Consider the following 109,982-nt stretch of genomic DNA (forward strand, 5'->3'; position numbering starts at 1 on the left):
CTCCGACAGCCGGTCCTCGTCGACCGTGCCGGTGCCGTGGGTGTCGACATAGACCGACAGCGGCTTCGACACGCCGATGGCGTAGGAAAGCTGGATCGTGCAGCGCTCGGCTAGGCCGGCGGCGACCACGTTCTTGGCGAGGTAGCGCGCGGCATAGGCGGCGGAGCGGTCGACCTTGGTCGGGTCCTTGCCGGAGAAGGCGCCGCCGCCGTGCGGCGCGGCGCCGCCGTAGGTGTCGACGATGATCTTGCGCCCGGTCAGGCCGGCGTCGCCGTCCGGGCCGCCGATGACGAAGCGCCCGGTCGGGTTGACGTAGAAGTTCGCCTCGTCGCACATCCAGCCGGCGGGCAGGACGTTCAGGACGTGCGGACGGACGATCTCGCGCACCTCCTCCTGGGTCAGGCCGTCGGCGTGCTGGGTGGAGACGACCACCGCGGTGGCGCGCACCGGCTTGCCGTTCTCGTACTGCAGCGTCACCTGGCTCTTGGCGTCGGGGCCGAGCTGCGGGGCGGCGCCGGAATGGCGGGCCTCGGCCAGCGACTTCAGGATGGCGTGGCTGTAGTAGATCGGCGCCGGCATCAGCGCCGGCGTCTCGTTGCAGGCGTAGCCGAACATGATGCCCTGGTCGCCGGCGCCCTCGTCCTTCTCACCCGCGGCGTCGACGCCGACCGCGATGTCGGCGGACTGCGAGTGGACGAAGCACTTGACGTCCATCTTCTCCCAATGGAAGCCATCCTGCTCGTAGCCGATGTCCTTCACGGCGGCGCGGGCGACCTGGACCAGCATGTCGGGGGTGATGCTCTCCGGCCCGCGCACCTCGCCCGCCAGCACGATCTGGTTGGTGGTCGCCAGCGTTTCCACCGCCACGCGGGCGTAGGGATCGTGCGACAGGTAGAGATCGACGATGGCGTCGGAGATGCGGTCGCACACCTTGTCCGGATGGCCTTCGGACACGGACTCGCTGGTGAACACGTAGTTGAGCTTGGCCACGACGAACCTCGGCAATGGACGGGGGCTATTCAACAAAAGCAGATTGGGAGACCGGCGCAGCACCCACGGAAAGCCAGTCATTTTCCGTATGTGGCAAGGTTTGCGTTCCAGGTCAAGCAATCTCCCCGGGGTTGGAGGAGGCCGCCGGAAATTCGCTTTAAAACGACATCGGGGAACGGGCCGGAGGGCCGCGTTCCCCAATCTTCCTGCCGTCCGGATTGCTTCCGGTTGTTCGGCTCAGGTCTCTAAACCGTGTTATTCGGCCGCTTCGACCATGCCGGAATTGGCAACGGCCTTGGTCAGCTCGAACAGGCGCTTGCGCACCGACGGGTCGTTGATGCGGTAGTAGGCGCGCACCAGCTCCAGCGTCTCGCGCTTGGCCATCGGGTCCGGCTCGTAGCCGCCCGAACGCTCCTCGAAACCGGCGGCGTTGCCCTCTTCGTCGTCAACCGGAGCCGCGGCGGCTTCCGCCGGCATGTCGTCGAAGAAGAAGGACACCGGAACGTCCAGGACGCGGCTGAGGTCGAACAGGCGCGACGCACCGATGCGGTTGGCGCCGCGCTCGTACTTCTGCACCTGCTGGAAGGTCAGGCCGATGGCCTCGCCCAGCTTTTCCTGGCTCATGCCCAGAAGGGTCCGGCGCAACCGGACGCGGGAACCGACGTGAACGTCGATCGGGTTCGGCTTTCCCGTCTTGGGACGGCCGGCAGTGGCCCGGCGGCCCCGCGCTGGCGTTGCTTGCATTGCTCTAATTCCCTGAAACAGTTGTGCAACCTTGATACGACATATCCATGTATGCAGTCAAGCGCGCCCGAGCGCTCCCGATGCGCGTGATTGAAAAAAGAGTCTCGGATGCGCTAACTGCGATGTCGTGCGCGCAGGCCCACCGCGAAACAGGTCAAAAGAAGCAACCCAAACGCGCCATCGCCCACACGTCCGTAGAGAGTGGGGGTGGGCAACGCTTCCGGCAAGGCCGCATCGACCACACCCCTGTGACCAAGCGGCAGCATGGCTGTGATGCGGCCGTGGGGGTCCACCACGCCGGAGATGCCGGTGTTGGCGACGCGGACCAGCGGCATTCCCTCCTCCACCGCGCGGGTCCGGGCGATGGCGAAATGCTGGTAAGGACCGGCGGTGTTGCCGTACCAGGCGTCGTTGGTCAGGTTCAGCATCCAGCGCGGCCGTCCGGCGCCCTCCTCCGCGGCGGGCAGCACGGCGTCCGGGAAGATCACCTCGTAGCAGATCAGCGGGCTGACCGGCGGCAGGCCCTTGAGATCGAGCGACACCGGCCCCGGCCCGGCGGAGAACTCGGCCCCGTTGCCGGCGATGGCCCCGACCGGCAGCCAGCGGCGCAACGGCATGTATTCGCCGAAGGGCACGAGGTGGAACTTGTCGAAGCGCCCCGTCACCGCGCCGCTGCCGTCGACCGCCGCCAGGCTGTTGTAATAGAGCGGCGCGCCGTCCGGTCCGGCCTCCATGCGCGGCACCCCGGTGATGAGCAGCCCGCCGGGCGGCGTGACCGACCCCAGCGCCTGACGCAGGCGCGCGTCCTGGTCGAGGAACAGCGGCACCGCGGTCTCCGCCCAGATCACATGGGTGACCGGCTCACTGGACGGGGCCACGGAGAGTTCCATCTGCTGCTGGACGTTGCGCACCCGCTCGCCCGCCGCCCATTTCAGCCGCTGGTCGATGGCCGGCTGGACGAGCCGCAACCGCACACCGGGCACCGTCGCATCGGACGCCCCAGCCAGCCGCAGCGCGCCCCAGGCGCCCAACGCCGCGAACAGCGCCAGCCCGGCGGCCAGTGCTCCCCAGGCGCGGCGGCGCGGCACCGCCATGTCGGCCAGACCCGCCGGCAGCGACGCCACCAGCACGGTCAGCAGGCTGAGCCCGTAGATGCCGATCAGCGAGACGCCTTGCAGAACCGGCAGAACGCCCGTCCAGCCATAGCCGACGAGGTTCCACGGGAAGCCGGTGAAGACATGGCCGCGCAGCCATTCGAACAGCGCCCAGGAGGCGGCGAACAGGACCGCCTTCCCCAGCCCCTGCCCCACCCCCCTGACCCGCAGCATCCAGACCAGCAGCGTGGCGAAGCCGGTGAACATCGCCAGCAGGATCGGCAGACCCGCCGCCGACAACGGCAGCGCCCACCAGAAGCGCTCGATGTCGGTGAACAGCGCCGCGCTGATCCAGTAGAGGCCGAGCAGATGATGGGCGAAGCCGAAGAACCAGCCCACCGCGAAGGCCTGCCGCTTGGTCCGCGCCCCGTCGAGCAGCCAGAGCAGCCCCGGAAAGGCGATCAGCAGCAGCGGGACCACGCCGGCCGGCGGCAGGGCGAGCGTCGCCAACCCGCCGAATCCCGCCGCCGCCAGCAGCCTGCGCCAACCGGTCAGCCCGGCCAAGCCCGCGGACAGGCGGCCCAGCCGGGCCGGGGTGGTCGTCATGTCGGTGGCGGTCAAGGAATGGAACTCCGGAAGCGGGTGGGCCGGTTCGGCGGACGAGACAATCGTGCCGGTCTGGAAACGAAATCACCACGAAGACACGAAGGCACGAAGAGGGTTACGAAGAAGCCCCCCGCTCCGCCCGTGTTTCCGGGGATGCGGTAGAGCCTCTTTGCGCCGTCTTTGTGTCCTTCGTGTCTTCGTGGTGAAAATACCCGGCGGGGCTTTACCCGACCTCGGCCAGGGCGGAATTCTCGGCGGGAGCGGTGCGGACGCGCAGCCGTCTGATGCGGCGGGGGTCGGCCTCGACGATCTCGAACTCCAGGCCGGAGGGGTGGGTCAGCGTCTCCCCGCGGCCCGGCACCCGTCCGGCCAGCGACACGACGAGACCGCCAAGCGTGTCGACGTCCTCGCGCTCCTCCTCGGTCAGGAAGGCGCCGACGCGGTCCTCGAAATCCTCGATGGAGACGCGGGCGTCGGCGAGAATCGTGCCGTCGGGACGCTCCACGAAATGGGGAGTTGCCTCCTCGTCGTGCTCGTCCTCGATCTCGCCGACGATCTCCTCGACCAGATCCTCGATGGTGACAAGGCCGTCGATGCCGCCGAACTCGTCCACCACCAACGCCATGTGCTGGCGCTTCTGGCGCATCTGCACCAGCAGGTCGACCACCGGCATGCTGGGCGCGACGATGCTGAGATCGCGCACGATGTCCTTCAGTTCGACCGGCGTCCGGCTGGCCATCGCCACCAGAACGTCCTTGATGTGGACCATGCCCACGACGTCGTCGAGCGTTTCACGGAACACCGGCAGGCGGGAATGGGCTTCCTCCGCCATGCGCTGGACCAGGGTGGGGAACGGCGTGTCCACATCCACCGCCACGATGTCCGCGCGGGGCACCATCACGTCGTCGACGGCGCGGTCGCGCAGCTTCAGGATGTTGGCGAGCAGGGCGCGCTCGCCCGCCCCCAGCGATCCCTCGCCGCTGTCCTGATCCTCGATCAGGTCTTCGATCGTGGCGCGCAGGGTGGCGTCGTCGCGCCCCCCCAGGACGGTCCTCATCCACCCGCGAAACAGGTGGCCCAAGGATTGCTGATCTTCGGCCCCGTCTTCACGGGGCGTTCGACTGTCGGAAATCTCGCTCATCGGTCCGGCGGTTGTTCGTCCAAATTCGCCTCTCCGGGCGGAGAGCGCGTGGCGGCGTACGGATCGGCGATGCCGAGGGTCGCGAGCACGTCGGTTTCGAGCTGCTCCATCTCCTCGGCCTCGTCATCCGTCTCGTGATCATACCCGAGCAAATGAAGAACGCCATGCACCACAAGGTGGGTCATATGGTCCGAAGGGGTTTTACCCTGCTCGGCGGCTTCGCGGGCGACGGTTTCCCAGGCCAGGATCACGTCGCCCAGCATGACCGGTGCGTCCTCGCCCAGTTCGGGCTCCTCCGCTTCGGTCAGGGCGAAGGACAGCACATTGGTCGGCTTGTCCTTGCCACGGTATTCGCGGTTCAGGCGGTGCACCAGCGCGTCGTCGGCCAGCACGACGGACAGTTCCGCCGGCCCCTCGTCCTCGTCGTAGGTGACGGAGAGCGCGGAGAGTGCCGCGCGTTCGCACAGCCACTCGGCGTTCTCCGCCCAATCGCCCGCTTCACGTGAAACGACGACATCGACGGCCATCACGGTGTTCCCTCCGCATCCGCCGCCGGCCCGCCGCCGTCCGCGGCGGCCCGCCGGGGGGCGGGCTTGCGTTGGCCTTCGGCATGGTCATAGGCGCGGATGATGCGGGCGACCAGAGGGTGGCGCACCACGTCGGCGGCGGTGAAATGGACGAAGCGGATGCCCTCCACCCCCTCCAGGATATCCAGCGCCTCGCGCAGGCCGGACTTGGCGCCGGCCGGCAGGTCGGTCTGGGAGATGTCACCGGTGACCGCCATGCGGCCCCCCTCGCCCAGGCGGGTGAGGAACATCTTCATCTGCATCGGCGTGGTGTTCTGCGCCTCGTCCAGGATGACGAAGGCGTTGGCGAGCGTGCGCCCGCGCATGAAGGCGAGCGGCGCGATCTCGATCTCGCCGGACTCCAGCCGCTTCTTCACCTGCTCCGCCGGCAGCATGTCGTGCAGCGCGTCGTAGAGCGGGCGCAGATAGGGGTCCACCTTCTCCTTGAGGTCGCCGGGCAGGAAGCCCAGACGCTCCCCGGCCTCGACGGCGGGGCGTGACAGGATGATGCGGTCCACCTGGCCGGTGGTCAGCAGAGCCACCGCCTGCGCGACGGCGAGGTAGGTCTTGCCGGTGCCGGCGGGGCCGAGCCCGAAGACCATCTCGCTTTCGGCCAAAGCCTGGAGATAGGCCGCCTGCATGGGGGAACGCGGGGTGATGGCGCCCTTGCGGCGGGTGCGCACCGCGACCTCGCCCCGGCTGAGCGTCGCCAGGTTCTGGTCGCGCACCGCACCGCCGACGCCGGTCGCCATGCGGACGGCGGCGTCCACCTCGCCGGTGCCGACGGTCATGCCGCGCTTCAGCCGCTCGTAGAGGGCGTCGATGGCCGAACGGGCGGCCTCCGAGGACTCCGCCGGACCGGCGATGGTCAGCGTGTTGCCGCGGGAGATCAGGGAGACGCCCAGCTGGTTCTCGATGCGGGCGAGGTGGCGGTCATGCTCCCCGTACAGCATCGGCAGGAGCCGGTTGTCGTCGAAATTCAGATCGATCCGTTGATCTGGGCGTTGATCGGGACGCTGATCGGGCAAGCCGTTCAAACGGTCGCCTCCACGGGTTGCGTGCCGGTGGCGGAGCTGCGGTATTCACCGGTCGCCACGCTGCCGGCAAGGCTGTTCGGATGGGCGGCGTCGATGCGCACCGCGACGATGCGGCCGAGCAGCCGCTCGTTGGCGTCGGCGTGCACCGACTGCAGATAGGGGCTCTTGCCGAGGAGCTGGCCGGCGCGCTTGCCGACGCGGTCGAACAGGACCGGCACGGTGCACCCGACGAAGCTCTGGTTGAAGGCCTGCTGCTGCGCGTTCAGCAATTGCTGGAGCGCGGCGAGACGGGCGTCCTTGACGTCCTCCGGCAGCTGGCCATGCTCCAGCGCCGCCGGGGTGCCAGGGCGCGCGCTGTACTTGAAGGAATAGGCCTGGGCGTAGCCGACGTCGGTGACGAGGCGCAGGGTCGCCGCGAAGTCGGCGTCGCTCTCGCCAGGGAAGCCGACGATGAAGTCGCCCGACAGCGCCAGATCCGGCTTGGCGGCGCGCAGCCGCTCGACGATGCGGCGGTAGTCGTCCGCCGTGTGCTTGCGGTTCATCGCCGCCAGCACGCGGTCGGACCCGGCCTGCACCGGAAGATGCAGGTAGGGCATGAGCTGCGGCACCTCGGCGTGGGCGCGGATGAGGTCGTCCTCCATGTCGCGCGGGTGCGAGGTGGTGTAGCGGATGCGCTCCAGCCCGTCGATCTCCGCCAGCTCGCGGACCAGCCGCCCGAGGCCCCAGCTGGTGCCGTCCGGCCCCTCGCCGTGCCAGGCGTTGACGTTCTGGCCGAGCAGGTTGATCTCCCGCGTGCCGCCGGCGACGAGACGCCGGGCCTCCGCCAGGATCTGGGTGCCGGGCCGCGAGAATTCGGCGCCGCGGGTGTAGGGCACCACGCAGAAGGTGCAGAACTTGTCGCAACCCTCCTGCACCGCCAGGAAGGCGGAGACGCCCTGGCTGGCGCTCTCGTCCGGCAGGAAGTCGAACTTGGACTCCACGGGGAAGTCGGTGTTCAGCACGCTGCCCGCCTTGCGGCTGGCCTTCGCCACCATCTCCGGCAGGGTGTGATAGGTCTGCGGCCCGAACACCATGTCCACGAAGGGGGCGCGGGCGACGATCTCCTCGCCCTCGGCCTGGGCGACGCAGCCGGCCACGGCGACGATCATCCGGCCGTCGCCGGCCTCGGCCTTGACGTCCTTGAGCTGGCGCATCCGGCCCAGTTCCGAAAACACCTTCTCGGAGGCCTTTTCACGGATGTGGCAGGTGTTGAGGATCACCATGTCGGCGCCGTCCGGCTCGTCCACCGGCCGGTAGCCCAGGGGTGCCAGGACATCCGCCATGCGGGCGGAGTCATAGACATTCATCTGGCAACCCCAGGTCTTGATGAAGAGCTTCTTACTCAACGATCCCTTCCACAGCGCTGAACGATCCGGACCAAACGCGATCTCGGCCAATACAAAAACGCGCGCCTGAACGGCACCGGCAAAGCGGCGCAATCCGGCGCGCGACCCGCCGCGTCGCGGCATCGCACCCTACCGATATGGTAGCACGATTGCGGGAAAACGAGTCAATCGTGCCCGCGGGCCGACCATTCATTTCGCGGCCCATTTCGCGGAGTGGAAAGTTTCCGTCACGGGACGACAGAGGGCATCGGCCGTCCGGACACCGCGCGCTCCACGCCCCGGGCGACGGCGCGCTGGCAATGGTCGGCCAGGGCCTTGCGGCTGGAGAAGCCGTCGATGGTCACCGGGGGATGAAACTCCACCTCCACCGTCATGCGGCCCAGCGTGAAGACGGTCCACAGATGGGGGGCGAGATCCATGTCGCCGTACCACGCGTAATAGGGACGGAAGGCGATCCCCATCGGGATGCCGTCCAGCCGCGTCGGCGCGATGCTGACCGGCTGCACGGTCAGCGGCCGGTCCCCGATGCGCCGGGCAGCCACCGCGAACAGCGCCGTCTTGAAGGGGAGCGTGCGGTTGCCGTCGCTGGAGGTGCCTTCGGGGAACAGGATCAGGCTGTCGCCGGCGTCCAGCCGGGCGCCCAGCTCGTCCCGCTGCTTCTCCACCCCGGAGCGGGCCCTGCGCTCCACGAAGACGGTCTGCTGGAGCTTCGCCAGCACCCCGAAGAAGGGCCAGCCGGCCACCTCGCTCTTCGCCACGAAGGAGCCCGGAATGACCGATCCCAGCACCGTGATGTCGAGGTAGGAGGAGTGGTTGGAGACGAACAGCACCGGCCCGTCCGCCGCGCGCTGGCCGCGCACCACGACGCCGATGCCCAGGATGGCGGCGCAGACCCGGTGATAGACCTGGGGGATGCGGTGGCGCAGCGGCGAGCGCAGCGCGACGGCCAGCGCCTGCACCGGGATCAGCAGGAGCGTCCACAGCAGATAGACGGCCAGGCGGAGTCCGCCCCGCACCGGCGATCCCAGGGCACGCGCACCGGTTGCATCCACCGCCGTCATGCCATCCGCCTCCCGATGCGCCCGCTTGCCGATGCGATCTTGAATCACGCGATCTGGGCGTCGCGGCTGCGCCGCTCGTAATGCTTGGAGTATTTGTTGGTGATCAGGTCCGTCTTCACCACGATCGACACGTCGGTGGTGTTGAACTGGTGATCGATCACCGCGCCGTCGCCGATGAAGCCGCCCAGCCGCAGATAGCCCTTGATCAGCGGCGGCAGAACGGTCAGCGCGCGCTTCGGGTCGATCCGCTCGCGGGGCATCAGGTCCATGCCGACATAGCGTTCCGGCAGCGCCACGGGACGCAGCTCCGCCGGGGCCAGATGGAAATGATGCAGGTAGGCAAGCGGCTCGGCCATCGCCACCGGGTCGGTGCCCGGCAGGCTGGCGCAGCCGAACATCACCGCGATGTCGTGGTGGAAGACGTAGGCCGCGATGCCGCGCCACAGCAGCTGCATGCTGCTGCCGCGCGTGCGGTAGGCGGCATCGACGCAGGACCGCCCCAGCTCCAGGATCTCCCCCGGATAGCTGAGCAGCCGCCCGATGTCGTATTCGTCGCTGGAATAGAAGCGCCCGGCCTTGGCCGCCGCCGGGCGGCGGATCAGCCGGTAGGTGCCGACCACGGACTCCGGGCCGTCGCCGCGGGCGTGGTCGATGACCAGAAGATGGTCGCAGATCGTGTCGAAATCGTCGAAGTCGCGATGGCGCGCGGCCATCTCCGGCGACGGCACCGCCGACATCTCCTCATAGAAGACGCGGTAGCGCAACGCCTGCGCCCAATCGATCTCGGCGGCGGTTTCGGCCAGCCGCACTTCGAGGGAGCCCATGCGCAGATCCGAAGAGCTGCCCTGGTCCGTGCCTGTATCAGCCATACTCGACGCTTCGCTGGCGTTGTTCGGGTCGCGGCAACCGCCGGTTCTCCTTCCGGAGCCCGGTCGGGCACGGAACAGGGATAACACGAATGGGCGGTTGCCGGTCAACCGCGACGTGACGAAACCGTCCCCGGCAAGCCCGGACTCCGGGCAAGCCGCAAGGTCCGGCCCCGGCGAACGGGGACGGCGGCAAGGCGGGACAGTAATGATCACGCGGGAAGGAAGAAAAGATCACATCCGGGCGGTGGGGTTCCGGGGCGGACCGGACCGAACGGCGGCGGTCCGCCGGACACCAACGCACAAGCCCGATGGACCTTAGGCCGCGCCGCGACGGGCGCGGGTGCCGAGACCGATCTGCTTGGCCAGCGAGCTGCGCTGGCGGGCGTAGTTCGGGGCGACCATCGGATAGTCGGCCGGCAGGCCCCAGCGGTCGCGGTATTCCTCCGGCGACATGTCGTAGGCCGTCTTCAGATGGCGCTTCAGCATCTTCAGCTTCTTGCCATCCTCCAGGCACACAATGTAGTCGGGAGTGACGGACTTCTTGATGGGCACCGCGGGCTGCGGACGCTCCTCCGTCGCAACCGGCTCGGTCCCGACATTCGCGAGTGACTTGTAGACCTGCTCAATCAGCGTCGGAAGATCGCCGAGAGCGACTGTATTGTTCGAGACATGCGCCGCCACGATCTCCGTAGTCAGAGACAACAGCGCGTTGGAAGGGGTACCATTGCTCATGTAAGCTTGCTCCGCAGCTTGGCGTTCCTCTCCATATAAAGAGGTTTGAGGCCGCGCGCAATATCCATCCTTTGCTCTTAAAGAGGAAGCAGTGTACGAAAAAAAATCTCCGGATTTGTTTTTGGACATCACCAGCGAGGTGTGCCCGTTAACCTTCGTCAAGACCAAGTTGTCGGTGGAGCGCATGGCCGCCGGGCAAACGCTTGAAGTCCGGCTGAACGCTGGCGAACCCTTGGAGAATGTGCCCCGATCCTTAGCCGAACTGGGTCACTCCATTCTCGCCGTGACGCCCGAAAATCCGGATGAGCCGGAGGGGGTGCATCGCCTGTGGATTCAGAAAGGTTAATGTTTATTTGTCGGTGTACGAATACCGCAACACCAGGGCGGCAACCCTTCCGTCCACCCTGCGGTAATAGCCGGGACGACGGCCCACCGGAAAGAAACCACAGGATTTATACAGGGATTGCGCCATACCATTGTCTTCGGCGACTTCCAGGAACAGCGCCGTGGCACCCAGCGCCCGCGCGCCGTCCAACGCCGCCGCGACCAGCCGCCGCCCGAGGCCCTGCCCCCGCGCGTCGGCACGGACGCCGACGGCGATGATCTCGCCATCCTCGGCGGCGACCCGCGCCAGCAGGAAGCCGACCGGATCGTCGCCCTCCGCGCCCTCCCGCAAGGCCAGCGCGGCGAAGAAGCCGGGCTGGCCGATCAAGCTGGCGACCGCCTCGCCGCCCCAGGGATCGTCGGGAAAGCAGCCCTGCTGCAAGGCCGCGATCACCGCGGCGTCGGCGAGGCCGGCGGTCTGAAGACGCGCCGGATCGGACGTCCGGGGGCGGAACGTCTCGGGCGGGGCCGCCGTCATGCCGTCTTCCGCGGCAGGGAAACGTCGGGCGGACGCAGGTAGAAGGGCTGGGCCGGCAGTCCGACCTCCCGCACGGCACCCAGCGCCGCGACCACGGCGGCGTCGGGCGTGCCCGGCCCGGCCGCGAAGTCCGTCTTGGCGCGGTCTTCCAGAAGCGGCCGCAACGGACCGGCCCCGTCGCCGGCCACCAGGAGCGGCCCCGTGGGCAGCAGCCCGTCCAGCCAGCCCGGCACCGCGGCGGGTTCCAGCATCGCCGGCTCGCCCAAGGGAGTCAGGTCCGGATGGAAAAGTTGCAGGAACGGCTCGGTGCGGCGGGAGTCCACGGCGACGAGCACGGCACGGCCGGCCCGCTCCGTTTCCGGCAATCCATGGACGATCGCGTCGAAGCTGGTCACGCCGACCACCGGCAAGCCGGCGGCCAGGGCGAAGCCGCGCGCCGCGGCCAGCGCGATGCGCAGCCCGGTGAAGGCGCCCGGCCCCACGGTCACGGCGATGCGGTCCAGCGCGTCGAAGGCGCATCCCGCCTCCGCCAGCGCGGCCTGCGCCAGCGGCACCAGCGCTTCCGCCTGCCCGCGGGCCATCGGCTCGCGCCGCCGCGCGGTGACGGCGCCGTCGTCCCACAGCGCGGCTGAGCAGCCGGAGGTCGCCGTGTCCAGTCCCAGAACTCTCATCGCCTCACACGCGTCGTCAGATCCGCCATCTTCAAAGCCCCACTTCAAGCCTGGGTCAAGAGCGTGATAGACAGCCCCGACCTTCCCTGACGGCATGGATCATGCTCACACCCATCGCACCACCGGACTTCGACGTCGACATCGAGCTGCTGTACGCCACGCCGGAGAACCTTACCGGGGTGCCCATTTACCGGCACCCGCGTTGCCTGCTGCACCCCGACGCGGCGGCGGCGCTGCGCGCGGCGATCCGGCTGGCGCGCGGCATCGGCTGCCGGTTGCGGCTGTACGATGCCTTCCGCCCGGTCGAGGCGCAATGGGCCTTGTGGCGGGCACTGCCCGACCCGTCCTACATCGCCGATCCGTCGGGCGGCTCCACCCATTCCCGCGGCGTCGCGGTGGATCTGACGCTGGCCGACGGGACCGGACGCCCGCTGGACATGGGCACCGGCTTCGACGACATGACCGAGCTGTCCCACCATGGCCGCACCGACCTGACCATCGAGCAGCAGCGCAACCGCGCCGCCCTTCTCGGCGTCATGACGGCGGCGGGCTGGCGGCATTACAGCTGCGAGTGGTGGCACTATCAACTGCCGGACGAGCAGCGCTACCCACTGCTGACCGACGCCGCCCTGGGCGGGCTGATGATGGGCTGAGCCCCAACGAACCGGCCCCTGGCGAACCGGCCCCTGGCGAACCGGCCCCTGGCGAACCGGCCCCTGGCGAACCGGCGGCGGACACCGGGTCCGCGACCGGACGCCATAGGGCCTAATGTCACAGGGGTTGTTGCAAGGCTGCATCACGAAAGATGCCTGAAGCACGCCGTATGTGTTGCGGACTTGTTCCCGGCGGCGTGCCTGTGCCACACCAGCCGAGGCGCAGCCCGGACCACCGTCCGGCCGCGCGACCGTTCCGGACCCACGACAGGCCGCCATGCCGTTCCGCCGCGCCGCCACCGTCTTCGCCGTGGCCGCCGCCTGGGCTTTCCAGGCCCTGGCGGGAAGCCCCGGCGTTGCGGCGCCCGGCGTTGCGGCGGACGGGACGGTGAGCACCGCCGTCGTCTTCGCCTACGACCGTTTCGGCGAGGACCAGACCCCGTCCATCAGCATCCGGATCGACCAGTTCGAAGCCCATCTGGACGAGCTTCAGGACGGCGATTACCAAGTCCTGCCCCTGCCCCGCATCCTGGAGGCGCTGCGCAACGGTGCGCCGCTGCCCGACCGGACGGTGGCGATCACCATCGACGAGGCCAGCCGCTCCGCCTTCCGCGAGGCATGGCCGCGGCTGAAGGCGGCGGGATTGCCCTTCACCCTGTTCGTGGCGACCGACGCCCTCGACCGCGGGTCGCCCGCTCATATGAGCTGGGCGGAGGTGCGGCAGCTCGCTGCCGCCGGGGTCACACTCGGCGGGCTCGGCGCCTCCACCCAGTCGCTGGTGTCCCGCCCCGCCGAGGAGGTGAAGGCGGAGCTGCGCCGCATGGCCGACCGGCTTCAGGCGGAAACCGGCCAGCGCCCCGCGCTGTTCGCCTATCCGCAGGGCGAGGTGTCGTCGGCGCTGCGGACCATCGTGACGGAGCAGGGCTTCGCCGCCGCCTTCGGCCAGCAATCGGGCGTCCTGCATCCGCAGGTCGACCGGGCGACCCTGCCCCGCTTCCTGATGAACGAGAGTTTCGGCAGCGTGGACCGCTTCCGGCTGGCCGCCAACGCGCTGCCGCTGCCAGTGACCGACCTGACGCCCGACGATCCGCTGCTGACCGTCAACCCGCCGTCGATCGGCTTCACCGTGTCGGACGAGGTCGGCGACATCGCGCGGCTGGCCTGCTTCGCCGCCGGCCAGGGCCGGACGGCGCTGGAGCGCGTGACCGAGGACCGGGTGGAGGTGCGCATCCGCGACCCCTTCCCGCCGGGCCGGACGCGCGTGAACTGCACCCTGCCCGCCCCCGAAGGACGGTGGCGCTGGCTGGGCATGCAGTTCGTCGTTCCGGAATAAGCGCAGAGTGCGACATCGGCGGGCGCGGTCCGTCCGTTCGGACCGCGCCCGCCGGTGGATGCCGTCAGCGGACGGCGCGGACCTCGACCACCTCGGGGATGTAGTGGCGCAGCATGTTCTCGATGCCGGCCTTCAGCGTGGCGGTGGAGCTGGGGCAGCCGGAGCAGGCCCCCTTCATCTCCAGATACACCACGCCCTCCTCGAAGCCGTAGAAGGTGATGTCGCCGCCGTCCTGGGCCACCGCCGGGCGCACGCGGGTGTCCAGCAGCTCCTTGATCTGGGTGACGATCTCGTCGTCGTCCGCGCTGGCTGCGTGGCCGTCGCCGGCCGCCTCTTCCAGCAGCACCGGGCGGTTGGCGGTGAAATGCTCCATGATGACGCCGAGGATCGACGGCTTCAGCAGGAACCACTCCTTGTCGCCGGCCTTGGTGATGGTCACGAAGTCGGCGCCCAGGAAGACGCCCTGGACCCCGTCGATCTCGAACAGCCGCTGGGCCAGCGGCGAAGCGGCGGCACCATCGCGGGACGGGAAGTCCGCGGTGCCGCGTCCGAGCACGTCACGCCCCGGCAGGAACTTGAGAGTCGCCGGGTTGGGCGTCTGCTCGGTCTGAATGAACATGGTGATATCCTCCATCGGCGCCGAACAACACTGGCGGCGTAGGCGAAACTTGGGCAGAATCCGCCGACAGATCAAGCATCGCATCTTTATGGTTATCGATCCGTGAGCATGGCACCGCCCGCGGCCACCGCACCGGCAACCCCTGCGGCCCCCACCATCGACGACGCCGCGCGGGAGGTCGTCGAATGGCTGCTGCTGGAAGGCCGGCACGCCCCCGGCTTCGAGCCGATGATGGACCGCTTCTGCCGGCGCCTGATGGCGTCCGGCGTCCCGCTGCTGCGCGTGGTCTGCGCCCTGCCCCTGCTGCACCCGCAGATCCGCACCATCGCCTTCTTCTGGCGCCGCAACGCCGAGCAGGTGGAGATCGCCACCCGCGCCCACGGCACGGAGACCAGCACCGAATATCTGACCAGCCCCTTCGCCACGCTGATCGAGGACGGCGCCGACGGCCTGCGCTACCGGCTGGAGCAGATGGAGCCGCCCTACCCATACCCGGTCTTCGCCGAGCTGAAGGCGCAGGGGGCGACGGACTATGTCGCCATGACGGTGCTGTTCGCCGGGGGACGGCGCAACGTGCTGAGCTTCACCACCGACCGGCCGGGCGGCTTCTCCACCGCCGATCTGGCGCTGGTCGACGCGGTGCTGCCGGCGCTGGGCGCGGTGTTGGAGACGCTGGCGCTGCGGCGGCTGGCGACGACGGTTCTGGACACCTATGTCGGCCACCGGACGGGCGCGCGCATCCTGTCCGGCGACATCCGGCGCGGCACCGGCGCCAACGTCCGCGCCGTGCTGTGGTACTGCGACCTGCGCGGCTTCACCTCGCTGGCCGACCGGCTGCCGCGGGAGGAGCTGATCGCCCTGCTGAACGGCTATTTCGAGATCATGGGCGGTGCCGTGGAAAGCCGCGGCGGCGAGATCATGAAATTCATCGGCGACGCCATGCTGGCCATCTTCCCGCTGGAGGAGAGCGACCCGACCGGGGCCGCCGCCTGCACCAAGGCGCTGGACGCCGCGCAGGAGGCCCTGACCGACATGGCCGCCCGCAACGCCGAGCGCTCCGCCTGGGGCCAGCCGACCCTGCGCTGCGGCATCGCGCTCCACATGGGCGAGGTCATGTATGGCAACATCGGCTCCGCCAACCGGCTGGACTTCACCGTGATCGGCCCGGCGGTCAATCTGGTCAGCCGGATCGAGGGGCTGTGCAGCCGCCTGGACCGCAACGTCCTGACCTCCGCCGAGGTGGCCGAGGCCTGCGCCAGCCGCCTCGTCTCGGTCGGCTGGCACCCGGTGAAGGGGCTGAACGACCCGATAGAGGTCTATGGGCTGAAGGAGAAGACAGGGACCGATGAATAGGGCGCTGCAACGAACCCCCGGTCGCCGGCCTTGAGCGGTCGCGATCCCTCCCCCGCCCGCCCATCCCTCCGCTCCTTCGCGCTGGCCGCCGCCGCCTTCTCGGCGGGCTGGTCGCTGATGATGATGGAAATCCTCGGCGGGCGGCTGATGGCGCCGCATTTCGGCTATTCGGTCTATCAGTGGGGCGCCGTCATCGGCGTGGTGATGACCTTCATGGCCGCCGGCTACTGGACCGGCGGGCAGCTCGGCGACGGGCCGAAGGCGGTGCCGGCGCTGCGCGCCGCGCTGCTGGCCGGGGTCGCCGCGGCGGCGCTGACGCCCTGGCTGGGCAAGCCGATGCTGGCAGACGCCGCGGGCCGCTTCAACGCGGTGGAGGGGTCGGTCGTCGGGGCGGCGCTGATCCTGGGACTGCCCTCCTTCGCGCTGGCCATGGTGTCGCCGATCTGCGCGGGCTTGAGCAGCCTGACCGGTGCGGCGGCGGCGGGGCGGATCTACGCGGTCGGCACGCTGGGCAGCATCGGCGGCACCTTCTTCGCCTCCTTCTACGCGATCCCGCAGGTCGGGGTGTCGGCGGGCTACGCCCTGGCGGCGGTGCTGCCGGCGCTCGCCTGCCTGTTCATTCCGGGTGGGAAACGGGTGGCCGCCGCCGCGGCCTTGGCGGTTCCCCTGGCCTGGGCCGCCGGCCATGGCGAGGGGCAGGGCTTCGCCCTCTACCGCGAGACGCCGCACAACACGATCATGGTGCAGGAGGACGCCGAGCAGATCCGCCTGCACCTGAACGTGGCCTGGGCAACCCAGTCGCGGCTGCGCAAGGACGGCGGCCCGACCGGCCTCTATTACGACCTGTTCGCCGCCGTCCCGGCCCTGGGAAACGGCACGCGCGTCCTGGTGCTGGGACTGGCCGGCGGGGCCGCAGCCAAGGAGATCCTCGACGTCTGGCCGGGCGCCGACATCCTGGGAGTTGAGCTGGACCCAGCGGTGGTCGAGGTGGCGCGCGAGAAGTTCGGCCTGCGGCCCGAGGTGCGCGTCGCCGTGGAGGACGCCCGCCGCCATGTCGAGCGGTCGCCGGAGCAGCACGACGTGGTGATCGTCGACCTCTACTCGACCGCGCTAATTCCCTTCTTCACGGCGACCAGGGAGTTTTTCGCGGCGGTGGAGCGGCGGGTGGCGCCGGGCGGCGTGCTGGTCATGAACATCGCCTCCCCGATGGACCGCGACGCTCTGGTCGGGCCGCTGGCGGCGACGCAGGGGGCGGTCTTCCCGTCGGTGTACGTCGCCGACGCCGGGCGCGGGAACTACCTGCTGATCGCCACAAAGGAGACGCGTACGCTTGAGGATCTGAGCGTACGCCTGCGCGCCGCTCCGGCGGGTGCGACGTACGCGGCGTCGCGCATCCTGGAGACGCTGGCCCCTGCCGAACTGGCCGGGCACCCGGTGCTGACCGACGACCGGTCCGACATCGACCAGCGCAGCCTTACCGCCCTCTATGGACGTTGAGACGCCCTAAGTGATGGCGTCCAGCGCGTCGATGCCGATGCCGCCCGGCACGATGGTCAGCGGAATGCGCATCTTCGCGAGGCCGCGATTGGTGAAGTAGGAGATCAGCGGCCCCGGCCCCTCCGGATCGACGCCGGCGGCCAGCACGAGGATGGAGATGCTCGGCTCCTCGTCGATCAGGGCCAGCACCTCGTCGCGGCGGTTGCCCTCGCGCACGTACAGGGCCGGCAGGGTGCCGGTCAGCCGGTTCACGTCGCGGGCCAGCTTCTGCAGCTTCTGCTCCGCCTCCGCGCGCTGCTCCTCGCGCATCAGGTTCTCCAGGGCCAGCCACTGCTGCACCTCGCCGGGCTCGATGACGTAGAGCAGCGCCACCTTGCCCCCCGACTTGCGGGCGCGCAGGCAGGCGTAGCGCAAGGCGAGCTGAAGCTCCGGGCTCTCGTCCACCACGACCAGGAAGATGCGAACCGGCAGCTTGGCCGTAACTTCCGGTTCGGAAACGGCCGGATCGGGCGCGGTCGGAATGGACGCAATCGGATCGGTGGCAATCGGATCGGACATGGGTCACACCCTCCGGAAGATGGCGCCGGCCAGCCAGCCGGCGGCGATGGCGCCAATCACCGCGGCAACACCGTAAATCATCGGCTGGTTGCGCGCAAAGTCGTAGATTTCCGCGCTGAAGCCGACCTTGGACACCACCAGCGGCGTGGTCTGGGCGCTGACCACCTCGCCGTCGCGGATCAGCAGCGCTTCCACATTGTACAGGCCCGTCGGCACGTTGGCCGGGAAATAGATGTTGGTCCGGAACAGCCGCTCGCCCAGGAAGGCCACCTGCCCCAGCGTGATGCCGTAGAGCCCGGCCCGCTGCTTGTTGCGGATCAGGGCCGAGCGGAACAGGGCGAGCTGGTCCGGGGCCAGCTGCTCGCGCGGGCCGAGCTGGAGATTCGGCAGCCCGATCTGATGGCGCTCCAGCACCGGGCGGCCGACGAACTGGTCCAGCGGGCGGTTCGTCGCGACCATGTAGTAACCGGGCACCTGCTCGAACCGCACGCTGCGCGCGTTGATCCAGATGCCGGCGATGCGCTCCTTGCGGCGCACGGTGACCGGGGTGCGCGGGCCGGTCACCACGATGGCGACGTCGCCCGCCCCGTCGGTGGTGCCGAACAGCACGACCTCCGTCCCGGTGAAGCCGGTGGTGATGGCGATCAGGTGGCTGGACAGGTCGGCGACGAGCTGCTGCGCCCAGACCGTGGCGGCCAGGAACACCCCCGCCAGAAGCCCCACCAGCCCGCCGGCGATCCGGACGGACCACAGCCGCCCGGCGCCCTTGCGGACAGCGCTCACGACATCCTCGTCGAGATGGTGAAGACGTCGTTCGGTTCCATCACCAGATCGAAGGCGAGCTTCAGCGCCACCGCGACGACCAGCGAGGCCAGCAGCAGGCGCGCCTGTTCGCCGCGCAGCCGGCCACCGGCCTTGGTGCCGAACTGCGCGCCGACCACGCCGCCGATCAGCAGCAGAAGCGCCAGCATCACGTCCACCGTCTGGTTGGTCGCCGCCTGGAGCAGCGTCGCCATGGCCGTGGTGAAGATGATCTGGAACAGCGAGGTGCCGGCCACCAGCCCGGTCGGCATGTTCAGCAGATAGATCATCGCCGGCACCAGCATGAAGCCGCCGCCGATGCCCATGATCGCCACCAGCATCCCGCCGATCGCCCCGATGCCGGCCGGCAGCAGGGCGGAGATGTAGAGCTTCGAGCGGTGGAACCGCATCTTCAGCGGCAGGCCGTGCAGCCAGATGTGGCGGTGCAGCTTGCCCCGCTTGGCCGTGGGGGCGCGGCGGCGGATCAGCGCGCGGCTGGCCTCCACCATCATCATCGTGCCGATGGTGCCGAGGAAGAAGACGTAGGACAGCGTGATCGCCGCGTCGATCTGGCCGATCCGCTGCAATATGGAGAAGATCCAGACGCCGACCACCGTGCCGACCATGCCGCCCAGCAGCATGACGACGCCCAGCTTGACGTCCACGTTGCCGCGCCGCCAGTGGGCGAGCACCCCCGACACGCTGGCGGCGACGAGCTGGTTGGCCTGGGTGCCCACCGCGATGGCGGGCGGGACGCCGATGAAGATCAGCAGCGGCGTCATCAGGAAGCCGCCGCCCACCCCGAACATGCCGGACAGGAAGCCGACGAGCCCCCCCATGCCGAGCACGAGCAGGGCGTTGACCGACATCTCGGCGATCGGCAGATAGACTTGCATGGGGGCGGAGCCGGCGGACGGGAAGGTCCGCCAGCTTATACCCTACAGGTGCTGTTCCGGCAATTAGGCCGGAACGCCCGCGTCTTTCAGCAGATCCGGCAGCAGATCGGCCAGCACGACGTCCGGACGGGCGCCGACGTGGCTGATGATTTCCGCCGCGGCCAGCGCGCCGATGCGGCCGCAGACCGCCGGAGCCATCCCGCGGGTGTAGCCGTAGAGGAAGCCGGCGGCGTAGAGGTCGCCGGCCCCCGTGGTGTCGACCACGCGGGCCACCGGGGATGCGGGAACCTCGACCACCTCGCCGCCGGAGACGATGACGGCGCCCTTCTCGCTGCGCGTCAGGGCGGCGGTCTTGCCGAGGCGCTTCACCGCCTCCAGCGCGTCCTCGAAGCGGTCGGTCCTGTAGAGGGCGGTGATCTCATGCTCGTTGGCGAACAGGATGTCGACATGGCCCTCGACGAGGTCCAGGAACTCCGCGTGGTGGCGGTGGACGCAGAAGCTGTCGGACAGCGAGAGCGAGACCTTGCGCCCGGCGCCGTGGGCGGTGGACGCCGCCTTGCGGAAGGCCTCCTTGGCGCGGGGCGGGTCCCACAAGTAGCCTTCCAGATAGGTGACCTGCGAGTTGGCGATCAGCGCCTCGTCGATGTCCTCCGGCCCCAGCTCCACGCAGGCGCCGAGGAAGGTGTTCATGGAGCGCTGGGCGTCCGGCGTCACCAGGATCAGGCAGCGCGCGGTCGGGGCGCCGCCATGGCCGGCCGCCGTCTCGAAACGGACGCCGGCGGCGCGGATGTCGTGGCGGAAGACCTGGCCGAGCTGGTCGCCGTGGACCTTGCCGATGTAGGCGCCTTTGCCGCCCAGCGAGGCGATGCCGGCCATGGTGTTGCCGGCGGAGCCGCCCGACACCTCGATGCCCGGACCCATGCGGCCGTACAGCTCCTCGGCACGGGCGGCGTCGATCAGCGTCATCGCCCCCTTCTCGATGCCGTTGGCCGTGAGGAAGGCGTCGTCGGCATGGGCGATCACGTCGACGATGGCGTTGCCGATGCCGGTGACGTCGAATTCGGCCGTGGCCATGGGCGCTCCTTGGAAATGCTGGGGAAATGCGGTGTCTGGACCGCTGAACAAAACCGGGCGCGAGTATAGCGGCCCGCCCTCACATCTCAAGCGCGGCGCAAGGTCCCCTGGAATGGAACGGTCCGCCGTCGTAGATAAGCGTCGCCCGGCCGCAACGGCCCCATCGAAAGAGAGTCCGTATGATCCGCGCCCTGCTTCTCGCCATCGGACAGCTTTCCGACCCGGCATCCCGCCGCGTCGTGTGGATCGGCGTGCTGTCCGCCATCCTGGCCTTCGCCCTGCTGGCCGGGGCCGTGTGGTGGGCGCTGTTCCACACCGCGCTGACCGGCTACGCCTGGGTGGACGGGGTGCTGGACGTGCTGGGCGGGCTGGCCGTTCTGCTGCTGGCCTGGGTGCTGTTTCCCGCCACGGTCGGCATGGTGTCCAGCTTCTTCCTGGACGAGGTGGTGCAGGCGGTGGAGCGGCGCCACTATCCCCAGTTGCCACCGCCCCGCCAGACCGGCCTTGGGGAAGAACTGCTGACCGCGCTGCGCTTTTTCGCGATCGTGCTGCTGGTCAATCTGTTCGCCCTGCCCCTGTATCTGATGGTGCCGGGGTTGAACCTGCTGATCTTCTACACCGCCAACGGCTATCTTCTCGGCCGCGAATATTTCGAGATGGTGGCGATCCGGCGGATGGGACGGAAGGAGGCGGGGTTTCTGCGGCGTTCCAGCCCGTTGAAACCATTTTTGGCTGGCACCGTAATTGCCTTTCTTTCGACAATTCCTTTCGTCAACCTGTTGGTGCCGGTGATCGCGAGCGCCTTCATGGTCCATGTCTACCATTCCATGACGGGGGCCATGCCGGGGTCCATGCCAGTGTCCATGACCGGCCTTTCCCGCCGGGAAGGGCCGTGACGGACCGCTGCGCGGCGCGGCCCTGACCGTGCACCAAAGCCCACTTGCGGCCGGCCGGATGACCGTGTTACCCCGGCGGGGTGGTCTTTTGGCTGCTGTCGGTCGGGCCCGGTCATGCGACGCCTCCGATGACCCGACTTCAACGACCTGCCAACCTTCACGACCTGACTGACCTGGGGATCAACGTTCATGCTGTTCGGACGAAAGAATCCGCCCGTCGGTGCGCCGAAGACCCAAAGCGCCGACCCGGCCACCCCGGCCGCACCGCAGGCGGGCGCCGCCGAACCCGCGGCGGCGGTGTCGCCGCTCGCCTCCCTGAGCAACCCGTCCGCGACGACTCCGCCGGTCGGCCCCGCCCCGGCCCCTCGCGCGCCGCAACCCGAGCCGTTTTCCTCCAAGGGACCCGAGATGAACACGAGCACCCCGAAGCCGCCGGCTGGCGCCCCGATCCCCGGTTCGAGCTACAAGCCGACCGACATTCCGCGCCGCACCGTCGATCTGCCGGGTGCCGCGCCGCGCCGTCCCGAGGGGTACGGCGCCCCGGCCGCCGCGCCCGCCGCGGCCCCGGCCCCGGTCGCCCCGGCTCCCGCCGCTCCGCTGGCCGGCGACCAGCGTCGCCTGATCGTCGGCCGCGACATCTCGCTGAACGGTGAGATCGGGTCCTGCGACATCCTGGTCGTCGAAGGCACGGTGGAGGCCAAGCTGCGCGACGGGCGGTCCATCGAGATCGCCGAGACCGGCCTGTTCAAGGGCGCCGTGGAGATCGACGAGGCCGACATCGGCGGCCGCTTCGAGGGCGACATCATCGTGCGCGGCCGCCTGACCGTGCGCTCCACCGGCAAGATCAACGGCTCGATCAAGTACGGCGAGCTGGCGGTGGAGGCCGGCGCCCTGCTGAACGGCGAGATCGGCAAATACACCCCGACGGCCAAGCCCGCCACGGCCCCCGCCGCGCCGGCGGAAGCGGTCCCGGCGCCGCTGGACCCCATCGTGGTGGACGGCTAAACGCCGTTAAACACAGGTTCGCGATCAAGCCCGGCGGGGATCAAGCCTCCGCCGGGCTTTTTCTTTTTACGGGGATCGCGGCGTTTCACGGGAAACATCACGCCTTGCGGCTCACACAACGGCGGCCGGCAGGACCTTGTCCTTGAAGCCGCACAGGTCGCTGACCGGGCAGACGAGGCAATCGGGCTTGCGGGCCTTGCAGACGTAGCGGCCGTGCAGGATCAGCCAGTGGTGGGCGTGCCGGCGGTAGGCCTTGGGAACCACCTTCAGCAGCTTCGCCTCCACCGCGTCGGGCGTCTTGCCGGGGGCGAGGCCGGTGCGGTTGCCGACGCGGAAGATGTGGGTGTCCACCGCGATGGTCTCCTCGCCGAAGGCGACGTTCAGCACCACGTTGGCGGTCTTGCGCCCGACACCGGGCAGGGTTTCCAGAGCCTCGCGGTCACGCGGCACTTCGCCGCCATACTGGGCGACCAGGATTTCCGACAGCCTGATGACGTTCTTCGCCTTGGTGTTGAACAGGCCGATGGTCTTGATGAAGCCGCGCAGCCGCTCCTCCCCCAGATCCACCATCTGCTGCGGGGTGGTGACGATTTGGAACAGCGGGCCGGTGGCCTTGTTGACGCCGACATCGGTGGCCTGCGCCGACAGCACGACGGCGACCAGCAGGGTGTAGGGATTGACGTATTCCAGCTCGCTCTTCGGCTCCGGGTTGGCGGCGCTGAGGCGGCGGAAGAATTCCTGAACGGCGGCGGGCTTCATGGCGCGCAGCATAGCGGGACCCCGGCTGTTCTTGCAAACGCGCCGGGTGGAAGGTGCACCCGATGCGCACCAGTTTGTGTGCATGACCATAGCCCGTCATACCCCGTCCCCGGCCCTGCCCCCGGCTCCCCGCGTCTTCTTCGACGCGATCCTGCACCCGCACCGCAGCCTGGGGCGGCACGGATTCCGTGTTCTGATGGGCGTCGTGATCCTCGTCAACCTGCTGATCGCCAGCATCTTCGCCGCCAATGGGGCGTGGCCGGTGGTGCCCTTCTGCGGGCTGGACGTGGTGATCCTCTGGCTGGCCTTTCGCGTCAACAACCGCGCCGCCCGGCTGTACGAACGGGTGCGCCTGACCGACACCGACCTGACCGTCCAGCGCGTCGCCTGGAACAAGCCGGAACGGCGCTGGAGCCTTCAGCCCAACTGGCTGCGCGTCACCCTGGACGGCCCGCCCCGGCACGGCGGCCGGGTGACCCTCACCTCGCACGGGCAGTCGGTGACCGTCGGCGCCTTCCTGACGCCGGACGAGCGCGCGGACTTCGCCAAGGCGCTGCGCGGCGCGCTGGCGCGGTGGCGCAGCACCCCCTGCCATCCCGAACCGGTGCCCTGACCGCGAGGCGCGTTTGCGCAAGAAACGGGTTGGTCGGCCCGCTCCGGCGGCGCATCCTGCGCCGGTCATGGAGCCTGGGAGAGAACCGCCATGCCGTGCCTGAATCCCGCCGAAGACCCGGTCGATGCGCGGCGCCACCGCGCCATCGCCGCCGCCATCCGTCATCTCGTGGACCACTGGCAGGACCAGCCGGGGCTGGACGAGTTGGCTGCGGTCGCCGGCATGAGCCCCTTCCATTTCCAGCGGCTGTTCACCCAATGGGCGGGGATCAGCCCGAAGCGCTTTCTGCAGTTCCTGACGCTGGACAACGCCAAGCGGCTGCTCGCCGAGAACCAGAGCGTGCTGGATGTGGCGCTGGACGTCGGGCTGTCCGGCCCGTCGCGGCTGCACGACCTGTTCGTCGCCTGCGAGGCGATGACGCCGGGCGAGTACAAGGCGCTCGGCGGCGGGCTGACCATCCGCTGGGGCCTGCACCCGACGCCCTTCGGCCCGTCGCTGGTCGCCGCCACCGAGCGCGGCGTCTGCTGGCTGAGCTTCGCCGAGGAGGAGGACGGGCGCGACGCGCTGGCCGAGATGGCCGCCGCCTGGCCCGCCGCCCGTCTGGTCGAGGACGCCGACGCCACCCGCCCGGTCGCCGCCCGCGCCTTCCGCTGGGACGGTTCCGCAGGGGGTGAACCGCTGCGCCTGCTGATGAAGGGCACCAATTTCCAGATCAAGGTGTGGGAGGCGCTGCTGCGCATCCCCTCCGGCGCCGTCGTGTCCTACGAGGACGTGGCCCGCGCCATCGGCCAGCCGACCGCCATGCGGGCGGTGGGGGCGGCGGTGGGGCGCAACCCGGTCTGCGTGCTGATCCCCTGCCACCGGGTGATCCAGAAGTCGGGGATCATCCACAACTACCGCTACGGCATCCCCCGCAAGCGCGCCCTGCTCGCCTGGGAGCAGGGGCACGCCTTGCCGGAGGACGAGGCCGCAGCCTGACCGGTCAGAGGCCCAGCACGTCCTTCATGCTGTAGAGGCCCGGCTGCTTGTCGTTGGCCCACAGCGCCGCGCGGACGGCGCCCTTGGCGTAGATCTGGCGGCCCGACGCCTTGTGGGTCAGCTCGACCCGCTCGCCCTCGGCGGCGAAGACCACCGTGTGGTCGCCGATCACGTCGCCGCCGCGCAGCGTGGCGAAGCCGATCTCGCCACGCGGGCGGACGCCGGTGTGGCCGTCGCGGACCTTCTGCCAGACATCCTCCAGCGCCACCCCGCGGCCCGCCGCCGCCGCGCGCCCAAGGCCGAGCGCGGTGCCCGAGGGGGCGTCCACCTTGTTGCGGTGGTGCATCTCCAGGATGTCGATGTCGTAGTCGTCGCCCAGCGCGCGGCTCACCTGCTCGACCAGCGCCAGCAGCAGGTTGACGCCCAGCGACATGTTCGGCGACTGGACGATCGGGGTGTGGGTGGCGGCCTGGGCGATGGGGTCCTGCTGGGCCGGGCCGATGCCGGTCGTGCCAATGACCAGCACCGTCTGCGACTGGGCGGCCAGCGCGGCGTGGCGGACGCTTGCCTCGGGGCTGGTGAAGTCGATCACCGCGTCGGCCTCGGCGAACAGCGCCGCCGCGTCGTCGATGGCGACGACGCCCAGCGGCTCCAGGCCGGCGAGGGTGCCGATGTCCTTGCCGAGCGCCGGGCCGCCCACCCGCTCCGTGCCGCCGGCCAGCGTGCAGCCCGGCGTGGCGGCGATCTCGCGCACCAGCATCTGCCCCATGCGCCCCGCGCACCCGACGACCCCGATCTTCATGCCTGCCTCCCTGGGAGAATTCCGACACGGGTCTAGCACAGCCGGGGGCGGGGCTTAAGCACCGAGAAGGGTCAGGACCCCAGGCAATCCTTCAACGAGGCGGCGATGTTGCGCATCAGCGCGGGGTAGAGGCCGGGGCCGTCCTTCAAGTCCGCCCCTTCGGGGTCGAGCACGCCCTTCTTCGCCGGGGTGCCCTCGACGATGGTGTTGACCAGCGCCGGTTCGAACTGTGGTTCCGCGAAGACGCAGGCGGCGCCGAGGCCGCCGATCTTGGCGCGGATCTCCGACAGCCGCTTGGCCGAGGGGCGGCGTTCCGGGTTGACCGTGATGGCGCCGACGCCGTTCAGGCCGTACTGCGCCTCGAAATACTGGTAGGCGTCGTGGAAGACGACGAAGGGCTTGCCGGCCACCGGGGCCAGCGCCGCCTTCAGCTCCGCGTCGAGCGCGTCGATGGAGCGGGCGGTGCGCTCGGCGTTGGCGGTGTAGGCGGCGGCGTTGGCCGGGTCCTTGGCCGACAGCGCCTCGGCGATCGCCGCGACCATGGCGCGGGCGTTGGCCGGGGAAAGCCAGATGTGGGTGTTCACCTCGTCATGCCCGTGCTCGTCCTCATGGTCATGCTTGTGATCGTGCTTGTGTTCATGACCGTGGTCGTGGGCCTCCCAGGCGCCGCCTTCGCGGGCGTCGAGCAGGGTGACGCCCGGCGCCTCCAGCAGCGTGACGGACGTCGCCTTCCTGGCGTTCGCCGTCACCGGCTTGTCGAGGAAGCCCTCCAGCTCCGGCCCGATCCAGAAGACGAGATCGGCGGCGGCCAGCGCCTTCGCGTCCGACGGCTTCATGGCGTAGGTGTGGGGGGACGCCGCGCCGCGCACGATCAGCGCCGGCTCCGCCACCCCCTCCATCACCGCGGCGACCAGGGAATGGACCGGCTTGATCGAGGCGACGACCTTCGGCGCCTCGGCCAGGGCCGGGCTGGCGGCGGCGAGGGTCGCGGCAAGGGCAAGGAGCGGCAGGGGGCGCATCGCGGCACGCATGGGTGGGTTCCTCATCGTCTGACTGGACAGCCGGGTCTTTCCGGCGCATAGCTGTCTTCGCTCCCAGCAATGTCACGTTATAACATAACATGTCAATCCATCACGGGGCCCATCACGCGGCCCCCCACGCGGCGCGATCGCCGGTCCCGTCCATGGCCCCTGCCCTGATCGACGCGAAGGGTTTGACGGTGCGGTTGGGCGGGCGGACGATCCTCGACCGCGTGGATCTGGAGGTGCGGCCCGGCGAGATCGTCACGCTGATCGGCCCCAACGGCGCCGGCAAGACGACGCTGGTGCGCGCCGTGCTGGGCCTCGTCCGCGCCTCGTCCGGGGTGGTGGAGCGCCGCCGGGGCCTGCGCATCGGCTACATGCCGCAGCGCCTGACGGTCGACGCGACCCTGCCGCTGACGGTCCGCCGCTTCCTGGCGCTGTGGCGCCCGGTGACCGAGGCGCGCATCACCGCGGCGCTGGAGGAGGCCGGCGTCTCCCACCTCGCCGCCAGCCCGGTGCAGACGGTGTCCGGCGGCGAGATGCAGCGGGTGCTGCTGGCCCGCGCCCTGCTCGGCGATCCCGAGCTTCTGGTGCTGGACGAGCCCGACCAGGCGGTGGACGTCCATGGCCAGGCCGAACTGTTCGGGCGCATCGAAACGCTGCGCCGGACCCGCGGCTGCGGCGTGCTTCTGGTCAGCCACGATCTGCACACGGTGATGGCCCGCACCGACCGCGTGCTCTGCCTGAACGGCCATGTCTGCTGCCAGGGCGCGCCGGAGGACGTGCGGCGCCACCCGGAATACCGCGCCCTGTTCGGCGGTCACGCCGACGCGCTGGCCGTCTATGTCCATCACCACGACCACGCGCACGCCAGCGACGGCGCCGTTGTGCCCGGCCATGACGGGGACTGCTGCCATGGATGATTTCGTTCTGCGCGCGCTCGCCGCCGGCTGCGGCATCGCGCTGGTCGCCGGCCCGCTGGGGTCCTTCGTGGTGTGGCGGCGCATGGCCTATTTCGGCGACACGCTGGCCCATTCCGCCCTGCTGGGGGTGGCGCTGGGCTTCCTGCTGGGCGTCAACCCGCTGATCGGCGTGGTCGGGGTCTGCGTCGCGCTGGCGCTGGCGCTGGTCGGGCTGCAGCGGCGCCGCGCGCTGGCCACGGACACCGTGCTGGGCATCCTGTCGCATTCGTCGCTGTCGCTGGGCCTCGTCGCCATCGCCTTCCTGGAGACGCTGCGCGTCGATCTGGTCGCCTATCTGTTCGGCGACATCCTCAGCGTCACCACGACCGATCTGGGCTGGATCTACGCGGGCGGTGCCGCGGCGCTGGGCGGTCTGCTGCTGCTGTGGCGGCGGCTGCTGGCGGTGACGGTGGACGAGGATCTGGCGCGGGTGGAGGGCATGCCGGTCGAGGCGCTGCGGCTGGCCTTCATGCTGCTGATCGCGCTGGTGATCGCGGCGGCGATGAAGATCGTCGGCATCCTGCTGATCACCTCGCTGCTGATCATCCCGGCGGCGGCGGCCCGCCGCTTCTCCCGCACGCCGGAGGCGATGGCCGCCCTGGCCTCGGTCTTCGGGATCGCCGCGGTTCTCGGGGGCCTGCTCTCCTCGCTGAACTGGGACCTGCCGGGCGGGCCGAGCATCGTGGTCGCCGCCGCCGCCCTCTTCCTGGCGAGCATGATGGTGCCGGTGGCGAACCGCTAACCCTCACACTTGCGTCAAGCGGGCGCGCGCCGTCGTCAACACCGAGCGCGTGATGTCGGCCAGGGTGCGGCTGGCGATGCGGCTGCGCTGCCAGAACAGCGGCACGTCCAGCGGCTGGTCCGGCACCAGCGCGACCAGCCGCCCGTCGCGCAAGGCGCCGGCGACCAGCGGCTCCGGATTCATGCCCCAGCCGAGCCCGGCCAGCGCCGCGTCGACGAAGGCGTGGGTGGAGGGCATCCAGTGGGTCGGCGAGGCGATCTCCACCCCGAAGGCCTGCCGGGTCCACTGCGTCTGCAGCCGGTCCTTGCTGTTGTAGGTCAGGCGGGGCGCGCGGGCCAAAGCCGCCGCGTCCACTCCATCGGGGAAATGCCGGCGCAGGAAGCCCGGGCTGGCCGTCGCCACGTAGCGCAAGGCACCCAGCGGGGTGCTGTCGCAACCCTGCACCGGCTGGGCGCCGGACGTCACCGCCGCCAGCACCTCGCCCCGGCGCAGCCAGTCGGCGCTGTGCTCCTGGTCGTCCAGAACGAGGTCGAACAGCACGTCCGGCGTCCCGGCCATCGCGGCGACGAACCAAGTGGCGAGGCTGTCGGCGTTGACCGCCATGCGCACCGTCACCGCCGGCCCGTCCTGCGGCACGCCGGGAAGCCCGTCGCGCAGCTCGCTTTCCAGCAGGGCCACCCGCTCCGCGTGCTGGCTCAGCCGCAGGCCGGCGGGCGTGCCGGTGCAGGGCGATCCGCGCACCACCAGGATTGTCCCCATCCGCTCCTCCAGCAGCTTCACCCGCTGGGACACGGCGGAGGGGGTGACGTGGAGCTGCGCCGCCGCCCGCTCAAAACTGCCGTTGCGGACGACCGCGGCCAGCGCGGCGAGCAGGGCATAGTCCAGCATGGCTTAGCGTTCCTTAATCAGGATAAGGGACTTTAGTTATTCTAATCCGGACGGCGATGGTAGGGGAACGGCCTCCGCCAACGAATGGGGCCGCCATGCTCTCCGCCTTCCTTCCCGGCCTTCTGCTGGGTCTCAGCCTGATCGTCGCCATCGGTGCGCAGAACGCCTTCGTGCTGCGCCAGGGCCTGCGCGGGGAGCATGTGCTGGCCGTCTGCGCGACCTGCGCGGTGTCGGACGCCCTGCTGATCCTGGCCGGGGTCGGCGGCTTCGCCCAGGCCGCCCAGTGGTTGCCGTGGTTGGAGACGGCGACCCGCTACGCCGGGGCGGCTTTCCTGCTGGTCTACGGGCTGCGCAGCTTCCGCTCGGCTTGGCGGGCGGGCGGCGCGCTGGACCCGGCGGCGGCGGTCCCGGCGGGGCTCGGCGCGACGCTGGCGACCTGCCTGGCGCTGACCTGGCTGAACCCGCACGTCTATCTCGACACGGTGGTGCTGGTCGGGTCGGTGTCCACCCAGTTCGCCGAAGGCAAGCACGCCTTCGCGCTGGGGGCGATGACCGCCTCCGTCCTGTTCTTCTTCGCGCTGGGCTACGGCGCGCGCCTGCTGCGGCCCGTCTTCGCCCGGCCCGGCGCGTGGCGGGCACTCGACACCGGCATCGGCGTCGTCATGTGCACGATCGCGGCGACCCTGGTGGCCTGAACCGTGGGACCTTGATTCGGGGCCGGCGCGGGGATGCTCCCCCGCGCCGGATTTCCATCAGGACGCCTTCAGCGCCTGCAGGAAGGTCTCGACCTGATGCTTCAGGCTGTCGGACTGGCCGGACAGGTCGGACGAGGAGCGGATGACGAGGGTGGAGGCCTGCGCCGTCTCGTTCGCCGCCACGCTCACCGCCTCGATGCTGCGGGCGATCTCGTCGGTGCCGCGGGCGGCCTGGGCGACGTTGTTGGAAATTTCCTGCGTCGCCGCCGCCTGCTCCTGCACGGCCGAGGCGATGGTGGTGGAGATCTCGTTGATCGAGCGGATCGTCTCGCCGATGCCCTGGATGGCGCCGATCGTCTGGTTGGTCGCCCCCTGGATGCCGGCGATCTGGGCGGAGATGTCCTCGGTCGCCTTGGCCGTCTGGTTGGCGAGGCTCTTCACCTCGCTCGCCACCACGGCGAAGCCCTTGCCCGCCTCGCCGGCCCGCGCCGCTTCGATGGTGGCGTTGAGCGCCAGCAGGTTGGTCTGGCCGGCGATGCCCTGGATCAGCTTCACCACGTCGCCGATGAGCTGCGCCGACTGGGCGAGGCTGTCGGCGGTGCCGCCGATCTGCTCGGTGCGCGACACCGCCTCGCGGGCGATGGCGACCGACCGTTCGACCTGCTGGCCGATCTCCGCGATGGAGGCGGAAAGCTGCTCGGCGGCGGCGGCGACCGCCTGGACGTTGGACGCCGCCTGGGCGGTGGCGGCGGCGGCCTCCGCGCTCTGGCGGGTCGACCGTTCCGACAGGGCGCCGAGCTGGCGCGACACGCCCTGCATGTCGGCCGAACTGCCGGACACCGCCTGAACCACGCTCTTGACCTTGGCGTCGAAGTCGGCGGCGAGGGAGCCGGCGCGCTGGCGCATCTCCTCCTCCTCCTGGACGTCGATCAGCGAGCCGCAGGCGCGCAGCGCCACGCCGGCCGCGTTGCGCCGGCAGCCGCCGATGGCGCGGAACCAGCGGTAGGAGCCGTCGCGCATCTTCACGCGGTAGCGCACGTTGAAGGGCGTGCGGCCGCTGGCGTCGGCCAGGAAGGCACCGAAGGCGGCGAAAGTCGGTGCGCTGTCGTCCGGGTGCAGGCGGTCCGACCAGGAGGTCATCAGGTTCGGAAAATCCTGCTCGCTGTCGAAGCCGAGCAGCCTGCGGAACTGCCCGGACCAGGTCCAGCGGCTCTGCGGATGCGCCGGGTCGCCGTTGTGGAACACCGCGTCCCACAGGCCGACGCCGGCGTGGTTGCCATAGAGATCAAGCGCTTCGGTCAACTCGGCCAGCTCAGCGCCGCGCCCGTTGCCGGCATTGGACCCACCCCGGAAAAAACTCATCAGACTCATCGCCTTGTCCCCCTCCCCTCGCACGATAATCGGTACAACCTTCAGCAGAGATCCATGACCGCAACGATCGGCCGGCCTGTTCTCTTGTACGGAAAATAGGTGAATTTAGATTTCAATTCGGTAAAAACTTTCTCCATGTTTTTGGAAACAGGAAGCGCGTTTGTCGTATTGTTTATTTCGGTTTCTGTTTGATTTTCTTATATTCTTGCATTCACAACCTCTGGATGTCACTCGGCGGGCCGCGACCGGACGCCGCCGGCCCGGCCCGTTGCCATCCCCGGCGGGACGACCTACAGTCGCCGGCGTGAGGTGATAAGCGCACAAGAAGAACAGGACATCATGGCCGACACCCGCCCCGCCCCCCGAGTGGGGCTGTTCGTCACCTGCCTCGTCGATGTCTACCGCCCGACGGTCGGCTTCGCCGCGGTGAAGCTGCTGGAGGACGCCGGCTGCACGGTCGAGGTGCCGGAGTCCCAGACCTGCTGCGGCCAGCCGGCCTTCAACGCGGGCGACCGCGCCACCGCCCGCGATCTCGCCCGCAGCACCATCGCCGCCTTCGAGGGGTTCGATCACGTGGTCGTCCCCTCCGGCTCCTGCGCCGGGCAGATCCGCAAGCATTATCCGGAGCTGCTGGCCGACGACCCGGCCTGGGCGGCCCGCGCCCGCCACCTGTCGGCGCGCACGCACGAGCTGGTGTCCTTCCTGACCGACGTGCTGGGGGTGACGGACACCGGCGCGCGCTACGACGGCACGATCACTTACCACGACAGCTGTTCGGGCCTGCGCGAGCTGGGCATCAAGGAGCAGCCGCGCCGCCTGCTGGCCACGGTCGAGGGGCTGACGCTGAACGAGCTTCCGGGGGCGGAGGTCTGTTGCGGCTTCGGCGGCACCTTCTGCGTCAAATACCCGGACATCTCCAACCGCATGGTCGAGGCCAAGACCGCCGACATCGCGGGCACCAAGGCCGACACGCTGCTGGCCGGCGACATGGGATGCCTGCTGAACATGGCGGGAAAGCTGAAGCGCGAGGGTTCCGCCGTCCGCGTCCGCCATGTCGCGGAGGTGCTGGCCGGCGTCACCGACACCCCTCCCATCGGTGAGAAGGCATAACGCCATGCAGCCGACCACCCACGCCTTTCCCGAGAACGCCCGCAAGGCGCTGAGCGACGAGCGGCTTCAGAAGGTCCTGGCCATCGCGCCCGCCGGTTTCGTCAACCGCCGCAAACAGGCCGCCGACCGCCTGCCGGAGTTCGAGGATCTCCGCGACCAGGGCCGCGACCTGAAGAACCATGTCCTGGCCAACCTCGACACCTATCTGGAGGCCTTCGAGGCCAAGGTCACCGAGCAGGGCGGCCATGTGCACTGGTGCCGCACCGACCAGGAGGCGCGCGACGCCATCCTGGGCATTTGCCGCAAGGTCGGGGCGAAGACCGTCACCAAGGGCAAGTCGATGATCTCCGAGGAGATCGGGATCAACGACTATCTGGAATCCAACGGCCTGACCCCCATCGAGACGGATCTCGGCGAATACATCATCCAGCTCCGCCGCGAACCGCCCAGCCACATCATCGCCCCGGCCTTCCACCTGTCCAAGAAGGACGTGGAGGGCACCTTCCGGCAGGCCCACACCGACCTTCCCCCGGACCGCGTTCTGGACGAGCCCAAGGTGCTGATCGCCGAGGCGCGGCAGGTGCTGCGCCGCAAGTTCCAGCAGGCCGACGTCGGCATCACCGGCGCCAACATCATGGTGGCGGAGACCGGCTCGACCGTCATCGTCACCAACGAGGGCAACGGCGACCTGACCCAGATCCTGCCGCGCGTCCATGTGGTGATCGCCACCATCGACAAGGTGGTGCCGACGCTGGAGGACGCCGCCCTGGTGCTGCGCCTGCTGGCGCGCTCCGCCACCGGGCAGGAGGCGTCGGCCTACACCACCTTCTCCACCGGGCCGCGCCGCCCCGGCGACCTCGACGGGCCGGAGGAGTTCCACGTCGTTCTGCTCGACAACGGGCGGTCGGCGCTGCTGGGGACCGAGTTCCAGGACGTGCTGCGCTGCATCCGCTGCGGCGCCTGCATGAATCATTGCCCGGTCTACGGCTCGGTTGGCGGGCACGCCTACGGCTGGGTCTATCCGGGGCCGATCGGGTCGGTGATGCAGCCCGCCCTGCTCGGGGTGAAGGAGGCCGGGCACCTGCCCAACGCCTCGACCTTCTGCGGGCGGTGCGAGGCGGTCTGCCCGATGCGCATCCCCCTGCCCAAGATGATGCGCCACTGGCGGGAAAAGGAGTTCGAACAGAATCTCCAACCCGCCGCGATGCGCCGGGGGCTGGCCCTGTGGGGCTGGTTCGCCCGGCGCCCGGCGCTGTACCACGCGGCCACCCGCGTGGCGGTGCGGGCGCTGGGGATGCTGGGCCGCGGCAAGGGACGCTTCGCCAGCCTGCCGCTGGCCCAGGGCTGGACCCGGCACCGCGACATGCCGGCGCCGGAGGGCCGGACCTTCCAGCAGATGTGGGCCGAGAAGAAGGCGGCCGAAAAGAAGGGAAAGCGCTGACCATGGCCGACACCAGCTCCGCCCGCGCCCAGATCCTGGGCGGCATCCGCAAGGCGCTGAATTCCGCCGAGGGCTCCGAGGAGGCACGCCAAAGGCTCGCCACCCACCCGCGCAACCTGATCCCGGCCCGCGCCCAGCTTCCCCACGACCGGCAGGTCGAGCTGTTCGCCGCCATGGCGACGGAGGTCTCCGCCACCGTGGAGCTGCTGGGCGGGATGGCCGAGGTGCCGGGGGCGGTGGCCGACTATCTGGCCGGGCTGAACCTGCCCGCCGAGGTCCGCGTCGCCCCGGATGCCGCCTTGGACCCCATCCCCTGGGACCAGCGCCCGACCCTGACGGTGACCAAGGGGCGCGCCCGCGACAGCGACGGCGCGTCGCTGACCGGCGCCTTCGCCGGTGTCGCGGAAACCGGCTCGCTGATGCTCCTTTCCGGAGCGGAACGACCGACCACGCTGAACTTCCTGCCCGACACCCACATCGTCGTGCTGCGGCGCGGCCAGATCGTCGGCACCATGGAGGACGCCTGGGACCGGCTGCGCGCCGCCGGGGCGAACGGTGGCGGGAACGGCGCCCTGCCCCGCACCGTCAACTTCATCACCGGGCCGTCGCGGACCGGCGACATCGAGATGCGGATCGAGCTGGGCGCCCACGGGCCGCGGCGCCTTCACATTCTGCTGGTGGAGGATTGACACGGCTGAGCGTTCAAGGGTTTATCGGAGAATCGTCCGTGCCGGAACCCGTGTTTAACCGTGTTTGATCCGCCCCGCCCTTCGACCCGCGCGCCCGGACGGGCCGCGCCGAGGTCCCCGTCATGAACCGCCGCCGCTCGGTCTCCACCGAGGAACGGCGGCTGTGGCGGATCGCCATGCGCGATGCGGAGCCGATGCCGGGCCGGATTGTCGAGGACCCCGATCCCCCCGCCGCCCCTGTGGCGGAGCCGGAACCGGTCGCCACCACCGCCTCCCCGCCCCCCGCCCTGCCGCCGCGTGGCGGTGTGCCGAAGGGCGGGCGCCCGTCGCAGCCGCCGCTGAAGGTCGGCAATCTCGACAACATCGACCGCCGCACCGCCGACCGCTTCTCGCGCGGCGAGATGGAGATCGACGGGCGCATCGACCTGCACGGAATGAGCCAGGCCCAGGCGCACGGCGCCCTGTCCGGCTTCGTCCACCGCGCCTGGCACGAGGGGCGGCGCTGCGTTCTGGTCATCACCGGCAAGGGCACCTATACCGGCGGGGTCGGCGTGCTGCGCCAGTCGGTGCCGCGCTGGCTGGCCGATGCCGCCCTGCGCCCGATGGTGCTGGCGGTGCGCCCGGCGCAGCCCCGGCACGGCGGCGATGGGGCGCTGTACGTCCTCATCAAGCGGCGGCGCGACCAGCATCAGGGCTGGCACCGCTAGGACGAGGCCGCGATGACACCCTTCGGCGAACGGGTCCGCGCGCTGCGCGAGGGCAAGAGCGTGACGCTCAAGCAGATGGCGGCCGACCTGCACATCTCCTCGGCCTATCTGTCGGCGCTGGAGCATGGCAAGCGGGGCCAACCCTCCGCCCAGCTCGTCCGCCAGATCTGCGCCTACTTCGGCATCATCTGGGACGAGGCGGAGGAGCTGGAACGGCTGGCCGACCTGTCGCACCCGCGCGTGACGGTGGACACCGCCGGGCTCAACCCGAAGGCGACCGAGCTGGCGAACCGTCTGGCCGAACGCATCCACGACCTGGACGACGGAACGCTGGACCGGCTGCTGCTGCTGCTCGACGAGGCACCGGCCCGCGGTGGCGCGGCGGTGCGGCGGCGGGCGGCTCCGCGGCGGCGGTAGGGCCAGCGTCACCGGAGGAAACGGCGGCGCAACGGCACGATTTGCCTTGTGGGTTAATCAGTCGCACCTTCGGCATAGGCAACCGGACGTTTCGCGTTCGCTTTCGCCGCACCGAATCCCTTACCATCCAGTCCGGGTTGCCCCGAAGCCAGGCTTGACCAGACGGAATTATCGTATGACCGCCGAGGTCGGGTCCGTGATGCCCCAGATTGGCGTGACGGACGCCCTGTTCCGCACCATCTTCGACAGCGCGTCGGTCGGCATGGTCGTGGCCGCGCCGGACGGGCGCATTCTGGCCGCCAACCCTGCCTTCGCCCGCAATCTCGGTTACCGGCCGGAGGACATGGCCGGACGGCATCTGGCCGACGTCACCCACCCGGAGGACTGGGCTTGGGAAAGCCTGCGCTTCGGCCGGGTGATGCGGGGCGAAGCGGCGCCGGACCCCTTCGAGAAGCGCTTCCTGCGCGCGGACGGCGGCGTGATGCGCGCCGCTATGCGCCCGTCCAGCCTGCACGGCCCCGACGGGCGGCCGCTGGCGCTGGCCATGGTGATCGAGGACGTGACGACCGCCCGCGCCGCCGACGAGGAACTCCAGCGCAGCGAGGCGCGCAACCGCGCCATCGTGGAACAGGCGGTCGAAACCATCCTGACCGTGGACGCCCGCGGCGTCATCCTGGCCGCCAACCAGGCCGCGGAACAGCTTCTCGGCTACGATCCGGATGAGCTGACCGGCCGGCACATCACCATCCTGATGCCGCCGGAGGAAGCCGCGAAGCACGGCGCCTACATGCGCCGTTACAACGAGACGGGGGTGCGGCAGGTCATCGGCGTCGGGCGGGAGGTGACCGCCCTCCGGCGGGACGGCACCGCCATGGTCGTCTGGCTGTCCCTGTCGGAGATCGACCTGCCGGGATTCCACGTCTTCGTCGCGATGCTGCGCGACCTCAGCGCCTTCAAGGCCGCCGAGCAGGCGCTGATCGAGGCCAAGGAGGCGGCGGAGCTGGCCAACCGCGCCAAGACCGCCTTCCTCTCCAACATGAGCCACGAGCTGCGCACGCCGCTGAACGGCATCCTGGGCTTCGCCGACGTGATCCACCAGCAGATGTTGGGGTCGCTGGAGAACCCCATGTACGTCAACTTCGCGGCGGAGATCAAACGGTCGGGCGAGCTGCTTCTCGCCAACATCAACGACCTGCTGGAGATGGCCACCATCGAGGCCGGTCAGGTCGACCTGGAGGAGGCGCTCTGCGACTTCCGCGACGTGGTGGTGTCCTGCGTCCGTCTGGTCGCCAAGCGGGCGGAGCGCGGCAAGCTGCACGTCGAGGCCGACATCGCCAGCGAGCTGCCGCCCCTGCTGGCCGACCCGCGGGCGCTGAAGCAGGTGCTGCTGCACCTCCTGTCCAACGCCATCAAGTTCACGCCGGAAGGCGGGCGCATCGGCGTGTCGGCCCGCGTGGACTCCGCGGGCGCCCTGGTGGCCGAGGTGTTCGACAGCGGCGTCGGCATTCCGGAAAACCGTCTGGAAACCGTCTTCCAGCCCTTCTTCCAGGGCGATTCCTCCCTGGCCCGCCGGTTCGAGGGCATCGGGCTCGGCCTGTCCATCGCCAAGTCGCTGGTGGAACGGCACGGCGGCCGGCTGGAGATCCGCTCCCTGGAGGGGACCGGCACGTCGGTGGTCATCCACCTGCCGAAGGAACGCTTCCTGACGGACTGGTGAGCTCCACCCGGCGCGTGAGCCCGATGGCGTCGAGGAAGGCCTCGTCGTGGCTGACCACCAGCAGCGCCCCGTCATAGGCGCGCAGCCCGGCTTCCACCGCTTCGATGGAGTCGATGTCCAGGTGGTTGGTCGGCTCGTCCAGGATCAGCAGGGGCGGAGGGACGGCACCGCCGAGGACGCAGGCGAGGCCGGCGCGCAACGTCTGGCCGCCGCTGAGGGTCGACACGCGCTGCAGCGCGGCGTCGGCGCGGAACATGAAGCGGGCCAGCGACGCCCGGCAGGCGTTCTCCCCCGCCTGCGGGTTCAGGCGCCGGAAATTGTCCAGGATCGTCGCCGAAGGATCGAGAAGGCTCACCCGCTGGTCGAGCATGGCGGCGCCGTCCATGACGCGGACGGTCCCGGACCAGGGGTGCCGATGACCCGCGACCAGCCCCAGCACGGTCGTCTTGCCGGAACCGTTGGGTCCGGTGATGGCGACCCGCTCCGGCCCGGTGACGGTGAAGGACAGGGCATGGACGACCGGTGTTCCGGCTTCATAACCCGCGGTGACCTCGTCGAGCGTCAGCACGGTCCGGCCGGGCGGAAGGCCGGTGGACGGCAGAACGACCGACAGCGGCTGAAGGACCTCGATGCGCGCGCGGGCGGCGGCCACGGCGTCCAGCGCATCGGCCCGCTGCTGGGCCGCCCGGCGGTCGTTGTCGCCGCCCGTGGCCTCGCTGCGCTCCTTACGTCCGCCGAGGAGGATGCGCGGCAGGTCGCCTTTCGCCGCCTTGCGCTGGCCCGCCCGGTCCTTGCGCGCCTTGCGTTCGGCGGTGGCCTGCGCCGTCCGGGCCGCTTCCGCCACGCGCTTCTCGGCATCCGCCAGATCGTGGCGGGCGGCGTCGAGAGCCAGCGCCCGGCACGCGCGGTAATGGCTCCAGTTGCCGCCATGGCGGGTGGCGCCGAGGGACGTCAGCTCGACGATGGCGTCCATGCGGTCGAGCAGGTCCCGGTCGTGGCTGACCACCACCGCCCCGCCCCGCCAGGAGGCCAGCAGCCCGATGACCGCCTCCCTCCCCTCGCGGTCGAGATCGTTGGTCGGCTCGTCCAGCAGCAGAAAGTCGGGGTCCGCGAAGACGGCCGCCGCCAGGGCGGCGCGCGTGCGCTGCCCGCCCGACAGGCGCGTCAACAGGGTTTCCGGGTCCGCCTCCAGCCCCACCCGGCCAAGCGCGGACCGGATGCGCGTGTCCAGCGTCCAATCCACCTCGGCCAGCGCGTCCGCATCGGCCTCGCCCCGCTCGGCGCGGCGCAGCAGGTCCAGCATGGCGGTCGCGCCGAACAGGCCGGCGACCGTGTCGTCAGGCCCCACGGACAGGTTTTGATTCAGGATTCCCAGGCTGCCGCGGATGGACGCCATCCCCGACCGCGGACGCAGCGCGCCCGTCATCAGTTTGAGAAGGGTCGATTTTCCGGTGCCGTTGCGACCGACGAGCCCGGTCCGTTCAAGGCCGAACCTCAGGCTGATGTCGGATAGGACGGAACGTCCGTCAGGCGTGGACCAGGACAGGTTCGCCAGCGTGATGGCGGGCTGTGTGATGGAAGCAGGCATGGACGCGGATTTCCCCGAAGACGAAACGAACGGACGTTGCGGTCGGGTTGAAATCCATTGTTTTGCGCATCCTGCCGTGGTGAGACACCGGCCATTCTAAGGCCGGCCGGGCCGCAGATCAAGGCGGGTGGACTCTTACAGCCCTCTCCCCTGAGGGGAGAGGGGATCACAAATGAAATAGCCGCGACGCGTCTTACAGAATGAACTTCGACAGGTCGGCGTTCTTGGCGAGGCCGCCGACCTGCGCACGGACGGTGTCCGCGTCGATCGTCACGGTCTGCCCGGCCTTGTCGCTGGCGGTGAAGCTGATGTCCTCCAGCAACCGTTCCAGAACGGTGTGCAGGCGCCGCGCCCCGATGTTCTCCACCGTCGCGTTGATCTCCGTGGCGAGGCGGGCCAGCTCGTCGATGGCGTCGTCGGTGAAGATGAGATCGACCTCCTCGGTCTTCAGCAGCGCCTTGTACTGCTTGATCAGGCTGGCTTCCGGCTCGGTCAGGATGCGGCGGAAATCCTCCTGCTCCAGCGCCTTCAGCTCGACGCGGATCGGCAGGCGGCCCTGCAGCTCCGGCAGCAGGTCCGACGGCTTGGACAGGTGGAAGGCGCCCGACGCGATGAACAGGATGTGGTCGGTCTTCACAGCACCGTGCTTGGTGCTGACGGTCGTGCCCTCGATCAGCGGCAGCAGGTCGCGCTGCACGCCCTCGCGGCTGACGTCGGCGCCGCCCTTGTAGTCGGAGCGGGCGGAGATCTTGTCGATCTCGTCGAGGAAGACGATGCCGTTCTGCTCCACCGCCTGGATCGCTTCCGAAACGACCTTTTCCTGGTCCAGCAGCTTGTCCGACTCTTCCGCCATCAGAACGGTGTAGCTCTCGGCGACGGACATCCGCCGGGACTTGGTGCGCCCGCCCAGTGCCTTGCCGAAGATGTCGTTCAGGTTGAGCATGCCCATCTGGGCGCCCGGCATGCCGGGAATGTCGAAGGTCGGCAGGCCGCCGGCGGTGTCGGCCACCTGGATTTCGATCTCGCGGTCGTTCAGCGTGCCCTCGCGCAGCATCTTGCGGAACTTCTGCCGCGTCTCCGGGCTGGCGTTCTCGCCGCACAGCGCGTCCACCACGCGCTCCTCCGCGCGCAGCTCGGCCTTGGCGGCGACCTCCTTGCGCAGGCGCTCCTTGGTCAGGCCGATGGCGGCCTCGACCAGATCGCGGACGATCTGCTCGACGTCGCGGCCGACATAGCCGACCTCGGTGAACTTGGTCGCCTCGACCTTCAGGAAGGGCGCTTGGGCCAGCTTCGCCAGACGGCGGGCGATCTCCGTCTTGCCGACGCCGGTCGGGCCGATCATCAGGATGTTCTTGGGCAGAACCTCCTCGCGCAGCCCCTCGGGGAGCTGCTGGCGGCGCCAGCGGTTGCGCAGCGCGATGGCGACCGCGCGCTTGGCCTCGTGCTGGCCGACGATGTAGCGGTCGAGTTCGGAGACGATCTCGCGCGGGCTGAAGGCGGCGGTGGCGGCGGCGATGCTGGGGGCAGTCATGGTGGCGGACCCGGTCTGAGGGTTAGAGCTTTTCGAGCGTGACGTTCTCGTTGGTGTAGACGCAGATGCCGGCGGCGATCTTCATCGCCTTGCGGGCCACGGCCTCCGCGTCCAGACCATCGACGTCGACCAGCGCGCGCGCCGCCGACAGGGCGTAGGCGCCGCCGGAGCCGATGCCGATCAGCCCGTCCTCCGGCTCCAGCACGTCGCCGTTGCCGGTCAGGATCAGGCTGACGTTGCGGTCGGCCACGGCCATCATGGCCTCCAGCCGGCGCAGGTAGCGGTCGGTGCGCCAGTCCTTGGCCATCTCCACGCAGGCGCGCAGGAGCTGGCCGGGGTGCTTCTCCAGCTTGGTCTCCAGCCGCTCGAACAGGGTCAGCGCGTCGGCGGTGGCACCGGCGAAGCCGCCCATCACCGTGCCGCCGGCGAGCCAGCGCACCTTGCGGGCGTTCGATTTCATGACCGTCTGGCCGACGGACACCTGGCCGTCGCCGGCAATGACCACCTGCCCGTTCTTGCGGACCGAGAGGATGGTGGTGCCGTGCCACTGGATGGGATCGTGGGAAGTCATCGGGACCGTGCTCGAAGGAAGAATCGCCCGTGCCCGAACGGCCCGGCTTGACCCCGGCCGACATAGGCACATCGGAACACGGGTCTATGTGGGGGGACGGCGGGTCCCGTCAAGTCTGGCGTCATGGGCCGGTATCCCACGGGACGGAATTGGCCGGGGAGCGAGCCGCGTCACCTCCACCCCCAGGCGGGCCAGCGCCTCCATCACCGGGACGAAGGCGGTCAGGCCGTGTGCGGCCCCCGGCAGCGGGCCGGAATGGGCAACGCCCAGCAGGTTGCCCGCCTCGTCCACCAGCGGGTCGCCCGGCGCCGGGTCCGGCCCGGTCAGGTCGGCCTGGAACAGCGTCGCCTCCACCCCCGGCGGCGCGTCCGGATCGGCCCGCCGGGCCGCCAGGATGCCCGGCGACGTGTCGTCGCCCCGCTCCAGGACCGCCAACACCGGCTCGCTGACAGCCGGGTCGCCGAGCCGCAGCGGTGCCGCGCGCAGGCGTGCCGGCACCCGGACCAGGGCGATTCCGCCCGGAACATCGCGCGCCATCACTGTTCCGTCCAGCGACACCCCGCGCGACGGTGCGACGACGATGGTCGCGTCCGGCCCGGCGTCGAGCGTCAGCAGAAGCGACTGGCCGTCCAGTTCACCAAGCACGATCCCCCTCCCCTTGCGCTCCTCCGGCCCGACGCGCACGGTGGCGGCGGACACGCGGGCGGTGGGATCGTCGGCGTAGCCCTGGAGCGGGTCGACGATGCGCAAAATCAGGGTCGGAGGACGGGTTTCCTCCAGGAAATGAGCCGGTCCCGCGGAGGCGCCGCCGGGATCGACCACGGCGGTTGACACTACGGGCCGCCCACTTGACACATGCGGGGTCCCACTTGACACTCCTGCCACCCCACTTGACGCTACCGGGGCCGCACTTGACGCTCCCAGAGGGGCGGTTGACACTCGTCCCCGGCCACTTGACACTATGGCGGGACCACTTGACGCTATCGCCCCGCCCCGCGACACCGCGGCGCGGAAGCCGGGGTCGGCGCCCAGCGCCTCCACCGCCGTGGCGAAGGCCTCCTCGATCAGCAGAACGTCGCCCTGCGGCACGCCGCTGTCCTTGCGGGCCACCCCCGTGGTGGTGACGCGGTGGACAAGCCGCCCCGTCACGGCGTCGTAGACCGCCCAGTCGACCCGCAGGCTGCCGACGCCCGACACCCCCTCGCTGCGGCCGGTCAGCCAGCTCCGGCGGCGGCACAGGTCGCTGTTCACCGCGCGCAGGTCGCCGCGCAGGATGTAGCGGGCGCGCTTGCGGTCGAACTCCGCCTCGTAGTCGCTGCCCTGGACGCCCGCCACGTCGTAGCCGGCGTCGGCCAGAACCTCGGCGAAGCGTTCCTGGAAAGTGGAATTCTCGTGCAGGCTGCGCCCGCTGGTCCAATGGACGTCCTCATAGGGCGGCCAGCACTCCAGCGCCCAGACATAGCGTCCCGTCACCATGCCCCGCCGCATGGAGCCGAGCGAGAGGCCGTCGAAGCGGACCGGCTCCGTCGAGCCGCGGGCGACGGGCGGCGCCTTGCGGGTCTGCGGCAGCTCCCCGCCCATGCAGGCGGCCAGCGCCAGCAGGGCGGCGAGGGGCAGGAAAAGGCGTCCGGGCGTCGGCATGTCCGGTGGCATATCCCATTATGCGCGTTGAGCGTGCACACAGACATGCACACACACGCATTATGCGGCATCGCGACCGACGGTCATAGGCGTTTTCGGAGGCGGCACCTCTGGCGTGCCCGCGCGCTTCCTGATAAAACCCGGACTCATGGACCAGAGCCTTGCCAATGGCGTCCGCCGCGCCTCGATCGAGCGGAACACCACCGAAACCCGGATCAGGGTCGCCGTGAATCTGGACGGCACCGGCGTCTATGACGTGAAGACCGGCGTCGGCTTCCTCGACCACATGCTGGAGCAGCTGTCGCGCCACAGCCTGATGGACCTGTCGGTGGCGGCGGAGGGCGACCTGCACATCGACGCTCATCACACGACCGAGGACAGCGGCATCGCCATCGGCATGGCGGTGGCGAAGGCGCTGGGCGACCGCAAGGGCATCCAGCGCTACGGCCACGCCTACATCCCGATGGACGAGACGCTGACCCGCGTCGCGCTGGACTTCTCCAACCGGCCCTACCTGATCTGGAAGGTGTCCTTCAGCCGCGACAAGATCGGGGACATGGACACCGAGCTGTTCCGCGAGTGGTTCCAGGCCTTCGCCATGGCCGCGGGCGTGACTCTGCACGTCGAATGCCTCTATGGCGAGAACAACCACCACATCGTGGAAAGCTGTTACAAGGCGCTTGCCCGCGCGCTGCGGGCCGGGATCGAGATCGACCCGCGCAAGCGCGACGCCGTGCCCTCGACCAAGGGGACGCTGGGCGGCTCCCTCTGAAAAAACCGGCGGCTTCGATAAGGCCGGGTCTCTCTTGAAGGTCCTCGTTTCATGGAAACCGTTGCGCTGATCGATTACGGCTCCGGCAACCTGCGTTCCGCCGCCAAGGCTCTGGAGCGCGCGGCGGCGGAGTGCCACGCCTCCTTCCAGGTCCTGGTGACCTCCGATGCCGACGCCGTGCGCAAGGCCGACCGCGTCGTCCTGCCCGGCGTCGGCGCCTTCGCTGACTGCAAGCGCGGCCTGTCGGAGGTTCCCGGCATGCTCGACGCTCTGGACGAGGTGGTGCACGTCAAGGGCCGTCCCTTCCTGGGCATCTGCGTCGGCATGCAGCTGATGGCGGAGCGCGGGCGCGAATACGGCGTGACCGAGGGGCTGGGCTGGATCAAGGGCGAGGTGGTGAAGCTGGAGCCCGCCGACCCGACGCTGAAGATCCCGCACATGGGCTGGAACGAGCTGGACATCCGCCGGCCTCACCCGGTGCTGGCCGGCCTGCCGGACCGCGCGCACGCCTATTTCGTCCACTCCTACCGCTTCGCCGTGGAGCGGCCGGAGGACGTGATCGCCAGCGCCGATTACGGCGGACCCTTCGCCGCGGTGGTCGGGCGCGACAATCTGGTCGGCACCCAGTTCCACCCGGAAAAGAGCCAGGAGACGGGGCTCGCCCTGGTCGCCAACTTCCTGACCTGGCGGGTCTGACGATGACCGACGTCACGGTCGAACGCATCGACACCCTGAAGACCGGCGATCTGCACGACCTGTGCGACGCCGCCGACGACGCCGTCAAGGCCGGCGGCGGCTTCGGCTGGGTCGCCCCGCCCCCCCGCGAGATCATGGAACGCTACTGGAAGGGCGTTCTGGTGGTGCCGGAGCGCATCCTGTTCGTCGGCCGGCTGGACGGCGTCATCGCCGGCTCCGCCCAGCTCGTCAAGCCGGCCCGCAACAATGAGGCGCAGGCCCACGCCGCCACCCTGACCACCAGCTTCGTCGCCCCCTGGGCGCGCGGCCACGGCCTCGCCCGCCGCCTGACCGTGGCGGTCGAGGAGGAGGCGCGGGCGTCCGGCTTCCGCGTGCTGAACCTCGACGTGCGCGAGACCCAGAGCGCGGCCATCACGCTGTACGAGGACCTGGGCTTCCGCCGCTGGGGCACGCATCCCTTCTATGCGCTGGTGGACGGCAAAAGGCTGGCCGGACATTTCTATGTGAAAGATCTCACCCCCGACACGCTTCACGACACGCCATAGGACGAGACACCGCGATGATCATCTATCCCGCCATCGACCTCAAAGACGGTGCCTGCGTTCGGCTGCTGCGCGGCGAGATGAGCCAGGCGACCGTCTTCAACACCGAACCCGCCGACCAGGCCCGCCTGTTCGAAAGCCAGGGCTTCGAATGGCTGCATCTGGTCGATCTGAACGGCGCCTTTGAGGGCAAGCCGGTCAACGGACAAGCGGTCGAGAACATCCTGGGCGCCGTGACCATTCCGGTGCAGCTGGGCGGCGGCATCCGCGACCTGAAGACCATCGCCATGTGGCTGGAGAAGGGTGTCAGCCGCGTCATCCTGGGCACCGTCGCCCTGCGCGAGCCGGAGCTGGTCCGCGAAGCCTGCCGGGAGTTCCCCGGCAAGGTCGCCGTGGGCATCGACGCGCGCGAGGGTTACGTGGCCGTTGCCGGCTGGGCCGAGACCTCGACCATCAAGGCGCTGGATCTGGCGCTGAAGTTCGAGGACAGCGGCGTCGCCGCGATCATCTACACCGACATCAACCGCGACGGCGCCATGGGCGGGGTGAATGTCGAGGCGACCTCCGACCTCGCCTTCCACCTGACCACCCCGGTGATCGCGTCGGGCGGCGTCTCCTCCATCGACGATCTGATCGCGCTGAAGAAGGAGGAGGACACCGGCATCCAGGGCGTCATCTGCGGCCGCGCGCTCTACGACGGGCGCATCGACCCGAAGACGGCGCTGGACCTGCTCTCCCCCGCTCCCGTCACCGGAAAGGCCGGCTGATGCTCAAGATGCGCGTCATCCCCTGCCTGGACGTCAAGGACGGGCGAGTCGTCAAGGGGGTCAACTTCGTCGATCTGATCGACGCCGGCGACCCCGTGGAGCAGGCCCGCGTCTATGACCGGGAGGGGGCGGACGAGCTGACCTTCCTCGACATCACGGCCAGCCACGAGAACCGCGACACCATCTACGACGTGGTGCGCCGCACCGCGGAGCAGGTGTTCATGCCGCTGACCGTCGGCGGCGGCGTGCGCACGGTCGAGGACATCCGCAAGCTGCTGCTGGCCGGCGCCGACAAGGTGTCGATCAACACCGCGGCCATCCACCGTCCGGAGTTCGTGCAGGAGGCGGCGGAGAAGTTCGGCGCCCAGTGCATCGTCGTCGCCATCGACGCCAAGCAGGTCGAGCCGGGCCGCTGGGAGATCTTCACCCACGGCGGGCGCAAGGCCACCGGCATCGACGCCGTGGAGTGGGCCAAGCGCATGGAGTCCTATGGCGCGGGCGAGATCCTGCTGACCTCGATGGACCGCGACGGCACCAAGAGCGGCTTCGACCTCGCCTTGACCCGCAAGGTGGCCGATGGGCTGCGCATCCCGGTCATCGCGTCGGGCGGCGTCGGCACGCTGGACCATCTGGTGGAAGGCATCCGCGAGGGCCATGCCACCGCGGTGCTGGCGGCCTCCATCTTCCATTTCGGCACCTACACCATCGGACAGGCCAAGGCGGCGCTGGCCGCCGCCGGCATCCCGGTGCGCCCGGCCCGGCCCGTGTCCTCCGCGGCGGAGGCGGCCAATGTCTGACGACAAGAAGGCCGTCAACGCCAAGGTTCTGGACCGGCTCTACGCCACTGTCCAGGCGCGCAAGGGCGCCGATCCGGACACCTCCTACACCGCCAAGCTGTTCCACCGCGGCACCGCCAAGATCGCCCAGAAGGTCGGCGAGGAGGCGGTGGAGACGGTCATCGAGGCGGTGCGCGGCGACAAGGCGGCCATGGCCTCGGAATCGGCGGACCTGCTCTATCACCTGATGGTGCTGTGGGCCGACGCCGGTCTGGAGCCCGCCGAGGTCTGGGAGAAGCTGGCCCAGCGCGAGGGCACCAGCGGCATCGCCGAGAAGAAGGCGCGCAAGGCATAAATCGAGCAAGGCTCAACACGAGCAAGGCGGAAGGGGAAACGACGCGATGGCCAAGACCTACGATCCCAACAACGTCTTCGCCCGCATCCTGCGCGGCGAGATTCCGTGCAAGAAGGTCCTGGAGACCGAACACGCACTGGCCTTCCACGACATCAACCCACAGGCCCCGACGCACATCCTGGTGATCCCGAAGGGCGCCTACGTCGATATGGACGATTTCAGCGCCCGCGCGACGGAGGCGGAGATCGCCGGCCTGTTCCGCGCGGTTGGCGAGGTTGCCCGCGGCGCCGGCGCCGCCGAGCCCGGTTACCGCATCCTGTCCAACTGCGGCGAGGACGCGAACCAGGAGGTTCCGCACCTGCACATCCACGTGTTCGCCGGCCGCCGCCTGGGTCCGATGATCACCAGGGGATGATGGCAAAAAGGGGATAAAGGAAAAGGGATCGCTCTCCGAGCCGCCCGCTGATCCACGTGAAACATCGGGGCGCCGAGGGAAACCTTCGGCGCCCCATTGGTTTTCTTCACCCCTGGTCGCCGATCCGATGCTCTGCAAGGGGATCGGTTCCGCTCAGGGAGCGATGCGCCAATCCTTGGATATGTAGGTGTAGGGCGGCTGGATGTAGTGGAACACGCCGCCGGTCTTCACATGCGGGCTGAGCAGGCGGGTCAGGTTCAAGCCAATGCCGAGATAGAAATATTGGCTTCGATCGTCGCGGCTGGGGTTGGTGCTGTAATCCTCGTAGCCCCGCGCGTAGAAGCCGACATGGAACTCCAGATGCCGCAGCAGAGGGTCCTGGATGGCGTCGAACCCATCCGCCTTCACCGCGATCAGATATTTCAGCCGTCTGTAGTCGGTGAAGACGTCCGCTTGATATTTGTCGCCGCCGGAGAACGGGTTGTACTCGACCCTGAAATCAACCTTGCGGGCCAATTCCGGGTTGTCCCACAGGATGTAGCCGGCCACGGCTCCGACGGTGTTGAACAGCATGTCCTGATAGGAGAATCCGTAGTCGTCGCTGAAGGCGTCACCGACCTCCACCAAGCCCATGATGCCCAGCGACGATAACGCGCCGTACCGGGCGGAGTCCGTCTGGGTGAAGCCCCAACTCTGGTATTGGCGGGCCAGCAGATGGCTGATCGCGTAACCGGTCCAGGCATGGCCGATCTTGTCGGCACCGCCTTCGGTCGTGCTGCGGCCGAACCAACCCTCATCCTGAAAGCGAGGGCCGCCGGTGCCCCAATCCCAGGACCATACGCCCCACCCCAGGGCCAATATGCCGGTGCCGACGTTGAGGGCGAGCGCCTTGTCCTCCTTGCTCCATCCCTGGTCTTCCATCATGGAGGCAGAGGCGGGTCTGCCGGGCAGGAGCAACGCGGCGGCCAGGAACCCCGCGATCACCTGTCCGGTCACTCGGGCCGCCATCGCTCGGGCTAGAAGCATCATGCGGGATGAGCCCTCCTTCCGGTGGACACTTCCCGACATGATGACGCACAGGCCCCCGCTCCGTCCCGGTTCTTCCGGATGTTGGACGTCCGGTTAGGACGCCGGCGCGACGGTCTTCGGCAGAAGGACGTAGTATTCGCCGGCGCTCTTCATCACGCCGGCCTTCTCCTCCGCCTCCGGCCCATGGCCCCAGAAGACATCGCCACGGACCGGGCCGCGGATGGCCCCGCCGGTGTCCTGGGCGATCAGCAGACGGCGCAGCGGCGTCCGGGCGTCCAGCGGGTCCTCGGCGTCCAGCCAGACCGGCACGCCGTAGGGCAGGAACTTGGAATCGACGGCGAGGCTGCGTCCCGGCGTCAGGGCGACGTTCTGAGCGCCGTTCGGCCCCTCCCCTTTCAGCTCCTGGAAGAAGACGTAGGAAGGATTCTTGTTCATCAGGGCCGCCGCCTCGCCGGGGTTGGCCTGGAGCCAGGCGCGGATGGTCTGCAGCGACACCTCCTCGCGCTTGAGGGCGCCTCGGTCGATCAGCTCCCGCCCGATGGCGACGTATTTGTGGCCGTTCTGGGCAGCGTAGCCGACGCGCGTCTCGCTCCCGTCGGGGAAGCTCACACGGCCCGATCCCTGGATGTGCAGGAAGAAGGTGGCGATGGGGTCCTGAAGCCAGACCAGCTCCAGCCCCTTCCCGCCCAGTGCCCCGGCCTCGATGGCCGCGCGGTCCTCGAAGGGCTTCAACCGGCCCGCCGTCACCCGCCCGGCGATGCGCTCACCCCGCCAGCGATCGGCGAACTCGCCGAGATCGACCATCACCAGATCGGCCGGGCGCTTGTAGAGCGGCACCGGAAAGGCCGGGTCCGGCATCCGGCTGCCCTTCAGCTCCACCTCGTAGTAGCCGGTAAAAAGGCCGCGCCGCTCGGCGTTGTTGGCCGCGGCGTAGGGGGTGAACCACGTCTCGAAGTAGGCGCGGGCCGCCGCGTCGTCGCCGGGCGGCAGCTTGGCAAGCTCGGCGCAGGGGGCTTGCCAGTCCGCCGCCTTGCCGCCGACCCCGTCCGGTCCGATGGAGCGGTCGGCGACCAGCGCCTTGACCTTCGCGCAGGAGCGCTGGAAGGCCGGGACGGCCTCCGCCACGCGGTCGGCGCTCCAGCCGGGCAGCGCCGTGAAGGCGACCGGGGTGAGGACCAGCTTTTCGGGCGGCGGGGGCGGCGGCGCCTTGGCCTCCTCCTCCTTCCGCTCGCAGCCAATGAGAAACGCCGCGGCAAGGACTGCCGCGGCGCTGAGACGAACAACCGGATGAGAGAGCATCAGAACCGATCGGTCATTGAGGGGTGCGGGTTTCGACGAGCGCCCAGTTCGGGTCGCCGGCGCGGGTGTTGCGGGCGAAGGTCCAGACGTCCACAGCCTCGACCACGGCGTTCGGATCGCCGTCCACCACGGCACCGGCGCTGTTGCGCACGACGTTCATCTGCTCCGACACGAACTTCACCGTGACCAGCGCGGTGCGGCCGTCCATGCGGGCCTCCACCACGTCGGCGTCGGTGATCGTCTCGATGCGGGTCTCCAGAGTCTCGCCGGCCGACTGGCGCTCGCGCACCGCACGGGCGAAGTTGTCGTAGACCTCGTCCGACAGCAGCGGGCGCAGCGTCGCGGTGTCGCCCTTGGCGAAGGCCTCAACGATCATCTGGAAGGCGCCGCGGGCGCCCTGCAGGAAATACTTCTCGTCGAAGCTGGGATCGGCCGCCTTGATCTGCTCCAGCGCGGTGGCCAGCGACACCGGCTCGTCCGGCGACGGGACGGCGTTCGGCACGGGCCGCTCGCGGTTCGGCATCGCGACCACGTTGTCGGGCTGGTTGTTGGGGCGGGCCGTGAAGGGGTTCGGCCGCTGACGCTCCTCACCGGTGCGGCGGCCGAGCACGCTGCGCAGCCGATACACGAGAAACGCCGCGATCATCGCGAAGATCAGGATCTCGACGAACACAAACCCATCTCCCATCATCCATCCTTCCGGGTGACTGAAGGCCGGCCCCGAAATCACCGGCCCCGCTTGATCCACTACTGGACCCTTCGGCGGGTGAGCATTAAGTGTACCGGAACGGTGCCGGGACCAAGTCCCAGCTCGCTCTCTCCGCCGAGGATTCCACCCGATGACCCGTGCCGGAGCTGTTCTTCCAACCAAAGATCGGGTGCGTACCCTGGTGTAGATAGGCCCTCGGGGTTGAAAGAGCAAGGACGGCCATGAATCCACTGTTGCTGTTGTTCCTTCTGCTGCCGATCGCGGAAATCGCGACCTTCATCGAGGTCGGCGACCGGATCGGCGCCGGTCCGACGGTCGGGCTGGTGATCCTCTCAGCCATTCTCGGGTCCGTGCTGATCCGCTGGCAGGGCCTGTCCGTCCTGAAACGCGCTCAGCAGGCGGCGGAGCGCGGCGAGAGCCCGGTTGGCGCCGTTTTCGAGGGGTTCTGCGTCGTCGTCGCCGGCCTGCTGCTGATCATCCCCGGATTCCTGACGGACATCGTCGGGATTCTGCTGTTCGTGCGCCCGATCCGCAACGCCTTGGGCCGCTGGCTGTTCGACCGTATGAAAGGTGCGGCCTCCTTCCAGATGCACGGCCGCATGGGCGGCCAGACGGGTGGCCAAAGCTGGAACGCCGGCGATCAAAACAGCCCTCACGGCGGCCCGCGCAACCGCCCGCCGCCGGGCGTGATCGACGTCGAATACCAGGAGGTCGACCCCGACGGCGGCCGTCCGGGAAACGCCGGTCCGGCGGACCGCGACGGGCCGGACGATACGCCCAAGCTCGGTGACTCCCGCTGGGCGCCGCCCGGCTCGCCCTACCGCAACGACCGCGGGTGAAACACGCCGGTTTCACTTTGTGGAGCCAGCAATTCCGTGCTAGCCAGCGGGTCTTGAAGACCTTTCCATCGTGATGCCGCCCCGCGGCCAGGAGTTGTCCATGTCCGATCAGCAGATCAACGGTCAAGATCAGGAAGCCGCCTCGTCGCTGCCGATGCATGTGCTGGCGCAGTACGTGAAGGACCTGTCCTTCGAGAACCCCAACGCCCCGCAGAGCCTGCTGCCCGGCCAGCCGCAGCCGCAGGTCAACATCGGCGTGGACGTGCAGGTTCAGCCGATGGGCGAGGACGTCTACGAGGTCGTGCTCAAGCTGCATTGCGAGGCCAAGCAGGCCGAGGCGACCGCCTTCCTGGTCGAGGTCGCCTATGGCGGCCTGTTCCAGCTTCCGGGCCTGCCGCAGGAGCATCACCGCCCGGTGCTGCTGATCGAGGCGCCGCGGATGCTGTTCCCCTTTGCCCGCGCCATCGTGGCCGGCTGCACCCAGGACGGCGGCTTCCCGCCGCTGATGATCAACCCGATCGACTTCGTGGACCTGTACCGCCGCCAGACCGCCGGCCAGCAGGCCCAGGCCGAAGAGGCGCCGCAGTCGCCGTTCTGATGCCGCCGTTCTGATCCGGTCGTCCTTCTGGCCCGGACCACCGGTTTCGGACAAACAAAAAGGCGGGAGGCTCCACCGGGGCCTCCCGCCTTTTTTGTGCCCTCCCCGCCCTTGGATCGGACGGGGATGAGCCAATGACCGACTACTGATTCATGGACTCGAAGAATTCCGAGTTCGACTTGGTGTGCTTCAGCTTGTCGACCAGGAAGTCCACCGCGTCGGTCACGCCCATCGGCATCAGGATGCGGCGCAGAATCCACATCTTGGAGATGGTGCCCTTGTCGACCAGCAGCTCCTCCTTGCGGGTGCCCGACTTGGAGATGTCGATGGCCGGGAAGGTGCGCTTGTCGGAGAGCTTGCGGTCCAGCACGATCTCCGAGTTGCCGGTGCCCTTGAACTCTTCGAAGATCACCTCGTCCATGCGGCTGCCGGTGTCGATCAGCGCGGTCGCGATGATGGTCAGCGAGCCGCCCTCCTCGATGTTGCGGGCCGCGCCGAAGAAGCGCTTCGGGCGCTGCAACGCGTTGGCGTCCACGCCGCCGGTCAGCACCTTGCCCGAGGAGGGAACGACGGTGTTGTAGGCGCGGGCCAGACGGGTGATGGAGTCCAGCAGGATGACCACGTCGCGCTTGTGCTCGACCAGCCGCTTGGCCTTCTCGATGACCATCTCGGCGACCTGGACGTGGCGGGTCGCCGGCTCGTCGAAGGTGGAGCTGATGACCTCGCCCTGCACGGAGCGGGCCATGTCGGTCACCTCTTCCGGACGCTCGTCGATCAGCAGGACGATCAGATAAGCTTCCGGGTGGTTGGTGGCGATGGAGTGGGCGATGTTCTGCAGCATCACCGTCTTGCCGGTGCGCGGCGGGGCGACGATCAGCCCGCGCTGGCCCTTGCCCAGCGGCGCCACGAGGTCGATGATGCGGCCCGTGTAGTTCTTCTTGGTCGGGTCGTCGACTTCCATGCGCAACCGCTCTTCCGGGTAGAGCGGGGTCAGGTTGTCGAAGTTGATGCGGTGGCGGACCTTGTCCGGCGCATCGAAATTGATCGTGTTGACCTTGAGAAGGGCAAAATAGCGCTCGCCGTCCTTGGGCGCGCGGATCTGGCCTTCCACCGTGTCGCCGGTGCGCAGGCTGAAGCGGCGCACCTGGCTGGGGCTGACATAGATGTCGTCGGGGCCGGGAAGATAGTTGGCCTCCGGCGAGCGCAGGAACCCGAAACCGTCCTGAAGAACCTCGAGCACGCCGTCGCCATAGATCGGAACATCGTTTTCCGCCAGCTGCTTGAGGATGGCGAACATCATGTCCTGCTTGCGCAGCGTGCTGGCGTTCTCGATCTGCAGTTCCTCGGCGAACGCCAGCAGTTCGGCGGGGCTCTTGCACTTCAGCTCTTGGAGATGCATGGGGGTGCCTTAAGGGAATCGGTCATGCGAGGGGGAGTGCCAGAGGTCCCGGGCCGGCGCAGGGTGCGTCGGTTGAGCGTCGGACGGCGCTGAAGGCTGGGAATGCCTGTCGGACGTCGCGCCCAGATCGTTGGGGAGGGACGGAACGGCGGATGTGGGATGGGTGCCCGCGAGGCTTGCCGCCCCGTGGTGGGAAAGATGGTTAGCGGAACGCCGTCTGCAAGTCAAATGAAAGCGAATTCTTGGAAGCAGGGTGGAATCTTGCACGTCTTCGTCCGGGTCACGATGCCGCATCCCCTGTTATCCAGGCCACCGGGGTACGACCTGGACGTTCAAGACAGAAGCGGTTTGGCAGGACAGAAACGGTTTGGTTGAAATCATGACCCCACATGACCGTTCCGGACCCGGAAACATCGTTGCTCCCGAAGTCTCCACCGACCCCCTGCCCTGGCACGCCCAGCCCCCGGACAAGGCCTTGGCCGCGCTGGACAGCCCCGACGACGGGCTTACCTCCGAGGAGGCGGCGGACCGTCGGCACCGGTACGGTCCCAACCGGCTGACCCCGCCGCCCCGGCGGTCGGCGCTGATTCGCTTCCTGGCCCAGTTCGACAATCTGCTGATCTATGTGCTGATCGGCGCCGGAATCGTCACGGTCCTGCTGGGCGAATTCGTCGACGCCGCGGTGATCGCCGGCGTCGTGCTGATCAACGCGGCCATCGGCTATGTCCAGGAAGGCAAGGCGGAGCAGGCGCTGGACGCCATCCGCAACATGCTGTCGCCGCAGGCGGTGGTTCTGCGCGACGGCCATCAGGTGACCGTCCCGGCGGAGGATCTGGTGCCCGGCGACCGTGTCCTTCTGGCCTCGGGCGACAAGGTGCCGGCGGATCTGCGGCTGGTCCGGGTCAAGGGGCTGCGCGTGCAGGAGGCGGCGCTGACCGGGGAATCCCTGCCGGTCGCCAAGAGCGCCGATGCTGTCGCCCCTGACGCTCCCCTGGCGGAGCGCGGCGGCATGGCCTATTCCGGCACGCTGGTGGCCCAGGGACAGGCCACGGGCGTCGTGGTGGCCACGGGGGATGCGACGGAGCTGGGCCGCATCGGCACGCTCCTGGCGGGCGTGGAGGAGCTGACCACGCCGCTGCTCGCCCAGATGGCCGTCTTCGGGCGCTGGCTGACCATCGGCATCCTGGCGCTGACCGCGCTGACCTTCCTCTACGGCTCGCTGGTCCAGGGGGAGCCCTGGCCGGACATGGTCATGGCCGCGGTCGGTCTGGCGGTGGCGGCGATTCCGGAAGGGCTGCCGGCGGTGATGACGATCACTCTGGCGATCGGCGTCACCCGCATGGCCCGGCGCAACGCCATCATCCGCCGCCTGCCGGCGGTGGAGACGCTGGGCTCGGTCGGGATCATCTGCTCCGACAAGACCGGCACGCTGACCCGCAACGAGCTGGTCGTTCAGACCGTGGTGACTGCCGCAGGCGACTGCGCGGTGACCGGCACCGGTTACCGACCCGAGGGCGAGTTCCGGCGCGACGGCGTGGCCCTGGACCCCGCCGCCGATCCCGTGCTGACCGAGCTGGCCCGCGCCGCCCTGCTGTGCAACGACGCCGAGCTTCAGCGTGGCGAGGATGGCGGGGACGGCAGCGGCGGCTGGACGGTGGCCGGCGACCCGACCGACGGCGCCCTGCTGGCGCTGGGCATGAAGGCCGGGCTGGACGCGCGGGAGGAAGCCGTCCGTTGCCCGCGTACGGACGTCATCCCCTTCGAATCCGAACACAAGTACATGGCCACCCTGCACCATGACCATGAGGGGCACGGTCTGCTGTACGTCAAGGGCGCGCCGGAGCGCGTGCTGTCCATGTGCGCGCACGTACGGGCCGCGGACGGCGGCAGCGGGCCTCTGGACGCCGGCCACTGGCTGGGACGGGTGGAGGACCTGGCGGCGCGCGGCCAGCGCGTCCTGGCGCTCGCCGGCCGCCCCGCCCTGCCCGGCCAGACCGTGCTGGACATGGACGACGTGCGGGAGGGGTTGACCCTGCTCGGCCTGTGCGGCTTCATCGACCCCGCGCGCGAGGAGGCGGTGGCGGCGGTGGCCGAGTGCCAGGCGGCCGGAATCCGCGTCAAGATGATCACCGGCGACCATGCCGGCACCGCCCAGGCCATCGGGCGGCAATTCAACCTGTCCGGCGACGCCGTCTCGGGAAGCGAGCTGGACCGGCTGGACGACGCGGCGCTGGTCGCCGTGGCGCGTGACGCCGACGTCTTCGCCCGCACCACGCCGGAGCATAAGCTGCGCCTCGTCCGCGCGCTCCAGACGGCCGGACACACGGTCGCCATGACCGGCGACGGGGTGAACGACGCCCCCGCCCTGAAGCGCGCCGACGTCGGCGTCGCCATGGGCTGCAAGGGCACGGAGGCCGCGAAGGAGGCCGCCAGCATGGTGCTGGCCGACGACAACTTCGCGTCCATCGCCCACGCCGTGGAGGAAGGGCGGACCGTCTACGACAACCTGCGCAAGACGATCCTGTTCATGCTGCCGACCAACGGCGCCCAGGCTCTGGTGATCCTTGTCGCGGTGCTGGCCGGCTACACGCTGCCGATCACCCCGGTCCAGATTCTGTGGGTCAACATGGTGACGGCGGTGACGCTGGGCCTGGCGCTGGCCTTCGAGCCGCCGGAGGCCGCGGTGATGAAGCGCCCGCCCCGCCCGCAGGACGAGCCGATCCTGCCCGGCTTCCTGATCGGGCGCATGGTGCTGGTGATGGCGCTCCTGGTCGCCACCAGCTTCGGATTCTTCCTGCTGCACGAGGGGAACGGCGACCCGACGCCGGTCGCCCGCACCATGGCCGTCAACGCGCTGGTGATGGGGGAAATCTTCTTCCTGCTGAACGCCCGTGCGGTCACCGCCTCGGTGCTGAATCGGCGGGGCCTGTTCGGCAGCCGCCCGGTGTGGATCTCCATCGGCCTGATGCTGGTCTTCCAGCTCGCCTTCACCTATGCCCCGCCCCTGCAGAGCCTGTTCGGCACGGCGGCTGTGGACTGGACGCAGTGGGTGGCCATGACGGCGGCCGGTCTGGTGATCTTCCTGGCGGTGGAGGCGGAGAAGGCGATCACCCGCCGGGTGATGGAGCGGCGGGGCTGACCGCCTCTACGAGTCCGGGTCACCGATGTCGTAGCAATGGTCAGCGACCCAGCCGCGGAACGCCTCTTCGCTCAGCATGCCGGCGGCGAGCGCCAGAATGGTGTCCGCCGCATCCTGCCAACCTTGGTCAGTTTGGTGGTGTGCATGGCGACCTCCGCGCTGGATCCGCACAGCATGTAATTACGCTCGTTATTACGTCAGGGGCGATGGTCGGCCCGTACCAACCATCGCCCAGCCCTATTCCATCAGAACGGCTTCACGATCACGAAGATGACGATGCCGATCATCAGCAGGGTCGGCGCTTCGTTCCACATGCGGAAGAAGCGTTGCGGGTGGGTGTTGCGGTCCGCCTCGAAGTCCTTGCGCCAGCGCGCCATCATCATGTGCGTGACGGTCAGCGCCAGGACGAACAGCAGCTTGGCGTGCAGCCAGCCCTGCTTCATCCAGGCCGGTTCCATCACGATCATCGCGATTCCGAACAGATAGGCCGCGCCCATCGCCGGATTCATGATGGCGCGCAGCAGGCGGCGCTCCATCACCTTGAACCGCTCTGAGGATTCGGAGCCCGGCGCCGTCTCGCAATGATAGACGAACAGCCGCGGCAGATAGAGAAGCCCGGCCATCCAGGCGATGATGCTGATGACGTGCAGAGCCTTGACCCAGAGGTAAAGCACTGGAATCCCCTTCCCTTCCCGTTGCGCGCTTTTTTAACCCACCGGCGCCTCAGCCCCGGTTCGGCCAGTCCTTGATCAGACGGGCCAGCTCGGCCACGTGTTCCGGCGGGGTGGTCTGGATCACGCCGTGGCCCAGGTTGAAGACGAAGGGCCTGCCGGCGAGCGTCTCCAGAATCTCCGACGCGGCGGTCCGCAGCGCCTCACCACCGGCGGCGAGCATGATCGGGTCGAGGTTGCCCTGCACCGGCAATCTGGATTGCAGATTCCCGGCCGCCCAAGCCACCGGGACGGTGGTGTCGAGCCCGACCGCATCCACCCCACTGCCCGTCACGTACTCCTCATAGGAGAGGCCCGCACCACGCGGGAAACCGATGACCGGAATCGCGGGGTGGCGCGCCTTGATCAGATCCACGATGCGGCGCGTCGGCTCGATCACCCAGCGGCGGAATTCGCCGGCCGGCAGGACGCCCGCCCAGCTGTCGAAGAGCTGCACCACCTCGGCTCCGGCTTCGATCTGGGTGCACAGGTAATCGGCGGTCACCTCGACCAGCAGATCCATCAGCGCACCGAACCCGGCGGGGTCGCCGTAGGCCCAGCGCTTGACATGCGCGTACTCCTTGGACCCCGCCCCTTCCACCATGTAGCAGGCGATGGTCCAGGGCGCCCCGGCAAAGCCGATCAGCGTGGTGTGCGCCGGAATCGCGCTGGAGAGGCGGCGGACGGTCTCGTAGACCGGCTCCAGCCGCTCGTGGAAGCGGTCGCGCGACAGGCGTTTGAGGTCTTCCACGCTTCTCACAGGGTCCAGCTTCGGCCCCTCGCCTTCCAGGAAGGTCAGCGGCTGGCCCAGGGCGTGCGGCACCACCAGGATGTCGGAGAACAGAATCGCCGCGTCCATGTCATAGCGGCGCAGCGGCTGCAGGGTCACCTCGACCGCGTGGTCGGGGTTGTAGCACATGTCCAGGAAGCTGCCGGCCTTGGCGCGCAGTTCCCGATATTCCGGCAGGTAACGGCCGGCCTGGCGCATCAGCCAGAAAGGCGGACGCTGACGCACCTCGCCGGCAAGGGCTGCGAGCATCGGCTTGGCAATTTCGGACACGGCCTCGGACACGGCGAATCGTTCCCCTGTAGGTGAATCGGGACTGCGGGTTATCACCCTCTACTCAGTATTCTTTTTAAGGAGAGAAAGGAAGAAGGGGTAGTGGAAGCCTGTGGAAAACGGGAATCCCCGCTTTGCGCGGAATCCTCCACAGGCGGGGCGGCGCGCTGTGGACGAAAACCGGATTCTGTGGACGACTCCGGACGCTTTTGCCGGAAATGGCGGAAATGCTATACCGCGAAGCCTGGGAATCCCGTGGATAACATGGTCCGCGCGAGTCATTGTACCCATGTTCCGGACAGGGCACGCGGATTGTCCCGAAGGGGGCGCCAGCGGGGGCGACGAGTCCCGCCCGGAGGGACAGAATCCAGGAGATCCCCGTTGTCCACAGATTCGGACGGGTTCTCCACAACACGTTGGGGACGGATGAGACAGTTCCATCTGCATCTTGTGTCGGACGCGACCGGCGAGACGATCAACAGCGTCGCCCGCGCCTGCGTCATCCAGTTCGACGATGTTCGCCCGGTCGAGCATTTCTGGAATCTCGTGCGGACCGAGCGTCAGCTCGACATGGTTCTGGAGGGCGTCCAGGAAAATCGCGGCCTCGTCATGTTCACGCTGGTGGACGAGAAGCTGCGCCGCCGCCTCCAGGACTTCTGCCGCGAGGTGCAGGTCCCCTGCATTCCCGTGCTCGACCCGCTGATCAACGCGCTGGCCGCCTTCCTCGGCGTGGAATCGCAGCGCCAGCCCGGACGCCAGCACGCCTTGGACGCCGAGTATTTCGGGCGCATGGACGCGATGGACTTCGCGCTGGCGCACGACGACGGCCAGTCGAGCTGGGATCTGCACGAGGCCGACGTGATCCTGATGGGCGTGTCGCGCACCTCCAAGACGCCGACCTGCATCTATCTGGCCAACCGCGGCATCAAGGCGGCGAACATCCCGATCGTTCCCGGATGCCCGATGCCGCCGGAGATCGAGAAGCTGACCCGGCCGCTGGTCGTCGGCCTGACCAAGGACCCGGACCGTCTGGTGCAGATCCGCCGCAACCGGCTGAAGCTGCTGAACCAGAACGAGTCCTCGACCTACGTCGACCCCGAGGTGGTGCGCGCCGAGGTCACCGACGCCCGGCGCATGTTCACCCGGCGCGGCTGGCCGGTGATCGACGTGTCGCGCCGTTCCATCGAGGAAACGGCGGCGGAGATCATGATGCTGCTCGCCCGCCGCCAGAGCGGCGGCTTGCCCGGCGTCGTTCCCGAGGGGCCGGCGACGTGAGCGGAGCGGTTCCCACGGTCGTCCTGGCCTCTGGTTCCCGCACACGGGCGGAGATGCTGGAGCGGGCCGGCGTGCGCGTGACGCTCGCCCCCGCCGCGGTGGACGAGGAGGAGATCAAGCTGGCCGCCCGCGCCGAGGGCGCCCCGGTCGAGGATGTGGCCGAGGCGTTGGCGGAGCTGAAGGCCCAGCGCGTCACCCGCAAGCATCCCGGCTCCCTGGTCATCGGCGCCGACCAGATGCTGGAGTGCGAAGGCCGCTGGTTCGACAAGCCGGCGGACCGGGCCGCGGCGCGGGCGCAGTTGCAGGATCTGCGTGGCAGGACGCACCGGCTGGTGAGCTGCGCCGTGGTGTTCCGCGACGGGGAACGGCTGTGGCACCATGTGGACCGCGCCCGCCTGACCATGCGTCCCTTCAGCGACGCCTTCCTGGACTCCTATCTCAACGCGGCGGGCAACGACGTGCTGGGGTCGGTCGGCGCCTATCACCTCGAAGGGCTGGGCGCGCAGCTCTTCCACCGGGTGGACGGCGACTTCTTCACGATCCTCGGGCTGCCGCTGCTGCCGCTGCTCGGGTTCCTGCGGGTGCATGGGGTGATTGCGGAATGACGATCAGCGGAAAGGCGAAGCTGGCCGGTGTGATGGGCTGGCCGATCGGCCATTCGCGCTCGCCCCGGCTGCACGGCTATTGGCTGGAGCGGTACGGCATCGACGGCGCCTATGTGCCGCTGGCCGTGCCGCCCGACCGCATCGAGCAGGCCATCCGCGCCCTGCCCGCGCTGGGCTTCCGCGGCTGCAACGTGACGGTGCCTCACAAGGAGGCCGCCTACCGCACGGTCGATCGGCTGGACGCCACCGCCAGGCGGATGGGTGCCGTCAACACCATCGTGGTCGGCGAGGACGGGTCGTTGGAGGGGCGCAACACCGACGGCTTCGGTTTCATCGAGAACCTGAAGAGCGGCGCACCGGGCTGGAAGGCCGCGGACGGTCCGGCGCTGGTCATCGGGGCTGGTGGTGCGGCGCGGGCCGTGGTGGCCTCGCTCCTCGACGAGGGTGCGCCGCTAGTCTGGCTGGTCAACCGCACGCGGGCGCGGGCGGAGGAGCTGGCAGCGGACATCGGCGGCAACATCGAAACCGCCGATTGGGTTTCACGTGAAACGCTTCTCGAAGGGGCGGCGCTGGTGGTGAACACCACGACGCAGGGCATGGCGGGCCAGCCGGCGCTGGAGTTGGACCTGCGCGCCTTGCCCAGTTCGGCCGTCGTCACCGACATCGTCTACACGCCCCTGATGACCCCGCTGCTGACCGCGGCGCAGGCCCGCGGCAACCGCGTGGTGGACGGCGTCGGCATGCTGCTTCACCAGGCCCGCCCCGGCTTCGCCGCCTGGTTCGGCCGGGAGCCGGAGGTGACCGACGGGCTTAAGGCCGCCGTTCTCCAGGGCTGAGGTTTCACGATGATCGTCTTGGGACTGACCGGCTCCATCGGCATGGGCAAGAGCACGGCGGCGCGCATGCTGAAGCGCATGGGGGCGCCGGTCTGCGACAGCGACGCCGTGGTGCATCGGCTGCTGGGGCGCAACGGCGCCGCGGTGCCGGCCATCGGCGCAGCCTTCCCCGGCGTGGTGGTGGATGGCGCCGTGGACCGGCGGGCATTGGGCGCGGCGGTCTTCGGCAACCCGGCAGCGCTGAAGCGGCTGGAGGCGATCCTTCACCCGGCGGTGCAGGCCGCACAGCGGCGTTTCCTGAAGCAGGCGGCGCGCCGCCGCGTCCGCGTTGCGGTTCTGGACATTCCCCTGCTGTTCGAGACGGGCGGGGAGCGGAAGGTGGATCGCACGGTGGTGGTCACCGCCCCCTTCCTGTTGCAGAAGTCACGGGTGCTGGCGCGGCCGGGCATGACGCCGGACAAGTTCGCCGCTATTCTGGCCCGGCAGATGCCCGACGCGGAGAAGCGGCGGCGTGCCGACCACGTCGTCAACACCGGCGACGGGCGGCGGGCCACCCGGCGGGCGCTGCGCAACATCCTCGCCGACGTGAAGCGGCGCCGCGGCCGGCAATGGCCGCCGCGGGGATACCAGCCCGGACAGGTGGTTCATGCGTGAGATCGTCCTCGATACGGAAACGACCGGCTTCAAGCCCGAGGAAGGGCACCGGCTGATCGAAATCGGCTGCGTCGAGCTGCACAACCACGTTGCCACCGGCAAGACCTTCCACTGCTACGTCAACCCGGAGCGCGACGTGCCGCCGGACGCCGTGGCGGTGCATGGGCTGACGACGGAGTTCCTGTCGGACAAGCCGCTGTTCAACGACGTGGTGGAGGAGTTCGTGGCCTTCATCGGCGACGCGCCGCTGGTGATCCACAACGCGGCCTTCGACATGCACTTCCTGAACTGGGAGATGCGGATCGCCGGCTATCCGGTGATGCCGAAGGACCGGGCCATCGACACGCTGCTGATGGCGCGGCAGAAGTTCCCCGGCGCGCCGGCCACCCTGGACGCGCTCTGCAAGCGCTTCGGCGTCGACAATTCCAGCCGCACCTACCACGGCGCGCTTCTCGACGCCCAGCTTCTGGCCGAGGTGTATCTGGAGCTGCGCGGTGGGCGGCAGGCCGGTCTGGCGCTGGCCTCCGGCCCGGCGGCGGGCGGTCCCGCGGCGATCCGCATCGACCGCCCCTACCGTGCCCCACGCGCCCACGCGCCCAGCGAGGAGGAACTGGCGGCCCATGCGGAGCTTCTCAAGAAGCTGAAGAACCCGCTCTGGGCCACCGAGTGAGCTGTTCCCTCTCCGTCCTTAAAATCCCCTCTCCCCTCCGGGGAGAGGGTTAGGGTGAGGGGGTTGCACTTGTGCCGAACCCCCTTCTTCCCCCTTACGGCAGCAGCACCGTCGACCCGGTCGTGGCGCGGGACTCCAGCGCCCGGTGGGCCTCCGCCGCGTCGCGCAGCGCGAAGGTCTGGCCGACGTTGATGGTCACCCCGCCGCTATGCACCACCTCGAACAGGTCGGCGGCGCTGGCCATCAGGTCGTCGCGCTTGGCGACGTAGCTGAACAAGGTCGGGCGCGTGACGTAGAGCGAGCCCTTGGCCGCCAGCACCTGGAGGTCGAGCGGCGGTACCGGCCCGGACGCCGCCCCGAACAGCACCATGAAGCCGCGGGGCCGCAGACAGTCCAGGCTGTCCATGAAGGTCGTCTTGCCGACGCCGTCATAGACCACCGGCACGCCCTGCCCGTCCGTCAGGTCCTTCACCCGGTTCACGAAGTTGTCGCGCGTGTAGATGATGGGATGGTCGCAGCCGGCGGCGCGGGCCAGTTCCGCCTTCTCGTCACTGCTGACCGTGCCGATCACCGTGGCGCCCAGATGCTTCGCCCACTGACAGAGGATCTGGCCGACGCCGCCAGCGGCGGCCTGGACCAGGATGGTATCGCCCGGCTGCACCGCGTAGGTGGAGCGCAGGAGAAACTGCGCGGTCATGCCCTGGAGCAGCATGGCGGCGGCCTGCCGGTCCTCGATCCAGCTCGGCAGCGGGATTAGCCGGTCGGCGGGGGCGAGGCGGGCTTCCGCGTAGGCGCCGATCAGCGGTGCGTAGCCCACCCGGTCGCCGGGCTTCAGCGTCGTCACGTCCGGCCCCACGGCCTCGACCACGCCGGCGCCCTCGGTCCCGATGATGGCGGGAAGCTGCGGCAGCTTGTAGGCGCCGGAGCGGTGATAGGTGTCGATGTAGTTCAGCCCGACGGCGGTCTGGCGCAGGCGCACCTGACCGGGGCCGGGGTCGCCCACCTCGATCTCGTCCCAGCGCAGCGCTTCGGGTCCGCCGTAGTCGTGGATGCGGATCGCGTGAACCATGGTGGTTGGTCCCTTCCCTTTTTATAGAAGCTGAAGCTCCAGCGTATCGCCGGCGTTTTCCGCTGTCACCCGGTACCGCCGCTCGTGGCGGAGCAGCCAATCCTTGGTCCGCAGGCCGCCCAGGCCGGAATAGCCGCCGGGCGCCCCGCCGCCCCCGACGATGCGGTGGCAGGGGATGATCACCGGAATCGGGTTGGCCCCGCAGGCCCCTCCCACGGCCCGCGGCGCCGTCTCCAGCAGCCGCGCGACGTCGCCGTAGGTCAGGACGCCGCCGTAGGGAATGGCCTGCATCGCCGCCCAGACCTTCTGCCGGAAGGCCGTCCCGCGGGGCGACAACGGCAGGTCGAAATCCAACCGCGTCCCGGCGAAATAGTCGCGGAGCTGGCGCGCCGCCTCTTCCAGCACGGGATCCGGCCGGTCATCCCCCAGCCGTCCCCAGTCGAGCGCCACGATGGCGCCGGCGGCGCTGGTCAGGGCAAGCAGGCCCAGCGGGCTGTCGACGGTCAGGCTGCCGGTGGCCGCGTTTTTGAGGGTCTGCGCCATGTCGGTCATCTCCGGGTCAGGGCGGCGGCCAGTGCGTCGGGCGTGGTCACCGGGGGGGAGCAGGTCATGCCGGTGCAGACATAGGCGGTCGCGACCGCGCCCTGCATGCCCTTGCCCTGCGCCGGATGTCCGGCAGGCAGATCGGTCCCCGGCGGCAGGACGCTGAGGATGCGGTCGGGAAGCGGTCGGTCGAGCACCGCCCGGCGCAGCGCCACGGTGTCCGGCGCCTGCGGGTGCCCAATGATGACGATTTGCAGGGCCTTCTGAAGAAGCTCCGCCGCGTTCAGGTAGGTCGGCAGCGGGAAGAAATTGCGGCTCAGCTCACCGGAGAAGGCGGCGGCCAAAGCGTCCGCCCGCTCCCGGTAGGCGGCCTCGCCGGTGCGGTGGTGCAGGGTCGCCAGCACGGCCAGCATGGTGCCGTTGCCGCTGGGGGTCGCCGCGTCGCCGGCCGACTTGGTGCGGACGATCAGATCGTCGGCGTCGTCCGCCGTGTAGAAATAGCCACCGGCCTGGGAGTCCCAGAAATGCGCGTCGAGCACCCGCACCCAGGCCCGCGCCTGTTCCAGCGCTCCGGCGTCGCCGGTCGCCTCTTGCAGGGCGAGTGCTGCGCGCGCCATGTGGGCGTAGTCGTCCAGCGTCGCCCGGTGCTTGAGCTGCCCGGCCCGCCAGCTGTGCAGCAGGCGCCCGTCCTCGGTCATGCGGTCGCGGACGAAGGCGAAGGCGCGTTGCGCGGCCGCGATCCACGCCGGCTCGTCGAAGACCATGCCGGCCTGGGCGAGCGCCGCGATCATCAGGCCGTTCCAGTCGGCCAGCACCTTGTCGTCCCAGCCCGGCTTGATCCGCGTCTCCCGCTCCCGCCAGAGGATCGCCCGCTGTTCGGCCAGCACCGCCTCGGTCTCGGCGTCCAGCGCCTCGATGCGGTGCAGCCGGTTGAGGATGGTCGCCCCCTCCCAGTTGCCCTGCGGCGTGACGCCGTAGGCGCGCTTGAAGACCTCGGCGTCGGGGCCGAGAAGCCGGTCGATCTCCTCCTCGTTCCAGATGTAGAAGAGGCCCTCCTCGCCCTCGCTGTCGGCGTCCTGGGTCGCCGCGAAGCCGCCGCCCTCGGCGATCATCTCGCGCAGCACCCAGCCCACCGTTTCACGGATGCGCGCCTCGAACAGCGGCTCCCGCTCCGCCTGCCAGACCAGGGTCATCAGGTCGAGAAGCTGGGCGTTGTCGTAGAGCATCTTCTCGAAATGCGGCACCAGCCACATCTCGTCCACCGAGTAGCGGGCGAAGCCGCCGCCCAGATGGTCATAGATGCCGCCCTGGCTCATATGGGCCAGCGTGTTGGTGACCGCCTCCCGGTACGGCTCCTTGCCGGTGCGCAGCCAGGCCCGCCACAGCAGCGTGAAGATCGGCACCTGGGGGAATTTCGGGGCATGGCCGATGCCGCCGTGGAAGGGGTCGACCTCGCGCACCAGCCGGTCGGCGATCTGGTCCAGCATGGCGAGGTCGACCTCCCCCGCCGCCCGGTTCTCGGCCAGCTTGCCCAGCGCGTCCTTCAGCGCGGCGACGTTGCGGGTCACGTTCTCCGGCTTGTTGCGGTAAGTCTCCGCCACGCCGCGCAGCACGTCGGGGAAGCCGGGCCGCCCATAGCGCGAAGCCGGCGGGAAGTAGGTGCCGCCCCAGAAGGGCTCGGCCTCCGGCGTCAGGAACATGGTCAGCGGCCAGCCGCCCTGCTGTCCCAGCATGGCCAGGGCCGACTGGTAGATCTGGTCGACGTCGGGACGCTCCTCCCGGTCCACCTTGATGTTGACGAACAGCTCGTTCATCAGCCCGGCGATCTCCGGGTTCTCGAAGCTCTCGTGCGCCATCACGTGGCACCAGTGGCAGGCGGCGTAGCCGACCGACAGCAGCACCGGCTTGTTCTCGCGCCTGGCCCGTTCGAAGGCGTCGCGACCCCAGGCCATCCAATGGACGGGGTTGTCCTTGTGCTGGAGCAGGTAGGGGCTGGTCTCCCGGCCAAGCAGGTTCGCGGGCATGAGAGGCGTTTCCGGTTTGTGGCGTGGTTGGGAATAAACTGGCGCGGCGGTGCCGTTGCGCCAGGGCTTCCTATCTGTATAGTGGGGCATGAGCCGAAGCGGCGCTCAACCCTTAATTTCCTGCGTACCGCGCGCTTTCCAAGGGAATGGGGCCATGAAAATCACCATCGACATCGACTGCACACCCGAAGAGGCGCGCCACTTCCTGGGCCTTCCCGACGTGAAGCCCATGCAGGACGCCATGATGCAGGAGATCCAGGACCGGATGCAGGCCTCCCTGCTCGCCATGGACCCCGAGACGATGATGAAGACGTGGCTGCCGGCGGGAATTCAGGGCATGGAGCAGCTTCAGAAAATGTTTTGGTCCCAGATGGCCGCCGCCATGGGACAGGATGGACGCAAGTGACCGATCCGAAGCCGTACTTCGAAGCCCATGTTTTCTCCTGCACCAACCGCCGCCCCGACGGACACAAGCGCGGCTCCTGTGCCGCCCGGGGTTCCGAGAAGCTCCGCGATTATATGAAGGCGCGCGCCCGCGAGTTGGGCCTGGACGGCCGGGTGCGCATCAACGCCGCCGGTTGCCTGGACCGTTGCGAGCTGGGGCCGGTGCTGGTCGTCTATCCGGAGGGCGTCTGGTACACCTACCGTTCCTTCGCCGATGTCGACGCGATCCTGGAGACGCATCTGGTCGGTGGTGGCCGTGTGGAGCGGCTCATGCTGAAGCCGGAACAAAAAGAATTGCTGCCGGAACAGGTCGGCTGATCGTTCCGGACCCGGCACGATGATATTTGGCATGATGATTCCGACGATCTTCGCCCTTGCCACCGCCCCCGGCCGCGCCGGTGTGGCGGTGGTTCGCGTTTCAGGCCCGGCCTCCGGCGACGCGCTCGCTGCCCTGACCGGCAAGCCCCTGCCCGCACCCCGCATGGCCACGCTCGTCCGGCTGCGCGATCCCAAGACCGGAGAGGCGCTGGATGACGCCCTGGTTCTGCGCTTCACCGCCCCCCGCAGCTTCACCGGGGAAGATGTGGTTGAGCTGCACCTGCATGGCGGGCGCTCGGTGGTGGCCGGCGTGGTTGAGGCGCTGTCAGGCCTGCCCGGCCTGCGCGTCGCCGAGCCCGGCGAGTTCACCCGCCGCGCCTTCGAGAACGGCAAGCTCGATCTCACCGAGGCCGAGGCGGTCGCCGACCTCGTGGACGCCGAGACCTCCGCCCAGCGCCGTCAGGCCCTGAGCCAGATGGAAGGCGCGCTTGGCAAACTCTACGACGGTTGGCGGGAACGGTTGACTCGGTCGCTCGCCCACATCGAGGCTGACATCGATTTCCCCGATGAGGATTTGCCGTCCGGCGTGTCGGATGCCGCGCGTCCCGTGCTGGATGCCCTGGCCGCCGAGATCGACGCCCATCTGGACGACCGCGGCCGTGGGGAACGGCTGCGCGAGGGTTTGCACATCGCCATCGTCGGCGCGCCCAACGCCGGGAAGTCTAGCCTGCTGAACGCCCTCGCCCGGCGGGAGGCCGCCATCGTCTCAGCCCGCGCCGGCACCACCCGCGACGTGATCGAAGTCCATCTCGACCTCGGTGGTTACCCGGTGGTGCTGGCCGATACCGCGGGACTGCGCGAGGCAGCCGCCGATGAGGTTGAGGAGGAAGGCATCCGCCGGGCGCTCGACCGCGCCGCACGCGCCGACGTGAAGGTCGCGGTGTTCGACGCCACCACCCTGCCCATGCTTGATCCGGCAACGGTTGCTCTGGTGGACAAGGACACGGTGGTGGTCCTGAACAAGACGGACGCGGTCGAGGCCGCGGTGCCGACAGTCGGCGGCTGGGAGACGGTTGCTGTCTCGGCCCGGACCGGTGCCGGCCTGCCGGAGTTGGAGCGGCGTTTGACGGCGTTTACCGCCGACCGGTTGGCCGGCAGCGGCGCCCCGGCCCTGACCCGCACCCGCCACCGTTCCGCTCTTGAGGAATGCCGTGACGCCCTGCGCCGAGCCTTGACCGCCCCATTGCCGGAGCTGATGGCCGAGGATGTGCGTCTGGCGAGCCGGGCCCTTGGCCGCATCACCGGTCGGGTGGATGTGGAGGATCTGCTGGACGTGATCTTCCGGGATTTCTGCATCGGCAAGTGACCCGGCCGCGGCGTGACAAACGCGCCGCGTCGCTCTGTTTCACGTGAAACACGGGCGTTGCGGCGTCACGGCGCTTGGCGTCCGGCGTTGACTCGGCTATGGTCCGGCCATGCGAACGTTCGACGTCATTGTTGTCGGCGGAGGCCACGCCGGTTGCGAGGCTGCCGCCGCTGCGGCGCGCATGGGTGCGCGCACCCTGCTGCTCACCCACAAGCTGGACACCATCGGTGAGATGTCCTGCAACCCGGCCATCGGCGGGTTGGCGAAAGGACATCTGGTGCGCGAGATCGACGCGCTCGACGGCGTCATGGCCCGCGCCATCGACTGTGGCGGCATCCAATTCCGCATCCTGAATCGCAGCAAGGGACCGGCCGTCCGTGGCCCGCGCGCCCAGGCCGACCGCAAGCTCTACCGGCAGGCGGTGCAGGCGATCCTCGCGGAACAGCCGAACCTGTCGATCGAGGCCGGCGGCGCCGAAGACCTGACCATCGGCGAGGATGGGCGCGTCACGGGTGTGGTGACCGGCTCCGGCGAAACCATCGCGGCGGGAAGCGTGGTGCTGACCACAGGAACCTTCCTGCGCGGCCTGATCCACATCGGCGAGGAAACCACCCCGGCGGGACGTGTCGGCGAGGCGCCGTCCATCGGCCTGTCCGACACGCTGGCGCGTCTGGGCTTCCCGCTGGGCCGCCTGAAGACCGGCACGCCGCCACGGCTCGACGGCAAGACCATCGATTGGGACGCGCTGGAGAAGCAACCCGGCGACACACCGCCCCCGCCCTTCTCCTATCTGACGGACCGCATCGACACACCGCAGATCGACTGCGCGATCACCTGGACGACGCCGGAGATGCACGCGCTGATCCGCGGCAACCTCCACCGCGCGCCGATGTATTCCGGCCAGATCCAGAGCACCGGCCCGCGCTACTGCCCGTCCATCGAGGACAAGGTGGTGCGCTTCGCCGACAAGGAGCGCCACCAGATCTTCCTGGAGCCGGAGGGGCTGGACGACGACACGGTCTACCCGAACGGCATTTCGACTTCCCTGCCCCGCGACGTCCAGCTCGGCTTCCTGAAGACGATGCCGGGGCTGGAGCGGGCGGTGATGATCCGCCCCGGCTATGCCATCGAATACGACTTCGTGGACCCGCGGGAGTTGAAGCCGACGCTGGAGACCCGCCGGACTCCCGGCCTGTTCTTCGCCGGCCAGATCAACGGCACCACCGGTTACGAGGAAGCGGCTGCGCAGGGCCTGATGGCCGGCATCAACGCCGCTCTGCTGGCCGGAGGTTCGGCGGAGGGCTTCGTGCTCGACCGCGCCGACGCCTACATCGGGGTGCTGGTCGACGACCTGATCACACGGGGCACCAACGAGCCCTACCGGATGTTCACCTCGCGCGCCGAGTATCGGCTGATCCTGCGGGCGGACAACGCCGACCAACGATTGACACCGAAGGGGCTGGCCATCGGCTGCGTCGGGTCGGCGCGGCGCGACGCTTTCACGGCGAAGGCCGAGGCGTTGTCCGCCGGCCGCACGCTGGTGCGCGCCCTTCAGGCCACCCCGGCGGAGCTGCAGCGGCAGGGCATCGCGGTCAACCAGGACGGCGTGCGCCGGACCGCCGCCGACCTGCTGCGCTATCCCGATCTCGACTTGTCGGTTCTCGCCCGGCTGTGGCCGGAGTTGTCGGCGATCCCCGCCGACGTCGCCGAGCAGTTGGAGATTGACGGGAAATACGCCGGCTATCTCGACCGGCAGGAGGCCGACATCCGCGCCTTCCGCAAGGACGAGGCGCTGGAGCTTCCCGACGATCTCGACCCCGACAGCATCGGCAGCCTGTCGGCGGAAATCCGTCAGAAGCTGCGGCAGGCCCGCCCGGCGACTCTCGGCGCCGCGGCCCGCATTCCCGGCATGACCCCGGCGGCGCTGGTCTCCCTGCTCCGCCACGTGAAACGGCGCGACGTGAAGGTGGCCGTCTGATGAGCCTGTTCGATGCCGCGGCCTTCCAGGCGGAAACCGGTGTTTCACGTGAAACGCTGGACCGCCTTGCCGCTTACGAGGCGACGTTGCGCAAGTGGCAGCCGAAGATCAACCTCGTCGGCCCCTCCACCCTGCCCGACGCCTGGCGCCGGCACTTCCTCGACTCCGCCCAGCTCTACCCTCTGCTGCCTGAAGGCGCTCGAGTGCTGGTCGATCTCGGCAGCGGGGCCGGCTTCCCCGGCCTCGTCCTCGCCATCATGGGCGTGCCGGAGGTGCATCTGGTGGAGAGCGACTCCCGCAAATGCGCGTTCCTGCGCGAGGCCGCCCGTGTCGCCGGAGCGCCGGTCACCGTACACAACAAGCGGATCGAGGCGGTGCCGCCGATTGCCGCTGACGTGGTGACGGCCCGTGCCCTGGCGCCGCTGAACGACCTGCTGACCTGGGCCTATCCCTTCCTCCAGGACCGGGGTGCGGCACTGTTTCCCAAGGGGCAAAATGTGGCCGACGAATTGACCGATACCACCAAATATTGGAAGATGCGGACCGAGCGATTCGACAGCCGCACCGACCCCACCGGAACCATCCTGCGTGTGAGTGGTATCGCCCGTGCCTAAGACCGCGACTCTGATGCATTCCCGCTCCGAGGCTTCCCGAGAGGCTGACATGCCCTCCGCTCATCCTTCTGCTCGCGTCATTTCGATTGCCAATCAGAAAGGCGGTGTGGGCAAGACCACGACCACCATCAATCTGGCAACCGCTTTGGCCGCCATCGGCAAGCGCGTCCTGGTGATCGATCTCGATCCCCAGGGCAACGCCTCCACTGGCCTCGGCATCCCGCGCGCCGAGCGTCGTGTCGGCATCTACGACGTGCTGTTCGACGGCATGCCGCTGGAGGACGCCGCGACGGTGTCGACGGTGCCGAACCTGTCGATCATCACCTCCTCCGTCGATCTGTCCGGTGCAGAGGTCGAGTTGGTCACCTCCGAGCGTCGCGAGTTCCGGCTGCGTGAAGCGGTGGACAAGAGCGCGCTCGAATACGATTACGTGCTGATCGACTGCCCGCCGGCGCTCGGCCTGCTGACGCTGAACGCCCTGGTCGCTTCCCACGCCGTGATGGTGCCGCTGCAGTGCGAGTTCTACGCGCTCGAAGGCCTCAGCCACCTCGTCCGCACCATCGAGCGGGTGAAGCGCGCCTTCAACCCCGACCTCGACATCCACGGCGTTGTCCTGACCATGTTCGACAAGCGCAACAACCTGTCCGACATGGTGGCGGCCGACGTGCGCGGCTTCTTTGGGGAGAAGGTCTACGACACCGTCATCCCGCGGAACGTGAAGGTGTCGGAGGCGCCGTCCCACGGCAAGCCAGTCCTGATCTACGACATGCGCTGCCCCGGGTCGCAGGCATACATCCATTTGGCCGGCGAGGTGCTGCGCCGTGAGAAGAGGCTGAGCGCGTGATGGAGGATACCAAACGTTCGGACGGCGGTGCCCGCCGCGCCAGCCTGGGCCGTGGCCTGTCCGCCCTGTTCGGCGAGGCGGCCGAGGATTACTCCGCGCTCGACAAAGTGCGCCAGTCGAAGCAGGTGCCCATCGAGTTCATCCATCCCGGCAAGTACCAGCCGCGCCGCACCTTCGACGACGAGGCGCTGCAAGGGCTGGTCGAGTCGATCCGCGACAAGGGCATCCTCCAACCCCTTCTCGTCCGCCGCGATCCGGAGACGACCAACTCCTATGAGCTGATCGCCGGCGAACGCCGCTGGCGCGCCGCACAGATCGCCGGCCTGCACGAGGTGCCGGTCGTCATCCGCGAACTGTCGGACCGAGAGGCGCTGGAAATCGCGCTGATCGAGAACATCCAGCGCCAGGACCTGACGCCGCTCGAAGAGGCCGAAGGCTACAAGCGGTTGATGGAGGAGTTCGAGCACACGCAGGAGGATCTGGCGCGCTCGGTCGGCAAGAGCCGCAGCCACGTCGCCAACATGATGCGCCTGCTCGCCCTGCCCGACCCGGTCAAGGGCATGGTGCAGGACGGGGCGCTCAGCGCCGGTCACGCCCGCGCGCTGCTCACCTCCTCCGATCCGGTGTCGGTGGCGCGCGAGGTGGTCAAGCGTGGGCTGAACGTCCGCCAGACCGAAGACCTGATGCGCGGCAGTGCGCCGGTCAAGGCCAAGAAGACCGGCGGGCGCGGCGGTGCCGCCACCGATCCGACGCTCAAGGACGTCGATCTGGTGAATTTGGAGGAAGAGATCTCGGCCCGCATCGGGCTGAAGGTCGCGATCACCCCGCAGGGCAAGGGCGGCTCCATCACCATCCATTACCAGACGCTGGACCAGCTCGACGACGTGCTGCGGCGCCTGGGTGGAGAGTGAGCGCGACGAGTAGGAAGTCGCGGAACCAAACTGTCACTTTAGTGAAACGGAGCTAACATGAACTCCCCCTAAACAGGGTCGTCCGGCCGCATTGACGCGGCCGGAGCCGACACAGAGAGGGAGATTCATGAAGCCCATCCACGGCCTGTGCCTTGCCGGTCTCACCGCGGCCCTGCTGGCCGGTCCGGCTCTTGCGGACCAGAAATTCCCGGCCGAACTGGCCGGCCATGGCGTCATCGACGCTGCGACCTTCGTCACGCCGCCTGCCGACGCGCCGGATCTCTTCCGCACCTCCGGCAAGTTCACCGCCGCCGACCGCAAGCGCGTCGACCAACCCCGCAGCATCGACGGCACGTCCTTCCTGTCGGCGCCCGGCGCGGCGCGCGGCACCGGCATGGCGCTGCCCTTCGAGGGCCAGCCGGTCCAGGGCTTCTCCGGCATCAAGGCGCTGGGCGACGGGAGCTTCCTGGTGCTGACCGACAACGGCTTCGGCAGCAAGGGCAACTCGGCCGACGCCATGCTGACGATGCACAGGCTGACCATCGACTGGAAGACCGGCGCGGCGGCGGTGGCCGAGACGCTGTTCCTGCGCGATCCCGACCGCAAGGTGCCCTTCCCCATCGTCACCGAGGCGACCAAGGAACGCTATCTGACCGGCGCCGACTTCGACGTCGAAAGCGTCCAGATCATCGGCGACCGGCTGTATTTCGGCGATGAGTTCGGCCCCTACATCCTGGTGACCGACCGGACCGGCACGCTGCTGTCCCTGCATGAGAGCAAGGTGGACGGCAAGCCGGTGCGCTCCCCCGACCATTATGCGGTGTCCACCCCCGCGGTGCCGGGCCCCGTCGGCTTCGAGGTGCGCCGCTCGCGTGGCTTCGAGGGGATGGCGTCGTCGAAGGACGGCAGGTTCCTCTACCCGCTGTTCGAAGGCCCGCTGTGGACGGGTGGTGCGTGGGAGACCAAGGACGGGCGGGAGTATCTGCGCATCGCCGAATTCGACGTCGCCAAGGGCGACTTCACGGGCCGCAGCTTCAAGTACCTTCTGGAGGCCAACGGCAACAACATCGGCGATTTCAACATGATCGACGCCACCACCGGCCTGATCATCGAGCGCGACAACGGCGAGGGCAACCCGGCCAAGGGCTGCACCGGCCAGCCCACCCCGGACTGCTTCAACGTGCCGGCGCAGTTCAAGCGCGTCTACAAGATCGACTTCGCCCAGGCCGACGCGGAAGGCTTCGTGAAGAAGGTCGGCTACGTCGACCTGATGGACATCGACGATCCGAAGGGCGTCGCCCGGCTCGGCGGGGACAAGGGCAAGTTCACCTTCCCCTTCGTGACCATCGAGAATGTCGACGTGGTGGACGCGGAGCACATCGTCGTCGGCAACGACAACAACCTCCCCTACTCGTCGGGCCGTGAGCTGGGCAAGCAGGACCACAACGAGCTGATCCTGCTGCGCGTGCCGCAGTTCCTGGCCGCGAAATAAGGGGCCGCAAAATAAGGAAGAGCGTCAGCGCCGCGCCAGCGAGGCGAGCTGGAACAGGACGCGGGCGCAGAGCGTCTGGTCGGGCATGTTGGTGCGCTTGCAGTCCGCCTCGGCCTCGACCAGCCGCTCCAGCGCCTGCCGCACCAGCGGCGCCGGCCAGCGGCGGGCCTGTCCGGTCAGCCGCGGCTTCATCTTGAAGAACACCGGCGGGCGCAGCGCCTCCACCGCGGCGTCCGCCGACTTGCCCGCCGCCACCTGCCCGGCGACCAGCTGCAGGCGCTGGAAATGGCGCTGGGCGGCGCGCAGGATCGGCACCGGGGACATGCCCTCGGCGAACAGCCGGGCCAGCGAGCGGTCGAGCGTGGCGAAGTCGCCCTCCGCCGCCGCCCAGATCGGCTCGTCGAGCGACAGGGCCGCGCTGTCGCCGACGCAGGCCTGGGCGTCCTCCAACCGGACGCGCGTCTCCGCTCCCATGTAGAGCGCCAGCTTCTCCATCTCGCCGCGCGCCACCATGCGGTCGCCGACGAGGTTGCCGGCAAGGAAGGACAGCGCGTCGGGATCGGCGGTCAGGCCATGGCCGTGGAGGATGTCGGCGATGACCCGGCCAAGCGCCGCCTCCTCCTCCACATAGCAGGGAATGGCGACGGCGCCGTCCGCCCCTTCGAACAGGGTGCGCAGCTTCGACCGGTTGCCGAGGTCGCCGGACTCGACGATGACCAGGCTGTCGCCGGGCGGAAGTGCAGCCAGGAAGGCGGTGAAGGCGGCGGTGACGTTGTCCTCCGCTTCGCGCACGCGGATCAGGCGGCGGCCTCCGGTGAAGGACAGGGCGGCGGCCTCGTCGGCCAGACGCGCGGGGTCGTCGGCGACGGCGCGGCCCAGCATCTCGGTTACCCGGAAAGGGTCGGACAGATCGGTGACCACGGTGCGGCCCAGCCCCATGGCGCGGTCGCGCACCAAGCCGGTGTCCGGGCCATAGAGCAGGACCGCGCGGATCTTGGGATCGGGGCTGCGCAGGAAACCGTCGATCGCCCGGGCTTGCAGCTTCACGAAGACACCGTCGGTGGCGGAGGACCGGCCTCCCGTTGTCCAGTGCGGTTCAGAGCTTGCGGCCGAGCTGGGCGGCCACGCGGGTGGTGATCTCGTTGGAGATTTCCAGGATCGCGCGATCGTAGGCGTTCTCGACCGTGGCCAGGGCGCCGTACTGCTGTTCCAGCACGTTGTAGCTGATGTAGGACCGCGCGTTGGCCTGGAACAGGATCGCTCCCGTCGCGGCGTCGATGAGCTGGTAGGGGGCGTTCACGACGAGCTGGGCGCGGGTGGCGGTCGCGTCCTTCTGAAGGGACAGCTTCTGCTCCGACGCGGTCAGCACGGTCTCCAGCCGATAGCGCGGGGCGGCGGGACGGCCATCGGCGTAGAAGCGGTCGATCAGGAGGTTGCGCAGCTTCTGGCCATAACGGTCCTTGATGCCGCCGATCTCGACCTGCTGAAGCTCGGCGGTGCCGATGCTGTTGGCCCCGAGGTTTCCATACATGGGCTGGAAACCGCAGGCCGCCGTGGCAAGCACCGCCGGCGCGAGCAGGGCGAGGGCCAGAAGCCCCCGCCGCCGGACGCCGGCTTTGCGGCCGTTATGGCCATTGTCATTGGGGAGGTCAGACGACGACATTGATCACCCGGTTCGGGACGACGATGACCTTGCGCACCGGCTTGCCCTCGAGGGCGCGCTGAACGTTCGGATCGGCCAGGGCGGCCTGCTCCGCGGCGTCCTTCGCCATGTCGCGCGGCAGTTCCAGCGTCGCGCGCAGCTTGCCGTTGACCTGCACCGCCATGGTGACCGAGTCCTCGACCACCAGGGCGGCGTCGGCCTGCGGCCAGGGCTGGTTCACCAGCAGCGTGGCGTGGCCGAGCTGCGCCCACAGCTCCTCGGCCAGATGGGGCATCATCGGGGCGATCAGGCGGACGGTGGCTTCGAAGCCATCGCGCAGGACCCAGGCTTCGCCCTCGCCCGTGCCGTCCAGCTCGGCCAGGGCGTTGGACAGCTCGCGCACGCGGGCCACCGCCTTGTTGAAGCGGAACTTCTCCAGGTCTTCCGAGATGCCGGCGATGGCCTTGTGGACTTGGCGGCGGGTGGCCTCGGCCTTGGTGCTGAACGCCTCCGGCTTCGGCGCGCCGGCGGGCGGCAGTGCGACCGGCGATTCCGTCACCATGCGCCACAGGCGGTTGATGTAGCGCCAGGCGCCGTCGATGCCGGCTTCCGTCCATTCCAGGTCGCGTTCCGGCGGGCTGTCGGACAGCATGAACAGGCGGGCGGCGTCGGCGCCGTAGGTGCCGATGATGTGCGCCGGGTCCACCACGTTCTTCTTGGACTTCGACATCTTCTCGACGCGGCCGACCGTCACCGGGCCGTCGTTGTCGTTGCGGATGTAGTCGCCGAGATCGTTCTTGCGGATGTCGGTCGGGGCCAGCCAGGCGCCGGTGCCGGCGTCCTTGTACGTCTCGTGGTTGACCATGCCCTGGGTGAAGAGGCCGGCGAAGGGCTCCTCCACGTTCAGGTAGCCGCACTGCTTCATCGCCCGCGTCCAGAAGCGGGAGTAGAGCAGATGCAGCACGGCATGCTCGATGCCGCCGATGTACTGGTCCACGGACAGCCAGTAGTCCACCGCTTCGCGCGTGAAGGCGACGTCCTCCGCCTTGGGCGAGCAGAAGCGGGCGAAGTACCAGCTCGACTCGATGAAGGTGTCGAAGGTGTCCGTCTCGCGCACCGCCGGCTTGCCGCAGCTCGGGCAGCTCGTGTGCTTCCAGGTCGGGTGGTGGTCCAGCGGGTTGCCGGGCTTGTCGAAAGTGACGTCGTCCGGCAGGACGACCGGCAGATCCTGCTGCGGGACCGGGACGATGCCGCAGCTCTCGCAGTGGATGACCGGAATCGGGCAGCCCCAGTAACGCTGGCGGGAGACGCCCCAGTCGCGCAGGCGGTACTGGGTGGTGCGCTCGCCCTGTCCCTGCTCCTCCAGCCGCTTGCCGACCTCCTGCTTGGCCGGCTCGACCTCCAGCCCGTCGAGGAAGCGCGAATTGCGCAGCAGGCCGGGGCCGGTATAGGCCTCGTCGCCGACCGTGAAGGCGGCGGGATCGGCGTCCGCCGGGACGACCACCGGGGTGACCGGCAGGCCGTACTTGCGGGCGAAATCCAGGTCGCGCTGGTCATGGGCCGGGCAGCCGAAGATGGCGCCCGTGCCATATTCCATCAGCACGAAGTTCGCGACGTAGACCGGCAGCTCCCAGGACGGGTCGAAGGGATGCACCACCTTCAGCCCGGTGTCGAAGCCGCGCTTCTCGGCGGTTTCGATCGCCTCCTCGCTGGTGCCCAGGCGGTTGCACTCGGCGATGAACTCGGCCAGAGCGGGGTTGCCGGTGGCCAGTTCGGCGGCCAGCGGGTGGTTGGCCGAGATCGCCGCGAAGGAAGCGCCGAACAGCGTGTCGGGCCGGGTCGTGAAGACCTCCAGCTTGTCCGCCCGCCCGACGAGGTCGAAGCGGAAGCGCACGCCGGTGGACTTGCCGATCCAGTTCTCCTGCATCAGGCGCACGCGCTCCGGCCAGCGGTCCAGCGTGTCCAGCCCCTTCAGCAGCTCGTCGGCGTAGGCGGTGATCTTGAGGAACCACTGGGACAGCTTGCGCTTCTCCACCAGCGCCCCGGTGCGCCAGCCGCGGCCGTCGATCACCTGCTCGTTGGCGAGGACCGTGTTGTCGACCGGGTCCCAGTTGACCCAGGACTCCTTGCGGTAGGCCAAGCCTTCCTTGAGGAAATCCAGGAACATCTTCTGCTCGTGGCGGTAATACTCCACGTCGCAGGTGGCGATCTCGCGGTCCCAGTCGATGGACAGACCCATCGTCTTCAGCTGGGCGCGCATGGCCGCGATGTTCTCGCGCGTCCACTTGGCCGGGTGGGTCTTCTTCTCCAGCGCGGCGTTCTCCGCCGGCAGGCCGAAGGCGTCCCAGCCCATCGGGTGCAACACATTGAAGCCGCGGGCGCGCTTGTAGCGCGCGATCACGTCGCCGATGGTGTAGTTGCGGACGTGCCCCATGTGGATGCGCCCCGACGGATAGGGGAACATCTCCAGCACATAGTATTTCTCACGGGAAGCGTCCTCGCGCGCGGTGAAGCAGCCCTGCCGCTCCCACTCGCCCTGCCACTTCGCTTCGGTTTCCTTGACATTGTAACGCGACATGACCGCAGACGCCGTTCCGTGAGTTTCGTGGGTCTTGATAAGTATGGCGCCGCCGGCCGAATGACAGGCGGTGGCGCGATGCCCGCGCCCTCCCCCGTCCCGCTTGGCCGACCGGCGCCTGCGCTCAGCGCGCCGCCGCCTGCTGGGCGACGCGGATCTGGCGGGCGCGGGTGAGCACCGCGTCCTCCAGCGTCGTCGCCGTCTCCGGACCGACCGCGCTGTCGCGCCAGTCCGACCCGGCGCGCTGCTGCTTGAACACCGACACCCGCACGCCGTCGGCGCGGAGCTGGCGGTCCATGATGTACAGATTGACCTTGAAGCGCTCGTTCGGGGTGTCCGGCGGGGTGTACCAGTCGGTCAGGATGACGCCGCCAAACGGATCGGCCGAGACGATCGGCATGAAGGACAGGGTGTCCAGCGAAGCGCGCCACAGGAAGCTGTTGACGCCGATGCCGTTGGGGTCGCCCTGTTCGGCGCCGTTGCGCTTGTTCTTGCCGAACAGGCTGAAGCCGCCGTCGGTGCCGAGAAGGCTGCCGAACTTGTATTCCTTCTTGATCTGCTCATCGACGGTTTCCGTCTGGCCGCCCCAGCTGGAGCAACCGGCCACGGCGAGCGACGCCGCGAGCACGACGGGGGCAAGGCGAAGGACACGGGAACGGCGCATGGTCGGAACCTGGATCAATAAATTCGGGGTACCGCGCACGAGACCGCGGCGGATGCGGCTGAAAAGACCATAAAAGCCCGCCCGCGGCAACAGCCGATGCGGGGCTCAGCCTGTGCCTTTGCTGTGTCCGGACCCAGGACCGGAGGCCTCTGAACGGGGCTGCGGGGGTCGCGGAATTGCGACGGCGGCGCACAATCAAGGTGTGCTCCGTCGGACACACTGTTCCTTCATTGCTGCAACTTTGCGATTTCCGGCTTGCTGGCGTCCCCGCATCTGCGTACCACATAGCCAGCCAGGACGTTAACCCGGCTGAAAATTCTGCTGCCAGGATGGAGGCAACAATCATGAACCGTTATCTGCTCGCGGGCTGCGCCGCTGCCGCTCTGGCTCTGGGTGCCGGCGCTGCCAACGCTCAGGCCAAGTTTGAAGTCAAGGTCGGCGGCGACGCCTACTTCGAAGGCGGCTACGTCAACGAAGACCGCGACCAGGGCGCCCGTTCGGTTGACTTCCGCAACCGCTTCCGCGTCATCGTGACCCCGACCGCCAAGGCCGACAACGGCCTGGAGTACGGCGGCCGCATCCGTATGCGCGCCAACTCGGGCGCCAACAACGCCCGCACGATGGACGCCGACCGCGGCTACATCTTCGCGCAGGGCGCGTTCGGTCAGGTCCAGATGGGCGTGACCAACTCCTTCAACGACGCCACCTACGTCACCGCTCCGCAGGATTACCTGCAGCTCGGCATCTATGACGGCGTCGCCGCCTGGATCGGCCAGACCTCCGACATCGCCGGCGGCCTGGGCGGCCTCAACGGCTCGATGCTCAGCCAGTCGCTGGTCGTCGAGAACAACGCGACCAAGATCGTGTACTTCTCGCCGCGCTTCGCCGGCCTGCAGGTGGGCGCCAGCTACACCCCGCGCAACGACGACTCGCACGCCTCGGTCAACCGCGCGGACCTGACCCCGGTCACCGCCACCGGCCGCGGCTTCTCGACCACGTTCGAGGATCTGGTCGAAGTCGGCGCCAACTACAGCAACACCTTCGGTGGTGTCGCTCTGAAGGCGAGCGCTGGCTACTACTGGGGCAGCGCCGCCGGCACGACCACGGTCGGCGCCAGCGTCGAGGACCTGAACGCCTGGCAGGTCGGTGCCCAGGTTGGCTACGCCGGCTTCTCGCTCGGCGGTTCGTACACCGACTTCGGTGAGTCGGGCCAGATCCAGACCGCGACCTCGGACAACGAGAAGAGCCGCCTCTGGGTTGTCGGCGCTCAGTACACCACCGGCCCGATCGTGATCGGCGCCAACTACAAGAGCGGCAAGGACGCCGGCAGCCTCTACACCGCTGGCGACCGCACCCTGGAAGTCATCGAAGTGGGCGCCGGCTACACCGTCGCTCCGGGCCTGACCCTGCAGGCTCAGTACGACTACTTCAAGGCCGAGAGCGACCTGAGCACGGCCGCTGTGGACCTGGACAACGACGGTCACGTCGTCCTGCTCCGTACGGTTCTGGCGTTCTAATCTGCGGTCATCCGTGGATGGACAAGGGCGGTGGCTTCGGCCACCGCCCTTTTTCTTTGTCCATCCTCCTTGTCCATCGCATTGCGCCTTTCCCGTGCATTTTGCGCCTCACGGTTCGCCGTCCGGCATTGTGCATTTCGGTGCGCAAACTTTGTTCATTACGCTCAAAATCTGACCAGTCAATGTGCCATATTTACGGCATACGGGAAAAACCGTTGGTCTTCAAACACTTATAACTGTGTCGGAATGGCAACGGTGTTACAGTTGCACCGTTGTCCCTATCGAATCGCTCTTGCCGGGTAAGCGAACGGATGGCTTAGTCATTGATGGGAAGCACAACCGCACGGCTCCAATCTTCTTGGGGGCCTGCTAGAAGGATGGACCATCAATGAAGCGTTCTCTTGTTACGGGCTGCGCAGCCATCGCGATCATCGCCTGCAGCGGCGTGGCTTCCGCCCAGACCAAGTTCGAGGTCAAGATCGGCGGCGACGCTTTCTTCCAGGGCGCCTATGTCGAGCAGGACCGTGACGAAGGCACCCGCACCACGGAGTTCGCCAACCGCTTCCGCGTGACCGTCACCCCGGTCGCCACGGCCGACAACGGCCTCGAGTACGGCGGCCGTGTCCGCATGCGCGCCGCCAACGGCGCCGGCAACGTCCGCACGATGGACGCCGACCGCGCCTTCATCTTCGTGAACAGCGGCTTCGGCACCCTGCAGGCCGGCACGATCAACGGCCTGTCGGACGAGTTCGGCATCATCGGCCCGAACGTCGAAGGCATCGCCGGCGGTCCGGACAACAACACGGTGGAGTTCCTGGGCGGCTCGCAGACCTATTCGCTGCTGCCGACCACCACCAACAACTTCCGCGCCTTCGCGTCGGGCGACGTCGGCACCAAGGTCATCTACCTGACCCCGACCTTCGCGGGCATCCAGGGCGGCGTCTCCTACACGCCGCGCACGGGCGACTCGCACACCTCGATCAACCGCCGCCAGGACAATGGCGGCTTCCAGGACGTCGTCGAGGTCGGCGGCACCTACACCAACGAGTTCGGCGGCTTCACCATCGGGGCCAGCGCCTTCTACCAGTTCGGCGATGCGGTCGATGACGGCACCGGCGCCGGCGCCACCCGCTTCGAGGAACTCAATTCCTACCATGTCGGCCTGAACGTCGGCTTCGGCGACTTCAAGGTCGGCGGCAGCTACGCCTACAGCGGCGAGAGCGGCTACGACAAGTCGCTGACCGTGAAGGAGAAGCAGGACATCTGGATCGTCGGCGCCCAGTACGCCACCGGCCCGTTCATCCTGGCCGCCAACTACTCGCAGTCGAAGTCCAACGGCACCAGCCCGAACACCGGCTTCGTAGCCCCGGTCAAGGCCGAGCTGTATCAGGCCGGCGTGACCTACACCATCGCGCCCGGCCTGACCACGGGCCTGGAATACAGCTACCTCGACCTCGACTCGGAGATGACGACGTTGGACAACGGCGGCATCAGCCCCGACGACCGCGCGCACATCTTCATGATCGACACCCGCCTGGCCTTCTGATCGGCCTTGCGGCACGTCTGACGAAAACGGCGGCGGATTCCCATCCGCCGCCGTTTTCCATTGCGTGCCCCGGTCTGCGCCCCGGTGCGCTCCAGGGTCGAGCTGTGATCGTTTCTTATTTCTTGGGGGGCTGGGCCGCTTCGGTCTCGCAGAGCAGCAGGATCGCCGCGTCCTCCATCGGCGTCCAGGCGGCCAGCAGCTGCCGCTTGGCCTTTTCCCCCGTGTAGATGGTGGTTCCCGGGTCGCGGATGCTCCGGGCCTTCACCTCGCCCAGTTTCCAGCCGGCCTTGCGGAAGCCGCCCAGCGTGGAATCCAGGATCTGGTCCCGGCGCGTGTCGTCGCCCTTCTTGAACTCCCAGCCATAGCTTTCCAGCTTGGTGCAGCGCCGGCTGATGTCGGCGGCGGCCATACCCATGAACTCCTTGTAGGTGCCGTCGTCCTGCAGTGGGAACGGCTGCTCGGCGAAGGGTGCCTGGGCGATGGCCGATCCTGCCACCGTCTTCTGGGCCTCCTTGCCGGCATTCTCCTTTCCGGTTGCGGGCTTGCCGCCATTCTGGTTCCCGGCGTTCTGGGCAAGGGCGTTGCCGGCCGTGAACGGCGCGGCCCCCAGAATCAGCGCCGACAGGATCAGGGGACGCATCCAACCACGCATGCCGTGTTCTCCTCGGGGTGCTTGCGTTTCGTCGGTCCGTCCGTTACCACGCCCTCCGGTCCCTGTACAGGCAGGCGCCGCACAAGGGACCGCACAAGGGGGAGGACCGGCATGTCCGCTTCGCACACCGATACACCAGACGCCACCGTCACGGCCCGGCTGGAAGCCGTCCGCCGTTCCATCCTGGAGGGCTGTGCCGCCGGCGGGCGCGATCCCGGCGCGGTGACGTTGGTCGCAGTCTCCAAGACCCACCCGGTGGAGGCGGTCGAGGAGGCCCTGACCGCCGGCCAGCGCGTCTTCGGCGAGAACCGCGTGCAGGAGGCGAAGGCGAAGTTCCCCGCGCTGCGCGAGCGCTTCCCTGACCTGGAACTGCACCTGATCGGCCCGCTCCAGACCAACAAGGTCAAGGACGCGGTGGCCCTGTTCGACGTGATCCAGACGGTGGACCGGCCCAAGCTGGCGGAGGCGCTCGCCGAGGAGATGGCGCGCAGCGGGCGCCGTCCGCGCTGCCTGATCGAGGTCAACACCGGCGAGGAGCCGCAGAAGGCCGGTGTTCCTCCGGCGGAGTTGGACGCCTTCCTGGCCGCCTGCCGGGGCACCTGGAACCTGCCGGTGACCGGCCTGATGTGCATCCCGCCGGTGGACGAGGAGCCGGCGATGCATTTCGCCCTGCTCGCCGACATGGCGCGCCGCGCCGGCCTGCCCGAGGTCAGCATGGGGATGAGCGGCGATTACGAGACGGCGATCCGCTTCGGCGCCACCCATGTGCGGGTCGGTACGGCGATCTTCGGGGCGCGCCCCACCCCCGCCGCTGAATAGCAGCCCTTAAGCCGCGCCCTTATTCCGCCGGGTCCGGCACGGTCAGCACGGTGCCAGGCGCGCAATCCTTGAGAAGCCGCAGCAGGTCCGGCAGGGGCAGCGCGACGCAGCCCGCCGTGGGCGCCCCGTCGGGCCGCGCCACATGCATGAACACGGCGCTGCCCAGACCCGGCACCACCGGATCGTCGTTGTGCCCCATCACCACGATGACGTCGTAGACGTGGTCGTCGCGCCACAGCTCCTCGTGGCTGGCGGCGCAGGGGCGCTTGACCGGATGGTTGTAGGCGGGGTCCGCGGGGTCGTCGCACCAGCCGTCGTCGGGAGCGATGGGCGCCGTCGGCAGGCCCGTCTCGGGCTGCGCCAGCCGGTCGTCGCGCCACAGCACGCGGCGCAGCGCGAAGCGGCCGACCGGGGTGGCGCCGTCGCCCTCCCGCTTGTCGGAGCGGATGCCGCCGCGGCCCAGCACACAGCGGAACGAACCGCCGGGCCAGTCGAGACGGCCTTCGGACGGCGGGTCCGCAAGACGAACCGTGATCTCCATCGCCCTTCCCTCACCCGTTTCCGGCCCACCCGTTTCCGGGGTCATCGCGCTCAGCCCGACACCCGCAGGCTGGGCGCCGGGGCCTGCGCGGCCCGCCGGCCCTGCTCGTACTTGGCCAGATTGCGCATCATCGTCTCAGACAGCATGTCCGGTGTCACGGGCGCGAAGGCGTTGCTGTTGGCGGCGGCCGGGGCGGTGTTCGCCGGTGTCGGCGCGTTCGCAGCCCCCCCGTCGGCCGCTGCGTTCGGTTGGGTCGCGGGCGCCTGGACCTCCGAGGCCTTCCGGACCCCGGAGGGGGTCGCCGTTGCTGCGAAACCGATGGTGGAGGAATGCGGCTTGGCGGCGGCGTATTTGGCCATCAGGCTGTTCGCCAGCGGGGTGTCGCGCGCCGGCATGCGGGAGGGATGCGGCGTGCCGGAGTCCGCAAGGCCATCGCGCCCGGACCCGGTCACCGCCGCCCCCACCCCATGCGAGGGTGCCGCCGGGCGCTTGGCGTCCGGCAGCTCCGCCGTGACGGTGCGGGCCTGCTGGGCAGCCGCAGCCGCAACGTCCGGCGCCGAGCGCCCGGCGGCGGAGTCCGGCTGGGCGGCGACCGCGGTGGCTCCGGCGGTGCCGGGGGGAGCATGGCCGCCAGCCTCGTCGCCGAAGCCGAGCGACGCCATGATCTGCCCGCCGATGTCCTTGCCCTGGGCCTGTTCCACCACCGCGTTGGCGATCGACGCCATGCCGCCCAGCGGGCCGCCGAACAGGATGCCGCCGATGACCTTGGACGACGGCTTGATCGTGTCGCCGGTGACCTCGCGGTAAACGGTGTTGACGAGGGGGATGTGCTGAAGCGGGTTGATGATGTCGAGGAAGTCGCCGAAGGACATCTCGGCCTCGGCCTCGTACCGGTCGGGGCTGTCCCGGCTTTCCGTGACCGTCAGGGTGGGGATCGCTTGGGTCGGCGACCGCTCGCGCTGCACCGGCCGCGAAGCGGCGGCGGCGTCGATGGTGGTGGCGTCGATGGCCATGGGCGGTCTCCCGTCGCGGTGTCCAGCCCTACCCTAAGCAACCGGCGTGCCAGCCCTTTGGGCTGGAATCCAGTCTCCTCGGGCGCTTTCGGCTCAACTCCGGACCGCGACCCGGCAAGAGCTGCCGGGCAAGGGGCGTTTCCTGCCCCCCGAAGAGTCGATTCTCAGAACATGTGCCCGCTGCGCTCCGCCTTGGTGCGCAGATAGCCTTCGTTGTGGCCGTTGGACGGGAAGATGTGGGGAACGCGCTCGACCACCTCGATCCCGCAGCGGGCGAGCTGGCGCAGCTTCTCCGGGTTGTTGGTCATCAGCCGCACGGCGGTGAAGCCCAGCTGCCGCAGCATTTCCGCCGCCGGCAGATAGACCCGTTCGTCGGCCTCGAAGCCGAGGATCTCGTTGGCGTCCACCGTGTCGAAACCGCGGTCCTGGATGCGGTAGGCGCGCAGCTTGTTGACGAGGCCGATCCCCCGACCCTCCTGCGCCAGATAGAGCAGGACGCCGCTGCCCTGCCGGGCGATCTCCGCGATGGCGCCGCGCAGCTGCTGGCCGCAGTCGCAGCGCAAACTGCCCAGCAGGTCGCCGGTGAAGCATTCCGAATGCAGGCGGGCCAGCACCGGCTCGCCCGCCACCGGGTTGCCGACGATGATCGCCAGATGCTCCGGCCCGCCGTCGATGGGGCGGAAGGCGGCGATGCTGGTGTTCTCGGCGCCGGACAAGGGAACGCGCGCCTCGGCCACCCGGCGCAGCGTGCGCACCACATGAACGCGGTAATCGGCGATGTCGCGGGCGCGGACCAGCAGCAGGTCGTGCTGCGCCGCCCACGCCGCGGCGCTGCCGGTGTGGCCGGCGGCCGGGGCGACGATGGCCGCCGGCAGCAGGCGCGCCAGCCGGGCAAGGTCCACCGCCGCGGTCTCGCGCGAACCGGGGTCCATCGCCGTGGCGGTCAGGCTGTCCGGCATGTCGCCATCCGGGCGATGTTCGGGGTCGGCCAGCGCGTGGGCCTCGTCCGCGGTCAGGCAGCGGGGAAGCGACAGGGCGACGACGCCCGTCCCCTCGCCCATCAGCTTCAGCACCGTGGCACGGCGGCGGGTAACGGCCAGGACCGGCGCGGCGCCGGTCAGCTGGACCAGCCGCTGCACGGCGTCGATCGCCACGGATTCCACCGACACCGCGGCGCCGACGCTGCCGTCGGCGGTCTCGATGGCGACGGCCTCGCCCCGGCGCAGGGCGGCCGTCGCCCGGTCCACCGCGCGCATGGCGGCTTCGTCCATGGGCAGGACGGCTTCGGGCGGGGCGGAGTCGGAAGGGGCGTCGGCGTACATAACGGAGGCTTCGCGTGCTGCGCCCCGAAGGGCGAAAGATCCCGACATGGGTCGGAGAGCGCGGGAAGCAAAGCGCAGGTGGCGCACCCCTGTCCAGCAAATCCCGCGCGCCACACCGTTGCCGACGGTGCAACGATGGCGCAAACCGCCGCCGGTGCGGGCGAATCCGGCTTGCGCTATGCTCGCCGTCCCTCTCCTTCCCTTCCCTGCAAGCGAGGCCCATCGCCATGGCGGACCAGCCCGCCCTGCATCTCCTCCTCCCCGCCAACCGGGCGCCGGACGGCTACGCGGAGCGCGTGGCGCTAGCGCTGGAGGGCCAGGGTCACAACGTCCTGCGCCATGCCCTGCCGGGCGATTACCCGCGGCTCGACCCCTCGGCGGTGCTGGCGGCGGACATCGCGCTGTCGCGCCTGCCGGACGGGGCGCGGGTGCTGGTGGACGGCGCCGCCCTGCCCGGCCTCGCCGCCGCCCTGGCGATGGACAACCGGCGCCTGAGGCTGGTTGCGCTGGTGGAACGGCTGCTCTGGCGGGAGCCCGGCCTGACGGCGGAGGAAGCCGCCGCCCGCCGCCATCTGGAGCAGGGCGCGCTGGCGCTGATGCGCGCCGTCGCCGTGCCGGACGCGGCGGCGGCGCGGGCGGTGGCGGACCTCGGCCTCGTCCCGGAGACGGTGGTCGTCCTCTCCCCGGACGGCGCCGGGGCGGCCCGGCTGGACAGCCTGTGGGGGGCCTGACGATCCGCACAGGCGGCCCTTCCGATAAGGCTAGGGCAATCCCGCGCGGGCCATGATAAGTTCCGCGCCCGGAGCCACCGGTGAACGCCCCCGAATGACGCCTGCGAAACGCATCCTTCTGATCGACGACGACACCGCCCTCCGGCAGTCCCTCGCCGAGCAGCTCCAGCTTCTGGAGGAATTCGAGACGGTGGAGGCCGGGGACGGCGCGTCGGCCCTGGCCGTGGCGCGGGAAGGCGGTTTCGCCGCCATCCTGCTGGACGTCGGGCTGCCGGACATGGACGGGCGCGACCTGTGCCGCCTGCTGCGGCGCGAGGGGGTGCGCTGCCCGGTCATCATGCTGACCGCGGCGGCCTCCGACGCCGACACCATCCTGGGGCTCGATTCCGGGGCCAGCGACTATGTCACCAAGCCCTTCCGCATGGGGGTGCTGCTGGCCCGGCTGCGCGCCCATCTCCGCGTCCACGAGCAGAGCGAGGACGCCGTCTTCGCCATCGGCCCCTACAGCTTCCGCCCGGCGGGCAAGCTGCTCCTGGCGGACGGCGGCGCCCGCAAGATCCGCCTGACCGAGAAGGAAACGGCGATCCTGAAATACCTGTACCGGGCCGGCGGCGCGGTGATCGGGCGCGAGACGCTGCTGGGCGAGGTGTGGGGCTACAACGCCGGGGTCACCACCCACACGCTGGAAACCCATGTCTACCGCCTGCGCCAGAAGATCGAGCGCGATCCGTCCAACGCGGAAATCCTGGTGACGGAGCCCGGCGGCTACCGGCTGGTGCCCTGATCCCCGGCCGGCGGCCACGCGGAACCATCTCCCTGCCTACCCATTGAAAGGATTGATTTCCAGGCCGTTTCGGCATGGACCCCCGTCGGGCAAGGAGATGACGTCTTGGTTGCCATCGTCGATCACGGCAGACCGGCAAGGGCCATCCATCCCTTGCACGCGGTGCTGCTCGCCGCCTCCCTTCCGCTGTTCCTGGGGGGCCTGCTCTGCGACATCGCCTATTCCAGGAGCTTCGAGATCCAGTGGAGCAACTTCGCCGCTTGGCTGATCGCCGGCGGCATGGTCTTCGCCGGCTTCTCGCTCCTCTGGGCCTTCATCGACCTGTTCCGCGCCGGTCGGCGCCGCGGTCGCGGGCTCGCCTACTTCGTCCTGCTGTTCATCACCGTCGCGCTCGGCCTCGTCAACGCCTTCGTGCACGCGCGGGACGCCTGGGGAACCATGCCGGAAGGTCTGATCCTGTCGGCGGCCGTCACCCTGACCGCCGCCCTGGCGACCTGGTTCGGCTTCTCCAGCTTCCGCATGGGCCTGCGCATGGGAGAGACGCGATGAAACGCTCCAGCCTGCTGGCCGCTGCCGCGCTCGTCGCCCTGCTGGCCGCCTGCGACAACAACGACAACCCGTCTCCGCCCGTCTACGGCGCCAACCCGCCGCTGCCCGAGCAGCAGCACGGGCTGCTGCCCAGCATGAAGATCGCCAACCCGGCCTCCTGGGGCGACCGGAAGCCGACCGTGCCGGAGGGCTTCACCGTCACGGCGATCGCCACCGACCTCGGCATCCCGCGCCAGACCCTCGTCCTTCCCAACGGCGACATCCTGGTCGCCGAAGGCCGGGGCGGCTCGGCCCCGCCGCTGCGGCCCAAGGACGTCATCGCGGGGATCATCAAGGCCAGGGGAACCACCTCGGTCCCCAGCGGCAACCGCGTCACCCTGCTGCGCGACGCCGACGGCGACGGCCGGTACGAGGAGCGCACGGTCTTCGCCGACCAGCTGAACGCGCCCTACGGGCTGGCCTTCGTGAACGGCCAGATTTACGTCGCGAACCAGGACGCGCTGGTGCGCTTCCCCTACCGCGACGGCCAGACCCGCGCCGAGGGGCCGCCGGAAAAGGTCACCGACCTGCCCTCCTACATCAACCATCACTGGACCAAGTCGCTGGCCGCCAGTCCGGACGGGCGGTTCCTCTATGTCGGCATCGGTTCCAACAGCAACATCACCGAACGCGGGATGCCCGCCGAGGCCGACCGCGCGATGGTCTGGGAGATCGATGCGCAGACGGGCGCGCACCGGCCCTACGCCACCGGACTGCGCAACCCCACCGCGCTGGCCATCCAGCCGGGAACGGGCACGCTGTGGGCGGTGGTGAACGAGCGCGACGAGCTTGGCCCCAACCTCGTCCCCGATTACCTGACCTCGGTCCGCGAGGGCGGCTTCTACGGCTGGCCCTACAGCTATTGGGGCCAGAACGTCGACCCGCGCGCCCAGCCGCAGAAGCCCGAGCTGGTCGCCGCGGCGATCAAGCCGGACTACAGCCTGGGCTCGCACGTCGCGGCACTCGGCGTCGCCTTCTCCTCGCCGGTGATGGGCGAGCGCTTCGCCGACGGGGTGTTCGTCGGCGAGCATGGCAGCTGGAACCGCAGCGTGCCCAGTGGCTACAAGGTGATCTTCGTCCCCTTCCGCGACGGCGCCCCCGCCGGCGCCCCGGTCGAGGTCGTGACCGGCTTCATGGGCGAGGACGGCAAGACCTATGGCCGGCCGGTCGGCGTCACGGTGGACCCGAAGGGCGCCTTGATCGTCGCCGACGACCTGTCGAACACGGTCTGGCGCGTCGCGGTGACGGATCGCTCGCCCAGCGCCCAGGCACCGGCGGGAACACCGGCGGATATGGGCAGTGCGCCGACCGATGGGAACGGATCGTCCAACTGAAACGGGAGAGCCGTGTCAGGGCCGCTTGCCGGGCGGTCCTGAACGGTCCGCGATGGTGACGGCGACTGGATAGCCCATCCAGCGCTGGCGCTTGTTCTCCAGGGCCGCTCCGCCGCGGGCCGGACCGGCCGGACGCCCGCCGCCCCACAGGCCGCGGCCGCGCGGCACCACGGGCAGCAGGCGGATCTTCCGCCCGACGATGGCCAGCCGGCGGCGCCAATGGGCGACCAGCTTGGTCGAGGTTCCGACCCGACGCGCGATCTCGTGATCGGCCAGCAGGGCGCTGCCGGGGTCCTGCAGCAGGTCCAGGATGGCGCGGCGCTTGTCCAGGCTGGTGTGGCGGCTGTGCTTGCGCTCCAGCGCTTTGCCGAGGTCCCAGAGCTTTTCCGCGGTTTCGCGGGCGAGGCCGCGCCAGCGGTCGGCCTCCTCCCGCTGGCGCTCCATGTCGCCGTTGCTCTTTTCAAGCTGCCGTTTCAGCCCGGCGATCTCCAGCTCCAGGTCGCGCACCTGGCGGCGCAGCCCCTGGACCAACTGGTCGGGCGGCGGCGGACGGTCGGGCGGCGGGGCGCTGGCGGCGGGCGGCGGTTCCGGGGCGGTGGAGACCGGACGGGCGCCGCGGGCGAGATCGCGGAACGACAGGCCGGCCCTCGACAGCATGATGCGCGCGGCGCGCAGAGCGGACTGGGCCTCGCCCTGATGCTCCGACTCGGCCATGGCGAGGACTTTGGCGAGTTTGTCTGGGTCCATCCGAGGGGGCGGGGTCCGGAGGCGATTTTTCGCGTCGATGGGCGAACGGGCGCAAACTACCACATCTTAGTGGATTGGGCACCTCCGCATCTCGGCGGTGCGGCGCGCCCTTTCCTCCTACCTCCGTTCCGCGCCCTCCCCCTTTCATCGAGGCGGATCGGCTCCCCTGGTCGGCCCCGGATCGACCATTGGACGGGCCGGCGAGTCGTTTCGTGAAACAACCTTTTCACTCGACTCGCGAGAGCCCTACCGCCAAATTGTCGGTACCATGACGGCACGAACCGTTTCCGACGCCTGTTCCGGTGTGCCTGACACCCCGCCGGACTTCACCGTTCGCTTCTGGGGCGTGCGCGGCAGCATCGCCTCCCCGGGGCCGGACACGGTCCGCTACGGCGGCAACACCCCCTGCGTCGAGCTGCGCTGCGGGGACGCTCTCCTGGTCCTCGACGCCGGCACCGGCCTGCGCCCGCTGGGCGAGGCGCTGATGCGCCGGGGGGAGGCGGTGGACGTCGATCTGCTGCTGACCCACAGCCACCTCGACCACATCTGCGGCCTGCCCTTCTTCGCGCCGGCCTTCGACGCGGCCAGCCGCGTGCGGATCAGGGCCGGCCATCTGGAGCGGGAGCGGACGATGCGCTCCGTTCTGGAATGCATGATGTCGGCGCCGCTGTTCCCGGTGCCGGTGGAAATCTTCCGGGCCGACTGCACCTTCCTCGATTTCGTCAGCGGCGAGACGCTGGCGGTGAAACCGGGCGTCACCGTGCGCACCGCCCGGCTGAACCATCCGGACGGGGCCACCGGCTACCGCGTGGAGTTCGCCGGGCGCAGCCTGTGCTACGTCACCGACACCGAGCACCCGGCCGACGGGCGCGACCCCGCCGTGATGGAGCTGGTGCGCGGCAGCGACCTGCTGATCTACGACTGCACCTACACCGACGCCGAATACGCCGCCCGCGTCGGCTGGGGTCACTCGACCTGGGAGGAGTGTCTGCGCATCGCCGACGAGGCCGATGTGAAGCGCGCGGTCATCTTCCACCACGACCCCCGGCGCACCGACGCCGATCTGGACGTCATCGCCACCGCCGCCGAAGCCCGGCGCCCCGGAACGCTGGTCGCCCGCGAGGGCATGGCGCTTCCTCTCTGATCGGCAACTATCCCCTTGGACAGTGATGCGCCGGGGACACGGCCAAGCCTCCGTTCGCGTCCCGTGGCCCGTTGTCACTGCCGGATCGTGTGACAATTATGGTATGAAAACCGCCTGCAACCGCAGAGAGAACTCTGGGGAGACGCATGCGGCATCTTCTGCGCTTATCGTTGCTGGGCCTGCTCGCCGGCGGAACGCTCGCCGGCTGCGCCTCCACTCCGGGTCCCCAGGCCTCGTTCGATGGCGGCCCCCGCTCGATCGTCCTGCACCATCCCGCCAGCGGCGAGACGGTCAGCGTCACCTACCGCCGCGCCGACGGCTATGATCCTCAGGCTCTGGACCGCATCGCCAGCCTGTTCCGCGACCGCCGCACCGGCGAGACGGTGCCCGTCGACCCCACCCTGGTGGAGCTTCTGGCCGACCTGCGGGACCGCTGCGGCGCCGACCCCGACACGCCGGTCCACATCACCTCCGGCTACCGCTCGCCGCTGACCAACGTCACGCTGGCCCGCAGCAACCCGAACGTGGCGGAAAACAGCTATCACTTGCGCGGGCAGGCCGCCGACATCTCCATTCCCGGCGTCCCGCCCCGCCGTCTCGCCGACGAGGCCGCGGCCCTGCAGCGCGGCGGCTACGCGCTCTACCCCCACACCGGCCACGTCCATGTCGACACCGGCCCGGTCCGCACCTGGAGCCCGAAGGGCGGCGACCCCCGCATCCTGGAAGCCAGGGCGACCCCCGCGAAAGCCGCGTCGGGCAAGGCGGTCGCCACCAAGGCATCACCCGCTCCGCGGACGCAGGTCGCGGCGGCCGAGCCCGCCCCGCCCAAGCGCGCCCCGGCCAAGGCCGTGCCCGCCGCCGCCCTGGCAAAGGGCAACGACGCCGACCTCGCCCGCGTCCGCATGGTGCTGGCCTCCCTCAAGGAGCAGCCGGAGCCCGCGGCGAAAAAGAAGCCCTGAGGGTTACCGATACGGGTCCGCCGCATCCCTCAGGCCGTCGCCGAGGAAGTTGAAGCTCAGCACGGTCACGATCACCGGCAGCACCGGCAGCATCAGCCAGGGGTACAGCGCCACCACGTTGATGTTCTGCGCCTCGGTCAGCAGCACCCCCCAGCTGGTGATCGGCGGGCGCAGGCCGAGGCCGAGGAAGCTCAGCGCCGTCTCGCCCAGGATCATGCCGGGGATGGCCAGCGTCGCCGAGGCGATCAGGTGGCTCATGAAGCTGGGCAGCAGATGCCGCCCGATGATGCGCGCCGGGCTGGCGCCCATCAGCTGGGCGGCGGTGGTGAAGTCCTCCTCGCGCAGGGCCAGCAGCTTCGACCGCACGGCGCGGGCGAGGCCCGTCCATTCCAGAAGGCCCAGGATCACCGTGATCCCGAAATAGATGAAGATCGGGTTCCAGGTGACGGGCAGGGCGGCGGACAGGGCCATCCACAGCGGCAGCTCGGGGAAGGAGCGGATGATTTCGATCAGCCGCTGGATCAGGTTGTCCACCCAGCCGCCGTAATAGCCGGCGATGCCGCCGATCACGATGCCCAGCACGAAGCTGACCGCGACGCCGATCAGCCCGATGGTCAGCGAGATGCGCGTGCCGTAGATCATCCGCGACAGCAGGTCCCGCCCCAGCCGGTCGGTGCCCATGAGGAACAGCGTTCCGCCCTCCGCCGGGCAGGCGAGGTGCCAGTCGCTCTCCACCAGTCCCCAGAACTCGTAACGGTCGCCGCGGCAGAAGAAGCGGATCGGCTGCACCTTCGTCAGGTCCGGCGTGTACTCCCGTTTCAGGATCTCCATGTCGAGGTGATAGCGGTAGCCGTAGACGAAGGGACCGACGAATTGCCCCTCGTGGAACAGGTGCACGCTCTGCGGCGGGGCGTGGATGAAGTGGGAATTGCGGCTGTCCACCGCGTAGGGGGCAAGGACCTCGCTGACCAGGGTCGAGGCGTAGAGCAGCAGCAGCACGATCCCCGACGCCACCGCCAGCTTGTGCCGCCGCAGCTTCCACCAGACCATGCGCCATTGCGAGGCGGTGGTGAAGCGCTCCTGCTCCGGCGACAGCCGCTCGACCTCGTCGGGGTCCCAGGGGGCGGTGTCGACGGTGTGGGGCAGGGGGGTGTGGGGCAGGGGAGTCCGGGTCGGAAGGGAGGCGCTCATCGGCTGGCTCCCCCGCTCAGGCGGATGCGCGGGTCGAGCGCGGCCAGCGCCAGATCGGACAGGAAGACCCCGATCACCGTCAGAACCGCCAGGAACATCAGGAAGGAGCCGGCCAGATACATGTCCTGGCTGCGCAGCGCCTGGAGCAGCATCGGCCCCGTCGTCGGCAGCGACATCACCACCGACACGATGGCGGCGCCGGAGACGACCTGCGGCAGCAGGTTGCCGATGTCGGACACGAAGGGGTTCAGCGCCACCCGCAGCGGGTACTTCACCAGCGCCCGGCCCGGCGGCAGGCCCTTGGCCCGCGCGGTGACGACGTAGGGCTTGTGCAGCTCGTCCAGCAGGTTGGCGCGCAGGCGGCGGATCATCGCGGCGGTGCCGGCGGTGCCGATGACGATCACCGGAATCCACATGTGCTCGAACACGCTCATCGCCTTGCCCCAGCTCCAGGGCTGGCCGATGTAGCGCGGGTCCATCAGCCCGCCGATCGAGGTGCCGAACCATACGTTGGCGAAATACAGCATCACCAGCGCCAGCAGGAAGCTGGGCGTCGCCAGCCCCAGGAAGCCGAGGAAAGTCAGGACATAGTCGCCCAGGCTGTACTGCCGCGTCGCCGAATAGATGCCGATGGGGAAGGACACCACCCAGATGAAGAGGATGGTCGCGAAGGACACGATGGCGGTCAGCGACAGCCGGTCGCCCACCACGTCCGACACCGGCAGGTTGTATTCGAAGGAATAGCCGAAGTCGCCGCGCAGCATGCCGGCCAGCCACAGCGCGTACTGCTCGTACATCGGCCGGTCGAGCCCGTAGGTCTCGCGCAGCATGGCCAGCCGTCCCTGGTCCATGCTCTCTCCCCGGCTCTGCATCTCGTTGACCAGCGTGGTCAGATAGTCGCCGGGGGGAAGCTGGATGATGACGAAGGTGATGACGCTGATCGCCAGCAGCGTCGGGATCATGATGAGGATGCGGCGGATCACGTAGCCCAGCATGGCCTCACCCCTTTCTGTCGAACCAGAAGCCGTCGGGCCGGTACAGCCCGAAATGCGCGCCGGGGTCGTAGTTGAACAGACCCTCCTCCGGCACGTTGCGCAGGGTGCGGCGCGCCACCACCGGCTGCGGCACCCCGGCCACCGTGCCGATGGTGAAGACCTGATCGGCGTTGAGCGTCAGGATGCGGGTCCAGGCCGCCGCCCGCCCCGCCTCGTCCGGGGCGTCGCGCCAGGCGCGGAAGGCCTCCAGCAGGTCGCGCGCCTCGGGCATGTCGGGGCGCTCGCCGTCCTTGCCCATGGTCTGGAAGAACTGTCCCCATTTCGGCCACTGGTACTTGGCCTGATCGACCGGCACCAGCTCGCCGGGGCTCATGTCCGCTGTGGCGATGGCGTTGTCCAGCCCGCGCGAGATGGACATGCAGGTGTCGCCGGCGAAGATGCGGTTGCGGAACACATCGAGCTGCGAGGAGCGGATGTAGAGCCGCGCCCCGATGCGCCGCCAGCCGTCGGCGATCAGCTCCAGCGCGTCGGTCTCCTCCGTGCTCTCCCCGGCGGTCTCCACCACGATCTCCAGCGGGCGGCCGTCGGGCAGCAGACGGACGCCGTTGACGTCGCGCTTCGTCAGGCCGACCTCGTCGAGCAGCCGGTTGGCCTGCCGGACGTCGAACTGCGCCCAGCGGTCGCGGTAGGCCGGCACCCACAGGGGCGAGACCTCCAAGAGCGTGTTGTTGGACGGGATGGCGAGGCCGTAATAGATAACCTGGTTCATCTCCTCGCGGTCGATGGCCAGCGACAGGGCGCGACGGTAGCGCACGTCGCGGTTCAGCGCGCGCCACACCGGGTCGTTGCAGGTCAGGTTGGGGAACAGCGCCACCTGCGCCCCGATGCCGGTGCGCCACAGCGTGACCCGTTGGTCGTTGCGCTTCGCCCCCTGCTTCAGGAAGGTGTAGTTGTCGAACCGCAGGTAGCGTGCCTGGAGGTCGCTCTCGCCCGCCCCGGTCTTGGCCGGGATGATCTTGGCGTCGGCGACCGTCATGATGACCCGGTCGATGTAGGGCAGCTGCCGCCCCGCTGGGTCCACCCGATGGAAATAGGGGTTCCTTACGAAGATGAAACGTTCCGCGGGCGGAGCGGTCGTCGGCACCCAGGGCTGCAGGGTCGGCAGGTCCGGGTTGTCGAACTCGGTCAGATTGTCCTTGCGGTTGTGAAGCTGCTGCCAGCTTTTCTGCCGCGCCTCCTCCACGCGCTGCTTCAGCTCCAGCGGCTCGGTGAAGCGGGGGTGGAAGCGCCGCAGGTAATGGGCCGGGGCGTAGATCTCCACCGGCTTGGCCCCGGCCAGCATCGGCAGGAAGAAGGGGTTGGGGCGGGTCCACGTGTAGCGCACCGCGGCGGCGTCCAGCACCTCGAACTTCGGCGCTTCCCCGGCCACCAGCATCTCCGGCGGCGGCCCGCCGGGGAAGCGCTTGGCGTTGTTGGCCATGTCCTCCCACCAGTAGCGGAAGTCCTCCGCCGTGAAGGGATGGCCGTCCGACCAGCGGTGGCCGCGGCGCAGCGTGAAGGTGAAGATCCGCCCTTCCGCCACATCCACCCGCTCCAGGATGTCGGGCACGATGCGCAGGCTCGGGGTCAGCGCGACCAGCCGGGCGTAGCTGTAGACGTAGATCAGCCGCGTGTCCTTGGTCCGCGCCATCAGCAGGCGCAGGTCGCCGCCATGGCGCCCCGGCGACTGCCAGGGCCGGTCCATCGGCTCGACCAGGGGAGTGAGCGGCAGCCGCTTCTCCACCGGCGGCAGCGACCCGGCGCCGACCGCGTTCTCCAGCATCGGCGTCTCGACCGCGTCGAAGGCGCTGAGCCCGAGGAAGGCCAATGCCAGAAGGGCACGTCGCCGCCATCCTCCCTCTCCCCTCCGCTCACGCGCAAACGAAGTTTGCGCTGACGCGACAGGCGGACCTTCGGTCCGCCGAAAGCGGGGAGAGGGTCGGGGTGAGGGGGTTTCCCGTGGCGGGGCGTCCGGCAAAAGCGCAACCCCCTCACCCTTCCCTCTCCCCAGAGGGGAGAGGGTATTGAACGTCGCATCGGGAACGGTCCACATCATCACGCCACCTCCCGCACGCGGACGGCGGCGTCGGCGCGCACGCAATGGCCGCCGCCGAGATCGACCAGATGGGGCTGATGGTCCGCATCGATGGTGAAGGGGGCGGGCCAGCGCGCGGGGTCGGAGGCGCGGCCTTCCTCCAGGTCGGTCAGCGACAGCGGGCGGCTGGGGTCCGGCTCCGGCACGGCGGTCAGCAGGGCACGGGTGTAGGGGTGGACGGGGTTGCGGAACAGCGCCTCGCGCGGGGCCGACTCGACGATCCGCCCACGGCACATCACCAGGATGCGGTCGGCCATGTAATCCACCACGGCCAGATTGTGGCTGACGAACAGGTAGGTCAGGCCGAGCCGCTCCTTCAGGTCCTTCAGCAGGTTCAGCACCTGCGCCTGGATCGACACGTCGAGCGCCGACACCGGCTCGTCGAGCAGCAGAAGCTCGGGCCGCAGCGCCAGCGCGCGGGCGATGCCGATGCGCTGGCGCTGGCCGCCGGAGAAGCTGTGCGGGTAGCGGCGCAGATGCCGCGCGTCCAGCCCGACCAGCCCCATCAGTTCCTTCACCCGCGCGGCGCGCTCCGCCTCGTCGCCGATGCCGTGGATGACCAGCGGTTCGGCGATGATGTCGAAGACGGTCATCCGGGGGTTCAGCGAGCCGAAGGGGTCCTGGAAGACGAACTGCACCTTGCGGCGGAAGGCGGTCAGGGCCGCACCCTCCAGCTCCAGAACGTCGACGATCCGGCCATGGTCGTTGAAGCGGACGCTGCCCTGATCCGGAGTCAGGGCGCGCATCAGGATCTTCGACAGGGTGGTCTTGCCGCAGCCCGACTCGCCGACCAGCCCGACGCATTCGCCGCGCGCGATGGCGAAGCTGACGTCGTCCACCGCCAGCGTGCCCGCCCCGGCCTTGGCACCGAACCAGCCGGCCTTGCGCGCCCCGTAAAGCTTGCGCACCCCCTCCACTGCCAGCAACGGCCCCGCCGCGTCGGCGCCGGGCGGCCAGGGCTGGTGGTCCTTCTCCAGCAGGCTGCCGCCCTGCGACGTGATGGAGCGGATCGGCACCAGCCGTTCCCCCGGCGCCATGTGGAAGCGCGGAACGGCGCGCAGCAGCGCCTTGAGATAGGGATGGCGGGGGTCGGCGAAGATGTCCTCGCGCGTGCCGGATTCCATGATCCGCCCGCGGTGCATCACCACCACCTCGTCGGCGAGGTTGGCGACCACCCCCAGGTCGTGGGTGATGAGCAGGACGGCCATCCCGAGATCGGCCTGGAGGTCCTTGATCAGCTTCAGGATCTGCGCCTGGATGGTGACGTCCAGCGCGGTTGTCGGCTCGTCGGCGATCAGCAGGGCGGGGCGGCAGACCAGCGCCATGGCGATCATCGCACGCTGGCGCAGGCCGCCCGACAGCTCGAACGGGTAGGTGTCCAGCGCCCGCTTCGGGTCTGGGAAGCGCACCCGGCGCAGCATGTCCTCCGCCTGGGCGCGGGCCTGCCGGGCGGTCACCCGCTGGTGCAGCCGCACCGCCTCACCCACCTGATCGCCCACCGTGTGCAGGGGCGACAGCGACGTCATCGGCTCCTGGAAGATGATCGAGATGCGACCGCCGCGCAGCGCCCGCATCGCCGTGCCGTCGGCCTTCAGCGAAGCGATGTCGACGGGGCCGGCGCCGTCGTTGACGATCCCGTCGTCGAACAGGATTTTTCCATCCGCGATGGCGGCGTTGCGGGGCAGGATGCGCAAAATCGACTGCGCCGCCACCGACTTGCCCGAGCCGGATTCGCCGACCAGGGCGACGGTGGAGCCCGCCCGCACCCGGAAGGACACGCCGCGCACCGCCTGGACCACGCCGCCCGGCACCTGGAAATCGACCTTCAGGTCCTCCACCCGGAGCAGCGTGCGGCTCATGGCGCCGGCCTCGTCTCGTTGGGGTCCTCCGGCGGCTCGATGCCGAGAGCGATCAGATTGTCCACCGTCACCGGGGTCAGCGCCACGCCGTTGCGCCCGGCGGCGAGGGCGGCCTGTTCGATCACCGCGTCGAAGCCCTCCAGGTTGCTGTCGAAGCGCAGGGTCGTGCCGCCGCCGCTCAGCGTCGCCTGCATCCAACCGTCGTCGCGTCCCCGCCTGGTCGCGTAGTAGCGCAGCCTCAGCCCGGACAGCGCGTCCCAGCGGATGGCGCCGCCCAGCGGCCCGTCGGCCCGCAAGCCCTCGCCGTCCATGGTCAGGCGGGTCAGCTGGCGTTGCAGGGTGCGCGCCGCGAAGACGGCGAACAGCGCCGCGCAGGCCGCCAGCGGCACGGCGATCCAGGGGGTGACGGGCAGGAAGGCCAGCGGCAGAACCGTCAGCGCCAGCCCGGCCCCGGCCCGCGCGTAGTCGCCGGCCAGCGCCCCGGCGGGGTAGCGCATCTCCGCGACGGTCGGCGTCTCCCCGGTCGAGGGTCGGGCCATGGGCAGCTCGGCCATGTCTCAGCGAAGTCCTTCTGCGGCGAACAGGGTCTCAGCAGCCAGCCAGCGGACCGCCGGATGACGGCGGGTCGCGGTCAGGAAACGCGCGGTGAAGGCCCAGGTTTCAACGTCCATCGCCAAATGATGCGTCAACAGGCCGGTCGGCTCCTCCGCGTCCACCGCGCCCAGCCGCCGGGCACGCAGATGGGCGACCGCCATGCCCAGCGACTCCGCGTCGCCCATGAAGCGCTTGCCGTCCTTCCAGGCCACCGGGTCGATGTGTGTATTGACACACATCATGTTGACGGTTGACACACGTCGCGGCCCGAAAACCGACAGGCCGGCGAAGCCCGCGCCGGGCAGACCCGCCGCGACGCCGGGCGCGATGCGGTTCCACGGCGGCACCAAGACGGGCAGGGCGCGTGGCCCGAACCGGCGGTCCAGCACGGCCCGTCCCTCGGCCAGCTCCGCCAGCACGGCGGCGGCAGGCCGGTCCGCGCCAAGCTCCGCCTTCTTCGCGGGGGGAGCGGCATGGTCGGTGTGCGACCAGCCGTGCTGAAGCACCGTGACGGTGGGGGCCGCGTCCACAACGGGGACGAGAGCGTCCGTGACGCCCGCCGGGATGACCGCCAGGGCCAACGGCGCGCCGGTTTCGATGGACAGGGCGATCATCCGGTCGAGGTCGGGCGTCGGCGCGACGGCATCGTCGTCGCGCCACCAGAGAGTGGCGGTGCGCCCGGCGGAAGCCCAGGCGTCCAGCTCGGCGGTCAACGCGTCCCAACCGGCGCGCGGCGGGCTGTCGGAAGGGGCGGTTGCGGTCACGGTCATCGCCTGTTCTGTTCCCTCTCCCCTCCGGGGAGAGGGTTAGGGTGAGGGGGTTGCGCTTTTGCCGGACATACCGCCTTGCGCAACCCCCTCACCCTCCTCTCTCCGGAGGGGAGAGGGTTAGAAGGACAGCGAACGCGGTGACCGTCAGCATGGCCCCCGCACCGGAAAAATCCAAGCGTCTTGATTGGCTTAGCGACTGTTGCCTTGGCGGTAGGCCACCGCGTCCAGCAGCAGACGGGCTGTGGCGGCGGCGCCGTCGAGGCGCAGCGGGATGGCCGGCGGCGGGGGCAGGGCGAGCGCCTTCGCCAGGCCCGCGGCCAGGGTCTCCGGGGTCAGGGTGGCCTCGTCGACCACGGCCAGACGGCCCCGCTGCTCCAGCAGGCGGGCACGGGTGGCCTGCTCGGTCTCGCTGCCCGCGGCGAAGGGGACGACCACCGCCCGGCAGCCGGCCTGAAGCACGTCGAGCACGGTGTTGTAGCCGGCCTGGCTGATCGACAGACGGCAGCGGCGGAGCAGGGCGGGAAAGTCGGGCCGCGCCCGCTCCACGATGGCGCCCGGCGGGGCCGCGGCGACGAGCGCGCGGAAGTCCTCCTCCAGCACGTCCGGCCCGGCCAGCAGGCGCCATGGTGCGTCAAGTCCGGCCGGAGTTGACGCACGCACCGCCAGCGCCGCCCGCAGCAGCGGCAGGCCGACCGCCCCGCCGCCCACCGACACGATCACCTCATCCGTGCCGTCCGTCGATTCGGTGTCCGCGCCCTGCGGGGCCGCGACATAGCCGGTGTAGCGGATGCGGCCGGCGATCCGCGCCGCGGCGGGGAAGGTCGCCGCGAAGGGGATCAATTGCGGGTCGCCATGGACCAGCACATGGTCGAACAGCCGTTCCACCGTCGAAACGGTTTCCTCCAGCCGCTCCGGCTTGGCCTTGGTCACCAGGATGTCGCGCACCGAAGCGGCGGTGACCGCCCCGCCGGCTTTCGCGGCCTCCAGCAGCGGCAGAAGCTCGAACCGGAAGGCGCGGCGTCCGAAGGGGAAGGATTCGACCAGCAGCGCATCGGGCCGCACCCGGTCATGGGTGGCCAGAACCGCGGCGCGGCGCCGGGCCCGCCAGTCGTCGTCGATGGGCCGGTCGTGCTCGTCCAGCAGGGTCTTGAAGCCGCTGTCGGCGGCGCGGGCGGGGGGAAGCTGGACGATCTCCGCTGCCGGGCCGTAATCGATCCCCGGCACCGGATGCCCGCCGCGCAGCACCGTGACGGCGACGCCGGCCTCGGTCAGCCCGCGGGCGATCAGCGCGGCGCGCCGGTCGTGCCCGATGCCCAGCAGATGCTGGACATGGAAAAGAACATGCATGAGTTGTCAGACCGCCTGGGCGGCCAGCACCTCGCGCAGGCGCGCGGTCGTCTGCTCCAGGCGGTGGGCCAGGGAGCGCATGATCTCCAGCCCCATCTGCGGGAAGTCGGCGACCATCTGAAGGAAATGGTCCTTCGGCACGCACAGCGCCTCCAGGTCGGTGCTGGCGCGGACGGTGGCGGTGCGCGGCACGTCGCACAGGATGGCGATCTCGCCGACGATCTCGTTGGACCCCAGCGTCGCGACGGCCAGCGGCCCGCCGGGGCCGGTCACGATCACCTCGGCCTCCCCGCGCAGCAGGATGTAGGCGCAGGTGCCCATCTCGTCCTGCTCGAACAGGATGTCGCCCGACCGGAAGCTCAACCGTTCGCTGGTAAAGGCGAGAAGCTTGAGCTTGGCAGTGTCGATGTTGGCGAACAGGGGAATCCTGCGCAGGCAATTGACTTCTTCGGCGATGCTCATGCCGTCTGCCTCCTCAACGCCGCCGGCTTTATTCGGCGGTCACCAATTCATGCAACAACGTACCGGGCCTGTTCAACTCGTCGAAGCGCCCATGTTCGGCGATTCGCCCGTCCTTCATTACAATGACTCGCTCGAACGCCCGTGCCAAGCCGGCGCGGTGCAGAACCCACACAAGACCACATCCTTTGCGTTCCCCCATGATCGCGGAATGCACCTTCGTCTGGCTGCTGGTGTCCAGGCCGCTGGTCGCCTCGCTCAGCACCAGCAGGTCCGGGCGCTTCAGCAGGGCGCGGGCCAGCGCCGCCTTCTGGCGCTGCGCCGCGGACAGGCGCGACCCGGCGACCCCCACGGGATGGTCCAGCCCGACCTCCACGATGGTGTCGCGCAGGTGAAGCTGGTCGACCAGCTCCGCCACGATGCGGCCCACCTTGGATTGCACCTGCGCCTGCCCGTAGACCATCTTGCCGAACAGGATGTTGTCCTGGATGCTGGCCGCGGCGTTGTAGGCCTCCGGGTCGAAGAAGGCGACGGCGTGCTTCAGGTCCGCCGGCAGGTCGCTGGCGAAGAGGTGCCGCGCCTCCAGGAGCTTCTTCTCCAGGTCCGGGGTCATCAGACCCAGACGGTGGCGGGCGCCGATCAGCTTGAAGGGCAGGGTCATCAGCCGCGTCCGCTCCTCGGGCCGCAGCGTGCCCAGACCCTCCTTCGCGGTGCGCGCCAGGATGCCCTGATACTCCGGCAGCTCGGCGAAGCCGATGAAGGAGAAGCGTTCGAAGAACTCGTGGCCGGGTGGCAGGCCGGCGAACAGCTCGACCATGGTTTCCGCCACCTTGTGGCCGGTCTCCAGGATGGTGTCGGTCAGCCCCACCTTGTCCAGCACATGCAGCATGTAGGGGTTGGAGGCCAGCGCGTCGGTCTGGAAGATCGGGCCGACCGGCGTGCCGAACAGCAGATTCTCCGCCAGCGTGGCGTTCGCGGCGTAGCGGTCGGGGTCGAAGCGCTCCACCAGCCGCCCCAGGTCCGGGTTGTTCAGCATCGTAGCGCGCATGGCGTCGCGCGCCTCCAGCACGCGGGCGGCCACGTCGGGGCGCCGCTCCGGATCGACGGTGCGGTTGAGGCCCATGCCGTACACGTCGTCCTGAAGCGATACCATCGTCACCACGCGCAGGATGCGGGTCTTCAGATCCTCCGGCCCGTCGCAGCCGGCGGCGGCGTAGTCGATCCAGTCGGCGTCCACGTCGTCGGTGGCGTTGCCGGACAGCACCGACTCGGTCATCCGCTTCTTGCGCCGCTCCGCGGCTTCCTCACTGCCGCCGTTCTCGCGCAGCGGCCGGTGGCGCAGCCCATAGACGAGGTTGTCGTAGAGCGAGGCCGAGAACAGGTAGGGGGTGGCGCCGACATAGGCGGCGCGCCGCCCGGTCACGCTTTCCGGCAGCTCTGCATAGTCACGCTCGCCCAGCCGGATCTGGCCCGACGAGGGCAGCAGCACGCGGGCGGCGAGCTGCGCCAGCTCGTCCCGCCCGGAGCCGACGCCGATCAGCGCTGTGTGGCCGTCCAGCGGGATGTCGCAGGTCACCCCCTCCAGGATGGGCGAGCCGCCGTCCTCCCCGAACGCGACGTTGCGGAAGGACAGGCTGCCCTTGAACGGGACGTCCTCCTCCTCGCGCAGCAGGCGTTCGGCCAGCAGGTCGGGGACGTGGAACTGCTCCACCACCTGCTCGTACTTGATCCGGTTGTCCTCCTTCTGCTGGTACCAGTCGAGAAGCTCCTTCCAAGGGGCGGCCAAGTCCTTGTAGGCGGCCAGCACCGCGACCAGCGCGCCGAAGGACAGCTGGCCGTGGATCACCAGATATCCGCCGATCGAATAGAAAAAGAACGGGGTCAGCTGGTTTATGAAGTTGTTCAGGAATTTGACAAAAAACTTTCTTTGGTAAATCTCGAAACGGATGCGGTACACGTCGCCCAGGCGGTGGCTGAGATCGGCGAGATGCCAGGACGCGGTGTTGTGGGTGTGCACCTCCTGGATGCCGGACACCGTCTCGCCGATGCGGTCGGCGATCTGGCGCATGGCACGTACGCGCTGTTTGCCAAGCTGATTGACCTTGCGCTGCAGCCGTGGGATGAGCCAGCCTTGGAACGGGTACAGCGACACCGCCGCTGCCCCCAGAACCGGGTCCTGAACGAAGATGAAGGCGATGTAGACCAGCAGGGTGCCGCCCTGGAACACCGGGATGGCGATGGCGTCCCCGATGAAGCCGCCCAGCGGCTCCACCTCCGCCGTGATCATGGGGATGATCTCCCCGGGCGACATCTTGCGGAAGCGGGGCAGGGGGAAGCGCAGGACGCGAACGTACAGCTCGTACCGCAGGCGGCGCAGCATCCGCTCGCCCAGCCGGCCCTTGTAGGTGTTGATGACGTACTTGAACGCGCCGTTGACCAGCACCAAAGTCAGGAACAGTCCGCATAGGACGAACAGATAGCTGACCTGATCGAGATGGAAGCCTAGGAAGGACTCCGGCAGCTTCTTCCCGGCGATCGCCTCGTTGACGATCCGCTTCGGTAGGTCGAGCGAGGCGTAGAGGAACGGAAAGGACGCCAGGGTCATCAGGGTCAGGACGATCTGCTGACGGACGCTGTGCCGAAGGATGAATCGGAAAATGCTGGATTCCATAGCGCCATTCTACGCAAGGGGACGCCGGTGCCGGGAGCAGGCAGAAACCTTACCCCCTCTGCCGTCTGGCCGCTGGGACTATGGTTCGCCTGCACGCGGTCTGCCGCCAGCGTGACGGCGGCATGACGCACACCCGTTCATCGGCCAAGCCGCGGCCGGACACAAGAGGCCAATCGGGAGAGGTAGGAACTTCATGAGCGAACGTCCGACCTCGGGCCGCGTGCTCATCTACAGCCATGACACGTTCGGCCTTGGCCATCTGCGCCGCTGCCGGGCCATCGCCCATGCGCTGGTGGAACGCTACAGCAACCTGTCCGTGCTGATCCTGTCCGGCTCGCCCATCGTCGGCAGCTTCGACTTCCGCACGCGGGTGGATTTCGTGCGCATCCCCGGCGTCATCAAGCTGCGCAACGGGGAATACACGGCGCTGAACCTGCATCTGGACATCGACGAGATCCTGTCCATGCGGGCCTCGCTGATCCGCCACACGGCGGAGATCTACCAGCCCGACCTGTTCATCGTGGACAAGGAACCGCTCGGCCTGCGCGGCGAGGTGCGGGAGACGCTGGAGCTTCTGAAGGGCCGCGGCGTGCCGCTGGTTCTGGGCCTGCGCGACGTGATGGACGAGCCGGCCCTGCTCGCCCCGGAGTGGGAGCGCAAGAAGGTCCTGCCGGCGCTGGAGAACCTGTACGACGAGATCTGGGCCTACGGCCTGCCGCAGATCTGCGACCCGCTGGAGGGGATCGAGGTCCCGCAGTCGGTGCGCGACAAGATGGTCTATACCGGCTACCTGCACCGCACCGTGCCCCCGGCGGTCCCGCACGGTCCCGGTCTGCCGGACGAACCCTACATCCTGGTCACCCCCGGCGGCGGCGGCGACGGCGAGGCGCTGGTCGACTGGGTGCTGCGCGCCTACGAGAGCGATCCCGGCATCCCCTACCGTGCCGTGCTGGTGTTCGGCCCCTTCATGCAGCCGGACCTCCAGGCCGAGTTCCTGGCCCGCGCCGAGGCCCTGCCCAACGTCGAGGCCACCGCCTTCGAGGCGCGGATCGAGCGGCTGATGCAGGGCGCGGTCGGGGTGGTCGCCATGGGCGGCTACAACACCTTCTGCGAGATCCTGTCCTTCGACAAGAAGGCCCTGATCGTCCCGCGCGAGGTGCCGCGGCGCGAGCAGACCATCCGCGCCGCCCGCGCGCAGGAGCTGGGTCTGGTCTCCGTCCTGATGGACGACGGGGTGCGCGACGCCGCGGCGATGGCGGCGGCGCTGCGGCGGCTGCCCTGGCAGGCGCCGCCCTCCTCGGTCGTGGTGCCGGGCCTGCTCGGCGGGTTGGAGAGCGTCAACCGCCTGTCGGCGCGCTACCTTCCGGAGCCGTCCTCCGAACCCTGCGCCACGGAACGCCAGATGGCCGCCGGGGACGCCGCGTGACCGTTGCCGTCATCGTCAAGGGCTGGCCCCGCCTGTCGGAAACCTTCATCGCGCAGGAGATTCTGGGGCTGGAACGGCGGGGATTGCGTCAACTGATCGTCAGCTTGCGTCAACCGACCGACAAGGCGGTGCACGAGCTGAACCGCCGCGTCACCGCCCCGGTGACCTATCTGCCTGAATATCTGCGCGACGCGCCCGCCCGCGTGCTGCGCGCGCTGGCGGCGGTGCGGCGGCGTCCCGGCTGGCCGGCGGCGCGGGCCGCCTGGCTGGCCGACCTGCGGCGCGACCCCAGCCGCAACCGCGTGCGCCGCTTCGGCCAGGCCTGCGTGCTGGCGGCGGAACTGCCGGCGGACGTCACCTGGCTGCACACCCATTTCCTGCACACGCCGGCCAGCGTCGCGCGCTACGCGGCGCTGCTGACCGGCCTGCCCTGGAGCTTTTCCGCCCACGCCAAGGACATCTGGACCTCGCCGGACTGGGACCTGCGGGACAAGCTGGCGGAGGCGCGCTGGGGCGTCACCTGCACCGCGCTCGGCCTCGCCCGCCTGCGCGCCCTGGCGCCGGAACCGGAACGGGTGGATCTGCTTTACCACGGCCTGGACTTCAGCCGCTTCCCCGCCCCGCCGGACGCGCGCCCGGCGCGCGACGGGTGCGACCCCGCCGATCCGGTGCGGCTGCTGTCGGTCGGGCGGGCGGTGGAGAAGAAGGGCTTCGACCTGCTGCTCGACGCGCTGGCGCGCCTGCCCGCCGGGCTGCACTGGCGCTGGACCCACATCGGCGGCGGCGACCGGCTGGCGGCGCTGAAGGCGCAGGCGGCGGCGCTGGGGCTGGAGGGGCGGATCGACTGGCAGGGGGCGAAGGCCCAGGACGCGGTGATCGCCCAGTACCGCCGCGCCGACCTGTTCGTCCTGCCCTGCCGCACCGCCCGCGACGGCGACCGCGACGGGCTGCCCAACGTGCTGATGGAGGCGCAGAGCCAGGGGTTGGCCTGCCTGTCCACCCGCGCCGCCGCGGTGGCCGAGCTGATCGAGGATGGGGTCACCGGCACGCTGGTGGACCCCGAAGACCCCGCCGCGCTGGGCGGCGCGCTCGAATCGCTGATCCGCGACCCGGCCCGCCGTGCGGCGCTGGCGGCGGCGGGTGCCGCGCGGGTGCGGCGCGATTTCGGCAGCGACTCGGGCATCGACCGGCTGCATGACCGTTTCACAACCGGAAATAGACGGTCGTCCTTTATGCCATTTGGGGGATGCTGTGCGTTGCACGGCGGCTGATGACGGGATAGAGTGCGGCTTTGCTCCACCTCTGCGACGTCATGTCGACTCTGTCCGCCTTCTCCGAACCGGAAATCCTTTCCTTCATCGACTTCGACGACGACAGCGATGCCGTGGCGACCAGCCACGAGCTGTCGCTGACGCGCAGCAAGCTGGGCGACATGCTCGACCTGCTGCCCGCCGGGCTGTTGATCCATCAGGAAATGGGCATCGTCTTCGCCAACCAGGAGGCGGCGCGCATCCTGGGCCAGAGCGGCGATGCCCTGGTCGGGCGCCATTTCCTAGACTTCGTCGAGGAGTCGGGCATCGACGACCAGCGGGGCGCCTTCCTGCGCTGCCTGCGCGAGCGGGAGCTGGTGCGGTCCCAGGACGGGGTGATGGTGTCCACGGATGGGCAGCGCACCTGCGTCCAGGTCAGCATGTCGCCCCTGCCCTGGGACGGGTTGCCGGTCATCTACGTCCTCATCAACGACGTGACGGCTCTGAAGGAGTCGGAGGAGCGGCTGCGCCGGCTCTCGATCACCGACTCGCTGACCGGCGTGTCCAACCGCCGCCATTTCGTCGAAGCGGCGGAGCAGGAGCTGGCCTGCGCCCGCCGCTATGGCCGGCCGGTTACGCTGCTGATGCTCGACCTCGACCATTTCAAGAGCATCAACGACACCCACGGCCACGCCGTGGGAGACGAGGCGCTGCGGACCTTCACCGCCGCCTGCCGCGCCCTGCTGCGGGAGAACGACCTGCTGGGCCGCACCGGCGGCGAGGAGTTTGCCATCCTGCTGCCGGAAACCGACGTCGCCGGTGCGCGCATGGTGGCGGAGCGCATCCGTCGCCGCACGGCGGAGCTGGCGGTACCGGCGGGAGTCGAGACGGTGCGCTTCACCGTGTCGATCGGCGTGGCCTGCTGCGCCGCCGGGACGCGCGACGTGGACGCCATGTTGTCCAGCGCGGACGAGGCGCTGTACCGCGCCAAGGCCGCCGGACGGAACCGGGTCGTCTGCGCGCGGGAACCGACCCCGTTCTGAGCGTCCTTCCCTTCACGTCACCGGGGCCGCGATGCGCATCGCCTTCTACGCCCCGCTGAAATCCCCGACCCACCCGGTGCCCTCGGGCGACCGGCGCATGGCCCGGCTGCTGATGGCCGCGCTGGAGGCGGCCGGGCACAGGGTGACGCTGGCCTGCACGTTGCGCAGCTGGGACGATGGGCGCCGTCCGGGCCGGGCGGAGCGTCTGGCCGCGCTGGGGACCCGCTGCGCCGACCGCCTGACGGCGCGCTGGCGGGACGATCCGCCGGACCTTTGGTTCACCTACCACCTGTACCACAAGGCGTCGGACTGGATCGGCCCGGCGGTCAGCCGTCGCTTCGGCATCCCCTATGTGGTGGCGGAGGCGTCCTTCGCGGCCAAGCGCGCCACCGGCCCCTTCGCCGCCGGCCACCGCGCCGCGGAGGCGGCGATCCGGCAGGCGGCGGCGGTCATCAACCTCGCCGGCCACGACGCCGAGGGGGTGCTGCCACTGCTCGGGTCGCCGGACCGGCTGGTGCGGCTGCGGCCCTTCCTCGACACGCGTCCCTTCGCGGCCGCCGCCACGGAGCGCGACCGGCACCGGGCGGCGCTGGCTGAACTCTATGGCTTGAACCCGGACGTCCCGTGGCTGCTGGCCGTCGGCATGATGCGCGGCGGTGACAAGGAACGCTCCTACGAGATCCTGGCGCAAGCCCTCTCTCCCTCCCCCGCCCAGCGGGGGAGGGCCGGGGTGGGGGCGAGTCCGCATCTGCTGATCGCCGGCGACGGTCCCGCGCGTTCCCGGATCGAGACATTGTTCGGGGGAGGCGCACTTGCCCCCACCCCAACCCTCCCCCGCTTCGCAGGGGAGGGAGTCTTGTTCCTCGGCCAGCAAAGTTCGGACGCCCTCACCGCCCTCTACGCCGCCGCCGACCTGATGGTCTGGCCAGCGGTGAACGAAGCCTACGGCATGGCCCTGCTGGAGGCCCAGGCCGCCGGGCTGCCAGTCGTTGCGGGACGCACGGGAGGGGTGCCGGACGTGGTGCGCGACGGGGTGACCGGCCTGTTGCCTCCCGTGGGCGACGCGGAGGCCTTCGCCGCCGCCGTCAGGGCGCTGCTCGACGACCCTGGGAAACGCCGCCGCTTCGGGGAGGCCGCGCGCCGCATCGCCGTCGAGGAACACGATCTGTCCATCGCGGTGGAGGCGCTGGACGCGGTGGTCCGGCGCGCCGCGCGGAAAGGGAACGCATGACCGACCTCATCATCCTGCGGCACGGGCCGACCGCCTGGAACGCCGCGCACCGTCTCCAGGGCGGCATCGACGAGCCGTTGTCCGACGAGGGCCGCGCCCGAGTCGGGACCTGGAGGCTGCCGCCGGACGTGCTGGGCTACCGTTGGGTCGCCAGCCCGAAGCGGCGGGCCTGGGAGACGGCCCGGCTGCTCGGCCTCGACCCGGCGCCGGAACCGCGTCTGGTCGAGATGAGCTGGGGGGTGTGGGAAGGCCGCCTGCTGGAGGAGTTGCGGTCGAGCGGCGCCCTGACCGCGGACCGCGAACGGATGGGCCTCGACTTCCGGGCGCCGGGCGGGGAAAGCCCGCGCGACGTGCAGAACCGGCTGATCCCCTGGCTGGCCGAGGTCGGTGCTGGGGGCGTGCCGACCGGGGCGGTGGCCCACAACGGGGTAATGCGGGCGCTCTACGCGCTGGCCACCGGCTGGGACATGGTGGGCAAGCCCGCCCACCGCCTGACCGACAGCTGCGCCCACCGCTTCCGGGTCGCGGAGGACGGGACGCCGTCGGTCGTAGCGATGAACGTGCCGCTGACGGCGCCGTGACTCAGCGCATCACAACGCGAGATCGACCATCACCGGAACATGGTCGGACGGCTTGGGCTCCCAACCGCGGGCCTCGCGCAGGACGCGGTGGCCGGTCAGCGCGTCCTTCAGCGGCGGGGTGACCCAGATGTGGTCCAGCCGCCGGCCGCGGTCGGAAGCCGCCCAGTCCTTCGCCCGGTAGCTCCACCACGTGTAAAGCTTTTCCGTGGGCGGAACGAAATGGCGCAGCGCGTCGACCCAGCCGATGGACGCCTGCATCGCCGTCAGCTTCGCCACCTCCACCGGCGTGTGGGAAACGATCTTCAGAAGCTCCTTGTGGCTCCAGACATCGTTCTCCAGCGGCGCGATGTTCAGGTCGCCGACCATGACCATGCGGCGGTCCGGGCTGCGCCGGGTCGTCCACCACTCGGTCATT

109 protein-coding genes (1 of these 109 only partly in view) are annotated in these 109,982 nt (G+C 69.4%); 55 read left to right on the forward strand and 54 right to left on the reverse strand.

Annotated features, from left to right (window positions below):
* From metK to JJL56_RS08205, 10 genes are all read right to left on the reverse strand, one after another.
* The coding region (metK, locus tag JJL56_RS08160) for a methionine adenosyltransferase (RefSeq protein WP_345772553.1) at positions 1-990 on the reverse strand (990 nt) is incomplete at its 3' end.
* Between the two features lie 255 nt (positions 991-1,245).
* The gene (locus tag JJL56_RS08165) at positions 1,246-1,734 is read right to left on the reverse strand and encodes a helix-turn-helix domain-containing protein (protein ID WP_145623114.1); all 489 of its coding nucleotides are present in this window, start codon (positions 1,732-1,734) and stop codon (positions 1,246-1,248) included.
* A gap of 113 nt (positions 1,735-1,847) precedes the next feature.
* The gene (gene lnt, locus JJL56_RS08170; RefSeq protein WP_200484868.1) at positions 1,848-3,449 is read right to left on the reverse strand and encodes an apolipoprotein N-acyltransferase; all 1,602 of its coding nucleotides are present in this window, start codon (positions 3,447-3,449) and stop codon (positions 1,848-1,850) included.
* 208 nt (positions 3,450-3,657) lie between these two features.
* On the reverse strand, positions 3,658-4,575 hold the full coding sequence (locus tag JJL56_RS08175; protein ID WP_186452778.1) for a hemolysin family protein: 918 nt from the start codon (positions 4,573-4,575) through the stop codon (positions 3,658-3,660).
* The gene (ybeY, locus tag JJL56_RS08180; RefSeq protein WP_145623117.1) at positions 4,572-5,102 is read right to left on the reverse strand and encodes an rRNA maturation RNase YbeY; all 531 of its coding nucleotides are present in this window, start codon (positions 5,100-5,102) and stop codon (positions 4,572-4,574) included. Before ybeY ends, JJL56_RS08175 begins: the two co-directional genes overlap by 4 nt.
* A complete protein-coding gene (locus tag JJL56_RS08185; protein WP_145623356.1) occupies positions 5,102-6,169 on the reverse strand; it encodes a PhoH family protein in 1,068 nt (355 codons plus the stop codon). The genes ybeY and JJL56_RS08185 overlap by 1 nt, the downstream gene beginning before the upstream one ends.
* Positions 6,170-6,174: 5 nt before the next feature.
* A complete protein-coding gene (gene miaB, locus JJL56_RS08190) occupies positions 6,175-7,563 on the reverse strand; it encodes a tRNA (N6-isopentenyl adenosine(37)-C2)-methylthiotransferase MiaB (protein WP_200484870.1) in 1,389 nt (462 codons plus the stop codon).
* Positions 7,564-7,790: 227 nt separating this feature from the next.
* A complete protein-coding gene (locus JJL56_RS08195; protein ID WP_200484871.1) occupies positions 7,791-8,624 on the reverse strand; it encodes a lysophospholipid acyltransferase family protein in 834 nt (277 codons plus the stop codon).
* 44 nt (positions 8,625-8,668) lie between these two features.
* The gene (locus tag JJL56_RS08200; protein ID WP_145623120.1) at positions 8,669-9,493 is read right to left on the reverse strand and encodes a GNAT family N-acetyltransferase; all 825 of its coding nucleotides are present in this window, start codon (positions 9,491-9,493) and stop codon (positions 8,669-8,671) included.
* A 315-nt stretch (positions 9,494-9,808) separates the two neighbouring features.
* The gene (locus JJL56_RS08205) at positions 9,809-10,225 is read right to left on the reverse strand and encodes a Ros/MucR family transcriptional regulator (protein ID WP_145623121.1); all 417 of its coding nucleotides are present in this window, start codon (positions 10,223-10,225) and stop codon (positions 9,809-9,811) included.
* Between the two features lie 91 nt (positions 10,226-10,316).
* Between JJL56_RS08205 and JJL56_RS08210 the strand changes: the two genes are divergently transcribed.
* Positions 10,317-10,571 (forward strand): sulfurtransferase TusA family protein, encoded by a 255-nt coding sequence (locus tag JJL56_RS08210; protein ID WP_145623122.1) that lies wholly within the window; start codon positions 10,317-10,319, stop codon positions 10,569-10,571.
* A gap of 3 nt (positions 10,572-10,574) precedes the next feature.
* Here the strand turns inward: JJL56_RS08210 and JJL56_RS08215 are convergent, their stop codons facing one another.
* Both JJL56_RS08215 and tsaB read right to left on the reverse strand, forming a co-directional pair.
* On the reverse strand, positions 10,575-11,087 hold the full coding sequence (locus JJL56_RS08215; RefSeq protein ID WP_200484873.1) for a GNAT family N-acetyltransferase: 513 nt from the start codon (positions 11,085-11,087) through the stop codon (positions 10,575-10,577).
* Entirely contained in the window at positions 11,084-11,758 is a 675-nt protein-coding gene (tsaB, locus tag JJL56_RS08220) for a tRNA (adenosine(37)-N6)-threonylcarbamoyltransferase complex dimerization subunit type 1 TsaB (protein ID WP_145623124.1), read from the reverse strand. Before tsaB ends, JJL56_RS08215 begins: the two co-directional genes overlap by 4 nt.
* 101 nt (positions 11,759-11,859) lie before the next feature.
* On the opposite strand from tsaB, the gene ddpX reads away from it, so the two are divergent.
* Positions 11,860-12,411 carry a D-alanyl-D-alanine dipeptidase gene (ddpX, locus tag JJL56_RS08225; protein WP_145623125.1) on the forward strand — a complete coding sequence of 184 codons (552 nt, stop codon included), beginning with the start codon at positions 11,860-11,862 and terminating at the stop codon, positions 12,409-12,411.
* Between the two features lie 277 nt (positions 12,412-12,688).
* Positions 12,689-13,744: a polysaccharide deacetylase family protein gene (locus JJL56_RS08230; RefSeq protein WP_145623126.1), complete on the forward strand. Its 1,056-nt coding sequence runs from the start codon at positions 12,689-12,691 to the stop codon at positions 13,742-13,744.
* Positions 13,745-13,808: 64 nt separating this feature from the next.
* Here JJL56_RS08230 and JJL56_RS08235 read toward each other — a convergent pair whose 3' ends face one another.
* Positions 13,809-14,363: a NifU family protein gene (locus JJL56_RS08235; RefSeq protein ID WP_014238873.1), complete on the reverse strand. Its 555-nt coding sequence runs from the start codon at positions 14,361-14,363 to the stop codon at positions 13,809-13,811.
* Between the two features lie 108 nt (positions 14,364-14,471).
* Here JJL56_RS08235 and JJL56_RS08240 point away from each other — a divergent pair, with 108 nt between their 5' ends.
* Together JJL56_RS08240 and JJL56_RS08245 are read left to right on the forward strand one after the other, a co-directional pair.
* Positions 14,472-15,716 (forward strand): adenylate/guanylate cyclase domain-containing protein, encoded by a 1,245-nt coding sequence (locus JJL56_RS08240; RefSeq protein ID WP_200484875.1) that lies wholly within the window; start codon positions 14,472-14,474, stop codon positions 15,714-15,716.
* 30 nt (positions 15,717-15,746) lie between these two features.
* Positions 15,747-17,213: a fused MFS/spermidine synthase gene (locus JJL56_RS08245; RefSeq protein ID WP_200484876.1), complete on the forward strand. Its 1,467-nt coding sequence runs from the start codon at positions 15,747-15,749 to the stop codon at positions 17,211-17,213.
* Between the two features lie 6 nt (positions 17,214-17,219).
* Here the strand turns inward: JJL56_RS08245 and JJL56_RS08250 are convergent, their stop codons facing one another.
* The 4 genes from JJL56_RS08250 to JJL56_RS08265 form a co-directional block, all read right to left on the reverse strand.
* A complete protein-coding gene (locus tag JJL56_RS08250) occupies positions 17,220-17,771 on the reverse strand; it encodes a universal stress protein (RefSeq protein WP_145623129.1) in 552 nt (183 codons plus the stop codon).
* A 3-nt stretch (positions 17,772-17,774) separates the two neighbouring features.
* Complete coding sequence (locus JJL56_RS08255) at positions 17,775-18,554, reverse strand: TIGR02186 family protein (RefSeq protein ID WP_145623130.1); 780 nt, start codon at positions 18,552-18,554, stop codon at positions 17,775-17,777.
* Positions 18,551-19,468, reverse strand: a complete 918-nt coding sequence (locus JJL56_RS08260; RefSeq protein WP_145623131.1) for a sulfite exporter TauE/SafE family protein — start codon at positions 19,466-19,468, stop codon at positions 18,551-18,553. The genes JJL56_RS08255 and JJL56_RS08260 overlap by 4 nt, the downstream gene beginning before the upstream one ends.
* A 63-nt stretch (positions 19,469-19,531) precedes the next feature.
* Positions 19,532-20,542 (reverse strand): adenosine kinase, encoded by a 1,011-nt coding sequence (locus JJL56_RS08265; protein ID WP_200484877.1) that lies wholly within the window; start codon positions 20,540-20,542, stop codon positions 19,532-19,534.
* 179 nt (positions 20,543-20,721) lie between these two features.
* Here JJL56_RS08265 and JJL56_RS08270 point away from each other — a divergent pair, with 179 nt between their 5' ends.
* Both JJL56_RS08270 and JJL56_RS08275 read left to right on the forward strand, forming a co-directional pair.
* The gene (locus JJL56_RS08270; RefSeq protein ID WP_200484878.1) at positions 20,722-21,438 is read left to right on the forward strand and encodes an EI24 domain-containing protein; all 717 of its coding nucleotides are present in this window, start codon (positions 20,722-20,724) and stop codon (positions 21,436-21,438) included.
* Positions 21,439-21,627: 189 nt separating this feature from the next.
* Positions 21,628-22,443: a bactofilin family protein gene (locus JJL56_RS08275; RefSeq protein WP_200484879.1), complete on the forward strand. Its 816-nt coding sequence runs from the start codon at positions 21,628-21,630 to the stop codon at positions 22,441-22,443.
* Between the two features lie 111 nt (positions 22,444-22,554).
* On the opposite strand, the gene nth is transcribed toward JJL56_RS08275, so the two are convergent.
* Entirely contained in the window at positions 22,555-23,214 is a 660-nt protein-coding gene (gene nth / locus JJL56_RS08280) for an endonuclease III (protein WP_247890975.1), read from the reverse strand.
* 70 nt (positions 23,215-23,284) lie between these two features.
* On the opposite strand from nth, the gene JJL56_RS08285 reads away from it, so the two are divergent.
* Both JJL56_RS08285 and JJL56_RS08290 read left to right on the forward strand, forming a co-directional pair.
* The gene (locus JJL56_RS08285; protein WP_200484880.1) at positions 23,285-23,815 is read left to right on the forward strand and encodes a DUF2244 domain-containing protein; all 531 of its coding nucleotides are present in this window, start codon (positions 23,285-23,287) and stop codon (positions 23,813-23,815) included.
* 90 nt (positions 23,816-23,905) lie between these two features.
* On the forward strand, positions 23,906-24,793 hold the full coding sequence (locus JJL56_RS08290; RefSeq protein ID WP_200484881.1) for a methylated-DNA--[protein]-cysteine S-methyltransferase: 888 nt from the start codon (positions 23,906-23,908) through the stop codon (positions 24,791-24,793).
* 4 nt (positions 24,794-24,797) lie between these two features.
* On the opposite strand, the gene dapB is transcribed toward JJL56_RS08290, so the two are convergent.
* Positions 24,798-25,595 carry a 4-hydroxy-tetrahydrodipicolinate reductase gene (gene dapB / locus JJL56_RS08295; RefSeq protein ID WP_145623137.1) on the reverse strand — a complete coding sequence of 266 codons (798 nt, stop codon included), beginning with the start codon at positions 25,593-25,595 and terminating at the stop codon, positions 24,798-24,800.
* Positions 25,596-25,666: 71 nt separating this feature from the next.
* Entirely contained in the window at positions 25,667-26,626 is a 960-nt protein-coding gene (gene znuA / locus JJL56_RS08300; protein ID WP_200484882.1) for a zinc ABC transporter substrate-binding protein ZnuA, read from the reverse strand.
* A gap of 152 nt (positions 26,627-26,778) precedes the next feature.
* Here znuA and znuC point away from each other — a divergent pair, with 152 nt between their 5' ends.
* Together znuC and znuB are read left to right on the forward strand one after the other, a co-directional pair.
* A complete protein-coding gene (gene znuC, locus JJL56_RS08305) occupies positions 26,779-27,540 on the forward strand; it encodes a zinc ABC transporter ATP-binding protein ZnuC (protein ID WP_247890976.1) in 762 nt (253 codons plus the stop codon).
* Complete coding sequence (gene znuB, locus JJL56_RS08310; RefSeq protein ID WP_145623140.1) at positions 27,533-28,321, forward strand: zinc ABC transporter permease subunit ZnuB; 789 nt, start codon at positions 27,533-27,535, stop codon at positions 28,319-28,321. The genes znuC and znuB overlap by 8 nt, the downstream gene beginning before the upstream one ends.
* Before the next feature lie 3 nt (positions 28,322-28,324).
* Here znuB and JJL56_RS08315 read toward each other — a convergent pair whose 3' ends face one another.
* On the reverse strand, positions 28,325-29,209 hold the full coding sequence (locus JJL56_RS08315; RefSeq protein ID WP_145623141.1) for a LysR family transcriptional regulator ArgP: 885 nt from the start codon (positions 29,207-29,209) through the stop codon (positions 28,325-28,327).
* A gap of 95 nt (positions 29,210-29,304) precedes the next feature.
* Between JJL56_RS08315 and JJL56_RS08320 the strand changes: the two genes are divergently transcribed.
* Positions 29,305-29,904 (forward strand): LysE/ArgO family amino acid transporter, encoded by a 600-nt coding sequence (locus tag JJL56_RS08320; RefSeq protein ID WP_200484884.1) that lies wholly within the window; start codon positions 29,305-29,307, stop codon positions 29,902-29,904.
* A 57-nt stretch (positions 29,905-29,961) separates the two neighbouring features.
* Here JJL56_RS08320 and JJL56_RS33640 read toward each other — a convergent pair whose 3' ends face one another.
* Positions 29,962-31,266 (reverse strand): methyl-accepting chemotaxis protein, encoded by a 1,305-nt coding sequence (locus tag JJL56_RS33640; protein WP_200484885.1) that lies wholly within the window; start codon positions 31,264-31,266, stop codon positions 29,962-29,964.
* Positions 31,267-31,614: 348 nt separating this feature from the next.
* Between JJL56_RS33640 and JJL56_RS08330 the strand changes: the two genes are divergently transcribed.
* From JJL56_RS08330 to JJL56_RS08355, 6 genes are all read left to right on the forward strand, one after another.
* Entirely contained in the window at positions 31,615-32,385 is a 771-nt protein-coding gene (locus JJL56_RS08330) for a (Fe-S)-binding protein (protein WP_145623144.1), read from the forward strand.
* Between the two features lie 4 nt (positions 32,386-32,389).
* Positions 32,390-33,826 (forward strand): LutB/LldF family L-lactate oxidation iron-sulfur protein, encoded by a 1,437-nt coding sequence (locus tag JJL56_RS08335; protein WP_145623145.1) that lies wholly within the window; start codon positions 32,390-32,392, stop codon positions 33,824-33,826.
* Between the two features lie 2 nt (positions 33,827-33,828).
* Positions 33,829-34,515, forward strand: coding sequence for a LutC/YkgG family protein (locus JJL56_RS08340; protein ID WP_145623146.1), 687 nt, complete (start codon positions 33,829-33,831; stop codon positions 34,513-34,515).
* Between the two features lie 122 nt (positions 34,516-34,637).
* Positions 34,638-35,222, forward strand: a complete 585-nt coding sequence (locus JJL56_RS08345) for a Smr/MutS family protein (RefSeq protein ID WP_145623147.1) — start codon at positions 34,638-34,640, stop codon at positions 35,220-35,222.
* Between the two features lie 12 nt (positions 35,223-35,234).
* Positions 35,235-35,639, forward strand: a complete 405-nt coding sequence (locus JJL56_RS08350) for a helix-turn-helix domain-containing protein (protein WP_137103761.1) — start codon at positions 35,235-35,237, stop codon at positions 35,637-35,639.
* Positions 35,640-35,814: 175 nt separating this feature from the next.
* The gene (locus JJL56_RS08355; RefSeq protein ID WP_200484886.1) at positions 35,815-37,356 is read left to right on the forward strand and encodes a sensor histidine kinase; all 1,542 of its coding nucleotides are present in this window, start codon (positions 35,815-35,817) and stop codon (positions 37,354-37,356) included.
* On the opposite strand, the gene JJL56_RS08360 is transcribed toward JJL56_RS08355, so the two are convergent.
* From JJL56_RS08360 to JJL56_RS33645, 4 genes are all read right to left on the reverse strand, one after another.
* Positions 37,316-38,944, reverse strand: a complete 1,629-nt coding sequence (locus tag JJL56_RS08360; RefSeq protein WP_200484887.1) for an ABC-F family ATP-binding cassette domain-containing protein — start codon at positions 38,942-38,944, stop codon at positions 37,316-37,318. The two genes, JJL56_RS08355 and JJL56_RS08360, sit on opposite strands and share 41 nt — an antisense overlap.
* A 193-nt stretch (positions 38,945-39,137) precedes the next feature.
* Entirely contained in the window at positions 39,138-40,475 is a 1,338-nt protein-coding gene (hslU, locus tag JJL56_RS08365) for an ATP-dependent protease ATPase subunit HslU (RefSeq protein WP_145623150.1), read from the reverse strand.
* A 22-nt stretch (positions 40,476-40,497) separates the two neighbouring features.
* Positions 40,498-41,046: an ATP-dependent protease subunit HslV gene (gene hslV, locus JJL56_RS08370; RefSeq protein WP_014238902.1), complete on the reverse strand. Its 549-nt coding sequence runs from the start codon at positions 41,044-41,046 to the stop codon at positions 40,498-40,500.
* Positions 41,047-41,130: 84 nt separating this feature from the next.
* Positions 41,131-42,687 carry a S1 family serine peptidase gene (locus tag JJL56_RS33645; RefSeq protein WP_200484888.1) on the reverse strand — a complete coding sequence of 519 codons (1,557 nt, stop codon included), beginning with the start codon at positions 42,685-42,687 and terminating at the stop codon, positions 41,131-41,133.
* 148 nt (positions 42,688-42,835) lie between these two features.
* Between JJL56_RS33645 and hisB the strand changes: the two genes are divergently transcribed.
* Genes hisB through JJL56_RS08410 form a run of 7 tightly spaced genes read left to right on the forward strand, consistent with a single transcriptional unit; the run spans position 42,836 to position 47,010 of the window.
* Entirely contained in the window at positions 42,836-43,459 is a 624-nt protein-coding gene (hisB, locus tag JJL56_RS08380) for an imidazoleglycerol-phosphate dehydratase HisB (RefSeq protein ID WP_145623151.1), read from the forward strand.
* A gap of 51 nt (positions 43,460-43,510) precedes the next feature.
* A complete protein-coding gene (gene hisH, locus JJL56_RS08385) occupies positions 43,511-44,155 on the forward strand; it encodes an imidazole glycerol phosphate synthase subunit HisH (RefSeq protein WP_145623152.1) in 645 nt (214 codons plus the stop codon).
* Positions 44,156-44,157: 2 nt separating this feature from the next.
* Positions 44,158-44,700, forward strand: coding sequence for a GNAT family N-acetyltransferase (locus tag JJL56_RS08390; RefSeq protein ID WP_145623153.1), 543 nt, complete (start codon positions 44,158-44,160; stop codon positions 44,698-44,700).
* 14 nt (positions 44,701-44,714) lie between these two features.
* A complete protein-coding gene (hisA, locus tag JJL56_RS08395; RefSeq protein WP_145623154.1) occupies positions 44,715-45,464 on the forward strand; it encodes a 1-(5-phosphoribosyl)-5-[(5-phosphoribosylamino)methylideneamino]imidazole-4-carboxamide isomerase in 750 nt (249 codons plus the stop codon).
* The gene (gene hisF, locus JJL56_RS08400) at positions 45,464-46,261 is read left to right on the forward strand and encodes an imidazole glycerol phosphate synthase subunit HisF (RefSeq protein ID WP_145623155.1); all 798 of its coding nucleotides are present in this window, start codon (positions 45,464-45,466) and stop codon (positions 46,259-46,261) included. The genes hisA and hisF overlap by 1 nt, the downstream gene beginning before the upstream one ends.
* On the forward strand, positions 46,254-46,595 hold the full coding sequence (locus JJL56_RS08405; RefSeq protein ID WP_145623156.1) for a phosphoribosyl-ATP diphosphatase: 342 nt from the start codon (positions 46,254-46,256) through the stop codon (positions 46,593-46,595). Before hisF ends, JJL56_RS08405 begins: the two co-directional genes overlap by 8 nt.
* A 46-nt stretch (positions 46,596-46,641) precedes the next feature.
* On the forward strand, positions 46,642-47,010 hold the full coding sequence (locus JJL56_RS08410; RefSeq protein WP_145623157.1) for a histidine triad nucleotide-binding protein: 369 nt from the start codon (positions 46,642-46,644) through the stop codon (positions 47,008-47,010).
* 153 nt (positions 47,011-47,163) lie between these two features.
* On the opposite strand, the gene JJL56_RS08415 is transcribed toward JJL56_RS08410, so the two are convergent.
* From JJL56_RS08415 to JJL56_RS08425, 3 genes are all read right to left on the reverse strand, one after another.
* Entirely contained in the window at positions 47,164-48,039 is an 876-nt protein-coding gene (locus tag JJL56_RS08415) for a DUF2279 domain-containing protein (protein ID WP_200484889.1), read from the reverse strand.
* A 93-nt stretch (positions 48,040-48,132) separates the two neighbouring features.
* Positions 48,133-49,338, reverse strand: coding sequence for a murein transglycosylase A (mltA, locus tag JJL56_RS08420; protein ID WP_200484890.1), 1,206 nt, complete (start codon positions 49,336-49,338; stop codon positions 48,133-48,135).
* 13 nt (positions 49,339-49,351) lie between these two features.
* Positions 49,352-50,026: a Tim44/TimA family putative adaptor protein gene (locus JJL56_RS08425; protein WP_200484981.1), complete on the reverse strand. Its 675-nt coding sequence runs from the start codon at positions 50,024-50,026 to the stop codon at positions 49,352-49,354.
* Positions 50,027-50,268: 242 nt separating this feature from the next.
* Here JJL56_RS08425 and JJL56_RS08430 point away from each other — a divergent pair, with 242 nt between their 5' ends.
* Both JJL56_RS08430 and secB read left to right on the forward strand, forming a co-directional pair.
* Entirely contained in the window at positions 50,269-50,886 is a 618-nt protein-coding gene (locus JJL56_RS08430) for an FxsA family protein (RefSeq protein ID WP_145623161.1), read from the forward strand.
* A gap of 100 nt (positions 50,887-50,986) precedes the next feature.
* Positions 50,987-51,484, forward strand: coding sequence for a protein-export chaperone SecB (secB, locus tag JJL56_RS08435; RefSeq protein ID WP_035670309.1), 498 nt, complete (start codon positions 50,987-50,989; stop codon positions 51,482-51,484).
* 142 nt (positions 51,485-51,626) lie between these two features.
* Here secB and rho read toward each other — a convergent pair whose 3' ends face one another.
* Positions 51,627-52,883: a transcription termination factor Rho gene (gene rho / locus JJL56_RS08440; RefSeq protein ID WP_145623162.1), complete on the reverse strand. Its 1,257-nt coding sequence runs from the start codon at positions 52,881-52,883 to the stop codon at positions 51,627-51,629.
* A gap of 379 nt (positions 52,884-53,262) precedes the next feature.
* On the opposite strand from rho, the gene JJL56_RS08445 reads away from it, so the two are divergent.
* The gene (locus JJL56_RS08445) at positions 53,263-56,022 is read left to right on the forward strand and encodes a cation-transporting P-type ATPase (RefSeq protein ID WP_200484891.1); all 2,760 of its coding nucleotides are present in this window, start codon (positions 53,263-53,265) and stop codon (positions 56,020-56,022) included.
* A 245-nt stretch (positions 56,023-56,267) separates the two neighbouring features.
* Here JJL56_RS08445 and hemJ read toward each other — a convergent pair whose 3' ends face one another.
* Positions 56,268-56,696, reverse strand: a complete 429-nt coding sequence (gene hemJ, locus JJL56_RS08450) for a protoporphyrinogen oxidase HemJ (RefSeq protein WP_145623164.1) — start codon at positions 56,694-56,696, stop codon at positions 56,268-56,270.
* A gap of 49 nt (positions 56,697-56,745) precedes the next feature.
* Positions 56,746-57,771: a uroporphyrinogen decarboxylase gene (gene hemE, locus JJL56_RS08455; RefSeq protein ID WP_200484982.1), complete on the reverse strand. Its 1,026-nt coding sequence runs from the start codon at positions 57,769-57,771 to the stop codon at positions 56,746-56,748.
* Positions 57,772-58,218: 447 nt separating this feature from the next.
* On the opposite strand from hemE, the gene JJL56_RS08460 reads away from it, so the two are divergent.
* The 5 genes from JJL56_RS08460 to dnaQ are packed head-to-tail and all read left to right on the forward strand — an operon-like array spanning position 58,219 to position 61,832.
* A complete protein-coding gene (locus JJL56_RS08460) occupies positions 58,219-59,067 on the forward strand; it encodes a pyruvate, water dikinase regulatory protein (protein WP_145623165.1) in 849 nt (282 codons plus the stop codon).
* The gene (locus tag JJL56_RS08465) at positions 59,064-59,672 is read left to right on the forward strand and encodes a Maf family protein (protein WP_200484892.1); all 609 of its coding nucleotides are present in this window, start codon (positions 59,064-59,066) and stop codon (positions 59,670-59,672) included. The genes JJL56_RS08460 and JJL56_RS08465 overlap by 4 nt, the downstream gene beginning before the upstream one ends.
* The gene (locus JJL56_RS08470; protein WP_200484893.1) at positions 59,669-60,508 is read left to right on the forward strand and encodes a shikimate dehydrogenase; all 840 of its coding nucleotides are present in this window, start codon (positions 59,669-59,671) and stop codon (positions 60,506-60,508) included. Before JJL56_RS08465 ends, JJL56_RS08470 begins: the two co-directional genes overlap by 4 nt.
* A 9-nt stretch (positions 60,509-60,517) precedes the next feature.
* The gene (gene coaE, locus JJL56_RS08475) at positions 60,518-61,162 is read left to right on the forward strand and encodes a dephospho-CoA kinase (protein ID WP_200484894.1); all 645 of its coding nucleotides are present in this window, start codon (positions 60,518-60,520) and stop codon (positions 61,160-61,162) included.
* Positions 61,155-61,832 (forward strand): DNA polymerase III subunit epsilon, encoded by a 678-nt coding sequence (gene dnaQ / locus JJL56_RS08480; protein ID WP_200484895.1) that lies wholly within the window; start codon positions 61,155-61,157, stop codon positions 61,830-61,832. Before coaE ends, dnaQ begins: the two co-directional genes overlap by 8 nt.
* A 94-nt stretch (positions 61,833-61,926) precedes the next feature.
* On the opposite strand, the gene JJL56_RS08485 is transcribed toward dnaQ, so the two are convergent.
* The 3 genes from JJL56_RS08485 to JJL56_RS08495 are packed head-to-tail and all read right to left on the reverse strand — an operon-like array spanning position 61,927 to position 65,468.
* On the reverse strand, positions 61,927-62,901 hold the full coding sequence (locus JJL56_RS08485; RefSeq protein ID WP_200484896.1) for a quinone oxidoreductase family protein: 975 nt from the start codon (positions 62,899-62,901) through the stop codon (positions 61,927-61,929).
* Between the two features lie 21 nt (positions 62,902-62,922).
* Complete coding sequence (locus JJL56_RS08490; protein ID WP_200484897.1) at positions 62,923-63,444, reverse strand: methylated-DNA--[protein]-cysteine S-methyltransferase; 522 nt, start codon at positions 63,442-63,444, stop codon at positions 62,923-62,925.
* Between the two features lie 5 nt (positions 63,445-63,449).
* A complete protein-coding gene (locus tag JJL56_RS08495) occupies positions 63,450-65,468 on the reverse strand; it encodes a thioredoxin domain-containing protein (RefSeq protein WP_200484898.1) in 2,019 nt (672 codons plus the stop codon).
* A gap of 154 nt (positions 65,469-65,622) precedes the next feature.
* On the opposite strand from JJL56_RS08495, the gene JJL56_RS08500 reads away from it, so the two are divergent.
* The 8 genes from JJL56_RS08500 (at position 65,623) to JJL56_RS08535 (ending at position 73,435) form a co-directional block, all read left to right on the forward strand.
* Complete coding sequence (locus tag JJL56_RS08500; protein ID WP_014238933.1) at positions 65,623-65,874, forward strand: DUF6489 family protein; 252 nt, start codon at positions 65,623-65,625, stop codon at positions 65,872-65,874.
* Positions 65,871-66,230, forward strand: coding sequence for a (2Fe-2S) ferredoxin domain-containing protein (locus JJL56_RS08505; protein WP_145623173.1), 360 nt, complete (start codon positions 65,871-65,873; stop codon positions 66,228-66,230). The genes JJL56_RS08500 and JJL56_RS08505 overlap by 4 nt, the downstream gene beginning before the upstream one ends.
* Before the next feature lie 34 nt (positions 66,231-66,264).
* Positions 66,265-67,596 carry a tRNA uridine-5-carboxymethylaminomethyl(34) synthesis GTPase MnmE gene (mnmE, locus tag JJL56_RS08510; RefSeq protein WP_200484983.1) on the forward strand — a complete coding sequence of 444 codons (1,332 nt, stop codon included), beginning with the start codon at positions 66,265-66,267 and terminating at the stop codon, positions 67,594-67,596.
* A gap of 109 nt (positions 67,597-67,705) precedes the next feature.
* A complete protein-coding gene (gene mnmG / locus JJL56_RS08515; RefSeq protein WP_200484899.1) occupies positions 67,706-69,574 on the forward strand; it encodes a tRNA uridine-5-carboxymethylaminomethyl(34) synthesis enzyme MnmG in 1,869 nt (622 codons plus the stop codon).
* On the forward strand, positions 69,574-70,188 hold the full coding sequence (gene rsmG / locus JJL56_RS08520; RefSeq protein WP_200484900.1) for a 16S rRNA (guanine(527)-N(7))-methyltransferase RsmG: 615 nt from the start codon (positions 69,574-69,576) through the stop codon (positions 70,186-70,188). The genes mnmG and rsmG overlap by 1 nt, the downstream gene beginning before the upstream one ends.
* A 49-nt stretch (positions 70,189-70,237) precedes the next feature.
* Entirely contained in the window at positions 70,238-71,032 is a 795-nt protein-coding gene (locus tag JJL56_RS08525) for a ParA family protein (RefSeq protein WP_186452782.1), read from the forward strand.
* Positions 71,032-71,943, forward strand: a complete 912-nt coding sequence (locus tag JJL56_RS08530) for a ParB/RepB/Spo0J family partition protein (RefSeq protein ID WP_186452783.1) — start codon at positions 71,032-71,034, stop codon at positions 71,941-71,943. Before JJL56_RS08525 ends, JJL56_RS08530 begins: the two co-directional genes overlap by 1 nt.
* Positions 71,944-72,070: 127 nt before the next feature.
* Positions 72,071-73,435, forward strand: a complete 1,365-nt coding sequence (locus tag JJL56_RS08535; protein ID WP_145623178.1) for an esterase-like activity of phytase family protein — start codon at positions 72,071-72,073, stop codon at positions 73,433-73,435.
* 24 nt (positions 73,436-73,459) lie between these two features.
* On the opposite strand, the gene holA is transcribed toward JJL56_RS08535, so the two are convergent.
* From holA to JJL56_RS08555, 4 genes are all read right to left on the reverse strand, one after another.
* A complete protein-coding gene (holA, locus tag JJL56_RS08540) occupies positions 73,460-74,482 on the reverse strand; it encodes a DNA polymerase III subunit delta (RefSeq protein ID WP_200484901.1) in 1,023 nt (340 codons plus the stop codon).
* 49 nt (positions 74,483-74,531) lie between these two features.
* The gene (gene lptE, locus JJL56_RS08545) at positions 74,532-74,966 is read right to left on the reverse strand and encodes an LPS assembly lipoprotein LptE (RefSeq protein WP_247890321.1); all 435 of its coding nucleotides are present in this window, start codon (positions 74,964-74,966) and stop codon (positions 74,532-74,534) included.
* Between the two features lie 118 nt (positions 74,967-75,084).
* Positions 75,085-77,655, reverse strand: coding sequence for a leucine--tRNA ligase (gene leuS, locus JJL56_RS08550; RefSeq protein ID WP_200484903.1), 2,571 nt, complete (start codon positions 77,653-77,655; stop codon positions 75,085-75,087).
* A gap of 124 nt (positions 77,656-77,779) precedes the next feature.
* Positions 77,780-78,319 carry a DUF3576 domain-containing protein gene (locus JJL56_RS08555; RefSeq protein ID WP_014238944.1) on the reverse strand — a complete coding sequence of 180 codons (540 nt, stop codon included), beginning with the start codon at positions 78,317-78,319 and terminating at the stop codon, positions 77,780-77,782.
* A gap of 344 nt (positions 78,320-78,663) precedes the next feature.
* On the opposite strand from JJL56_RS08555, the gene JJL56_RS08560 reads away from it, so the two are divergent.
* Together JJL56_RS08560 and JJL56_RS08565 are read left to right on the forward strand one after the other, a co-directional pair.
* Entirely contained in the window at positions 78,664-79,836 is a 1,173-nt protein-coding gene (locus JJL56_RS08560) for a porin (RefSeq protein WP_145623182.1), read from the forward strand.
* Positions 79,837-80,224: 388 nt separating this feature from the next.
* Positions 80,225-81,382 (forward strand): porin, encoded by a 1,158-nt coding sequence (locus tag JJL56_RS08565; RefSeq protein WP_145623183.1) that lies wholly within the window; start codon positions 80,225-80,227, stop codon positions 81,380-81,382.
* Between the two features lie 115 nt (positions 81,383-81,497).
* On the opposite strand, the gene JJL56_RS08570 is transcribed toward JJL56_RS08565, so the two are convergent.
* Positions 81,498-82,034: a hypothetical protein gene (locus tag JJL56_RS08570; protein ID WP_200484904.1), complete on the reverse strand. Its 537-nt coding sequence runs from the start codon at positions 82,032-82,034 to the stop codon at positions 81,498-81,500.
* A 111-nt stretch (positions 82,035-82,145) separates the two neighbouring features.
* Between JJL56_RS08570 and JJL56_RS08575 the strand changes: the two genes are divergently transcribed.
* Positions 82,146-82,853: a YggS family pyridoxal phosphate-dependent enzyme gene (locus JJL56_RS08575; RefSeq protein WP_145623185.1), complete on the forward strand. Its 708-nt coding sequence runs from the start codon at positions 82,146-82,148 to the stop codon at positions 82,851-82,853.
* 19 nt (positions 82,854-82,872) lie between these two features.
* On the opposite strand, the gene JJL56_RS08580 is transcribed toward JJL56_RS08575, so the two are convergent.
* From JJL56_RS08580 to ribA, 3 genes are all read right to left on the reverse strand, one after another.
* Positions 82,873-83,394 (reverse strand): L,D-transpeptidase family protein, encoded by a 522-nt coding sequence (locus tag JJL56_RS08580; RefSeq protein ID WP_145623186.1) that lies wholly within the window; start codon positions 83,392-83,394, stop codon positions 82,873-82,875.
* A 50-nt stretch (positions 83,395-83,444) separates the two neighbouring features.
* A complete protein-coding gene (locus JJL56_RS08585; RefSeq protein ID WP_200484905.1) occupies positions 83,445-84,407 on the reverse strand; it encodes a hypothetical protein in 963 nt (320 codons plus the stop codon).
* Between the two features lie 164 nt (positions 84,408-84,571).
* Positions 84,572-85,729: a GTP cyclohydrolase II gene (ribA, locus tag JJL56_RS08590; RefSeq protein ID WP_200484906.1), complete on the reverse strand. Its 1,158-nt coding sequence runs from the start codon at positions 85,727-85,729 to the stop codon at positions 84,572-84,574.
* Positions 85,730-85,956: 227 nt separating this feature from the next.
* Here ribA and JJL56_RS08595 point away from each other — a divergent pair, with 227 nt between their 5' ends.
* The 4 genes from JJL56_RS08595 (at position 85,957) to JJL56_RS08610 (ending at position 89,166) form a co-directional block, all read left to right on the forward strand.
* On the forward strand, positions 85,957-86,460 hold the full coding sequence (locus tag JJL56_RS08595; RefSeq protein WP_200484907.1) for a glycosyl transferase: 504 nt from the start codon (positions 85,957-85,959) through the stop codon (positions 86,458-86,460).
* A gap of 94 nt (positions 86,461-86,554) precedes the next feature.
* Complete coding sequence (locus JJL56_RS08600) at positions 86,555-87,244, forward strand: response regulator transcription factor (protein WP_145623189.1); 690 nt, start codon at positions 86,555-86,557, stop codon at positions 87,242-87,244.
* Between the two features lie 105 nt (positions 87,245-87,349).
* Positions 87,350-87,793, forward strand: coding sequence for a DUF2231 domain-containing protein (locus JJL56_RS08605; protein ID WP_145623190.1), 444 nt, complete (start codon positions 87,350-87,352; stop codon positions 87,791-87,793).
* Positions 87,790-89,166: a PQQ-dependent sugar dehydrogenase gene (locus JJL56_RS08610; protein WP_200484908.1), complete on the forward strand. Its 1,377-nt coding sequence runs from the start codon at positions 87,790-87,792 to the stop codon at positions 89,164-89,166. The genes JJL56_RS08605 and JJL56_RS08610 overlap by 4 nt, the downstream gene beginning before the upstream one ends.
* A gap of 15 nt (positions 89,167-89,181) precedes the next feature.
* On the opposite strand, the gene JJL56_RS08615 is transcribed toward JJL56_RS08610, so the two are convergent.
* A complete protein-coding gene (locus tag JJL56_RS08615) occupies positions 89,182-89,913 on the reverse strand; it encodes a hypothetical protein (RefSeq protein ID WP_247889248.1) in 732 nt (243 codons plus the stop codon).
* Between the two features lie 268 nt (positions 89,914-90,181).
* Between JJL56_RS08615 and JJL56_RS08620 the strand changes: the two genes are divergently transcribed.
* The gene (locus tag JJL56_RS08620) at positions 90,182-91,057 is read left to right on the forward strand and encodes an MBL fold metallo-hydrolase (protein ID WP_145623192.1); all 876 of its coding nucleotides are present in this window, start codon (positions 90,182-90,184) and stop codon (positions 91,055-91,057) included.
* A gap of 146 nt (positions 91,058-91,203) precedes the next feature.
* Positions 91,204-92,016, forward strand: a complete 813-nt coding sequence (locus JJL56_RS08625) for a YcbK family protein (RefSeq protein WP_200484909.1) — start codon at positions 91,204-91,206, stop codon at positions 92,014-92,016.
* Positions 92,017-92,019: 3 nt separating this feature from the next.
* On the opposite strand, the gene JJL56_RS08630 is transcribed toward JJL56_RS08625, so the two are convergent.
* From JJL56_RS08630 to JJL56_RS08670, 9 genes are all read right to left on the reverse strand, one after another.
* Positions 92,020-93,207, reverse strand: a complete 1,188-nt coding sequence (locus tag JJL56_RS08630; RefSeq protein ID WP_200484910.1) for an ABC transporter permease — start codon at positions 93,205-93,207, stop codon at positions 92,020-92,022.
* Positions 93,204-94,202 (reverse strand): ABC transporter permease, encoded by a 999-nt coding sequence (locus tag JJL56_RS08635; RefSeq protein ID WP_119507538.1) that lies wholly within the window; start codon positions 94,200-94,202, stop codon positions 93,204-93,206. Before JJL56_RS08635 ends, JJL56_RS08630 begins: the two co-directional genes overlap by 4 nt.
* A 4-nt stretch (positions 94,203-94,206) precedes the next feature.
* A complete protein-coding gene (locus JJL56_RS08640) occupies positions 94,207-96,069 on the reverse strand; it encodes an ABC transporter substrate-binding protein (protein ID WP_247890977.1) in 1,863 nt (620 codons plus the stop codon).
* A 227-nt stretch (positions 96,070-96,296) separates the two neighbouring features.
* Positions 96,297-98,195, reverse strand: a complete 1,899-nt coding sequence (locus JJL56_RS08645) for an ABC transporter ATP-binding protein (protein WP_200484911.1) — start codon at positions 98,193-98,195, stop codon at positions 96,297-96,299.
* Positions 98,192-98,749, reverse strand: coding sequence for a hypothetical protein (locus JJL56_RS08650; protein WP_145623197.1), 558 nt, complete (start codon positions 98,747-98,749; stop codon positions 98,192-98,194). The genes JJL56_RS08645 and JJL56_RS08650 overlap by 4 nt, the downstream gene beginning before the upstream one ends.
* Before the next feature lie 3 nt (positions 98,750-98,752).
* Positions 98,753-99,559, reverse strand: coding sequence for a polysaccharide deacetylase family protein (locus tag JJL56_RS08655; protein WP_211111788.1), 807 nt, complete (start codon positions 99,557-99,559; stop codon positions 98,753-98,755).
* 189 nt (positions 99,560-99,748) lie between these two features.
* Positions 99,749-100,906 carry a glycosyltransferase family protein gene (locus tag JJL56_RS08660; RefSeq protein ID WP_200484912.1) on the reverse strand — a complete coding sequence of 386 codons (1,158 nt, stop codon included), beginning with the start codon at positions 100,904-100,906 and terminating at the stop codon, positions 99,749-99,751.
* A 6-nt stretch (positions 100,907-100,912) separates the two neighbouring features.
* The gene (locus JJL56_RS08665; protein WP_145623199.1) at positions 100,913-101,368 is read right to left on the reverse strand and encodes a cyclic nucleotide-binding domain-containing protein; all 456 of its coding nucleotides are present in this window, start codon (positions 101,366-101,368) and stop codon (positions 100,913-100,915) included.
* Positions 101,369-101,396: 28 nt separating this feature from the next.
* Positions 101,397-104,036, reverse strand: a complete 2,640-nt coding sequence (locus tag JJL56_RS08670; RefSeq protein WP_145623200.1) for an ABC transporter ATP-binding protein — start codon at positions 104,034-104,036, stop codon at positions 101,397-101,399.
* A gap of 193 nt (positions 104,037-104,229) precedes the next feature.
* On the opposite strand from JJL56_RS08670, the gene JJL56_RS08675 reads away from it, so the two are divergent.
* Genes JJL56_RS08675 through JJL56_RS08695 form a run of 5 tightly spaced genes read left to right on the forward strand, consistent with a single transcriptional unit; the run spans position 104,230 to position 109,567 of the window.
* Positions 104,230-105,462, forward strand: coding sequence for a glycosyltransferase family protein (locus JJL56_RS08675; protein WP_200484913.1), 1,233 nt, complete (start codon positions 104,230-104,232; stop codon positions 105,460-105,462).
* The gene (locus tag JJL56_RS08680) at positions 105,459-106,733 is read left to right on the forward strand and encodes a glycosyltransferase (RefSeq protein ID WP_200484914.1); all 1,275 of its coding nucleotides are present in this window, start codon (positions 105,459-105,461) and stop codon (positions 106,731-106,733) included. The genes JJL56_RS08675 and JJL56_RS08680 overlap by 4 nt, the downstream gene beginning before the upstream one ends.
* Before the next feature lie 41 nt (positions 106,734-106,774).
* Positions 106,775-107,755 carry a sensor domain-containing diguanylate cyclase gene (locus JJL56_RS08685; RefSeq protein ID WP_200484915.1) on the forward strand — a complete coding sequence of 327 codons (981 nt, stop codon included), beginning with the start codon at positions 106,775-106,777 and terminating at the stop codon, positions 107,753-107,755.
* Positions 107,756-107,786: 31 nt separating this feature from the next.
* On the forward strand, positions 107,787-108,986 hold the full coding sequence (locus JJL56_RS08690; protein WP_200484916.1) for a glycosyltransferase family 4 protein: 1,200 nt from the start codon (positions 107,787-107,789) through the stop codon (positions 108,984-108,986).
* Positions 108,983-109,567, forward strand: a complete 585-nt coding sequence (locus tag JJL56_RS08695; RefSeq protein WP_145623205.1) for a histidine phosphatase family protein — start codon at positions 108,983-108,985, stop codon at positions 109,565-109,567. Before JJL56_RS08690 ends, JJL56_RS08695 begins: the two co-directional genes overlap by 4 nt.
* Before the next feature lie 9 nt (positions 109,568-109,576).
* Here JJL56_RS08695 and xth read toward each other — a convergent pair whose 3' ends face one another.
* Positions 109,577-109,982, reverse strand: partial view of an exodeoxyribonuclease III gene (gene xth / locus JJL56_RS08700; protein WP_145623206.1) — the 3' portion only. 389 nt of this gene lie beyond the right edge of the window; only the last 406 of its 795 coding nucleotides appear in the window; the start codon falls outside the window, past its right edge; the stop codon is at positions 109,577-109,579.

The sequence above is a fragment of the Azospirillum aestuarii genome (assembly GCF_016632405.1).
GTDB lineage: Bacteria > Pseudomonadota > Alphaproteobacteria > Azospirillales > Azospirillaceae > Azospirillum > Azospirillum aestuarii.

What these genes read in the sequence shown, in the direction of transcription:
- JJL56_RS08165 (WP_145623114.1), bottom strand. Translation starts at nt 1,734, where the DNA reads ATGCAAGCAACGCCAGCGCGGGGCCGCCGGGCCACTGCCGGCCGTCCC.
- JJL56_RS08175 (WP_186452778.1), bottom strand. Translation starts at nt 4,575, where the DNA reads ATGAGCGAGATTTCCGACAGTCGAACGCCCCGTGAAGACGGGGCCGAA.
- ybeY (WP_145623117.1), bottom strand. Translation starts at nt 5,102, where the DNA reads ATGGCCGTCGATGTCGTCGTTTCACGTGAAGCGGGCGATTGGGCGGAG.
- JJL56_RS08195 (WP_200484871.1), bottom strand. Translation starts at nt 8,624, where the DNA reads ATGACGGCGGTGGATGCAACCGGTGCGCGTGCCCTGGGATCGCCGGTG.
- JJL56_RS08200 (WP_145623120.1), bottom strand. Translation starts at nt 9,493, where the DNA reads ATGGCTGATACAGGCACGGACCAGGGCAGCTCTTCGGATCTGCGCATG.
- JJL56_RS08205 (WP_145623121.1), bottom strand. Translation starts at nt 10,225, where the DNA reads ATGAGCAATGGTACCCCTTCCAACGCGCTGTTGTCTCTGACTACGGAG.
- JJL56_RS08215 (WP_200484873.1), bottom strand. Translation starts at nt 11,087, where the DNA reads ATGACGGCGGCCCCGCCCGAGACGTTCCGCCCCCGGACGTCCGATCCG.
- tsaB (WP_145623124.1), bottom strand. Translation starts at nt 11,758, where the DNA reads ATGAGAGTTCTGGGACTGGACACGGCGACCTCCGGCTGCTCAGCCGCG.
- ddpX (WP_145623125.1), top strand. Translation starts at nt 11,860, where the DNA reads ATGCTCACACCCATCGCACCACCGGACTTCGACGTCGACATCGAGCTG.
- JJL56_RS08230 (WP_145623126.1), top strand. Translation starts at nt 12,689, where the DNA reads ATGCCGTTCCGCCGCGCCGCCACCGTCTTCGCCGTGGCCGCCGCCTGG.
- JJL56_RS08235 (WP_014238873.1), bottom strand. Translation starts at nt 14,363, where the DNA reads ATGTTCATTCAGACCGAGCAGACGCCCAACCCGGCGACTCTCAAGTTC.
- JJL56_RS08240 (WP_200484875.1), top strand. Translation starts at nt 14,472, where the DNA reads ATGGCACCGCCCGCGGCCACCGCACCGGCAACCCCTGCGGCCCCCACC.
- JJL56_RS08250 (WP_145623129.1), bottom strand. Translation starts at nt 17,771, where the DNA reads ATGTCCGATCCGATTGCCACCGATCCGATTGCGTCCATTCCGACCGCG.
- JJL56_RS08260 (WP_145623131.1), bottom strand. Translation starts at nt 19,468, where the DNA reads ATGCAAGTCTATCTGCCGATCGCCGAGATGTCGGTCAACGCCCTGCTC.
- JJL56_RS08265 (WP_200484877.1), bottom strand. Translation starts at nt 20,542, where the DNA reads ATGGCCACGGCCGAATTCGACGTCACCGGCATCGGCAACGCCATCGTC.
- JJL56_RS08270 (WP_200484878.1), top strand. Translation starts at nt 20,722, where the DNA reads ATGATCCGCGCCCTGCTTCTCGCCATCGGACAGCTTTCCGACCCGGCA.
- JJL56_RS08275 (WP_200484879.1), top strand. Translation starts at nt 21,628, where the DNA reads ATGCTGTTCGGACGAAAGAATCCGCCCGTCGGTGCGCCGAAGACCCAA.
- nth (WP_247890975.1), bottom strand. Translation starts at nt 23,214, where the DNA reads ATGCTGCGCGCCATGAAGCCCGCCGCCGTTCAGGAATTCTTCCGCCGC.
- JJL56_RS08285 (WP_200484880.1), top strand. Translation starts at nt 23,285, where the DNA reads ATGACCATAGCCCGTCATACCCCGTCCCCGGCCCTGCCCCCGGCTCCC.
- JJL56_RS08290 (WP_200484881.1), top strand. Translation starts at nt 23,906, where the DNA reads ATGCCGTGCCTGAATCCCGCCGAAGACCCGGTCGATGCGCGGCGCCAC.
- dapB (WP_145623137.1), bottom strand. Translation starts at nt 25,595, where the DNA reads ATGAAGATCGGGGTCGTCGGGTGCGCGGGGCGCATGGGGCAGATGCTG.
- znuA (WP_200484882.1), bottom strand. Translation starts at nt 26,626, where the DNA reads ATGCGTGCCGCGATGCGCCCCCTGCCGCTCCTTGCCCTTGCCGCGACC.
- znuC (WP_247890976.1), top strand. Translation starts at nt 26,779, where the DNA reads ATGGCCCCTGCCCTGATCGACGCGAAGGGTTTGACGGTGCGGTTGGGC.
- znuB (WP_145623140.1), top strand. Translation starts at nt 27,533, where the DNA reads ATGGATGATTTCGTTCTGCGCGCGCTCGCCGCCGGCTGCGGCATCGCG.
- JJL56_RS08315 (WP_145623141.1), bottom strand. Translation starts at nt 29,209, where the DNA reads ATGCTGGACTATGCCCTGCTCGCCGCGCTGGCCGCGGTCGTCCGCAAC.
- JJL56_RS08320 (WP_200484884.1), top strand. Translation starts at nt 29,305, where the DNA reads ATGCTCTCCGCCTTCCTTCCCGGCCTTCTGCTGGGTCTCAGCCTGATC.
- JJL56_RS33640 (WP_200484885.1), bottom strand. Translation starts at nt 31,266, where the DNA reads ATGAGTTTTTTCCGGGGTGGGTCCAATGCCGGCAACGGGCGCGGCGCT.
- JJL56_RS08330 (WP_145623144.1), top strand. Translation starts at nt 31,615, where the DNA reads ATGGCCGACACCCGCCCCGCCCCCCGAGTGGGGCTGTTCGTCACCTGC.
- JJL56_RS08335 (WP_145623145.1), top strand. Translation starts at nt 32,390, where the DNA reads ATGCAGCCGACCACCCACGCCTTTCCCGAGAACGCCCGCAAGGCGCTG.
- JJL56_RS08340 (WP_145623146.1), top strand. Translation starts at nt 33,829, where the DNA reads ATGGCCGACACCAGCTCCGCCCGCGCCCAGATCCTGGGCGGCATCCGC.
- JJL56_RS08345 (WP_145623147.1), top strand. Translation starts at nt 34,638, where the DNA reads ATGAACCGCCGCCGCTCGGTCTCCACCGAGGAACGGCGGCTGTGGCGG.
- JJL56_RS08350 (WP_137103761.1), top strand. Translation starts at nt 35,235, where the DNA reads ATGACACCCTTCGGCGAACGGGTCCGCGCGCTGCGCGAGGGCAAGAGC.
- JJL56_RS08355 (WP_200484886.1), top strand. Translation starts at nt 35,815, where the DNA reads ATGACCGCCGAGGTCGGGTCCGTGATGCCCCAGATTGGCGTGACGGAC.
- JJL56_RS08360 (WP_200484887.1), bottom strand. Translation starts at nt 38,944, where the DNA reads ATGCCTGCTTCCATCACACAGCCCGCCATCACGCTGGCGAACCTGTCC.
- hslU (WP_145623150.1), bottom strand. Translation starts at nt 40,475, where the DNA reads ATGACTGCCCCCAGCATCGCCGCCGCCACCGCCGCCTTCAGCCCGCGC.
- hslV (WP_014238902.1), bottom strand. Translation starts at nt 41,046, where the DNA reads ATGACTTCCCACGATCCCATCCAGTGGCACGGCACCACCATCCTCTCG.
- JJL56_RS33645 (WP_200484888.1), bottom strand. Translation starts at nt 42,687, where the DNA reads ATGCCGACGCCCGGACGCCTTTTCCTGCCCCTCGCCGCCCTGCTGGCG.
- hisB (WP_145623151.1), top strand. Translation starts at nt 42,836, where the DNA reads ATGGACCAGAGCCTTGCCAATGGCGTCCGCCGCGCCTCGATCGAGCGG.
- hisH (WP_145623152.1), top strand. Translation starts at nt 43,511, where the DNA reads ATGGAAACCGTTGCGCTGATCGATTACGGCTCCGGCAACCTGCGTTCC.
- JJL56_RS08390 (WP_145623153.1), top strand. Translation starts at nt 44,158, where the DNA reads ATGACCGACGTCACGGTCGAACGCATCGACACCCTGAAGACCGGCGAT.
- hisA (WP_145623154.1), top strand. Translation starts at nt 44,715, where the DNA reads ATGATCATCTATCCCGCCATCGACCTCAAAGACGGTGCCTGCGTTCGG.
- hisF (WP_145623155.1), top strand. Translation starts at nt 45,464, where the DNA reads ATGCTCAAGATGCGCGTCATCCCCTGCCTGGACGTCAAGGACGGGCGA.
- JJL56_RS08405 (WP_145623156.1), top strand. Translation starts at nt 46,254, where the DNA reads ATGTCTGACGACAAGAAGGCCGTCAACGCCAAGGTTCTGGACCGGCTC.
- JJL56_RS08410 (WP_145623157.1), top strand. Translation starts at nt 46,642, where the DNA reads ATGGCCAAGACCTACGATCCCAACAACGTCTTCGCCCGCATCCTGCGC.
- JJL56_RS08415 (WP_200484889.1), bottom strand. Translation starts at nt 48,039, where the DNA reads ATGATGCTTCTAGCCCGAGCGATGGCGGCCCGAGTGACCGGACAGGTG.
- mltA (WP_200484890.1), bottom strand. Translation starts at nt 49,338, where the DNA reads ATGCTCTCTCATCCGGTTGTTCGTCTCAGCGCCGCGGCAGTCCTTGCC.
- JJL56_RS08425 (WP_200484981.1), bottom strand. Translation starts at nt 50,026, where the DNA reads ATGGGAGATGGGTTTGTGTTCGTCGAGATCCTGATCTTCGCGATGATC.
- JJL56_RS08430 (WP_145623161.1), top strand. Translation starts at nt 50,269, where the DNA reads ATGAATCCACTGTTGCTGTTGTTCCTTCTGCTGCCGATCGCGGAAATC.
- secB (WP_035670309.1), top strand. Translation starts at nt 50,987, where the DNA reads ATGTCCGATCAGCAGATCAACGGTCAAGATCAGGAAGCCGCCTCGTCG.
- rho (WP_145623162.1), bottom strand. Translation starts at nt 52,883, where the DNA reads ATGCATCTCCAAGAGCTGAAGTGCAAGAGCCCCGCCGAACTGCTGGCG.
- JJL56_RS08445 (WP_200484891.1), top strand. Translation starts at nt 53,263, where the DNA reads ATGACCCCACATGACCGTTCCGGACCCGGAAACATCGTTGCTCCCGAA.
- hemE (WP_200484982.1), bottom strand. Translation starts at nt 57,771, where the DNA reads ATGCTCGCAGCCCTTGCCGGCGAGGTGCGTCAGCGTCCGCCTTTCTGG.
- JJL56_RS08460 (WP_145623165.1), top strand. Translation starts at nt 58,219, where the DNA reads ATGAGACAGTTCCATCTGCATCTTGTGTCGGACGCGACCGGCGAGACG.
- JJL56_RS08470 (WP_200484893.1), top strand. Translation starts at nt 59,669, where the DNA reads ATGACGATCAGCGGAAAGGCGAAGCTGGCCGGTGTGATGGGCTGGCCG.
- coaE (WP_200484894.1), top strand. Translation starts at nt 60,518, where the DNA reads ATGATCGTCTTGGGACTGACCGGCTCCATCGGCATGGGCAAGAGCACG.
- dnaQ (WP_200484895.1), top strand. Translation starts at nt 61,155, where the DNA reads ATGCGTGAGATCGTCCTCGATACGGAAACGACCGGCTTCAAGCCCGAG.
- JJL56_RS08485 (WP_200484896.1), bottom strand. Translation starts at nt 62,901, where the DNA reads ATGGTTCACGCGATCCGCATCCACGACTACGGCGGACCCGAAGCGCTG.
- JJL56_RS08490 (WP_200484897.1), bottom strand. Translation starts at nt 63,444, where the DNA reads ATGGCGCAGACCCTCAAAAACGCGGCCACCGGCAGCCTGACCGTCGAC.
- JJL56_RS08495 (WP_200484898.1), bottom strand. Translation starts at nt 65,468, where the DNA reads ATGCCCGCGAACCTGCTTGGCCGGGAGACCAGCCCCTACCTGCTCCAG.
- JJL56_RS08500 (WP_014238933.1), top strand. Translation starts at nt 65,623, where the DNA reads ATGAAAATCACCATCGACATCGACTGCACACCCGAAGAGGCGCGCCAC.
- mnmE (WP_200484983.1), top strand. Translation starts at nt 66,265, where the DNA reads ATGATTCCGACGATCTTCGCCCTTGCCACCGCCCCCGGCCGCGCCGGT.
- mnmG (WP_200484899.1), top strand. Translation starts at nt 67,706, where the DNA reads ATGCGAACGTTCGACGTCATTGTTGTCGGCGGAGGCCACGCCGGTTGC.
- rsmG (WP_200484900.1), top strand. Translation starts at nt 69,574, where the DNA reads ATGAGCCTGTTCGATGCCGCGGCCTTCCAGGCGGAAACCGGTGTTTCA.
- JJL56_RS08525 (WP_186452782.1), top strand. Translation starts at nt 70,238, where the DNA reads ATGCCCTCCGCTCATCCTTCTGCTCGCGTCATTTCGATTGCCAATCAG.
- JJL56_RS08530 (WP_186452783.1), top strand. Translation starts at nt 71,032, where the DNA reads ATGGAGGATACCAAACGTTCGGACGGCGGTGCCCGCCGCGCCAGCCTG.
- JJL56_RS08535 (WP_145623178.1), top strand. Translation starts at nt 72,071, where the DNA reads ATGAAGCCCATCCACGGCCTGTGCCTTGCCGGTCTCACCGCGGCCCTG.
- lptE (WP_247890321.1), bottom strand. Translation starts at nt 74,966, where the DNA reads ATGTATGGAAACCTCGGGGCCAACAGCATCGGCACCGCCGAGCTTCAG.
- leuS (WP_200484903.1), bottom strand. Translation starts at nt 77,655, where the DNA reads ATGTCGCGTTACAATGTCAAGGAAACCGAAGCGAAGTGGCAGGGCGAG.
- JJL56_RS08555 (WP_014238944.1), bottom strand. Translation starts at nt 78,319, where the DNA reads ATGCGCCGTTCCCGTGTCCTTCGCCTTGCCCCCGTCGTGCTCGCGGCG.
- JJL56_RS08560 (WP_145623182.1), top strand. Translation starts at nt 78,664, where the DNA reads ATGAACCGTTATCTGCTCGCGGGCTGCGCCGCTGCCGCTCTGGCTCTG.
- JJL56_RS08565 (WP_145623183.1), top strand. Translation starts at nt 80,225, where the DNA reads ATGAAGCGTTCTCTTGTTACGGGCTGCGCAGCCATCGCGATCATCGCC.
- JJL56_RS08570 (WP_200484904.1), bottom strand. Translation starts at nt 82,034, where the DNA reads ATGCGTGGTTGGATGCGTCCCCTGATCCTGTCGGCGCTGATTCTGGGG.
- JJL56_RS08575 (WP_145623185.1), top strand. Translation starts at nt 82,146, where the DNA reads ATGTCCGCTTCGCACACCGATACACCAGACGCCACCGTCACGGCCCGG.
- JJL56_RS08580 (WP_145623186.1), bottom strand. Translation starts at nt 83,394, where the DNA reads ATGGAGATCACGGTTCGTCTTGCGGACCCGCCGTCCGAAGGCCGTCTC.
- JJL56_RS08585 (WP_200484905.1), bottom strand. Translation starts at nt 84,407, where the DNA reads ATGGCCATCGACGCCACCACCATCGACGCCGCCGCCGCTTCGCGGCCG.
- ribA (WP_200484906.1), bottom strand. Translation starts at nt 85,729, where the DNA reads ATGTACGCCGACGCCCCTTCCGACTCCGCCCCGCCCGAAGCCGTCCTG.
- JJL56_RS08595 (WP_200484907.1), top strand. Translation starts at nt 85,957, where the DNA reads ATGGCGGACCAGCCCGCCCTGCATCTCCTCCTCCCCGCCAACCGGGCG.
- JJL56_RS08600 (WP_145623189.1), top strand. Translation starts at nt 86,555, where the DNA reads ATGACGCCTGCGAAACGCATCCTTCTGATCGACGACGACACCGCCCTC.
- JJL56_RS08610 (WP_200484908.1), top strand. Translation starts at nt 87,790, where the DNA reads ATGAAACGCTCCAGCCTGCTGGCCGCTGCCGCGCTCGTCGCCCTGCTG.
- JJL56_RS08615 (WP_247889248.1), bottom strand. Translation starts at nt 89,913, where the DNA reads ATGGACCCAGACAAACTCGCCAAAGTCCTCGCCATGGCCGAGTCGGAG.
- JJL56_RS08620 (WP_145623192.1), top strand. Translation starts at nt 90,182, where the DNA reads ATGACGGCACGAACCGTTTCCGACGCCTGTTCCGGTGTGCCTGACACC.
- JJL56_RS08625 (WP_200484909.1), top strand. Translation starts at nt 91,204, where the DNA reads ATGCGGCATCTTCTGCGCTTATCGTTGCTGGGCCTGCTCGCCGGCGGA.
- JJL56_RS08630 (WP_200484910.1), bottom strand. Translation starts at nt 93,207, where the DNA reads ATGAGCGCCTCCCTTCCGACCCGGACTCCCCTGCCCCACACCCCCCTG.
- JJL56_RS08635 (WP_119507538.1), bottom strand. Translation starts at nt 94,202, where the DNA reads ATGCTGGGCTACGTGATCCGCCGCATCCTCATCATGATCCCGACGCTG.
- JJL56_RS08645 (WP_200484911.1), bottom strand. Translation starts at nt 98,195, where the DNA reads ATGAGCCGCACGCTGCTCCGGGTGGAGGACCTGAAGGTCGATTTCCAG.
- JJL56_RS08650 (WP_145623197.1), bottom strand. Translation starts at nt 98,749, where the DNA reads ATGGCCGAGCTGCCCATGGCCCGACCCTCGACCGGGGAGACGCCGACC.
- JJL56_RS08655 (WP_211111788.1), bottom strand. Translation starts at nt 99,559, where the DNA reads ATGACCGTGACCGCAACCGCCCCTTCCGACAGCCCGCCGCGCGCCGGT.
- JJL56_RS08660 (WP_200484912.1), bottom strand. Translation starts at nt 100,906, where the DNA reads ATGCATGTTCTTTTCCATGTCCAGCATCTGCTGGGCATCGGGCACGAC.
- JJL56_RS08665 (WP_145623199.1), bottom strand. Translation starts at nt 101,368, where the DNA reads ATGAGCATCGCCGAAGAAGTCAATTGCCTGCGCAGGATTCCCCTGTTC.
- JJL56_RS08670 (WP_145623200.1), bottom strand. Translation starts at nt 104,036, where the DNA reads ATGGAATCCAGCATTTTCCGATTCATCCTTCGGCACAGCGTCCGTCAG.
- JJL56_RS08675 (WP_200484913.1), top strand. Translation starts at nt 104,230, where the DNA reads ATGAGCGAACGTCCGACCTCGGGCCGCGTGCTCATCTACAGCCATGAC.
- JJL56_RS08685 (WP_200484915.1), top strand. Translation starts at nt 106,775, where the DNA reads ATGTCGACTCTGTCCGCCTTCTCCGAACCGGAAATCCTTTCCTTCATC.
- JJL56_RS08690 (WP_200484916.1), top strand. Translation starts at nt 107,787, where the DNA reads ATGCGCATCGCCTTCTACGCCCCGCTGAAATCCCCGACCCACCCGGTG.
- JJL56_RS08695 (WP_145623205.1), top strand. Translation starts at nt 108,983, where the DNA reads ATGACCGACCTCATCATCCTGCGGCACGGGCCGACCGCCTGGAACGCC.